Source organism: Bombella pluederhausensis (assembly GCF_026385525.1).
Taxonomy (GTDB): domain Bacteria; phylum Pseudomonadota; class Alphaproteobacteria; order Acetobacterales; family Acetobacteraceae; genus Bombella; species Bombella pluederhausensis.
On the sequence record NZ_JANIDY010000001.1, the window covers coordinates 744,869 to 859,846 of the forward strand.

Here is a 114,978-nt window from a genome sequence, read left to right on the forward strand (position 1 = left end):
AACTGATTGAAAACATTGCAACACACAAAGAGGTTTCCGCTCTCCTCATCAGCGGGGACATCACCAATTTCGGCACCAGAGAGGAATATGAACAAGCTGCCAGCTGGCTAGGTAAACTGCCCATCTCTCCTATAGTCGTACCTGGCAACCACGACTTCATGGCACCCATCACATATGGAAACAGCCTTGCCCTATGGGAGAACTGGGCCGAAGGTAGCTTCCCTTTTGTCCGTTGTTTCGGAAAAGTCGCCGTAATCGGTCTCAATTCTGCACTGCCTACTCTGCCCTTTACCGCCTATGGCTATATTGGCAAGAAACAACGCCAGAAACTGGCAAAGCTTCTTGCAGAGCTGGGTAAAGAGGGATACTGCCGGGTAGTCATGCTTCATCACCCCCCTCATAAAGGGCTGCTTCCTTACAGAAAATCCCTTATAGACACAGCCGCCCTTGCTAGAGTTCTACAGTCTCATGGGGCAGAGCTTGTTCTACACGGGCATTCCCATAATGCTACTCTGACAACGGTGGAAGGCACTGACATTCCTCTCCTTGGCATCAGTGCAGCGGCCATGGACAGCCATCACCTTGAACGTAAGGCAGGATGGAACCATTTAACGTTCACACCACATGAAGATGGCTGGCAGATAAAACTGCTACGCAAAGATTATACAGGAACTGTTTTTTCCCGCATGAAGTGGCTCTCCACAACCCCAACAAGGCAGGCTGAATGTTGATTCGAAGCTCCCTGCCAACTCTGGATCGTTATCTGCTGCGTCAGATGGTTCCGCCCTTTGCTATCGCTCTGGGCACCATGCTGATCGCTCTGCTGCTGGAGCGGTTACTAACACTCTTTAACCACCTTGCCAGCAGTGGCAGCTCTGTTGCCACACTCATCACTCTCCTGAGTGATCTCTTACCCCATTATATGGGGCTGGCCCTTCCAGCGGCGCTCTGCATTGCTATCTTCATGACGGTAAACCGCATGAGCGAGCATAACGAAATTGACGTCCTATGTGCCGGTCATATTTCCCTGCTCCGCATCAGCCAGCCTTATATCAAAGTTGGGGCCATTCTAGCGGTTCTTAGCGTACTGCTTTATGGCTATATTCAGCCAATTGCACGTTATGATTATCGTGAGGGATTTTATTTCGCCCGCCATACAGGATGGGCGCCTCACCTACAGTCAGAGATGTTCGCATCCACCTCATCGCACACGATGCTGACCGCTGACCGTGTGGATCATGGGGGCTCCCGCCTCCGGAACATCTTCATCCGCAGTCTAAAATCAGACGGTACAACAGAACTTGTGACCGCTCCACGAGGGCTTCTGACTCTTTCCGAACGCGACCGCGCCACACAGCTCGATCTCTGGGACGGACAAATCATTCATGCCAATTCTCCGGACATGCCAGACAGTCACGTTACCGTCACACATTTTGAACATATAGCCAGAGTCATCGAACGCTCCCGCAGCCGACAGGCGTTCCGCTCCCGTGGAGATGATGAGCGGGAGCTGACTACTCTAGAGCTGCTTCATGCGCTACGGCATGGCTCTAATCATATTTCTCGCACCGAACTCCGTTCAGAGCTGGATTTCCGCCTGACACGTGCCATCAGCATCATGTTCATCCCCCTTCTAGCGATTTCTTTTGCCGTTGGTCGCAAGAGGCGCCGATCTGCCATTGGACAGATCATGCTGGCTGTCATTCTGGTAGGTTTCAACGAAGTTCTACTTTTTGGCCACAGTCTTGCCGCCAATGGCACGACCTCCGTCTGGCTGGCGCTCTGGGTTCCAGAAATCATTTTCTGCCTTGGTTGCACATTCGCCCTTCTCTCACGTTCTCAGGTCTCTTGGCGTCGCAAAAAGCGGGTACCATCCAGCAGGGTCGCACCATGATTTATCCCTTCTCTCATCCGACCCTGCTCAAAACATTTCTCAAACCCCTGCTAACCAAGGTCATCATCTGCTGTGGTGTTCTAACGGCCCTGCTTGAGATTCTCTCTCTATTAGATAACGCCTCTACAATTTTTGCCCGCCATCTCGGCATGACGGGACTATTCAAATTCATGGGGCTGCACCTTCCCGCCCTCATAGTGGAGATCATGCCTCTTTCCGTCATGATTGGCGGGCTATTCACTCTGCTCCAGATGGCCCTTTCTAGCGAAATTGCTGTACTGAAAGCGGCTGGGCTGTCTACACTCAATATGTTCCGCTATCTCCTGCCTGGCCCTATTCTGCTAGGTCTCCTCTGCATAGCGGCACAATTCTGGGTCATTCCCCCACTAGAACAGGAACTAAACCGCTGGTGGAATGAGAGTGCCACAAATGTCAACGCAACGGATGATCTCCACGGTCTGTGGTTTCGCTCTGGGCAAGATATTGTTCAAGTTGATGTGGTCAGCCATGGAGGCAACACCCTATCAAAGGTCATTTTCTACCGCCGACAGGCCTCGGATGGGAGCCTGACGGGCAGTCAGTATTATGAGAACCTGACCTTCGAAAATGGTCACTGGGTCCCCCATGGGGCTTCCAAACAGCTGGAAATTTTTGAGGATAAAACGCAAGGCCGTGTCAGTGACACATTCACGCCCCCTATCTTGAATGCGTCTCCGCAAGAAATCATCAATATGACTATTCAAGGGGTACGTTATACCCCTCAGCAGCTTCGGAAAATTTTCTCAGGCAAAGCGCCATCCAATTTACCTAGATCAAACTATCTGATGGCCCTATATGCTACCCTGCTTCTGCCGGTGCAGATGATTGTGATGCTTCTCATCACCCTACCCATCACCTATATCCCGCCTCGTGCAGGATTACGGAATCCGTTGCCGGTTTATGTCATGGCGGCTGGTCTGGGAGTGATCATTCTTCAAGGTATGATTTCCGCCTTGGGGAATTCTGGTTCCCTTCCCATATTACTCGCTGTATGTTCGGGGCAGGTCGTGGCGGCTCTGTTCAGCCTGACCTGGATACTGCGGATGGAGGAAAAATGAACACGCTCAAGAAATTTTTCCAGGGCACGACTCTCATGCAAAAAGGCAGAAGTTATGACCTGGGAAAGATGAACCTTTCACAATTATGGGCGGCTTATCTTACTTATCCGACTATCCTGCTTTATTTTGCTCTGATTGTCGGTACGGCCGTGCTGAGCCTCTATCTTCGTCATAGTTGGTGGGGCCTCATTATTCCCATACCTGTTATTGTGGCAGTCTATCCCACAGCTTGGTACATCATCCACCGTTATATCCTGCATGGACGCTGGTTCTACCGTAATCCGGTAACGGCCTCTATGTGGAAGCGCATCCATTTTGATCATCATCAGGACCCTCACCTGCTAGAGGTTCTGTTTGGCTCTCCACTTAATACAGTGCCAACCATGATGGTCATCACTATGCCTATTGGCTGGCTGATTGGTGGATGGGGTGGTGCTTTTTCAGCCCTTTCAACAGCTCTGGTTATGACCTGCATCTATGAGTTTTTCCATTGCATCCAGCATCTGGCCTATAAGCCGCGCTGGCAGTGGGTTGTATATATCAAGCAGCTTCACGTCCTTCATCATTTCCATGATGAAGATGGGAATTACGGAATCACCAACTATCTGCCTGATCGGCTGATGGGCACCTTCTACCGTGCCGCCAAGGAACGGCCCCGTAGCCCCTATGTTTTCAATCTTGGATATACGGTTGAAGAAGCTGAACGCTATCCGTGGGTTATGCGCCGTACAGGGGCTCCGCCGCGCGACCGGCCCGATCCAGCCCGTGCTCCCAAGAGTGAAGAACTTTCCAAAAGCGCATGAGCATTCCCGTTCTTATTCTAGCAGGATCACGCGATGGCGAGCGTGATCCTCTAGCGTTAATGGGCAATGTGTCTCATAAGGCTCTCCTTCCCATACATGGCAAGCCTATGATTGACCGAGTCGTCCAGACGCTGGAACAAGTAGAGGATATCGGTCCAATATGGGTCAGTATCGAACGCCCGGATCTGCTTTCTCACATGAAAGAGAAAGTATCCATTTTCCAAGCTGCTGCATCTCCTAGTGAAAGCGTAGCTCAGGCTTTGGATGTCATAGGCACACCCTGCCTTGTAACTACAGCAGACCATGCCCTACTTCGCCCAGAATGGGTTAAAGAGTTCCTCCAGAAAAGTCAGGCCACTTATACAGACCTTACGGCGGGTGTTGCACTGGCAGAAACAATCCAGAGAGACGTTCCGCACACAAAGCGGACTTTCATCCGCCTTGCAGATATGACCTTCTCAGGCTGTAACCTGTTCTGGATGGGAAGCGAAAAATCGAAGCAGGTCGTCAAACTCTGGCAGAGACTGCAACAGCATAGAAAACGACCATTACGCATGGCTCTCATGCTTGGTCTTTCCACAATTTTCCGTGCTCTGACCCGTTCCTTAAGTTCAGCACGTCTTGAAAAGCGTATCTATGAAATAACTGGGACGCAGATCAAGCTCATACCTTTGTCTGATGGGCGTGCGGCTGTTGATGTCGACAAACCCGCAGATGTACTGCTCGCTGAACAAATCCTGCAGCATAATTGAGTAACCTTTCTTCCCTCATTTTTTATATGAGGGAAAAAAGACCTGCCCTTCATTAAGACTGAATATGCGCCTTAATATTCATTAAAGCAGGTCCTAGCCCTCGCCGTATTTTCTTGAAATCAACCAGAGTGACATTACCTGCTGCCGAAAGGGTATGAATCCCATCCGGATAGGCCTTCATTTCAGGAACATGAAGCGGGATTGAATCCCCTCCACAAATGGAAGGACGTCCCCTGCTAAATCCGTTCATTCTAAGAAGACGAATGCCACCGCCATATGTGGTCGAACAGTCCTGCACAGGCAGAAAAACCTCGTCCCCGTCCACGAAGGGGGTCCCACCAGGACGAGCCCCGCTGCGATCGATCAAAAAACGCCCCATATCACACCACGGGCCTGTTAACTCCTCAGCCAGGGCAATATGTAACGTGCTCTGCCGTGATTCTTTGGGTGCCGGCGGTGTCCAGAACAGCCACCAACGTCCGGCATGATGAAGCGGCGTAGCATCAATGGCCCCAATGGGGAATCTGAAGGATGGTACTGGCTGCCACTCATAAGGGAAAGACGTTGCTTTATAGAGGGTCAGCCGTCCCGACTTATAGGCCTCTGGCAACATGTAAACAGATCCCTCATGCTGAAACACATGAGGATATGACAGATGCCAGTCTTCGCTCAGAACACGGCGCCTCTCCTGTAGAGAGAACTGCTCATCATAAATGAGAACTTCGATAACACCCTTCTTCTGGCTGTAATCATAATATTCAGCGAAAACATACAGCTTCCCATCCCGCCATAGCCCGAATGGATCCGCAAGGAAGCCTTCTTTTCCGCAGGATGGAAGGAAAGTCATATCAATATCATCAAGACTGTTCTGCCTGATGATCTGCTCAAAAGGAGCATGAAGAATAGCTGACCGCCAATAATCCATTGTAAACAACTTCATAACTTCTCATCCTACAGATACATGTTCTCGAAATTACCTGTATCATACAGGGCGTTTCCCTCTGACGAAAGCCCCTACCCATCCCCTCCAGTTACTGACAGTACAACCATCCTTCTATAATTTGCATACCCAGCCACATCGCATCAAAGAAGGACTTCGATATGTCTCCCGTGGATGATCTTGATACCGCAATTGACCTCCGTTTTCACGCAGCTCGTGACATCATCGGAGAGGCGGCGGAACTGGCTCGGAGAATGCAGCCCGCTCCGGGTAAACCTATTGCTGAGCTGAAAGGACGGCAGGATTATGTGACGGAAGCAGATAGAGCTGTCGAAACATTCGTCAACAAACGTCTATCTGCTCTGTTCCCAGAAGATGCCTTTCTGGGAGAGGAGCATGGCGAAACATCTACGGGCCTCTTTCGCTGGGTCATTGATCCTATTGATGGAACATCAAATTACGCCCGCGGCCGAAATAGATGGTGCATCTCTCTCGGCCTTATGTATCAGGACACACCTGTCGCCGGCATCATTAACGCACCTTCTCTAAGAGAATGTTTTACTGCCCGTACAGGAAAAGGAGCTTTCCTTAACGGCACTCCCATTCAAGCCGCCAAAACGGACAAAATGGAAGAAGCCATGATTGAACTCGGTTGGTCTCCTTATGTTCCGGAAGGATGGTATCAACAGAAAATCCAATCCTTGCTGGAAAAGGGCGTCATGCCCCGTTCACTAGGTTCTGGCGCCCTCGCACTCGCTGACGTTGCCTGCGGTCGATCCGATGGTTACCATGAATTCGTTATTTTTCTGTGGGATGTGGCAGCAGCCCTAGTACTTCTTCAGGAAGCCGGAGCACGTGTATCTCCTTTCCTTAAAATGGGAGGATTAACGCAACGTACGACAATTCTTGCCAGTGCACCACTGATCGCGGGTACCTTGTCCGATGTGCTAGCCGTTACCTTAGATTAAGTCTATACTGCTTGCTGCACCACAATGACCTAGGAGCTTTCCTGTGATCAAACCTCTTTCCTTCATTTCACGTACCCTTGCTGTTGCCGCCGGGCTTCTGGCCGTCAATGCTCATGCCGCTTCTACGACCTCCAAGCAGCAGTCTCTGGTTGATCAGGCCACATTTGCCGTACAGTCCGCTTTTGTGGACTCCAAGGTGCACGCACACGCTAGCCGTATGCTCAGCGAAACCAAAGCTGTCGTTGTTTGCCCCGATGTCACTAAGATGTCCCTGATTTTTGGTGGTAGCGGTGGGCAGTGTGTTCTTCTTGCTCGCGGCGCCAACAACTCCTGGTCCAATCCGGCATTTTATCGTCTGAGCGCTGGCTCCTTCGGTCTGCAGGCCGGGTATCAGCACAGCCAGCTTTTCTTCTTCATCACGACTCAGAAGGCCCTGCTGTCTCTGATGGATCATGAATATTCCTTCGATGCATCTGCAGCAGCAGCCTTCGGCAATGATGGCAGCGGTACTCAGAACACACCGAAAGAAGTCTACGCCATGCAGAAAAGCAACGGTGTCTTCGCTGGTGCTTCTCTGGGTGGTAGCAAGCTGAAACCCGACAATGCCGCAAACCGTGCCTACTACAACCAGATTGTTGGGCCGGAAGATATTGTCATTCACATGCAGGTCAACAACACAGCTGCTGACCCTCTGCGCCGCGTTGTGATGAAAGTCTTCAATCACTAATAAACGGTTGATGCAGACAATAGCCTGCATGTAAAAAGGGTCGTTATCATTTTATGGTAACGACCCTTTTTAGTCAGTGAGATTGTGCTTTAATGCGGCGATATGCTCTGACATTGTTAGTCTGTTCAGCAAGTGTACGGGCAAAGTTATGCCCGCCATGTCCAGTTGCCACAAAATACAAAGCATCGCCTTCAGCAGGATGAGCAGCAGCTTCTAACGCATCTCGGCCGGGAGAGCATATTGGCCCCGGTGGGAGGCCCGTATGCTGATAACTGTTATACGGACTATCAAACTGCAAATCTTCATGCGTCAGGGCGCGAGATAAAACGCCTTCCCCGTTGCTCAAAGCGTAGATAACCGTTGGATCCGTCTGAAGACGCATCCCTTGCCGTAAACGATTAAGAAAAACCCGTGCAATCTGCGGACGCTCCTCTGGGAGAGACGTTTCCCGCTCAACTAACGATGCAAGAATAAGGAGTTGCTCTGGCGTAGTGATAACATCCTGCAAAGCAACCTGATCCCGTTTAGACCATACATCCTGCACAATATTCGTCATCAAATCCGTCATGTGCTTCAGAAGCTGCTGTCTCTCCATACCCCAGACATAGAAAAACGTCTGAGGAGCAACCTGCCCCTCCTCAATAGGGGACACATCACCTTGCAGGGCAGGTGCTTGCATTACGAGGGTTCTGATACGAGACGCCGTCAGCCCCTCAGCAATGGTCAGACTATGTGTAACGGGGTGGCCATGCCGTAAAATCTCAAGGCTGTGTGCCAGAGAAACCCGTTCTGGAAACTTCAGCTCAGCTGCATGAATGCTGCCTTGTGATCTGGTAACAAACAGAGCGACCTTGAAAAAAAGAGCTGATACGCTGCCACGGGCTAGAACACCATTATCCTGTAACACAGTAACAACCCGGTCCACCCCACCACGAGGGATGACCACAGCCCGCTCTGCCTGTAGAGGACCCGGATCCGTATAATGGCCGTATCCAGCGAAAAGCAGCCCTCCTGCAGCAACAAGGACGAGTGAAAAAACTCGTCCCTTTGTTACAAGGCGAAGGCGCTTTCTAACTTTGCTCGCCTTATCCTCAGAGTCTGATGCAGATTCCTGTGGCATGGTTTCTCTCCTCGCGAACAAAAAGCTGCATCAAACTGGCGCTTCAGTCCTTGAAGCGCTTGAGGATCAAGCTGGCATTGGTTCCACCGAAACCAAAGCTGTTGGAAAGAGCCACATCCACCTTCTGCTCTTTAGCTTTGTGCGGAATGCGATCCATCGCACTCTCACGAGATGGATTATCAAGGTTAAGCGTTGGAGGTAGAATACCGTCACGCATAGCCTGAAGGCAGAAAATGGCCTCCACTGCGCCCGCTGCACCCAGAAGATGGCCGATAGCCGACTTTGTAGAAGACATGCTGGCCTTGCCAGCGGCCTCACCAAAAAGTCGCTCCACAGCGCCAAGCTCCAGATCATCGGCCATGGTGGACGTACCATGTGCATTGACATAGCCAATATCAGCCGGAGTGACGCGTGCATCTTTTAGAGCGGCCTGCATGGCGCGATAGGCACCTTCATGGTTCTCTGCTGGCGCTGTGATGTGATGAGCATCACCGGAGAGACCGTAACCGCCAATCTCACCATAAATCTTGGCGCCACGGCGTTTTGCGTGTTCGTACTCCTCCAGCACGACCACACCAGCACCCTCTCCCATGACAAACCCATCACGTCTCTCATCCCATGGGCGGGATGCAGTCGTTGGATCATCATTGAAGCTTGTAGACAGAGCACGAGCAGAACAGAAACCTGCGATACCTAACTCGCAAATGGCTGATTCGGCACCACCAGCAATCATCACCTTGGCATCACCATGCTGGATTAGCCGAGAAGCATCACCGATGGCATGCGTCCCGGAGGCACACGCCGTCACTACGGCATGGTTCGGCCCCTTGAAACCGTACCGAATTGAAAGATGCCCAGCCGTCAAGTTAATCAGTGAAGACGGAATGAAGAAGGGTGACAAACGACGTGCTTTGCCCGCAGCAACAGCAAGAGAATTGTCGTAAATCGTTTTCAGGCCACCAATACCAGACCCGATCATCACGCCTGTTGCGCAGCGATCTTCTTCAGATTCGGGCTTCCACCCAGAATCTTCCACCGCCTGAATCCCCGCGGCCAGACCAAGATGGATGAAACGATCCATCTTCTTCTGTTCTTTGACAGGTACCCAGTCAGAAAGTGTCAGGCCACCTTCTTCGGTCGGGCCAGAAGGCACTTCACCTGCAATCCGAGCCGGCAAACCTGAAGCATCAAACTGCGTAATCGGTCCGATACCGGACTGAGAGTTGATAAGGCGCTTCCATGTCAGTTCTGCACCAACAGCCAACGGACTTACTACGCCTATTCCCGTAACGACCACACGTTTTCTGTTCGTTCCAGAACCGCTCATCGCCGCCTTACCTCATAATTCTCTAAATATGCATAAAGCGAAACGGACGATACTCCGCTTCGCTCCCTATTTATGGCAAGGGCGGACCATTTTGGCCAGTCCACCCCTGCCATCCAGTCCCGATATGAGAATCAGGCAGCCTTCTGCTTGGTGATGTACTCAATGGCATCATTCACCGTAGCAATCTTCTCAGCGGCATCTTCTGGAATCTCAACAGAGAAAGCTTCTTCGAAAGCCATAACCAGCTCAACAGTGTCCAGGCTGTCAGCACCCAGATCATCGATGAAGGAAGCATCAGGCTTCACCTTGTCTTCCTCAACGCCCAAATGCTCGACGACGATCTTCTTTACCTTGTCAGCGATTTCGTTGCTCATCTGCCTTAAATCCTTGCTACCCTACAGGGTGTGTCTAAGAAAAAAACCTGCCTGCTTTTCAGCTTCGGGACATGCGAATGTCCGGCATTGAAGCCATACTCTGATCCTTGGTCAGGCCAAGCAGGCCGCGCTTAGCATGTTTTCCTGCAAAACGCCAAACTTTTCAGACCATGGCCATGCCACCATTAACATGAAGCGTTGTGCCCGTCACCCATGCTGCTTCATCAGATGCCAGATAGACCACGGCAGCAGCCACATCTTCCGGGCGCCCCATACGGCCCAACGGGATATTACCCAGCAGCTTCTCACGGACAGCCTCTGGCAGAACATCCGTCATAGCCGTTTCCACAAAGCCCGGCGCCACAACATTCACTGTCACACCACGGCGCCCTGCTTCCTGTGCGAGCGACTTGCTCATCCCGACAAGACCAGCCTTCGCCGCAGCATAGTTAGCCTGCCCCGGATTACCCGTGGTTCCCACAATAGATGAAATGGAAATGATGCGCCCACTCCGTCTGCGCTGCATCCCCTTCAAAGCAGCACGGGCCAGACGGAAAGGACTTTCCAGATCCACCTTGAACACCTGAGACCATTCCTCATCCTTCATGCGGATGGCCAGTGTATCACGTGTCAGACCTGCATTATTGACGAGGATATCCAGTGGCTGACCAGCAGCCTCCTCTGCCCGCGCTACCAGACCGTCAGCCTGTGCTTCATCGGACAGATTGGCAGGAACAACGTAAACACGCTCACTGCCCAATGTGGCCGCAACATCCCGGAGGGCCCCTTCTCGTGTGCCGCTCAAAACGACAACAGCACCACGCTCATGAAGTTGCCGAGCAATAGCCGCACCAATCCCACCAGAAGCCCCAGTCACCAGAGCCATTTTACCAGAGAGAGAGAACATCAGGATTATCCCTTACAGACTTTTCAACATGGTTTCGATCTCTGCCGGTGTCCCGGCATGATCTGCCGAGAGATCAGGCACAATACGACGGGCCAGACCGGTCAGGACCTTACCGGCACCAAGCTCATGAATAGCTGTGATCCCTTTCCCCGGCATAGACAGGACTGTCTCACGCCACCGTACACGTCCCGTAATCTGCTCCCCAAGACGGATACGGATATCCTCCGGCTGAGAGATTTCTTCCGCCGTTACGTTAGCAATCACAGGAATATTGGCAGGGCGGAAATCAGCTGCTGCAAGAGCCTCCTTCATTTCCTCTGCAGCAGGTGCCATCAGAGATGAATGGAACGGCGCTGAAACAGGAAGCTTGACCGCACGGCGAATGCCTTTTGCCTTTGCTGCTTCAAGGGCCCGGTCCACAGCGGCCATATGCCCGGAAATAACAATCTGTCCACCACCATTATCGTTGGCAATTTCCAGAACATCGCCCCGCGCACACTCTGCACAGATAGCCTGAGCTACATCAGGCTCTACACCGAGGAGAGCCGCCATACCCCCCTGACCAGCCGGAACAGCCAGCTGCATAGCCTGCCCTCTCAAGCGCAACAGACGTGCTCCTTCTGCAATGCTCATGACACCAGCCGCCGTTAGAGCAGCATATTCCCCAAGGGAATGCCCTGCCAGAAGCGCAGCCTTGTCTTTGAGGGCAAAACCACCTTCATGCTCCAATGTCCGCACTACAGCCATGGAAACAGCGAACAGAGCCGGCTGAGTGTTCTCGGTAGCTGTCAGCTCGGCAGGATCACCTTCGAAAATCAGACGGGACAGATTGACCCTAAGCGCCTCGTCCACTTCTTCAAAAACAGCACGGGCAACAGGGAACGCCTTATGAAGCTCCAGCCCCATACCGACCGACTGGCTCCCCTGACCAGGGAACACAAATGCATGACCTGCCATGCAGGCACCTCCACAACTTCAGTTTAGCAACAGATAAATAATAGACATTTCAGCGGGGAATAAGCCGCCCACGCTGCCATGATTCCGCAGCTTCCTCCGGCCCCATGCCATCAATGCTCACAGCATGGTCGAGCGCGCTCATGACCTTATTGCTCAGCATCATAATGGACAGCTCATCGAGCATGTCCTCATCCACTTCGTCACGCAATCCCTTACGAAGGACCAGCCTTGCCGTCTGTACCTGCCCAGATAGCAAGTCACCATTCGGCAGAATTTCCAGCATGTCTGTATGGAAAATAGCATGAGGCTGCCAAATAGCCACAAGCGGGCATTCCCCTGCTGTCTCAGCTTGTTGCAGCCGAGGCATGACATCCTCCACTGTTACAACATCATGCGACAGGTCCTTGAGACTTGGATACCGTTCAGACATCTTTTCCACATAAGGACGGACATCTTCTGTCATAAGCAGAGATGTGAAATCCCCCACCTTCCAACCAGCTCCCTTCCCCGCCTTTTTCAGAGCAGAAAAATTAAGCTCAGGATGATATAAACTGCCAATGACCTCATGGCCACGGGCCAGAATAGCATCATCCTGCGGAAACCACGCAGAAACAAGAATATCAATTTCGCCGTCATCCAGCGCCTGAAGACGTTCATCAGGCCCCAGGTCTGCATAGGCTACGGCCTCACCATTCGCCTCGATAACACGGGCGACACCGCTGGCACAGGCGGCATGCAACGCCGTGTAAAGATGACCAATAGTGAGATATGACATAAACCTGCCTCGTATCAGGAAGAAAACTACAACCCGGGATAAACACCACCCGCTGTTTTGTGAAGCCCTGCGCACCTCTGCCTCAGGAGACAGGGCTTCCTGGAACGGTTCTTTACCCCACAAAGTTACCAGATCTTCACTCTCTGCTCGGGAGCCAGATACAGCTTATCACCAGCTTTCACACCAAACGCCTCATACCAGAGGTCGATATTATGAGCTGGCATATTAACCCGGCTTGTAGCCGGAGCATGTTCGTTAGAAAGTACCTGCCGCCGTAGGGCATCAGGCCGATCCTTCTCTCGCCAAACCTGAGCCCAGCCAAGAAAGACACGCTGGTCCCCCGTCCAGCCATGGGCTGAAACATCGGGCTTGCCGTGCAGGCTGTCATGATAGGCCTGAAGCGCCAGATTCAGCCCACCAAGATCAGCGATATTCTCACCCATTGTCATGGCGCCATTAACGTGCAGGCCCGGAAGCACTTCCTCGGCGTCATATTGTGCACCAAGTCTTTTGGCTCTGGCCTCAAACGCACGAGACGATTCACGGCTCCACCAGTCATGAAGGCGACCATGTTCATCATAATGGCGCCCTTGATCGTCAAAACCATGACTCATCTCATGCCCGATGACACCGCCAATGCCACCATAATTGACGGCCATATCTCCATTAGGATCAAAGAAGGGTGGCTGCAGAATAGCGGCCGGAAAGACGATTTCATTCTTTACTGGGTCATTATAGGCGTTGACCGTCTGCGGGGTCATATCCCATTCGTCCCTGTCCACAGGACGATCAAGCTGATCTAGGCGATGATGCCAGTTGAAAGCGACACTGCGTGACGCATTACCATAAACATCATCTGGCTTAATGACTAATGACGAATAATCCCACCATTTATGCGGATACCCGACCTGCATGGCAAAATGATCGAGCTTGACCAAAGCAGCCTTACGGGTGGAGGCATCCATCCAATCATTATGCTCCAACCGCCCCCGGAAAGCTGCCTTCAGTTCCTGAACAAGGGCGGTAATCCGTTCTTTTGCTTCGGGCGGAAAATAAGCCTGAACATATAGACGGCCTAGCGCCCAGCCCATAGCCGTATTGGTTGCTCGGACAGCCCGCTTCCACCGTACAGGCTGTCTGGCAACACCTGTTAGAACCCGACCATTAAAGTTGAACGATGCATCCGAAAATTCATGAGACAGGTAAGGGGCGGCATTATCCGCGAGATGAAACGCCAGCCATGCCTGAATGGTAGCCCGGTCCGTGCTAGCAATTATCTTCGTCATGGCGGCGATAGACTGCGGTTCCCTGACATCAATCACCCGCTCCATCAGCCCTGCTTCTGGCAGGCCCATAGTACGCAGATAGGTGATCCAATCCACATCAGGCGCTAATGCAATGAGAGCCTTCACTGTCATGGGATTGAACATCTTCACGGGATCACGAGTCTGGTCGCGAGGCGTTTCTACCTTCGCCAGAGCCGTTTCCAGAGCCACCACAGTCGAAGCATTATTGGTAGGATCAGCCCAACCCAGCAAGGCAAGCATCTTTGCTACATAAGCCCGATAGGCGTTCTTCTGAGGAGCAAGGGCTGGATTGGTATAATAGCTGATATCAGGCAACCCCAATCCGCCGCTAATCCCTATACTCATGCCCTGGTCCAGCATCAGCATGTAATGTTCAGGATCTTTCTGATTCTGTTCAATATCAAGAGCAAACGGGCTGAACATCAGTGAGCCAGATGCCTGCCCGAACAGACGAGCCAGAGACGCACTATCGCCAAACTGACGAATCTGCTCCAGCTCTGCGGCCAGAGGCGTACTCCCCTTGGCATCAACGGCCTTCTGGTTCAGGAAACTGCTGTAATATGTGGCCAGCTTTCCTCTCTCATCTTCAACTTCAGCGTAAGGAAGAAGCTTTTCCAGAAGATTCTTCTGACGCTGTTGCGACAGCTCGAAAAGAGTATGGAACGGCCCATAGCTGCTCATGTCATCAGGAATATGCAGCTGTCGAATATAACGACCATTGGCGTATGTAAAAAAATCCTGACCGGGTGGGGTTCCCGGATCCATACCCGCCTGATCAAAACCCCAGCCATTCTGGTAGGCCCGGGCAGACGGTGACTGTGCAGAAGCCACAGCAGCATGACCTCCCATGCAAATCCCAGCTCCCATGACCATGAGAATGCTGCACTGTTTCAGAGCAGAACGGAATGATGGAACCTTCATAATACCCCCTCCAGAGAATAAAAGATGACGTCAGCTCTGCTGAAGCAGTTGCCGAGCAAAAGACTTCTGTTTCCATGAAATCAGAGCATGAAGACCTTTCGCCAACCATCTCTGCATCCTGGAATGTGGGGTCAGACCCGATGTTTTCAGAATCATGGCCGTGACACGATCAAGATGCTTCTGGCGGTAGAAAGACAAGGCACGCGCCATATAGGCCGCAATGCAGCTCTTGTGATCGTAACGCTGTACGCCAGATGAGTTGGTTATGTAATAAGCCGTTGCCAGCTCATCATCCTCACTTTCCATGACACGGCTCAGCGCAATCCGCAGGCGGAACCACCGTCCCAGCTTTTCCCGTTCCAGATAACGATGCATATTATCGTAGAACAGCTTAAAATGACGGTATTCATCAGCGGCGATCTGCTTGCAGACAGCCTTCAGGACAGGTTCCTCCGTGGCATCAGCCAACGCCGTATAGAAAGAAGATGTTCCTGTCTCCACCATACAACGGGCAATCAGCTCTCCCGTACGAGAACCACGAATAGATGATGAAACTTCCGTATCGATCTTATAGGCCTCCCTATATCGATTGAAAGCGTCCTCATAATTCCACTCAGGGTCAGCCAGCATGGCCCATTTACCCAGCGCATCACCGTGCTGCACCTCCTCCTCAGCCCAGTTCTCTGCTGCATCACTAAAGCCAGAATCATCATGAAACACGTTCTGGAGATAATGCGTGTAGTCCCGTGCATTACGCTCCACCACGGAGGCAGCCTTCACAAGCGCAAGGATATCTGGATTCACTTTTGTCGCATCAAAAGCTGCCCAGTCCATCTGATCAATCTGCCAATGTTTCATAGAGACACACCCTCTTTCCCATAATGGCGTTAACACTTCATGTATGTGCCATATTTTTCAGATGGCATACTGAGCCGCTTTTGGGTAGGTGTAGGCGGCCAACCCTGGAGACAAAAGCTAGATGACTGAACAGACCTGCCCCTCGCCACAGACGGCCACCCTCCGGCACGACTGGACACGCGAAGAAGCAGAAGCCCTGCTTGCGCTACCCTTTCCGGAGCTCATTTTCCGGGCCCAGCTGGCGCATCGCCAATTTTTTGACCCCACAAAAGTACAGATATCAACTCTGCTCTCCATCAAGAGCGGTGGCTGCCCGGAGGACTGCGCCTACTGCCCTCAGAGCGCCCATCACGATAAACGTATGGAAGCCGAAAAGCTCATGCCGCTGGAGCGTGTTATCGCCGATGCAAAACGCTCTAAGGAGGCTGGGGCTGGCCGGTTTTGCATGGGGGCCGCATGGCGTGCCCCGAAGGACCGAGACCTTGATGCTGTCTGCCGTATGGTGGAAGAAGTCAAAGCGCTTGGACTGGAAACATGCCTAACAGTTGGCATGCTGACACCCAGCCAGTCCGCCCGCCTGAAGGAAGCCGGATTAGATTATTATAATCATAATCTGGATACCTCAGAGGATTTCTACGGCAAGATTATCACCACCCGGACCTATCAGGAGCGTCTGGATACGCTGGCAAATGTGCGGGATGCTGGCATCAAAATCTGCTGTGGCGGTATCATCGGAATGGGAGAAGACACACAGGACCGTGCGGGCCTTCTCACGACTCTGGCTAATCTACCAACCCACCCGGAAAGTGTGCCCATCAACCTACTCGTAAAAGTTGAAGGAACACCTCTGGCTGATGAAGACACTGTGGACCCCATCACCTTTGCCCGTGTCATCGCCACAGCGCGCATCATGATGCCAGCTAGCCATGTCCGTCTGGCCGCAGGACGTGAGAACATGTCTGAATCCACACATGCACTCTGCTTCCTCGCTGGAGCCAATTCCATCTTCTGGGGAGAAAAACTTCTTACTACCCCGAACCCCGCACAGAACCGGGATACCGAGCTGCTGGCCATGCTCGGCATGAGCCCCACGATGCAGACCAGCGCTACGGCCTGAGCATCGCTTATCGAACAAGATATAAAAAACGCTCCTGCAACCTAGTCAGGAGCGTTTTTTTATATCCTCATCCTTATTGTTCTTTGGCTTGCATTTTCTGGCTATCCGCCACCTGACGCAGAACATTATCAGCCGCCTGAATCTGCCCTGCTGCCCGTAAAGCCCGTGCTTCCAACAGGAGAGCCCGGCGCATGGCCTCGTAATTTGTTTCCTCCTCTCTGACTTGGGCCAGAGAACGAGCTTCATCAGCTGCCTGCTGCCACTGCTGATCCATCATCAACCGGCGTACAAGCAACTCTCGCAGGTTTGCCTGATCTTCTTCTGCCTTACTTTTTGAGAGATGATTGATGGCATCATCAAGAACAGCCCTATCGGACAGCTCCGCTGCATCAAGACCGATCATCCCATATGCCTCAAGGCTGACTGATCCATCCTCGCTTGTTTTGGCGATCCGAGCTTCCTCCTCGGAAGCCTGCCACTGCTGCCGCTCATAAAGGGCAGACGAACGAACAAGATGCAAATCAGCCTGCCGTGCATCTGTCCAGCCTCTTACCGTTAACGCATCAGAGACCTTACGCAGAGTTGCCAGACAGTCATCATAAGCTTTCAGCCGCAACTCACTTGTAGCCAGATTAAAGCCAGCATCATGAATAGCCTGCGGATCATTGCTCAAAAATGCCCGGTCCAGAGCTGTCGCATATTGCTGACGAGCCTGCTTGATATAGCCCAGTTTAAAAACGCTATCACCGGCCTGCATCATAGTGGCGTAGCGGCTATCCTCCCACGCCTCTTTTCCACCAGAACACCCGGCAAGAAGACTGGCAGATAGCGCAAGAGACAAAGCGGGAAGAAGGAAAGGACGCCTCATTGTCTAACCTCCTTAGCCGGCAACCTACGGCTGTGGCGATGTTTATGACCACTGCTATGCCCCCCTAGAATCCACAGGCTACGCAGCTGGTCACTCAACTGACGAAGACTGTCCGCTGTTGCCTCAGCCTCAGCCAAAACAGCAGGTAGCTGCTCTGTTGCTTCAGCCACGTTATGAACGGTACGGTTCATGTCAGGAACAGACTTTTTCAACCCAGTAGTCATGCCGTGGACGTCCCGCATGGTGCCATTAGCCTCATTCAGCGTGATCTGGAGTTTACGCTCAAGCGGCTGTACATTCTCAATAGCCTGATTCAGAGAAAGCAGGATGCTATTGATACGCTGGGCTGTTTCTTCTTTTGTCAGAAGGGCACCGGCTGTTCCCTTACCTGCATGAAGATCAACCATGATCTCCCGTGCCTGCTTGGTAATCTCCACTACGTTATTCATGGCCGGCAGAAGCTGTGCCCTCAGATCAATCAGCGTCTGGACAATCATATCCGCAGGGTTGGGCTCAACATTGGTATTTAGAACGGCATAGCCCCAATTCAGCGGCTCACCCTGCCCACGGGTAATTTCGATATACCCCGCTCCAGCGACCACCAGACGGCGTTTAATAGTCGCAACGCTATCACTCCTGATAAAACGCTCAAAATGAGGTTCAATCGTCCCTTCTGCGTACATACGGCCCGATTCATTAAGGTCGAGTTTTCGTATTTCCCCCACACGAACACCCATGACCTCAATGTCATTATTCACAGCCAAACCAGCCACGCCGCTTTCCGGAAGAACAAAATGAATGCGTCCTGCCGGGGTCAGCCACTGTTTGAGGAACCCGACCTCCACCAGTGAGGCCGTCAAAATGACAATGGCCAACAGAACGAGCAGCCCTACCCATTCATCCATGAAAGAACTTCTGAACAGAGGAGCTGCCAGACCGGTACGCCGACGAAAAAGCAGGGGACGCATCACATATCTCTCACTTTATGAGACCATTACCACCAAGACGGAAACGCTGCATGCCGGGTCTGGCATAACCTGCCCAAGCAGACCGCTCCGAGCCAATCCAGAGGACCGCACAGCCCCGCTCCCTTGCCACCGTCAACTCTGTAAAAAAGGCATTATACAGTTCAACAGGCGCACCAAGACTGACCGGGTTTTCCAGCAAAAGCAAGGAAGGTCTGTTCATGAAGGCCCGGACATATTCAGAACGTTTCCTATCAAGAGGTGAAAGTTTTTCAGGGAGCTGCGTTGGCAGACCCGGTAGACCAAAAAGCTGGGAAAGATGAACAGCCTCCGCAACCAGCTTGTCATAAGGCGTACGGCTATGATGCAGGCTCGGCCAGAGGATGTTCAGATGCATTTCATAGAGGTCTATCCAGCCACTATCACCTGTGATGCGACCAATACGACCACGCAGGGCTTGGGCACGCCGTTCATCCAGCTCTGCCCAATTCAACCCCATACAGCTGACACTTCCCTGCTTCCCGTTCGCTTCCTCCTCTTTCTTGACAGGAAGAAGCCCGGCGCAGAAATCCGTGAACTGAGCGGCCCGAACATCATCCCTGCATTCCACAAACACACATTCGCCCGGCTCTATGGAAAGATTATACCTTACCGGCGGCAGTCCCGTAGAATCTGATACAGGAATGGCGTCATCCAGCTTGAGGACAAAGCCATAACCACTTTCTGAAAGGGTCGTCTTCTCAGGCATCAGAAGCTCCCCAGAACAATGTCAACAAGCACGTTGATGACAAGAATGGACATGATTCCACGAGAGAAGCCCCGTGGCAGGAATGTTGTCAGATTATCTTCTGAAGTCACATCCATACCTGAAAGGCAGCAGCAGAGCCCAACACTAGCCCCACTCAGAAGAAACTTGAGGGGAATACCCACATAATCAACAAGCTGCATGCTGTTGATGACCTCAAAGATGAAGGACCAGATCGACACGGTGACGATCCCCTTCATCCAGCAGGCCACATAACCCATAGCTAGGGCAATCACGCTGAACAGCGTTCCTAGCGTGATGCCACTCACAGTCGTGGCAATCGTCCGGGGCACGACAAAAGCCAGAAAAGGATCAATCCCCATCCCACTCAGAGTTTTGAGTCGCCCGCCCGTTGTCAGGTTCCCCATTTCGGTCAGCATCAGCATACCGGAACGCCCAAGCAGGATAACCCCCACAAGAATAGGCGCAATTTCCCGCAACAAAACGCTGGATAGAAGACTACCCGTCATCTGAGACATGCCAGCGAAACCAAGCCAGTACACAGCCTGCGATACCAGCCCCAGCCCGGTGATAAACGCCACAACCACCACGCTGAAAAAACCGCTACCAACGAGCTGACGCAGGTTGCGCCGGAACTCAATAAGAACCGTCCGGCGCCATGCGCTGGGGTGTAGCATCTCATAGAGAACACCCCAAGCCCCACCAATCATGATCAGAAAGAAACGGGGCTGAGACCGGGAGAAGCGCCCAAGAATAGCCAGTCCGCTATTGATGATGGCAAAACGCTCCGAGAAATTCATCGTTTCCCTACCACGCCACTCTCGCTTCTACCTGCCAGAATGTAGCTATTGGCAATCCCATTATTAGGCAGGAAGAACTCGCCCCGCAGACGGAACAGGAACAGCCCCTGCAATGTCTGATAAGCACGCTCGGAAACCTGTATCTGCCCGCCATCAGGGGCATTGTGGGCAAGAGCTTCAGCCATCGTCAGCCCCTCACCCCACAGATTGAAAATATCGTGCCTTTCCCCGAAATGCGCCACAAGAACAGAGCCGATATCTATCCCTATCCGGAACATAAGCTGCGTATTCATCTGGGCGATAACCATCAAGCACGCTTCACGGATACCGATGGCCGCCTCTGCAAGATGGACAGCCCCTTCAGCATCCGGCTCCTGCATGCAGCTTCCCAGAAAAATGAAGCGGTTTCCTGCCACCTGAATGGAGAACAGGCTGCGATCTTTGGCTATCGCTTCAATCTTTTCGGCCAGCTCAGCCACCAGCTCCAGCATAGCCTGAGCTGTATCACGGTTGGACGAATAGGACTCGAAGAACTCCAACACCATGATCGGTACAGTCGGGTACAGACCCGGCAATGGAAGATCAGACCCCTCATTTTCATCAGGACGGAGAATAAAGCCTTCAACGATCCTCATTTGAGGTCTGGAGGCTCTTGTAGCGAGAGATGCGGATGCCTGCCCTTGTTCGGAGGCAATCTTCTTTTCTTCCTCCTGCACCTGACCAAAACGAACCGCCAAAACAGACGAAATGAGCATGATGACCCGATCAACTTCACCAAGCTGGATAGGGTCCTCCAGCATAATAGCGCCAACCGGGCGGTGTTCCTCCATCACAGGCATGAAGAAAAGATGGCTAGTTCCAATCATCCGCATGACAACACGCTGCACGCTCTGAAACCGCTGATCCCCTTCTGCATCACGCAGGTCTATGGAATGCCCCCCATCGAGATATTCGAATAGGCCAGGATGCCCATTCCGGGTTAGCTCCATGCCGGAGCCATGGGCATCCTTCTCCCGATCGAACATATCTTCACAGAGAAGCCTGTCACCATCAGAAAGCAGGCGCCATATGCTGGCCCGGCGGGCTACGGCCCGCTCTGCCAAAGCTTCACAGAAATAAGGCTGCTCCTGCTCGGAATTGAGCAGCCCATCCATATTGGTAATTTTGAGAAGAACAGCATTGTCCTCCTTCTTTTTCACCTCAATGGAACTCAGCCCCTTCTGTAACCGTTCAACACGCCGCCCCTGATAGATCAGCCCCATGGCAAGGACCAAAGCCAGCCCAACGATAACAAGAGAGAAATAAACAGCCTGCTTCTGAACAACGTGCGTAAAGCTTGCAAAATCGCTTTCAGGCGCATTCAGCAATAGCACCCATGAGCGTTTGGCAAGAGGCATGGCAGATGCAATGGTGACGTAATCTTCACCTCTGGCATTGACCATCCCCGTGCCGTCACCCATCACACGAAAGACATTCAATGCCCGAATGAATACAGGTTGCGTCTTAGGATCCAGATGCACATCGGTAGCATCAAAGCCCGGCTTTCCTATATCCATCATGTTGTGACCAGCAATTACATGGCCACTCAAATCCACAATGACAGCCTGCCCGCTCTTACCCACCTTGAGGCTGTTAACGAATTTCGTCAGCTGGTTCAGAGAGATGCTGATGGCAAAAACAACATGCCGACCATCCAGCGTATGAAATGCCAGAGAGGCCGTAACAATAAACTGATGAGTCGACAGATACGGATAAGGGTCTGTCCAGTACAGACGGTTATCAGGTGACCTGTTCTCAAAACGAATGGCACCCGTGAACCATGGGCGCAGCCGTGGATCATATCCCTCTGCCGAAAGTCTATCGGTGGAAATGAGACGGCCGTCTTTATCTGTGATCCTGTGCCGGTAATAAGGAGCCCCGTCTTCCTGCTGTAGGGTTGTTTCCTCATACTCACCTTCACGGCGGGTCGACATCCAGAAATGACCCTGATCGTCCGCCATGTAGAAACTATCCACATGCGGCATCCCCCGCAAGACGGAACGACCCAACGCCATGAAGGTCGCCGCATTCAGCTTTATGTCATCACTGGCAAGCATATTACTCGCCATGAATGAGATGCCAGTCGCAGGCGACAGATAGTGGCTAACCTCCTCGGTGATGTAGCGCTGCTGGCTCCTGAGCAGATTTCGCGAAAGCGTGATCGCCCCTTCCCGCATGGTCCGATAGGTATACAGTGTGACAAAGGCAATTGTCACAATGACGAGGAACACACCCAGAATTGGCCCGATGAACTGGAACAGCTGCCAGCGGCGCCCTGTGGTATCAATGGCAGGATTGATGATCTCATCTGTTGCCAAGGCTCTAAAATCCCCTTTGGTCATCCGGTATCCCGAAATGATACCTTGTATCCCATGCTGGAATAGGGCGAAGTTCCCTCTCCCAGATTCACCACTATCATGCGGACAATGATGAAGCGCAACCATCTTTCACGCCGTGCTGTCATTTCACTAACAGGAAATGAACGTATCAGCTTTCTAAATGGCCTCATAACCAACGATATACAGACTCTTTCACTCAATGCCAGCTGTTGGGCAGCCATGCTCAATGCACAAGGGCGTATCCAAACGCTCTTTTTCCTCTGGAAGACCGAAACGGCGCTTCTGATGGATCTTCCAGAAGAACAGGCCGACTCTTTCATCAAGACACTCCGCCGGTTCAGGCTACGTGCCGATGTGCAGATCGAGCGTCAGGACAGCGCCATCCTGACTGGCCCTCCTGACAGTGCCCCCCCAGAAGGGGCCACCCTCCATACAATGGACCCACGCCATCCCGCTTTAGGCTGGCGTGCCATCGTACCAGCCTCCCTACCGACAACAGATGCGGATGATACCACCCTACTGACTCGCCGTCTTCTAGCTGGCATCCCTGATGATAACGACATAATTGCCGGTCAGACGCTCGTGCTGGAAGCCAACATGGACCATCTCCATGGGGTTTCATGGACAAAAGGCTGCTATCTGGGACAGGAGGTCACAGCCCGTACGCATTATCGGGGCCTCATCAAAAAACGAATCCTCCCCATCACCTCCTCTGATGGAAAACCTCTATCTGAAGAAGGCATTATTACCCTCGAAGGGCAGGATGTTGGCGAGCTTCGGTCTCATGATGGCCAATACGGATTAGCCCTGCTCCATCGCAAAGCATGGACTGCATCTGGCCTGATGCTGGGGCAACAGACCATAACACTAAACTGGCCAGACTGGCTTCCCAAAGATGAGAACACCCAGCAAGAGAAAGCACCCTGATATGACATGGAAACCCATTACATCCCCCATTCTCGACACCTTGTTAGACAAGGTTCAGTTCAATGAGCAGGGCCTTATCAGCGCCATAGCGCAGGATGAAGCTGGTCATGTTCTCATGCTGGCATGGATGAACCGGGACGCTCTGGCCGAAACGCTGAAGACCGGCCGGGTGTGCTATTACTCCCGCAGCCGCAACAAATTATGGCGTAAAGGGGAAAGCTCTGGGCAGGAACAGCATCTTCTGGCCGCATCTCTGGATTGCGATGCAGACTGCCTTCTTCTAACCGTCCAACAAAAAGGTGTTGCGTGCCATACGGGACGCCGCAGCTGTTTCTACCAAGCCTTGACACCATCCGGAATCACGAACCTGACTGAACCGGATATCAGGCCAGAAACTCTCTATGGGGAGAAAGTATCTTCCTAATAAAAAAACCCCTCTCCATAATAGTGGAGAGGGGTTTTTCACCTCAGGGGGACGATCAAAGTAACCCCTCAGCATGATGCTTCAGATGGTCCTGAATAAAACTCTGCACGAACCAGTAAGAATGGTCATAGCCTTCATGGCGGCGCAGCGTCAGGGACTGACCTGCATCTCTGGCTGCCTGTTCAAGCCAATCAGGTCTCAGACGAGTAAGAAATTCATCATCAAGCCCCTGATCAACTAGAAACATCCCCGGATGGGTCCGTCCACTTTGCAGAAGAAGGCAAGGATCATACTGCCCCCACTCTGCTTCATACCCACCAAAATAGGTAGCTGTTGCCTTCTGTCCCCAATCTACCCGCGAAGGTGCTGCGATAGGGGCGAAAGCAGACACGGTCGTCCATGCCTCAGCATCACCGAGAGCAACGGACAGAGCTCCCATTCCCCCCATGGAATGCCCCATGATTCCACGGCGACCTACCTTTATGGGGAAATGTTTTTCCACAAAAGCTGGTAGCTCATGGCGAACATAGGACCCCATGCGATAATGAGCTGCCCATGGGTCTGACGTGGCATCGACATAATAGCCTGCTCCTGTCCCCAGGTCATACGCCTCATCTTCACCAGCAACATCAGCCCCTCGTGGGGACGTATCCGGTGCTACCAGAGCAAGGCCATACTCAGCAGCATAGCGGATGGCATTGCTTTTGATGAGGAACGTATCCTGATTGCAGGTCAGCCCCGCCAGCACATACACTGCAGGTACGGCCTCACCGGCCAATGCCTTCTTTGGCAGGAACAGGTTGAACCGGGCAGGCAATCCCAGCTCATGCGACTGATGGGAGAGACAGCGTATCTCTCCCCCACAGCACGCATGACGTTCAACCAATGTGAATGGCTGTTCTGTCATAATGTGTAATTCACGATGTTACGAATGCCCTCACCACGCTCCATCATCTCGAAGCCCTTATTGATGTCATCCAGCTTCATCTCATGAGTGATGAGGTCATCAATGTTGATACGCCCTTCCATGTACCAATCCACGATTTTCGGTACATCTGTACGACCACGGGCACCACCGAAAGCAGAACCAATCCAGCGGCGGCCCGTCACCAGCTGGAACGGCCGTGTGCTGATCTCCTGCCCTGCACCAGCAACACCGATCACGCAGGATACACCCCAACCACGATGGGCACTTTCCAGAGCCTGACGCATCAGGGTCACGTTACCTACACACTCGAAGGTATAGTCAACACCACCGCCGGTCATTTCGATGAGATGAGCAACCAGATCGCCCTTCTCGCCCAGTTCCTTGGGGTTAACGAAATCAGTCATACCGAACTTACGAGCCATAGCGGCACGCTCAGGGTTGATGTCAATACCAATAATGCGGTTGGCCCCGACCATCTTGGCACCCTGAATGACATTCAGCCCAATACCACCAAGCCCGAAAACGGCTACCGTGGAGCCTGCTTCAACTTTCGCCGTAAACAGAACAGCCCCGATGCCGGTCGTCACGCCACAGCCAATGTAGCAAACCTTGTCGAAAGGGGCATCAGAACGAATCTTTGCCAGAGCAATTTCCGGCATAACCGTAAAGTTGGCGAAAGTGGAGCAGCCCATATAATGATGGACGGGTTTCCCTTTATAGGAAAAACGGGTCGTTCCATCCGGCATCAGCCCTTTACCCTGCGTGCTGCGGATGGATGTGCACAAATTTGTCTTACGGGATAGGCAGGACGGGCATTCACGACATTCCGGCGTGTAGAGAGGAATCACATGATCGCCGGGCTTCAGATGTTTTACGCCAGCTCCGACTTCCCGCACGATCCCGGCACCTTCATGCCCCAGAATGGAGGGGAATAGCCCTTCCGGGTCTTTGCCGGAGAGCGTGTATTTATCCGTGTGACACAGCCCTGTGGCCATAATCTCCACCAGAACTTCCCCATCACGAGGGCCTTCCAGCTGGACCGTATCTACGACCAGTGGTTTTCCTGCTTCGAGAGCAATTGCGGCGCGAACGTCCATTTCTTAATAATCCTGATCTGTCGCTGTTTCTTTGGCCTGAATTGTGCCACAGAATGAGCGGGCTTCAAGCCCTGACATATTCACCACTCCGTATGTGAGGAATTTGCCACCTTGATCATCAAACGCCGCTATGGCCTTTCCATATTGTTCCGGGAAATCATTCCGCCGTTGGTCATCCTGACAGGATGGGACTGTGTGGTGGTTATCCTCTTTCAGATTTTCCATCAGGAATGGATGGAGCAGCCGGCTCTGCCCTTCTCTCTCATGGGGTCTGCCTTGGCCATTTTTCTGGGCATACGCAACAACGCAGCCTATGCTCGCTGGTGGGAGGGAAGAACCCTATGGGGAGCTGTGACCAACAACTGCCGCTCTTTTGGCAGAGAGGTCGAGTCACTCCTTGGTGGGCAGCCCGATCTTGCTCGTGCCATGGCCGCCTACCCGTACATTCTTAAGTCATCCCTGAGTGGCAATAAGCCAGATGATGCTATCCGCACCCTGCTGGATGACGACACCTATCGATTCGTCTTTTCTTGCGGTAACCCGGCTAATGCCCTTCTTTACCGAATTGGGCAGTCCGTCCGGGAGCTCGTTGAGAAACGGAACGTGGATGGGGCCGTTCACGGCACCATCGACCGCATTCTCTCCGATCTCGCCAATGCTCAAGGGGGGCTGGAGCGTATCCGCAATACTCCCCTGCCGGTGCAGTATTCCATTCTGCCCAATGTCGTCACACATCTTTTCTGCATCCTTCTTCCACTGTCTGCCGTACAGACATTAGGGTGGATTACTCCACTTGGTTCCAGCATCATTGGTGTGCTTTTTCAGATGCTTGACCGTAGTGGGAGAAATCTTCAGGAGCCTTTCAAGAATAGTCCTCATGCCCTGCCTATGCTGACCATGAGCCGCACGATCGAACGTGATCTGCTCCAGCCATTGGGGTTGGAATCCCACCCCATGCCAGTCCCACGCTTTGGTCAGCTTCCCTGAGGTTCCATCGGCAGAAAGAGACCATGTAGGGGAAAGAAACCAGTCATTAGGTAAGGCAAGACAGAGTAGCCTCTTTCTGATATTATTTCCCCTATGAACAACAGTTTCAGAATGCCCCAGAAGGGCGGTGTGACTGATGAGATGGCCCGTGCCGCCGCTGAACACACCGCCCGCCAGAAAGACCCCGAACAGGAAAAGAATCCTTTCCGTGAGGGAGACTCCATCGTTTATGCCGCTCATGGCGTAGGTCGTGTCGACCGGATTGGTGAGGAAGAGATCGCCGATACAAAAATCGAGATGATCCAGATCTCCTTCCCCGGCAATCAGATGACCTTGCGCATTCCCTTGGCCAAGGCACGCAAGTCCGGTCTGCGTAAGATCGCCACGCGTGAGATTGTGGACAAGGCCATGGCCGTCATCAAAGGTAAACCTCATGTCAGCCGTGGCATGTGGGCACGCCGGGCCGTTGCTTATCAGGAAAAGATCAATTCAGGTGATCTCGTCCAGATTGCGGAGGTTCTCCGTGATCTTCGCCGCAATGTTGATAGTCTTGACGGCAGCTTTTCTGAACGTAAACTTTTTGAGGCAGCTCAGGAGCGTTTTGTCGCTGAGTTGGCCGTATTGGAAAATAAGGATCCGGCTAAGGTTCTGGAAGATCTGACCCAGACCATGAAAAACGCCTGATTCTAGCCTTCCCCTCCCCTATTTCTTCGTCATTCTGGGAGGGGGATTCTTTCTTCAGAATCCTAACGGGAAAAGGTTCTAAATCATGTCCATAGCGTCATCAAAGCGTTTTGAGGGACAGAAGGTTCTGATCACTGGAGCATCCCAGGGGATCGGTGAAGCCACTGCACAATATTTTGCCCAGCATGGTGCACGAGTTGCCATCAATGGACGTAAAGAAGACAAGCTGAAAGCTGTCTGGGAAACTCTCCCTAAAGTTTCCAGTGGTGATCATGTCATCGTTGCGGGTGATGTCTCTCAGGAAGATGCCATCGACAGTATTTTTCAGAAAAGCATCGAAGCCATGGGCGGCCTTGATATTCTGATTTGCAATGCGGGCTATCAGATTCCTTCACCATCTGAAGATATCAAACTGGCTGATTTTGAAGGCGTCATGGCCGTTAACGTAACAGGTGTTATGCTCTGCTGCCGCGCTGCTCTGCGTTACTGGCTGAAGCATGACGTTAAAGGACGGGTCGTTGTTAATTCCTCCGTCCATCAGCTGATTCCAAAACCGCATTATCTGGGTTATTCAGCATCCAAGGGGGCCGTGGACAATATTGTTCGTACATTGGCTCTTGAATATGCATCCCGTGGGATCCGGTTCAATACTGTGGCTCCCGGAGCCATTGTTACGCCGATCAATGATTCATGGGTAAAAGACCCCAAACAATATGAAGCTGTTGCAAGCCATATCCCCATGAAGCGCCCCGGCAATAGTAATGAAATTGCTGAAGCAATGGGCTTTCTGGCATCTGAAGAAAGCAGCTATATTACGGGTCAGACGCTCTATGTTGATGGCGGCCTGACGCTTTATGGAGATTTTGAACATAACTGGTCCTCTTGATCTCTAGGCCGCTCCGCTCCCTCCTCTTTTGTGAGGAGGGAGCTATATAAACAGCTTTAGTCCTGAAACATTTGTGTATAGCGATGTTGCCGCCTGTACTTCCCCCTCCTCGTTTCTTTGCTTTGTATGTTTGAAATAAAAAAAATATGATTATGCCAACTGAACAAGCTTAAAAACAGGCTCATCACCTTAAAGAAAGAATGACGAGCCTGCTAAGAACCAAACAGAAATTATCTATTTTCCTGTGACGCTGGTGAGATAGAACTCTGCTTCTCAAAAGCACCTGCTATTCTCAGCTCTACCTCATCACTGACATAGGGTATGAACATCTTAATACCAAAATCGCTACGCTTGATCACCATAGTAGCATCAAATCCGACCGTGTACTTCTTATCCAGCATATTGACCCCTGCCCCAACGAAATGAACACGCAATGTCTCAGGATGGGTTATTCCATGCAGTGTCAGATTGCCTGATACGAGGGCGTCATCCCTCCCTGTCTGCTTCACACTGACAGATACAAACTCGGCCTTGGGAAACTGTTCGGCTGCCAGCCATTCACGTCCCTTCAGCTCTGTCATCAATTTGCTGTTTGTTGTCAGAACCGATGCTACCGGAACAGACACCGACAGGCTGGAGGCCTCTGGCTGACTGGGGTCCAGCTGAAGAATACCTGAAACTCCAGAAAACAATCCCTCAAACACGGTAAAACCAAAATGCAGCACTGAGAAACTAATCTGCGTATGCTGCGGCTCAACCCTGTAAAACCCCGGCTGAATCTGGGAAGAATCCGTCACAACCTGCGCAGAGGCAACCATCGGGAACGAGCAGGACAGAGCTATAGCCGCAAAAACAGTCCGTAACCGAAAACGCATGACAAGTCCTTCCCTTTGATGACCGATAGCATGGAGGTATCTCCCCTCTCCTGTCTATAGGGACGGTCTCTAATAATCTATCCCATAAGACAGCCCGATGCTGGACCCCGGATCATTCTCTGGTGTCGTAAATCCTGTAACCTGCCCTCCCGTCCCTACAGTTGTGTTGAGCTGTAACCGTTTTGTCAGATCAACCTTCACTTGGGCCTGAGCCCCCTTGCCAGAGAGACCTTCCTTGGCACCTACGTACACACCTTTCATGACATATTTTCCCGCCTCAACGCTGGCAGCGCCATTACCAACACTATTTCCGCCACCAATGGCGAGGTGATCCAAACCAAGGGAGCTACGCACCTTACCCATTGGGTCAAAAGCAGAACTACCACCAATCTGCACAACAGCCAACCCAAGAGACGCAAGCTGTGTTGACGACAGAGAGCTCCTATCTGCACCAAACAGAAGAATGGACAGCACTTCATCACGGGGACGGCTGGGATTAGAAACAAAATCAATCTTCGGATTGCTTGCATATCCACGCACCAACAGGCTTGCTAACGTCCCATTGGCATTCCGATCTGCCCGGAAATCCACCGTTGGATCAAGCTTATGTGCCGCACTCGCTCCGTTAAAACCGACCTGCCCATAAGTGAAGTTCAGATTAATTCCTGCCAGGTTGAAATTACCACGTTTCAGATTGATCCCCCCCGTGATCACCGGTACGGAACTGACACCACCAATATGCAGCTTGCCCTGCATCTCTGCGAACAGACCATGCCCCCGAACAAACAGCTTCTCCGGTGAGATGAAATCAATATTCAACCCAATAACTAGCTTAGGAGCCGGACGTGTCACAGTCTTCGCCTGATCTGGCGTAATCACCTCCAACTGTGGCACAGAAGCAGGCATCGAATCTGGCAGGGTAATAGATGCCTCTGGCACAGTAATATTCCCATCAACATCAAGACGTGTTGTGGCCTGACCATAGATATGCAGACGACTGTTAATCTCCTCTGTCAGCATATCACTCTGCACAGGTTGTGCCTTATCCATGGCAAAACGCAGATCTACAGGCAGCCCCGGATGCAAAACACCAATCTGCCCCGTCAGGCCCAATGTTCCCTGTCCTGCCCGAGCCGTAAAATGCTCTACATTCAGCGCATCACCCCGTGCTGTTAGAACGGCATCCATGGCATGCAAATGCACACCCTCGGCAAAATGGTCAAAAGACCCACCATGCAGCTGCACCGTACCAGAAAGCTGAGGTTGTTGCAGACTGCCCTTCACACCGAGATCAAGACTCAACTGTCCGCCAACTCCCATCCCGCCAGTACCAAGAAAAGCATTGGCAGCAGACAGCTCAACCCGTCCCTTGGCCGTCACACCCAAAGCACCATCGGGCTTGAGAGGAATCTGTCCCGCTATCAGAAGCGCTATAGGGTCTCCTGCCCTCAATTCCGTCTGCAAATGAGCCTGCTTCCCGTCCATATCAGCCTGCACATGCAGCCGTCCCGCTGGGAGCGAATCAGTTGCCTCACTGATGAAACGAATTCCCTTACCATCAAGAGTCACGCGCCCTTCCGGGGCTGTTAGACTGCCCTTCAACTTGGCCGCCGCCGCAAACTCACCCTCAACAGGTAGAGATGCCACAAACGGTTTTGCCAGTGCCGCCGTGATACGCTCGAGCCGTGCCTCCAGAGCTAGCTCAGGTTTTAAACTTCCATCCAGAAACACACGTCCCGCAATCCCATGAGGAGGGCGCAGTTCCGCCGAAAGATGCTCAACCGAGAGTGTCTGCCCATAATGAAGCACTGCCGGTGAAAGCAGCTTGATTTCATCACCTTTCAGCCCGGCGGAGAGCTTATTCAGATGCACTTCCTGCCCCGGAATATTGACCAATGCTGCAAGGCTGAACTGAGCTGAAGACTGCATGACATGATCAAGAGCCCCATGTCCCTGTATCGCAAGGGCCGATTGCGGCCCTTTCGCAAGCACCTGTAGGTCTCCTGTCATCTCATTGACACGCAGACCGGACAGTTTCAGCCCCATGTCAATAACAGGGTCCTCATATAAATGCTGGACATCCCCCTTCAGATTCAACGCATTGACGGCATAACTTCCCATACGGAACTGACCATCAACCAGCAGATGCAGACGATCATGTAAGCCACCAGAATCATTCTTCCCGGCACCGGGTAACGTATGAAGCCCCAACTGAACATGGCCAGTCATCGGTCTCCCCAACAGGCGACTGAATCCATCCAGACGAGAAACACGCAGCTCTACATCCCCCTGTGGGATGAGACGGCCAGCAGGCAAAGTTAGTGCGGCCCTCCCCTGAAGGTCTTTCCATGTCAACGTGTCGAGCTTGGCCGTCACCTCACCATCAACCTTGCGGGCAAACTCCATGCTCAACTTCAATGGAGAGCTGTCGAGCGCCCCACTCACCTGCACCGTTCCTTGAGGTTGAGACGGAAGATGAATCAGATCCGCCTGCATATCCAACGGCGCTTCTGGTAAAACCGTACCGGAATGCACGACACCGAGCCGCCCCGTCAGATGCACCTTCATGGCAAGGTCAGTCAGCGGCCCTTCCACGGCCGTATCCAGAAAAAGGTGTCCTCTCAAAGCAGGATTCAGAGCCATCATATCAGAAAGAGACAGTTTCAACGAAGAAGACAGAACCTGCTTCTGATCCAACAGGGCATTCCCCTCCAGATGAAACGCTTTTCCTCCCAAAGTGGCCTGTTCCAGATGGATGCTACCATCGTCCTGACGCTTCACCCTGACATGCAAGGTCCCCTGATCGGCAATTAAGGCTACAGCTGGAGCAGGCCCTTCCTTCAACCCAAACTGACCATCAAGAGCCGCTGTCATATCACCCGGATGGCCCAGCGGCAGGGACACATCCCCACTCACATGCACTAGACCAGACAAGTTTTGCCCCAGCAAAACCGTAAGGTCCGGCAATCTGTCCATATCCAGTTGCATATGTCCTGTCAGATTGGATGTCAGTGTGCCCGTCATGCCGAGATGCACAGCATCATGCTCAACATCTATCTGGTACGGTCTATCCTCGTGGTAAGGTTGTATGGTGGCTTCCAGCGTCAGCGGCGCAGCGGCGAGAATTGTAGATGCCTTACCGGGCAAGCTAATCCCATCCAATCGAGCCGATAGAGACAGTCTGCTATCATCTCCTAAAGGCCGTCCCACCAGCACCCGCCTCAGAGCAGCTGCATCCCGTGCCAAAAGGGCCTGTATCCCCCCATTCTGAGCACCAAGCTGGAAATGTATGCGCTCCACCCCAGCACCGGATGCCGTCAGGTCTGTACCATCAAGCTGTACTGTCCCATGCGGGTCCAGCATCGCACCCTGTACAGCAGCCTTCATATCCAGCGTTTCCCACCCCATGCCGGGGCGGATCACCATAGCAGGCGCATGAAAAGCCAATGTCAAATCATCAGTAAGATGCAGAAGATCAAGACTCCCCTGCATATCGGCCGTCAAAGGCGTCTCTTGCTGGGTAGCCGCTTTCACGGCCAACTGTGTCTTCAGAGCACCGTAAGGACCATGCAGAGAAAGATCGACCGCCAGAGGGTCCAGAACATTCAGCCCACCCGGCGATGATGCAAAGCCCTGCGCATCCTCGTCATAATGAAGCTGACCGTCCGCTTCATGACGTCCCGTCCGCAGGTCAAGCTGCAAATGTGCCGGATGATCCAGTCGCTGCGCTGTCAAGGACAGGCTGGCCTCCGTCATATGCGTGAAGGCAGGAACCCCAGAGAGAGCGCTCAGACTCTCAAGCGCCGCCTTACCCTCAATCTGCAAGGCAGCATCCTGCCCGAACACATCCTTCCCAACCATCAGACGGGACAAGGCCAGCCGGTCGAGCTTTACCCCCCAATTTGGCAGAGATGTCGAGGAGGTTTTCGGCGCATTCGGATCGGATGGGAATGACGGATTACGTATATAATCCAATTCTTCCGCAGACAGATTGCGTATATGAACCTGCTTATGCAGCAAGGCGAGCAAACCAAGCCGAAGATCAGCATGACGCCCTTCCAGCCAGACGCCCTGCGGATCTTTTAGAACGACATGAGACAACGCCAGATGCCACGGGACAATCCCCTCCACCCCTTCGGCCTGTATCATCCCGCCTGTCCAGTCCGGCAGTTTCCGCTCCAGCAGCCTTTTAGTCTGTGGAAGATTGATTCCCACCAGAGCCAACACAATGAGGAACGCCATACCCCCCAGACAGTAAAGGCCGTATCGGAAAAGTCTGCGCATCCACATCAGAAAGTCTCTCCAAGACCGAGATAAAGCTCCCACTTGTCACCACGGCGGGCCCTGTTGAGAGGCACGGCCACATCCACCCGCACCGGCCCGATAGGCGTGAAATAACGCACACCCCCACCACAGCCCACACGCAGCTTCCCGTGTCCGGGCATAGAATTAGAGCTGACCTGCCCCGCATCTGTAAAAGCGGCCAGACCAAAATTCTTGGGCAGACGCTGACGAAACTCGATCGTTCCGGCATCCATAGACGTCCCCCCGATGGCATATTTTGTCGTCCCATATTGCGGGCCAACACCCTGATACCGAAACCCGCGCACGGAACCCGGCCCACCCGCATAGAGCCTCTGATCCGGTGGAAGATTCCATGTCGAAGCTCCCTGAATCGACCCCACCATGACACGCAGGGCAAAAACACTATCTCCCGGTTTCGTCAGCCCCAGATGGGTCAGGTCGAAATAGGTGGAAGCCTGAGCGTTCATGGGAATGAAAAAGGAGGTCTGATGTTCCATCGAAATGGAGGGCGTAATCCCAATCGAGACCTTGAACCCATGCGTTGCCGGGTCAATAGGGCTGGCCCGGTGCGTCCCATCATAATCCAGCTTGACTGGAATGGACGCAATAAAATACTCGGCGCTACGACCGAACTGACGAATATGTTCCTGCTCCAGCGTCACACCGGCACTGCCAGACAGGTCCTTCCCTAAAGGGCGTGATACACTTCCCTGAAGGAGAAAGGCCGTCTGATGATAGGAATATAAAAGCTGACGGATAGCCTCGACACGCAGATTCAAAGACTGGCTCCGCTGTAGGAAGTCAGGCTTTATAAAATCAACATAGGCATCATAACCCAACCCCTGCTGAGCAGTGCCGCCCAGCCCGGTTGCCAGTGTAGTAACACGTAGCTGCTCTCCCCGCCCGAACAGGTTTCTATGAAGCCACGATACACCAGCCCGGCCCCCAAGGTCGGTAGAGTAACCGACATCGGCCGTTACCCGATGACGTTTTCCTTCATTGAAATCAAAATTCAGCGGCAAAACTCCCTCTACACCAGCGGGTGGTGTGACGGTTTTCGCCTTTTTTCCATTCTTCCCTGTACCGACCCCATCCATGGAGGAGAGAGGCAATACCTTGTCGCCATTACGCTGTTGCACACTGGAGAACAGGCCCGTACTGCCCAGATCAAGCCGCGCCTTCTCGATCGCAGAAGGCTGATATAACTGCCCTTCCCGCAGAAGCATTCTACGCCTGACATAATCGGGTTTGACACGTTGCAGCCCATTCAATGTCATGGGGCCAATAATCAATTTCGGCCCCCGTTTCATCTTCATCTGTACGTCAATCTGCTTCCGCTCAGGATGCAATATGGCCTGTGGGATCTGCACATCCGCCAGCCCATAACCTTCTTCCTGCAAATGACTCAACAGCCTGCCCTGTATCGCCAGCACATCCGCCGCTATGGCTGGAGCCCCTTCCTGCAGCCCCATGCTCTGGCGTTCCGTATCCGACAGAAAAACCGTTTTCTGGACGATTGGCTTATCTTTCTGTCCTCCATCCGGCCCGGCAGGTGGTGCCTCGTCTTCAGACACGACATGGATAGCCCCAACTGTAAACTGCTTGCCCAGCGTTGCTCCAAGATGGATATGAGCTGTCTCTCCAGCATGAACAGACACCAGAAACAGAGCGAGATCGGGCGACCGCCCATCGACAGTTTTCCCCTCAGCCTCCACCTTGATCGTGACCTGCCCGGCATAATAGCCCTGTGACTGCAAAGCGCCCTGCAAACGGTCATAATCCGCCCTTATACGCCCAGCCAGAGCATAAGGCCCAACACTGCGTGTTGCCTGAAGGCTCACCAATTGAGACGCCGCAGCCATGTTATCGTTGACCACCTTATCGTCAGTCGGATCAACGTCTGTAACGTAAGGGAGAGGATGCCTTACAAGAGCATGGACGACCGGCAGATCATCATCTGCGCCCCATACCGGCATAGCCCCACACCCGAGCACCCCTGCGAACAGAAGCAACCTTGCCAGATATCCTGATGATTTCCCCATTATGCCTTCAAATAATGCTTGTCACGGCCCACACCGACTGCTGCCACCTGAATTCCATACAGCCAGACCAGCTTATTAGTAACCTTTATGACAGACCCGTTCCCAGCAAAAAAGTTTATCTTCTGTCATCTATTACTCTTTCCTGTCTTCCTGTGCAGAAGATGCTCCTATCCTGCTGATAAAGATTGTCTCTCCCTCATAAAATGCTTATCTAGACGGCTATGTCCGTTGCAGAGCCTCATTCAACCAGAAAACGAAACACCAGCAGACCTGTCTTCGACCCCGATCGCTTTTTTGCGGAAGATCGGGCATCTCGAGACACGTTCATGGATCGCATGCGTGCCCGCCTGAAAACGGGTGGCCTACTCTGCTGGGCTGCAGCCGGTATAGTCGGGCAAGGATCATGCCTGCTCATGCCGGGCAAGATGTATCGCCGTTTTCCGCTCTTTTTCTGGAACGTGGCCTGCCGCATCCTGAACCTTCAGGTCCATACAATCGGAGAGCGAGCTGGCTCCTTAAAGCCTCGGCCAGACGGACGCCGGGTCATCTATGTGGCCAACCATAGCTCATGGCTGGATGTTCTGGTGCTCGGCAAGGTTCTCCCAGCCTTTTTCATTGCCAAGCAGGAAGTCCGGCATTGGCCGCTAATCGGCTATCTGACCTATCTTGGTCGAACCATCTTCATCAACCGCAACCGGCAGGAAGCTGGTCAGGACGTGCAAGAGGTCATCGAGCAGCTGCGGAAAGGCTATGATATTGCGTTCTTTCCTGAAGGAACGACCTCCAAAGGGTCCGGACTGCTTCCCTTCATGTCTTCGCTCTTTGCCATTGCCAAGCCCGTTCAACGGCGGGATGATCCTGCCGCCAAAGATCATCCAGCCTGCATCATCCAGCCTGTGTCAGTCGCTTATGACCGGCTGGAGGGCCTGCCTGTCGGGCGGCATCGCCGCTCCTTTGTCTTCTCATGGTTCGGTGACATGGACTTTGGCCCCCATCTGATGGGGCTGGGCAGATGGCGCTCCATGCGGGCCACGGTCATGTTCCACCCGCCCATCAAGCCGGAAGATTATCCGTCCCGCAAAGCTCTTTCCAACGCTGCTCGTGCCACCATCGAAAAAGGCAACGAGGACCTGCGTCAGAACCGCCTGCGGGATGATGCCACATCACCTGACCACACTCGCCCCTGAGATAGGGCTTTCACACGCCCGCCGATATACGGATAACCTGTTATAATCACTATGCCAGAACAGATTTCCTCCTCTCCTACACGCGGTCTTCACATCATCACGTGGGGCTGTCAGATGAACGTCTATGACAGCGCGCGTATGGCCGATGTTCTGCGGCCCCTCGGCTACAGCCCTGTGGACCTGCCAGACAATGCGGACATGATCATCCTCAATACCTGTCACATCCGCGAACGGGCAGCCGAGAAGGTCTTCTCTGAGCTGGGACGTCTGCGTCAGATCCGTGAGGCCCGTAAGCAGGAAGGGAAAGATACCCTCATCGCCGTAGCGGGCTGCGTAGCACAGGCAGAAGGCAAGGAACTACTGGCACGTGCGCCTTATGTGGACCTTGTTCTGGGCCCGCAGACCTATCACCGCCTGCCCGAAATGGTCGCCCGTATTGCCCGGGCCGGTGGCAGCGTGATTGACACGGACTTCCCCGTTGAATCCAAATTCGACCTCCTCCCGGAGGAAGCTGCTCCCCAGAATGAAGGCAATCTGACGGCTTTCCTCACCATTCAGGAAGGCTGCGACAAATTCTGCTCTTTCTGCGTGGTACCCTATACACGAGGTGCTGAGACAAGCCGCCCCGTAGATTCCATCCTCGCTGAGGCAGAGCGTCTCGTTGCCAGCGGGGTCAAGGAAATCACCCTACTGGGGCAGAATGTGAATGCCTATCATGGGGACTGGAAAGGCGGTACGGCCAGCCTGCCAGAGCTTGCCGCCCTACTGTACGAAAAAATCCCGGCCCTGAAAAGGCTGCGCTACATCACGTCCCATCCACGGGATATGGAGCAGTCCCTGATTGACGCCCACAGGGATAACCCCATTTTCATGCCTTACCTTCACCTGCCGGTCCAGAGCGGATCAGACAAGGTGCTGAAAGCCATGAACCGGGGCCATACGGCTGATGAATATCGGGAAATCATCCGCCGCCTGCGGGAAGCCCGCCCGGATATCGCCCTGACATCCGACTTCATCGTGGGTCATCCAGGTGAGACTGATGAAGATTTCGAAGCTACCATGCAACTGGTTCGGGATGTCCGCTTTGCCAGCGCCTACAGCTTCAAATACTCCCAGCGCCCCGGCACCCCTGCGGCAGGACAGCCCTTTCAGGTGGCTGAGGATGTGAAGGAAAAGCGACTGGCAGCCCTTCAGGCGCTCCTGCGGGAACAGCAGGATGCATTCAATGCTTCTCTTGTCGGGACGGTTCAGGATATCCTTGTGACAGGAATCGGCCGCAAGCCGGGTCAGCTAAATGGGCGGTCCCCTTATCTCCAGCCTGTCCATTTTGATGGAGACCCGTCCCTGATCGGCCAGATCGTCAAAGTTCATATTACGGCCCCCTTCACCAATTCCCTTGGTGGTCACCTCCATGAACAGGAAGGCACAGCCATTTGAGTCGTTCTTCCCGAACTCCCTTTTCTTCCGGTCAGGAAGGGCACCGCACGACAACCCTGCGCTTTGAGGACAATCACCGCCTCCAGAAAGTCCTCGGAGATCATGACCGTCATCTCATCCGGCTGGAACAGGGGACGGGAACACGTCTGGTTTGCCGGGGGAACCGTGTCGCCATTTCTGGCGAAACGGAAGCCGTAAACCGCGCACAGGCCGTTCTTCAGGCGCTTTATCAACAGGCTGGCAAAGGCTTGCCTGTTGATGGCGATCAGGTTGATGGCGTCATACGGCTGACAGCTCTGCCATCCCATCGCCGCACTCCACGCCCTCCCTCCGCAGAAGAAACGGCTCCCCCCATGGATGCTTCCTCACTGGACAATCTTCCGCATATCCAGACAAAACGTGGTGCCATCGCTCCCCGCTCTCCCGGTCAGAGCGCCTATATGAAAGCACTGGCCCATAAAGAGCTCGTCTTTGGCATCGGTCCAGCCGGTACAGGTAAGACCTATCTGGCCGTGGCTCAGGCTGTCGCCATGTTTCAGGCAGGACAGGTGGACAGGATCATCCTCTCCCGCCCCGCCGTAGAAGCTGGAGAGCGTCTTGGCTTTCTACCGGGAGACATGCGGGAAAAGATCGATCCCTATCTCCGCCCTCTCTATGATGCCCTGCATGACATGATGCCCGGCGATCAGGTCTCCCGCCGTATGGCCAGCGGAGAGATTGAGGTCGCTCCACTCGCCTTTATGCGTGGCCGGACACTGGGGCACGCCTACGTCATCCTTGATGAAGCACAGAACACCACTCCAGCCCAGATGAAGATGTTCCTCACACGCATGGGGTCCGGCACACGCATGGCCATCACGGGCGACCTCAGTCAGATTGACCTGCCCCGTGGGGTCACATCCGGCCTGAAAGATGCCGTAGCGACACTGGAAGGCGTGAAAGGTATTTCCATCTGCCCCCTCACGGCAGCTGATGTGGTCCGCCACCCCCTTGTCGCCCGTATTGTCGAAGCTTACGATCAGCAGGCTGCCGACATGGCACCTGATCCTCACTATTCCTACCGGACGCATCATGAAACGCCCTACCGCTCCTCACGCTGAGGTTCTGATCTCTGATCCACGCTGGCGGGCTGCATTGGGCAACGTAGAGCAGCTCGTTCAAAGGGCCTGTATCATGGCCCAACGTTATGGCCATATCTTTCTGGAAGACGCACCAGCGCCTTCCTTCGTCTTTGCTGACGATCAGCATATCAAACGGCTCAATGCCCAGTTCCGGGGCAAAAACAAGCCCACCAACGTCCTGACATTCGAGCCACCAGCTCCCATGCTGGGCGGGGATATCATCCTCGCTTACCAGACCATGCGGCGAGAAGCCGAGCAGGCCCGCAAGAGCCTCCGTGCACATACGGCTCATCTAGTCGTACATGGGCTCCTGCATCTCGCTGGCCACGACCATCACCATCCCGGTGAAGCCCGACAGATGGAAGGGCTGGAAACATTCATCCTGCGCCGGATGGGCTTCGGTGACCCGTGGAAACCACGCCACGCCTGACGTACCGCCCTTCACATACCCCTTACTGTCCCTCAACAGGAATTCAGTCTTTCCAATGAAACTTTTCCACCGCAAGGCACACACAAAGACCATAAGGCAGCATATTACTGACCTCGTCCGAGAAGCCGCCAGCCTAGGAAAGACAAATCCTGATTCTCAGGAACTGGACAGGCAGGAACGGGCGCTCATCATGAATGTACTACGCCTGCGTACCATCACCGCCGATGACGTCATGATCCCCCGTGCCGATATCATCGCCATGCCCGATGACCTGTCATTTGATGAGGCGCTGGGACTGATGCGGGAAGAAAACCATTCCCGGATGCCCGTCTATCATAAGGAACTTGATGACATCATCGGCATGATCCACGTCAAGGATCTGGTCGCCCATATCGGTACGGATGAACCTTTCAATCTGCGTTCACTCCTGCGCCAACCGCTTCTGGTCGCCCCCAGCATCCCCGTGCTGGACCTTCAGCTACAGATGCGGCAGCGGCGTACCCACATGGCACTCGTCATTGATGAATATGGCAGCATTGACGGCCTCGTCACGATTGAGGACCTCATCGAGACCATTGTTGGCGACATCTCAGACGAACATGACGAGCCCGTCACCACCCCATGGTTCAACCGCCCAGACGGCACGATCGATCTTGACGCTCGCCTGCCCGTCAGAGAGCTGGAAGAACGGCTCGGCCCCGTTCTGACACGGGAAGAACGGGAAGCCGAGATTGAAACAGTCGGCGGCCTCGTCTTTCACCTCGCCGAGCATGTTCCTGCCCGTGATGAAGTGCTCGTCCATCCCAGCGGGCTGGAATTCCGGGTCATTGACTCCGATGCTCGCCACATACTGACCCTACGCATGAGGGTACCGCCTCATCTTAGGCGCCAGCCTGCATCTGCAGAAGAACAGGCGGCTTCATCCAGTCCAACCCCTTGACGGTGAAGCCCCTCTTGCCGTTCATGGCTGAATGGTCCTGTTAACCAATCCTGCACCACTTAACGCTCCATGACCCAGCATAAAGGAACTGTCATGACCGCCCGTCATTTTCTGTCACGTCGCCATTTTCTGACTAATGGGTCCGCACTCATGGCCACAGGCCTGGCTGTCACTGGCCTTGCGACACAGCGTGCCCACGCTCAGGCTCCAGCCCCCAAAGACCCTCGCCTCTCGCCCCGCATTATCGGTAATGCACAGGCTCCCGTGCTCGTACAGGAATGGTTTTCTCTCACCTGCACGCACTGTGCCCATTTTGCGACAGAAATCTTCCCCAAGGTGAAGGAACAGTTCATCGATACCGGGAAAATCCGCTACCAGTTCCACGACTTCCCGCTGGATCAGGTTGCTCTGATTGCCGCCATGATTGCCCGCTCCCTGCCGGAAGATCGCTATCTGCCGTTCATCGAATCTCTTTTCTCTCGTCAGATGCAGTGGGCTTTCTCCAGCGGTGACCCTGTTGCCCATCTCAAACAGGAAGCCGCTCTAGCTGGCATTGCCCCGGATGAATTCGACAAGATCAGCAAAGACATGCCGTTCGGGCAGGAGCTGTACCAGCTGACACAGCAGGATGGGCAGACCTACGAGATCAAAGGCACGCCATACTTCCGCTTCAACAACACACCTTTTGCTCAGGACCCTGAGACACTGGAAAAATTCGCCGAGCTCGTCAGCAAGGCCTGATCTGTCTTTCTTTTTCTTTCATCGCTACAGTCCGCACGGGGTTCAATGACACAGCATAAAGCGACCACGACCCGCCTTGATATTGTCGGTTTCAAAAGCTTTGCTGATGAAGTCCATCTGGACATTCTACCCGGACTGACCGGGATCGTTGGCCCCAACGGCTGTGGCAAATCCAACATTGTGGAAGCCCTACGCTGGACGATGGGCGAGTCATCCGCCCGTGCCCTTCGTGGCGGGGAAAGTGATGACCTCATTTTTGCGGGTACAGGCAGCCGCCCGGCCCGCAATCTGGCCCGTGTCACCCTCCATCTCGGTGCTGCCACAGGGCTGGCCCCAGCCCCCTTCCAGCAGGCCGAGGAGCTGGAAGTCTCCCGTCAGGCTGAACGGGGTTCCGGCAGCACATACCGCATCAATAACCGTGTCATGCGGGCACGGGATGTGCAGACCATCTTTGCCGATCTCTCCTCTGGGGCACGCAGCTCATCCATTATCAGCCAGAACCGTGTCAGCCAGCTGATTGCTGCCAAACCGGAAGAACGCCGCCTATTACTGGAAGAAGCCGCAGGAATCACCGGCCTTTATGTCCGCCGCCGTGATGCCGAACTGAAACTCCGACAGGCTGAAAGCAATCTGGAACGGGCCGAAGAACACCGTCAGACGCTAGACCAGCAGCTCAACACACTTTCTACACAATCCGAACAGGCCCAGCGCTATCGGGCTACCTCCGAAGAAATACGCCAACACGAGCGTTCCCTACTCATTCTCCAGCATGCCAGAGCTGAACAGCTCGTCCAGAGCCGTCAGACAGCACTGGAAAAAGCCAGAGAGGCCCTACAGAAAAACGAAAAGGCCCTTCAGGCAGCGCAGGAGCATGTCACCACGCAGCTTCAGAAGCGCCAGCAGCAGGATGAAAAGCTGGCAGCCCTGCGCCCTCAACTGGAACAGCTCCGTATCCACATTGAAGTCGCACAGGCCTCTCTCCAGCACCAAAAACAGGCCTCTGAAGACAATGCCCGTCAGCGCACTCAGCTGGAAGATGACTTAACCCGACAGAAAGACGAGCTGGCTCGCCTGACAGAGCAGCAGAACCATACAAAACAAGCTCTGGAACAGCTCACAGACCAGCAAAAGACCCTCTCCAGCCGTTCCCCTTCTCTCACCCAAGCCATTGAAGCCCTGAAGACACAGGAAGCTGAACAGCAGGCTGAACATACCGCTCTTTCTGCTCGCTATCAGGACGGTATAGTGCAGTATGAGAGGCTACAGAGCCGCCAGCAGGCTCTCTCCCGACAAATTGCTGATGATCGGAAGACACTTGAACGTCTGGAAGCTGAATTAAAAGCCATTGAACAGGATTGCCTACAGAACACACCGGCAGACAGCACCCGCCAACAGGTCACGAACAGTCTGGAGCACGCTGCTATCTGTGAACGTCAGGCCAAGGAAGCGGATGCTCTGTTTCAGGAACAGCGTCTCCTGAGTGAGCGGGCTCAACGTGATGTGCAGGAGGCCCATAATCAGCTCCAGCAGCTCCAGCACCGTGAAAAGGAGCTGGCGCAGACCATCACCCGGCAGCAGACCCGCTTAAAAAACGATCAAGAGCAGGCCAAACAGCTCAATCAGAGCCGACTGGATGAGAGCACGAAACAACAGCTTCATTCAGCCTGCCAAACAGCACAGGAACAAGCCAAACAAGCGGCTGAGGCCGAGGCGGCTCTGGTTCAGCAACGGGAAAAAGCGGAACATCTCTGGCTGAAAGAACAGGCCGAACAAGAAAAGCGGCAGCAGCGCCGCCTGTTCCTGCGAGAAGAACTCACACGCCTGCAGGAACAGCTGAAAGAACAGCAGGCCCGTCATGCCAAAGCACAGGCCATTCTGGACGATACCCGTAGCAAAGCCATTACGGACAAAGACCTACGCTCTGCCCAGACCACTCTCACCACACTGACAGAACAGATCAAAAAACAAAGCGACAACATCGCTCAGGCCGAAGAACAACATGCCGCTCTGCTCCAGCAGGAACAGGAAGCACAGACAAAGCTGCAACAGATCGAAACAGACCTGTTACGCTGCAAAGGAGAACATGAAGGGCTCCAGAACAGCCTGCAAAGCAGTCTGCTTGCCATCCCTCATCCGGTCATGGAACAGCTCACTATTCCTGATGAACTGACTAATGCCGTTGCCAGTGCCCTGACGGACGGGCTGGAAGCCTCACTCCCCCGTACAGGAGAAAAGCTCACCAATACGCCACGGCAATGGTGTGCTCTGCCCCCTCTCACCAAGCAGAAAAAGGCTGATCCCGCTTTATCAGCTCTCACCAGTCTGGCAGAGCTCATCGACACACCCGCCCCACTGAAACGGGCCTTTCAAGCCATCTTCCTTCTGGGACAGACCGAAGACGGCCCTTCACTCCAGACACATCTTCAACCCGGCCAGTCGCTCGTTTCAAAGGATGGTGCCCTCTGGCGCTGGGATGGGTTCATCCGTCAGCCCAACACACCTACGGCTGAAATGGTCCGTCTCCAACAGGCACAGCGACTGAAGAAAACGGAAGCAACTCTCCAAAAACTCGGTCAGCAGCGTGACAACCAGAACCGACATGTCGGCACAGTTCAGCAGGAACGTGAAGCGCTGGAAGCCTCACTAAACAAGCAGCGCCAGAAACGTGACGAAGACCGGGACAAACAGGCACAGCTCCATCACCAGCTGGAAGGGCTGAAACAGCGTCACGCCCTGCAACAAGAGCAGCTAACCCTGCTCCAGAATGAAGCTACAACGCATGCCGAACAGCAGGCTCGCACCACGGCGCAATATGATGCAGCACAAAAGGAGCTCGCCACTCTACCCGAGACAGACAGTAGCGTATCCAAAGCCGCCACAGCCCTGAAAGCCCTGCGGGAACAGGAACAGACAGCCCGCCAGACACTTGATGCTGCCCGTGCCACACTCCGCAATGCCGAAGCCGAACAGCAGCAGGCAGTTTTCAGAGATCGTTCCCTCGCCACACGGCTGGACGAGCTGGCCCAAAGCATCACTCAGCTTGAACACGACCTGAAAGAACTGACCAACCAGAAACAGACAGTTCTGAACCAGCAGGCACAAATTGATCTCCCCGCCTTACAGACAAATATGAAGGAAGCCCTGTCCGCCCTCCAGCACGCCCAGAGAACGGCTACGGACGCTTCTCAAAAAGCTGGAATGGCCCGTAAAGAGGCCCTCCAACAGGAACAGGCCCTACAGGAACAAACCCGCCTTCTCGCCGGCCTGCAGGCCCGCCGTGAAAGCCTGTCCCAGCAGATACAGACACTCAATACCGCCCTGAAAAACCGTCTGGAGGACAACAAAAACTGCCAGAAGGAGCAATCCGCCCTCCCTGACATGGACGCTCTGAAAGAACAGTGCGACCAGACAGCCCAAAAACTGGCCGGCACAAAAGAAACACTTCAGCAACAGTACGCAGAGCTTCAGACCCTGATGCAGGAACTCTCCCTGCTGAAAGAACGGCATGAGCATCTACAGGCTGACCGTCAAAAACAGACCGAACGACACGAACAGTTACAGGCCCTTATTACAGACCTGACGGCGCGTCATGCCGCCCTATTAAAAGCCTCGCCTGCCTCGACTGATGAGAACGGCTTCACCCGCCATGAGGAGCAACTTCAGCGGGATATGGACGCCCTCAAAAAGCTGGAAGCGAATGAACAGGCCCTTGCCGCCCAGCTTTCCCAGACCAGCGCCACCCTGCAAGAGCAGCAAACCCTGCTAGACCATCATAAGGACAGTGGCAGCAGGTACCGCGAGGACGCCATTCGTCTGAAAGAACGTGCCGAACAGGCCGAGGAAGCTCTTGCCCTACTACGTCATGATGCCCCCCTGCCTGAAGATGCAGGAACCCCGGATACCGTATCTGCCGAGGCTGAGCAGGCTCTACGCCAGTCCCTGAAACGAGCTTTGAAACGCCGTGAAGATATGGGGCCGGTCAATCTCTGCGCCGAGGAGGAGTTCCAGACCGCACGACAGGAAGCTGAACGAATCGCCAAGGAGCATCAGGATCTCTCCACCGCCATTGCCCGGCTACGAGGTGGGGTCGGGGCCATCAACCGGGAAGGACGGCAACGCCTCATGGCCGTCTTCACTGATATCAACGACCATTTCCAAAAACTGTTCACTCGCATGTTCAGCGGCGGCAAGGCCCATCTACAGATGGTTGGCAGTGATGACCCGTTGGAAGCCGGTCTGGAAATCTTTGCTCAGCCACCGGGTAAGAAGCTCTCCACCCTCTCCCTGCTTTCTGGTGGGGAGCAGGCTCTCACAGCGCTGTCACTCATTTTTGCGGCTTTCCAATGTACACCGGCCCCCATTTGCGTACTGGATGAAGTGGATGCCCCGCTTGATGATGCCAATGTGGAGCGCTTCTGCACATTGATACGGGACATTACCAGAGAAACAGGCACCCGCTTCCTCGTCATCACCCATCATCAGCTCACAATGGCCCATATGGACCGCCTCTACGGGGTCACAATGCAGGAACGGGGCGTGAGCCGCCTGCTTTCCGTTGATCTTGATGAAAGCATCCGTATGGTAACCGGTTGACCTTATGCCATTATCATCAGACAATTAATGCCCCTTAAGGCAGCCGGAGGTAAGTTTACAAAACCGTGAGCGATCGACCTATCTTTTCAGAACCACAGCTTGACGAATCGGTCCTGTCCCGCATTCGTGAGCATGGTCTTCGCATTGTGGGAGACGTGCACGGTGATCTCAATGCTTTCCGCCATGCCATAGCCACTCAGCGATTCATCGTCCAGCTCGGCGATCTGGTCGATCACGGGCCAGATAGCGCTGGCGTGCTCGAGACCATGCTGGACCTGCTGGAGACCCGCAGAGGCATGTTCGTGCTTGGAAACCACGATCGCAAACTGGGTCGTGCTCTGAAAGGGAGGCGCCTCCGCCGGGACCTCCCATTAGAAACGACCCTCCGGCAAATACAGGCTTCTACAGCCGAAGACCTTCCTCGCCGCACCTATGAGGCCATTGCCAAAGCACCAGCGTGGCAGAGACTAGGCAACCTGCTGTTTGTCCATGGCGGCTTTCATACGGCTATGCTGGCCGGGCCACCACCTCCGACAGGCCTTGCAGACATGTCTGCTCCCCTGTCACGCGCCCTTTTTGGTGAAACCACCAGCCGTCTCCAGCCGGATGGCTATCCAGAAAGACGACTGAGCTGGATCAATCGCATTCCCGAAGGCATTACCGTCTATGTCGGGCATGACAGACGTTCTCTCGATGGTCGCCCCCTACACCGCACTGGCCGGTCAGGAGGTAAGGCTATCTTCATGGACCTTGGCGCCGGCAAGGGCGGCCATCTTGCATGGATTGACATCAATGACTTCTAAACAGAACAGCACGCATCCCGATCCGACAGGTCAGCTCACGACACTCAGGGAACGGATCGACAATATTGATGCAGCCCTGATCTACATGCTGGCTGAGCGTTTCCGCTGCACCAACGATGTAGGAAAGCTAAAAGCCGCTTTCCAGCTGCCCGCCTGTGATCCAACCCGTGAAAAAGAGCAACTGACACGCTTGCATGCTCTGGCAAAGGATTCAGGGCTGGATGTTACCTTCACCGAAAAGTTTTTTGCGTTTCTGGTTGGCCACGTCATCGCCAATCATGAGGCGATTGCCGCAGAACATAGCCCAGAATCTGATAGTTAAATCCGTCAGGTGAGTGTTTTAATCTATTCTACCTATTAAACATATAAATTAACCTTATTTATTTATTTTTCTATCTCCTGAAAGTGGGATCATAGTTATCGCATGGTTTCTGCTAGACTGGAGATAGCACTGTGTTGTCGTCATCTTCTTCCAGACCGAAACTAGGAGCAGCAGGCTTAGTCACTTACGCCCTTGCCCTGCTGATCCTGTTATTCGGCCTTTATTTCGTCATCTTTGGCACGTGGCTCATCTTTCTGGGTGGGTCTTGGTACTATACTTTGTGCGGTATTCTGCTTTGTGCCTCTGGTGTCTATCTCTTTCGTCAGGATACTTTAGGGGCGTGGCTCTACCTCCTCGCCTGGGCCCTGACAATTCCATGGACAATCTATGAAGTCGGCTTCGACTTCTGGGGATGGCTGCCCCGCCTCTTTGGCCCTTCGCTGCTCGCCATCGCCGTTGCTGCTTGCCTGCCTCACCTTCTTCGCATCCAGAAGGAAAACTCCAATGCGTAATCAGGCCTATCTCCTTGGTGTTCTGCTGGCTGGAACCATTCTGGGAGCCACATTGCCGGGCCATACAGCGTGGGCACAGATTCCTCCTTCACAAGAAACACCCGGCCCGGACAATGATGCTGCCACTGCGGAGCAAACAGCTTCCAGCATCTATCACGATCCAGCGCCCGATACGCCACAGGCTCCCGGCGTGAATGCCGCCAACCTGCCGGATATCGATGAGCTCCCCATCGACCAGCTCCCGCAGGCTGTCCCGCAGGAAAGCGCTAACCCCAAGCCGGAGGACTGGCCAGCTTATGGGCGTGATGACCAGGCAACACGTTATTCACCCCTGACACAGATCACGCCGGAAAATGTCGGGCAACTGAAGCGGGCATTTATCTATCATACAGGCAGCCTCCCGCCGAAAGGCAAACCCAACAAATGGGCCGCCGAAACAACTCCCATCAAGGTTGGTGATTCGCTTTATCTCTGCTCCGCCACCAACGACATGATGCGCGTTGATGCTGCTACAGGTGAAGAAAAATGGCACTTCCATGCCCATGAGAGCTATGACGCCATTCCCTATACAGCAGCGTGTAAGGCTGTCACCTATTATACGTCCTCAACAGCGGCAGAAGGCCAGCCATGCCATAACCGCATCATTGAATCAACACTTGATAACCGGCTGATCGCCGTTGATGCTGAAGATGGCAAGCTCTGCGAGGCCTTCGGCCATGGGGGGCAGGTCAATCTCATGCAGGGTATGGGATGGTCCGTTCCCGGCTTCGTAGCCATGACAACGGCACCGCCTATCATTAATGGCGTGATTGTCGTCAATCATGAAGTGCTGGATGGCCAGCGCCGCTGGGCCCCTTCAGGGGTTATCCGGGGCTATGATGCTGAGAGCGGTAAGTTCCTCTGGGCATGGGATGTCAACAACCCGGACAACCACCACCAGCCCGACAAGGACCATTATTATAGCCGTGGTACGCCGAACTCATGGGCGGCCATGACAGGCGATAATGCCCTCGGGTTAGTTTATGTCCCCACCGGCAACTCTGCTGCTGACTATTACAGCGCCATGAGAAGCGAGGCCGAGAATAAAGTATCCTCTGCTGTTGTGGCACTTGATGTCCGTACGGGTGAACCGCGCTGGGTCTTCCAGACGGTTCACAAGGACGTCTGGGACTATGATATCGGCTCACAGGCAACCCTGTTCGATTACCATGCTGATGATGGCAGTATTATCCCCGCCCTCATCATGCCTACAAAACGGGGACAGACCTTCATTCTGGACCGCAGAACAGGCAAGCCTCTGCCAGACTTCCCTGTCGTGGAAAAACCAGCGCCTAGCCCCGGCTTTGTTGAAGGTGACCCACGAGCACCGACACAGCCATGGTCTCCGGGCGTTCCTCGCCTTGGCATCCCCAAAATGACGGAAGCCAATACATGGGGTATCTCACCATTGGATCAGCTGGCCTGTCGCATCAAGTTCCGCCGGGCCCATTATGTTGGTGAATTCACGCCCCCCACCATCAAACAGCCGTGGCTCGAATATCCCGGCTATAATGGCGGCAGCGACTGGGGGAGCATTTCCTATAACCCCCAGACGGGCATTATGTTGGCTAACTGGAGCATTCTGCCCATGTATGACCAGCTTGTGAGCCGTAAAAAAGCTGACAAAATGGGGCTGATCCCCATTGATTCGCCGCAGTACAATCCCGGCGCCGGTGGTGCGGAAGGAAATGGCGCACAGGCCCAGACACCCTATGGTATCGTTGTCACACCCTACTGGAACAGCTTTACGCAGATCATGTGCAATGAGCCTCCTTACGGCATGATTGCGGCCATTGATCTGAAAGCACACAAGGTTCTGTGGCAGAAGCCTCTAGGTACGGCTCGTGCCAATGGTCCATGGGGATTACCGACCGGCCTGCCCCTGACAATCGGAACACCTAACAATGGTGGTTCTGTCATGACGGCTGGTGGATTGGCCTTCATCGGGGCTTCAACGGATAACCAGATCCACGCCATCGACCTGAAGACTGGTAAAACACTCTGGAGCGATGTGCTGCCTGGTGGCGGGCAAGCTAATGCCATGACCTATGCCGTCAATGGGCGCCAGTATGTTGCCATCATGGCAGGGGGGCATCACTTCATGCGCAGTCCTGTTTCAGATGCGCTCGTTGTTTACGCCCTTCCAGAGAAAAAATGATAAGTTCTTTACATATATCTGCCCTAAAAAGGGCAGATATATGTATTAACAAGTATATCCTATAAAATATATAAATTAACTTCATCTAACTATTTTTCTATTCCTTCCTCCTTGTCTCATAGTCGTGGAACGACCTCTATTCGACTGGAGACAATATTGTGCAGTCACGTTCTACTCCAACATGGAGTCCCGTTTCCCTGGCCCTTTGGGCTCTTGCGTTACTAATTTTATTATTCGGCCTTTATTTCGTCATTTTTGGCACATGGCTCATCATTCTAGGTGGGTCTTTGTACTACACTTTGTGCGGTATTCTGCTCTGCGCCTCTGGTGTCTATCTTTTCCGCCGGGACGTTCTGGGGGCATGGCTTTACCTCCTCGCCTGGGTCCTGACAATTCCATGGACAATCTATGAAGTCGGCTTCGACTTCTGGGGATGGCTGCCCCGCCTCTTTGGCCCTTCGCTGCTCGCCATCGCCGTTGCCGCCTGCCTACCCCACCTTCTCCGCCTTCAGAAGGAAAACTTCAATGCGTAATCAGGCCTATCTCTTTGGTGTTCTGCTGACCGGAACCATTCTGGGAACCGCATCGCCGGGCCATACAGCGTGGGCACAAAGCAACGCATCCTCAGAAACAATAGCCTCCAGCATCTATCAAGATCCAGCGCCCGATACGCCACAGGCTCCCGGCGTGAATGCCGCCAACCTGCCGGATATTGATGAGCTCCCCATCGACCAGCTCCCGCAGGCTGTCCCGCAGGAAAGCGCTAATCCCAAGCCGGAGGACTGGCCAGCTTATGGGCGTGATGACCAGGCAACACGTTATTCACCCCTGACGCAGATTACGCCGGAAAATGTCGGACAGTTAAAGCGAGCGTTCGTCTATCATACAGGTGTTCTCCCTCCAAAAGGCAAGCTCAACCGGCTAGCTGCCGAGATGACCCCCATCAAGGTTGGTGATTCGCTTTATCTCTGCTCCGCCACCAACGATATGATGCGCATTGATGCTGCTACAGGTGAAGAAAAATGGCACTTCCATGCTCATGAGAGCTATGACGCCATTCCTTTCACATCCGCATGTCGGTCCGTCACCTACTATACGTCCTCCACGGCGGCAGAAGGCCAGCCATGCCATAACCGTATCATTGAGGGGACATTGGATAACCGGCTGATCGCCGTTGATGCTGAAGATGGCAAGCTCTGCGAGGCCTTCGGCCATGGGGGGCAGGTCAATCTCATGCAGGGTATGGGATGGTCCGTTCCCCGCTTTGTTGGTGTGACAAGCCCTGCTCCCATCATCAATGGCGTGATTGTCGTCAATCATGAGGTGCTGGATGGCCAGCGCCGCTGGGCTCCCTCAGGGGTCATCCGAGGCTATGATGCTGAAAGTGGTAAGTTCCTCTGGGCATGGGATGTCAACAACCCGGACAATCACCATCAACCCGACAAGGATCATTATTACAGCCGTGGCACGCCAAATTCATGGACTGCCATGACAGGCGATAACGCTCTTGGGCTAGTCTATGTCCCCACCGGCAACTCTGCGGCTGACTATTACAGCGCCATGAGAAGCGAGGCTGAAAATAAGGTATCCTCTGCTGTCGTGGCACTTGATGTCCGTACGGGTGAACCGCGCTGGGTTTTCCAGACAGTTCACAAGGATGTCTGGGACTATGATATCGGCTCACAGGCCACCCTGTTCGACTATCATGCTGATGATGGCAGCGTCATCCCCGCCCTCATCATGCCCACAAAGCGGGGACAGACCTTTATTCTGGACCGCAGAACAGGCAAGCCGCTGCCAGACTTCCCTGTCGTGGAAAAACCGGCGCCTCATCCCGGGGTTGTGCCAGATGACCCACGGGAGCCAACTCAGCCATGGTCGGTTGGCGTGCCACGCCTCGGTTTCCCCGATCTGACAGAAGCCGATATGTGGGGCCTCTCACCGCTGGATCAGCTGGCCTGCCGCATCAAGTTCCGCCGTGCTCATTATGTTGGTGAATTCACACCGCCCACCATCAAGCAGCCATGGATTGAAGACCCAGGCTATAATGGTGGAACCGACTGGGGTAGTATTTCCTATAACCCTCAGACAGGCATCATGCTGGCCAACTGGAATAACGTCCCCATGTATGACCAGCTCGTAAGCCGTGAAAAAGCAGACCAGCTGAAGCTGATACCAGTCGATGTACCCGAATATACACCTCGTCATGGTATAACGGCCGGTAATGCCGCACAGGCTCAGACACCATATGGCGCCCTTGTCGGGCCTTTCTGGAACGAATTCACGAGGGTCATGTGCAACGCCCCCCCTTACGGCATGATTACGGCCATTGATCTGAAAGCACACAAGGTTCTGTGGCAAAAACCATTCGGCTCAGCCCGTGCTAACGGCCCATGGGGATTACCAACCGGCCTACCCCTGACAATCGGAACACCTAACAATGGCGGCTCTGTCATGACGGCTGGTGGATTGGCCTTCATCGGGGCTTCAACGGATAACCAGATCCACGCCATTGACCTGAAGACCGGGAAAACACTCTGGACAGACGTACTACCCGGCGGTGGACAGGCCAATACCATGACCTATGCCGTCAATGGACGCCAGTATGTCGCCATCATGGCAGGCGGACACCATCTGATGGGCACCCCCGTCTCTGATGCGCTGGTCGTTTATGCCCTGCCAGAGCAGAAGAAATGAACCATCCCCTTCCAGCTGCCTCAGCCCCTCAGGCAGCTGGAAGACAAAACAAAAAATAACGGAGCCTCACAAGGTAGGGGCTCCGTTTCTTATCCGGCAGAAAACAATTTTCAGCGCTGATTGGTCGGCGGGCAATCACAGCCACGCGTGGGAGCATTAGAGCGCCGAATGATGTGATGATCGATCCACTCTGATACGAGAAGCCGGGCCTCCGGAAGGGATGATTCCGGGTGATGTATCCGGTACAGAGTGGTGCAGGCTGCAAAGATTTTCATCTCACTCTGCCCCATGTCATGCAGTTCCTGATACGCTGTAATTACGGCGCGTTCGCATTTACGCCCGATATGACCGGTATCAACTTTCATATATCATAACCTCTACGATACCCTGCATTCCTAGGGAAAAACCCTCTACAAGGGAGGGGAAAAACTTTCATTATCCCTATCAATAACAGAGTAAAGCGTCACCAATAAGAGAATGGGCAAAAAAGGCATCTTTGCCCTACCCCTCTCCCCTTCTAACGGGTAGATGTCTCCAAAGGAACCATTTTTCGAAATTACGGAGAGAATAATGCCTGCATCTGGCACAGCATCCAATCTGGGCATCCGCCCCACACAGTGGGACCGTGATGCTGCGCTGACAACGGCGCGCATTCTTCTGGAAATCAAGGCCATCAACTTCCGCCCCAGCGAGCCCTACACACTGACCTCCGGCTGGAAGTCCCCGGTCTATATCGACTGCCGCAAGATCATCTTCTTCCCCCGCGCCCGCAAAAAGCTGATGGAACTGGCTGTTGAAAAAATCGGCCGCCATATCGGCTATGAGAGCATTGACGCCGTGGTGGGTGGTGAGACGGCGGGTATCCCCTTCTCCGCATGGATCGCCGACCGGCTGATGACGCCAATGGCCTATGTCCGCAAAAAACCCAAAGGGTTTGGCCGCAATGCGCAGATCGAAGGTGATGTGCCGGAGGGTATGCGCACCCTGCTGGTGGAAGACCTGACAACAGATGGCGCCTCCAAGATCCGCTTTGCCAATGCTCTGCGTGAGGCCGGGGCTATTGTGGACCATACGTTTGTTGTCTTCTTCTATGGCGTCTTCCCCGGTGCACAGAAGACCCTTCAGGACATGGGCATCAGCCTGCATGCCCTCTGCACATGGTGGGACGTTCTGGAAGCCTGTGCAGATGGCCAGTATTTCTCCGCCGAGGATAGTGCTGAAGTCCGCCGCTTCCTTGAAGACCCATGCAGCTGGTCCAAAGCCCATGGCGGCGTTGGCAGTGCAGAAGAAGCTCTTGCCTTCAAACGCGGCTGATCGTTTCGACTCTCCGTAATCTCTGAAAACAGGGGAAAGAGGACAACAGCTCGTTTCTTCTTTCCCCGTCTGACAATGCCCCACAACCCAAAAGGCAGCCCCATGCCGATCTCATCTTCCTCCCGTATTCTGGTATTTGATTCCGGCATCGGAGGGCTGGGGGTTGTTCAGGCATTACGCAGTCTGGCCCCATCCCTGACTATTGATTATCTCGCCGATACGGCGCTCTTTCCCTATGGTGAGCAGCCAGATGATCTTTTACGGGAACGCATTGCCAAACTTATCTGTCAGGCCTGTGAGCATCTAAAGCCTTCGCTGGTCATTATTGCCTGCAATACAGCCAGCACACTTGCCCTGCCCATTCTACGGGAAAAACTGACACTCCCTATTGTAGGATGTGTTCCGCCTGTTCGCTGGGCTGGGCGGGTCTCCAACAGCCGGACCATCGGCCTTCTAGCCACCAGCGCCACAGCACGGCGCCCCTATCTGAAACAACTTCATGAGGATTTCGCCGCTGACTGCAAGCTGATCGTGCATGGTTCCCGTCATCTGGCCAACATGGCCGAACGGGCCTTCAGAGGGGAACAAGTCGCCCCTGATGAAGTACAGCATGAACTGGCCTGCCTGTTCGAGCAGCCCAACGGACACGACATTGATACGGTAGGACTGGGCTGCACGCATTACACATTCCTGCTGCCCTATTTTCAGCGCCTTGGGCCAGCAGGCATCATGTGGCTGGACCCTGCCCCGGCAGTTGCCCAACAGGCCCTCCGGCGATTGGAAGATACGGCGGAATCTCCGCCACTCTCGGACCTTCCATTACCATCAGACCGTTTTTTCCTGACGGCAGCACCGGCAGAAGGGCAGGACCTCGCCAGCCATATAGCATGGCTGGGCTTCACCAATGGCTGGCAGATTTTCTCTTAACGGGCCCGTTCAACCGTATAAAGCACCGTCTCACGCAGAAGATTCTTCAGATGGCTTTCCGGGAAACAGGCCAAAGCCTCCACCGCTTTTCCGGCATAATCACGAGCACGTTCAATCGTAATACGAATAGCGTCTGTCCGGGCAATGATCTCCAGAGCATGAGGCAAATCTGCCTCCTCCTGCTCATTATCCTCAATCACACGCTTCCAGAACTGACGTTCTTCTTCCGTACCCTGTTCGTAGGCTGCCAGCACAGGAAGGGTGATTTTACCTTCACGGAAATCATCCCCTACGGTCTTGCCCAGAACCTGCTGATCGGCAGCATAATCCAGCGCATCATCCACCAGCTGGAAGGCCATGCCTAGATTGGTACCATACTGCTCCAGAGCCAGCTCTGCCTCACGGTCATGCTGCGCAACTACAGCCCCAACCCGACAGGCTGCAGCAAACAGAGCCGCCGTCTTGCCGTGAATCACTTCCAGATAGCGCTCAATCGGTGTTGAAAGGTCGTTCTGCGTGGACATCTGCAGAACTTCACCTTCCGCAATGGTTGCTGAAGCTGCCGACAGAATAGCCATGACTTCCAGAGAGCCATCAGCCGTCATCAACTGGAACGAACGTGCAAACAGGAAGTCTCCCACCAGCACGGACGCCTTATTCCCAAACAGCGCATTGGCCGAGGCCATGCCACGCCGCAAGGTGCTTTCATCCACAACATCATCGTGCAGCAATGTCGCCGTATGGATGAACTCCACACAGGCCGCCAGACCGATATGACGCTTCTGCCCCTCCTTCTCCCCGTATCCACAGAGACGAGCCGAAGCAAGCGTAAGCAGAGGGCGCAGGCGCTTCCCGCCAGCAGCCACAAGATGCGCACCGAGCTGAGGAATGAGGGGAACAGAGCTCTGCATCCTGTCGATGATGGCCTGATTACAGGCAACCATATCATCAGCAAGATAGGCTGAGAGGGCCTTGAGGGCATCCTCCCCTCTGACCTCTTTATTCATAGCCCCACCGCCGGATGCAACAGATGGCTCTGATGAGGAAGAAACCAAAACGCACAACTCCAGTTCTGCCCCCTCTATCATATCAGAGTTGGCAGTTTTGGAAGGCCATACCCCCACTGCACCATCTCCTTACCGGAAACTTTGGCCGTGGGGCTACGCCCTTCCCTGATTAGAAAACAGTTCCACTCATATGAGCAGCAATAGAGGTATGGTCAAGACAGCTTTCCCCATAAACCGCTCAAATGACAGGTATTTTCTCAGCGTCCCACCTTAGGAGAACACACCACTTTCAAAGGCTTCTTCCCACGTTCCCTGAGTGGAAGCACGGGAATATTCGGTCGCACGATTCTCAAAGAAATTGGTATGCTCGACAGCGTTCAGCATGTCATCAACCCATGGGAGCGGGTTTTCATCAATGCCATAGATCGGGTCCAACCCGAGCTGTGTCAAACGGCGATCCGCAATAAACCGAATGTAACGCTCCACCTGCTGGGCAGACAGCCCTTCCACCGGCCCCATCTCGAACGCCAGTTCAATGAAGGCATCTTCGTGCGACACGGTCTGACGGGCAATTTCCACCAGTTCGGCCCGGAAGTCTTCCGTCCAGATTTCCGGATTTTCCCGGATGAAGGTACGGAACAGCCGGATCATGGAAAGACAATGCAGCGTCTCATCACGCACAGACCACGAAACGATCTGCCCCATGCCCTTCAGCTTATTGAAGCGGGGGAAATTCAGCAGAATGGCGAAGGACGCAAAAAGCTGTAACCCTTCCATAAAGGCCCCGAAGGCCGCCATCGTCTTGGCAATCTCACGCTTGCTGTTGATGTTGAAGGACTGCATGTAATCATACTTGTCCTTCATCTCCTTATACTTCAGAAATGCCGAATATTCAGTTTCCGGCATCCCAATCGTATCCAGAAGATGCGAGTAGGCTGCGATATGGATGGTCTCGATATTAGAGAAACATGAGAGCATCATCAGAACTTCAGTCGGCTTGAAGACCTGACTGTAATACTTCATGTACGCAGAATTGACCTCCACATCAGCCTGCGTGAAAAAGCGAAAGATCTGCGTCACGAGATTCTGCTCGGCTTCAGAGAGCTTGCGGTGCCAGTCTTTCACATCTTCAGCCAACGGCACTTCCTCCGGCAGCCAATGCAGACGCTGCTGGGTCAGCCAAGCATCATAAGCCCAAGGGTAGCGAAACGGCTTATAAACCGGGTTCTCCACCAGAAGATTGGCCTGCTCGGCAGATTCCGGTGCCTGTGGCAATGGGGTGCCGTCTGTCATCTCATGAAACCTTTTTTCCTAGTCAGCTCTCGTGCCTGCCCCCTGAAACATAGGGGGCATCCTCCCAGCCAGCTCACAGGGCTGGGCCATCACCTCCCCTGCCTTACTGGCAGGAGAGACATTCTTCATAGCTCCCGACGCCACTCTCCGCATGGCGTGGTGTCGCCTGAGGAAGATGATCGTCATCGCCCTCCATGATATCACGCTTCACGGCGACATTGGAGACCGTATCAGCCCGCTGGATGGAGAGTGAGCGGCAGTAATAGAGCGATTTCACGCCCTTCTTCCATGCCTCATAATGGATACGCACAAGGTCACGCTTATGCACATCTGCCGGCAGGAACAAATTGACGGACTGCGACTGGCAGATGAACGGCGCACGGTCTGCCGCATGTTCAATGACCCAACGCTGATCAATCTCGAAAGCTGTCTTGAAGACATCTTTCTCATCCTGCGTCAGGAAGTCGAGATGCTGAACCGACCCCTTGCTGAGCGTGATGGAAGACCAGACTTCATCCGTGTCCCGGTCATATTTTTGCAGCAGCTTAGCCAGATGGCGGTTCCGCACCGTGAAAGACCCGGACAATGTCTTCTGAAGGAACACATTGGCACTGATCGGATCGATACCGGGGCTGGAATTACCAGCAATGATGGAGATGGAGGCTGTCGGTGCAACGGCCATCTTGTGAGAGAAACGCTCCTGAATGCCATATTCCGCAGCATCCGGGCACGGTCCCCGTGTCGCAGCGAGCTCACGAGAGGCTGCCGCTGCCTGCGTGGAAATATGCTCAAAGAACTTCTTATTCCACACCTTCGCCATCACACTGCCAAACGGCACCATCTTGGACTGAAGGAAAGAATGGAACCCCATCACACCAAGCCCAACGGAACGCTCACGCATGGCAGCGTAGCGGGCATGTTCCATATCATCAGGGGCGTTATCGATGAAATCCTGCAGTACGTTATCAAGGAACAGCATCACATCCTTGATGAACAGCGGGTCATCCTTCCACTCATCCCAATATTCGAGATTCAGGGATGAAAGACAGCAGACAGCCGTACGGGTCTTGCCGTGCTGGTCGATCCCTGTCGGCAGGGTGATTTCGGCACACAGATTTGACGTCTTGATCTCAAGACCAGCCAAACGGTGATGTTCAGGACGAGCCCGATTCACCGTATCCGAGAACACGATATAAGGCTCACCCTGCTCCATGCGGGCCGTCAGAAGACGGATCCACAGGGCACGGGCAGACACCTTACGAATAACGCTATGATCCTTGGGCGATACGAGCGGCCATTCCTCATCCCCTGCCACAGCCCGCATGAAGTCATCTGTCAGCAGAACGCCATGATGCAGGTTGAGAGCCTTACGATTCGGATCACCCCCCGTAGGGCGGCGCATCTCAATGAATTCTTCAATCTCCGGGTGCCAGATCGGGAGATAGACTGCAGCCGACCCACGACGCAGGCTTCCCTGACTGATGGCCAGTGTCAGACTGTCCATCACTCGGATAAACGGAATCACACCGGATGTCTTACCGTTCCGCCCAATATTCTCACCAATGGAGCGAAGATTACCCCAGTAAGAGCCAATCCCGCCCCCCTTGGCGGCCAGCCAGACATTTTCATTCCAGAGACCAACGATCCCCTCAAGACTATCTTCCGATTCATTCAGGAAGCAGGAAATCGGCAGGCCACGACTTGTCCCACCATTGGAAAGGATCGGTGTTGCCGGCATGAACCAGTGACGGGACATATAGTCATAAATACGCTGGGCATGCCCCTCATCCGCACCATAGCGGGACGCAACACGGGCAAAGAGCCCCTGATATGTTTCGCCCTCCAGCAAATAGCGGTCATCCAGCGTAGCACGACCGAAGGCCGTCAGACGCTCATCACATTCCGGGTTCGTCCGGACAGGGTGGCGCCCCGGAAGCTGTACAACCTGTGGAAAGAGCTCGGGTTCCTCTGGCCCACCCGTCACTTGGGCGGACGTCCGCGCATCATGCATTGTCATGAATCGAGCCCCTCATTTCAGCATCATTTTGGCTTAAAACAGTGCCCTCATCTCCCATGGATGGGAGGAAGATTTCAAGCCTTGTTTTTCATGAAAACTTATGCCTGAGGGAATATATAGGGGTTACGATCAGGAGTGGCACACCATATCTTGTTTAAAGACGCTACCCACCCCAAAATAGGCCATGCTCAGAGCCAACCGCACTGAGCATGGTTCCTCAAAAGTTGATCGGCAAGAATACAGGCCACCATAGCCTCAGCCACCGGAACAGCACGAATACCGATGCAGGGGTCATGCCGTCCCTTCGTTCGCACCTCAACCGGCTCCCCATTACAGTCGATGCTAGGGACCGGTACCAGAATGGAACTGGTCGGCTTTATGGCCATGCGGGCCACAACAGGCTGGCCTGTTGATATACCCCCCAGAATACCCCCAGCATGATTGCTCAGAAACACAGGCTCCATAGGGTTATCAGAGGGGCGGATCGGGTCAGCGTTCTCCGGCCCTTGCAGGCTGGCAACACCCATGCCATCACCGATTTCAACGGCCTTGATGCCATTAATCCCCATCAACCCACCAGCCAGCTCGGCATCCAGCTTGCCATAGACAGGCGCCCCAAGACCGGCAGGAACGCCTTCTGCCACAACCTCCAGCATGGCCCCAACAGATGAACCCGCTTTTCTCACGGTCTCCAGCTGTTCACTCCAGAGAGGCACCATCTCGGCATCGGGTGAGAAAAAGGGATTACGCTCCACTTCTTCCCAGTCCCAGCGGGAGCGGTCCACAGTCTGACCGCCAATGCCGGTTAGGGCCCCACGGATGACGAGCTGTGGCCCGACCAACTCCCGCAGGATGACACGTGCCACAGCACCCGCCGCCACACGCATGGCCGTCTCCCGTGCTGAAGAACGCCCACCACCACGATAATCCCGGATGCCATATTTCAGGTCATAGGCGATATCTGCATGGCCGGGGCGGTATTGCTGAGCAATCTCACCATAGTCACGAGAACGCTGATTCGTGTTCTCAATCATCAGGGAAATCGGCGTGCCTGTTGTCTGCCCTTCAAACACGCCTGACAAAATCCTGACCTCATCCGGCTCACGACGCTGGGTCGTATAACGGGACTGGCCCGGACGCCTCTTATCCAGCCATGGCTGAATATCTTCCTCCGACAGCTTCAGACGGGGGGGACAACCATCGATAACGCAGCCGATGGCTGGACCATGACTTTCCCCCCATGTCGTAACACGCAGCAGACGCCCGAAGCTGTTTTCAGACATTGGCTCTTATTCTCCTGAAGCGAGGGTCATATCAGGGGCTTCAGGGTTCTTCATGCCGATAATGTTATAGCCACAATCCACATGATGAATCTCACCCGTCACACCTGTTGAAAGGTCAGACAGGAAATACAGGCCAGAGCCCCCCACATCCTTCAGGGAAACATTACGCTCCAGCGGGGCATTAACCTGATTCCAGCGCAGGATATAGCGGAAATCGCCAATCCCGTTGGCAGCCAGCGTCATGATCGGCCCAGCGGAAATACCGTTAACGCGAATATTGTCACGACCAAGGTCCACAGCCATGTAGCGGACGGATGCTTCCAGCGCTGCCTTGGCCACACCCATCACATTGTAGTGCGGCATGACACGCTCAGCCCCCAGATAGGTCAGCGTCAGGATAGAGCCACCTTCATTCATCATGGCCGAAGCACGGCGGGCCACTGCCGTGAAGGAGAAGCAGGAAATGTCCATCGCCTGAAGGAACGCCTCACGCGGGGTATCCAGATACCGCCCACGGAGATACTGCTTGTCTGCCCAGCCAATGGCATGGACAACAAAGTCGATCTTGCCCCATTCTTTTTCAATTTCATCGAACGTAGCGTTGATGGCGGCATCATCGCTCACGTCACAGGGCAGAACCATGCTGGACCCGACACTCTCTGCCAGCGGGCGCACACGCTTACCCAGCGCCTCCCCCTGATAGGTAAAGGCAATCTCGGCTCCCTGATCGGCGCAGGACTTTGCAATAGCCCAAGCAATGGAGTTCTTGTTTGCCACACCCATGACAACACCACGCTTGCCAGCCATGAGTGTTCCCTTGGCTATTTCCTGCTGCGCGTGCGCTCCTGTTTCTGACATGGTCAGCCCCCTTGAGGATAATCTTCCATCTAAAATAAGTGGGTCATCTCGTTGCACAAGGATGATCTTACGGCAAGACTTCTCTATCTTTCAGGGAAAAAATTTCCCTTCCCGCCTGCATTGTGTCGGGTAGATGATGCGAAAATGCACCACCATACTGGGTAGCAGTCTATGCGCCGTTACACTCATTTTACCTTTTCAGTCGCTCCTCTCCTCTGGTGCTGGTCGCTTATCGGTCATGCGGCCATGCCGTTGCTGCGCCACCACGCGCGCAAACGGCTCTCAAAAGGCAAAGAAAATCCGAAGCGCCTGCCTGAGCGTTTTGGGCAACCCAGTCTGCCACAGCCATCACCCGGCAGCCCTGTTCTCTGGGTACATGCCGCCAGCGTGGGCGAAAGCCGCTGCATCCTGCCCGTCATTGACCATCTGCTCGCCGATTGTCCCGACCTCACCATCCTCATGACCACGGCGACCCTCACAGGTGGAGAGACCGTGGCTGCTCACCCCGCCACCCGCACAGGTCGTCTCCTTCATCAGCTCTGCCCTTATGATGCGCCCCATCTCGTCAGGCGCTTCATGGCCTTCTGGCAGCCTGTGGGGCTGGTACTAACAGAAAGCGAGTTATGGCCGGGAATGCTCTGTTTATGTCAGGAAAAGCATATTCCTGTAATGCTGCTTAATGGCCGTCTATCCACCCGTTCCAGAAAGCGCTGGCATCTGGCGGCACCGCTCCTACGGTCCCTCCTGCACCCCTGCCGCTGGATCATGCCGCGCAACGAAGAAGACGCCAGAGGCTTTGCCCGATTCGGTATCGGGCCTCTCTTGCCTGCCGCTGACCTGAAAGAAGATGCTCCCTCACCGTCTTTCAACCCGGACGATGCGAAAAAGCTTCACCATACGCTGGGTCATCGGCCTGTTTTTCTCGCCATCTCCACCCACCCCGGTGAAGAAGACATCATCGTAGAGGCAACATTGAAGGCACAACGGAGCCGACCTGACCTCCTGACCATCATTATTCCCCGCCATCCTGAACGTGGGGCAGAGCTTGCCCGGCGCTTTCAAGCCCCTCGCCGCTCAACAGGACACATGCCAACCGACCAAGATACCTTCTGGATTGCCGATACCCTAGGTGAAGTCGGCCTCTTTCTGACCATTGCAGAACGTACCTTCATAGGGAATTCACTCTGCTCTCCCGGTGGCGGACACAATCCTCTGGAACCCCTGCATTTCCGGCGTCCTACAGCCATCGGCCCCTACATGCAAAACTGGCGTACCCTCTGTACCCAACATGCTTCTTCCCTTCACAAAATTGACAGTGCTGAGACTCTCACACACTGGCTGATAGAAACCGACCTCCCCCTCCCACCTGTTCCCCAACGCAATGAAGCCTGCAGAAAGGCAGCTCGCCATATTAAGGACATAATTATGCCTAATAAGGCATTTTGATGAGACTGACTGCGCCATCCTTTTGGCATTCCCCTACTCCAACAGGACTATCGAACCTTCTGCTCCCCCTCAGCAGAGTGACCAGCCATCTTACCCGGCACCGTCAGACAAAACCGTCTCTCAAGCTTCCTGTTCCTATTCTCTGCTGTGGCAACATTACCGTGGGTGGAGCAGGTAAAACCCCCCTGACCCTTCATCTGGCTCAGAAGCTCATCCAAAGAGGTCGCAAACCGCACGTCATTACCCGTGGCCATGGAGGCCTCTCCAAAAAGAATGGGCTCGTCCGGCCGGAACGGGATAGGGCCATTGATATTGGGGATGAAGCGATGCTTCTGGCCCAGCTGGCGCCGACATGGCGTGGCAGCAGCCGGCAAACCAATGCCTTACATGCCGTTGCGGCTGGGGCAGACTGCCTGCTGCTTGATGATGGCCTGCAAGACCCATCCCTGCATAAGGACATGTCTATCCTAACCATTGATGGTCCAGCAGGTTTTGGCAATCAACGACTTCTGCCCGCAGGGCCACTGCGTGAATCCCTTGCCGATGCTTTGCCCCGGCTGGATGCCGCTGTCATTTTTGGTGAAGACTCCCACCATATTGCCCGGCAACTTCCTGAAGATATGCCTCTGCTAAGAGGGCGCCTTTCTCCAACAGGTGATATCCAGAAACTAAGAGGGCAACAAATCATCGCTTTTGCCGGGATCGGCCGCCCACAGAAATTTTTCACCACCCTTCAGGAAGCCGGTCTTACCATTCTCCGGACCCTTACCTTTCCCGACCATCATATCTATTCTGATCGTGAGCTGAAAAAGCTGGCGCAGCTAGCCCATGCACCTGACACCATTCTCGTTACCACTGAGAAAGACCTCGTTAAATTACCTCCTCTTTTCCAGCATTTTGTAACGAGCATCGCCATTGAACCTCACTGGGATAATCCGAACATAGCGGATGAACTGCTTGACCGTTTTCTTACCGCCTGAACCAATAAGGCATGATCCATCATCTTGAAGCATGGGGGCTAAAAGGGCTCCTCTGGTGTTCCAGCTGCCTCCCGCCCCATATTGCCTCCCGCCTTGGCGGTCTCCTGGCCCGCTTTGTTGGGCCGTATATGCCTGTCTCCCATATTGCGGACGTCAACCTACGCCGGGCCTTTCCGGCTATGTCCCCCCGGCAAAGACAACACATCATTCGTGACTGCTGGGCCAACATAGGCAGCACACTGGCTGAACTCCCCCACCTTGCTACCCTTCCAGCCCGTTCGGAAGCAGGCCCTGGCTGGAATGTACTCAATGATGAAATTCTTCATGCAGCACGAGCAAGCGGCAGGCCTGTCATTTTCTTTTCCGGGCATCTCGGCAATTGGGAACTCATGCCCCTGATCGTGGCCCGATACGGCCTCTGTTTCTCACCGTTCTATCGTGCCCCCAATAATCCGCTAGTGGACCGCCTTCTCTGCCAGCTACGCCGTACCATTACGGGAATGCCCGTTTCCTTCTTTCCCAAAGGCAGGCAAGGCGCTCTTGAAGCGGTCCGCCATCTTACCAAAGGCGGTCATCTTGGGGTTCTAGGCGATCAGAAAATGAATGACGGGATTGAAGTCTCCTTCTTTGGTCATCCCACTATGACAGCACCAGCGGCGGCGGCCCTTGCCATCCGGTTTAATGCCCTCATCGTGACGGGACGGGTCTGGCGGGAAGGCCCTGCACGCCTTGTTCTTGACGTGTCATCCTGCCTTGACCCTCAGACACTACCTTTTGCCTCATCCCCACGGCAGGAAAAAATCCAACTTTTAACCCAGCAGCTTAATGACGAGTTGGAACGCTGGATTACCGAACGTCCGGCAGACTGGCTCTGGCTGCATCGGCGATGGGACAAGTCCCTCTACAAAAGAAAGAAAAATTAATTTTTCTCTAGCCATGCACTGAAAACATGGTAGGATTGCAAAATAAGAACAAACAGGGTCGCCAGCCTTCCTACTCACTCTTACATGGCGCGCTCCGGCACTCCTGATTTGTTCACATAGTGATGCGACAGGGATCATACCCTGCTCTCATGGAGGAGATGCTGACATGGCTCAGAAAGCGTTCCGCGTGGCAGAACAGGCCACAATCCCTGCTTCCAACCGGGACACCACAGGTATCGTCATTCCCTTCCGCCAGAAGCTCCTCCCCCGCCACCGTCACTATCTTGCCCAGTGGCTCGCCGCCAGTGAAAGAATGGGCATTCTGGATGCCTCAATCGAAGCGTCACCAGAGCAGACAGACACCACACCGAACCTTGTAGTCGTATGGGTGCGGGAAAGCGCTGACCCGGCCTACATCGTCAGCATAAACGGCCCGCAATGGGTCCTCACTGACTGCCTGCGGAACAACGAGCTGGGCCGCTACACGGACCTTGCGGAAGCCCTGCATACGATCCGGCCCGTTCTTCCTCTCCAGCAGGACAGCGCCGCCTCCTGCTAAGCCTCGCATTCATTTTCTACCCATGAAAAAGCCCGCCTGAATGAAGAAGCGGGCTTTTCCTTATGTCAGCAGTCTGTTCTGTCCGATGATATCATCAGGGCGTGGCACCACTCCCATGCGCCTGACGGCTTGGTGACCACACAGCAATATCACCAGAAGCAGTCTTTGGCGCTGCATGATCGGCCTGCCGGGCCGGGGACCATACGGCTACAGCAGATGGTGCTGATACTGACGCAGATGACGATTTTACCGATAATGTAGATGACGGGGTCAGATCACGTGATGCCGGAACAATCATCTGGCTGCCGCCGCCCGGTGCAATCTGATAGATTCCCAGAGCTCGAATCACTCGACCATCTGACCGCAAATGGAACAGGCCATTCACGCCGATATAGCCTTTTGGCTGGGTCAGTGTCGCTACATCCAGCTTATTCTGACGAATCAACGCCCCGGCCAGAGCAGCCGCATCATAGGCAAAGTCCGCTACCGGCGAAGGCTTCTGATGATAGACATTCTGGTAGCTCTGCACATAACCACTACGCTGGTGCTCATCAAACGCCACATACCACGCTCCACGCAGGTCGCCCAGTTTGCCATCAAAGGCACGCCACAGCATGGGACCAAGGATACGGACCTGCGGAATGAGGAGCTGATCGCTCTTGAGTACTTCAATAACTCTAGCCAGACCCAGGCCAGTATCTCCGAGAAGCAGAGCATCAAAAGGCGGTGGAGTGACAGATGCCTCCTGATGATCTGCCGCACTGGACGGAGAGGCAGGCGCCGCTTCGCCTCCATTCTCATTCAACGGATCAGCAGCGGAAGGACCGTTATCCTGCTGCGCCCCTGACGTATCGGAGCTAGCAGCAGGTGCAGGAACAGACCTATGGCTCAACTGAGCCAGCTTCTGCGCAATATCATCTGCCTCACCATTATGAAAAACAATCTGCGGCACTTCCAGCCCCGCTTCCTGACAAGCCAGTGTCAGCCCCTCACCCATGGAATGCCCTAGAGCCGTATCGGGCAGAAACGCTGCAAAGCGCTTCCGACCATCCAGCCGGGCCGCATCCACCAGACGACGCACCTGCTGCTCTGGCGTCAGCCCCATGACCCAGACACCCGGCCGGGCCTGCGAGACGTCACTCGTAAAGGCCAGCTCTGGCACATTGGCCGGCTGAAGAACGGACGCCACAAGCTGCGTATCGCCTGTCGTCAGAGGACCGAGCACGATCCTGTCCCCGGCATCCAGCGCCATCTGTGCCGCATGAGCCGGACCTTCTGGTGCAGCACTATCAAACACATCCATAGCAGGACTCTGACCTTCTGGCAGGGCCAGCCGGGCCGCATCCCGCATACGCTGCCCAATAGCCGCATGAGAACCACTGAGAGGCACGATCAATCCCACACGGGCTGGCTTTTCAGCCGGTGCCGGCGGTGCGGCCGTTGGCGTTACCCCTCTGTCACCCTCACCACTCCCGGAGCAGGCTCCCAGAAACAGAAAAATACCCGCCGCCAGCGTAGCCCAGCTGTTTCCTCTCTTGCCGAGCCCCCGCCTGTCACGGCTATAAAGGCCTGAGCGGCTCATTGAGGATAGCGATGTCTGAGAAACCATATACTCCCCCCGATCACGGAACGTCTCCTTCTTCTACCGGGCAGCTCATGCTGGTGGCAACGCCTGTCGGGAATCTTGCCGATATCAGCCAGCGTGCCCTTGATGCTCTCAGGATGGCAGATGCCATCCTGTGCGAGGACACACGTGTTACGACAAAACTTCTGCGCCATTATGGCATAAGCAACCAGCTTATCCCGCTTCATGACCATAATGAACAGGACCGTGCTCCCGCCTTGATAGATCGTCTACAGCAGGGGCAGTGTCTGGCTCTGGTATCTGATGCCGGGACCCCTATCGTATCCGATCCCGGTTACAAGCTCGTCCGTGCGGCGCAGGAGGCAGACATTCCTGTCACCTCCCTGCCCGGCGCCAATGCTGCCATCACAGCTCTCACCCTCTCCGGCCTGCCGCCCATTCCGTTCATGTTTCTGGGGTTCCCGGCACGGGGAGAAGCACGCCGCCACAGTTTCGCTGCCCTGCGCGCCGCAGAACAGGCCGGACTGGCCGCCACGCTTATCTGGTATGAATCACCTCATCGCCTGCTGGACACTCTTAAAACGCAACAGCAAGTCTTCGGTGCCGACCGCCCGGCTGCCGTAGGTCGGGAACTGACAAAACATTTTGAAGAAATGGTGCGGGGCACTGTGGCAGAGCTCATCGCTCATTTTGAAGAAACGCCACCACGGGGCGAAATCACCCTGCTTCTTGGCCCACCAGCCGCAGAAGACACCGGAGCGCAGGAGCTGGATCAGGCTCTTGAAAATGCGTTGGAAAGCCATTCAGTCAAGGATGCCGCAACTCTGGTTGCAGGAATCGTCAACCTACCCAAGCGGACCGTCTATAATCGGGCGCTGGAGCTGGCCAAGCAGAAAAAGAATCGTTAGTCCTCATCCTTGGGCAGGATAAAGCTGGCCTCTGGGATGGTGACACCTGTCTGCACGTTGGAAAAATGCACAGCAGTCCTATGGCCCTGTGCATCCAGCACGGTCCAGCCTTTCAGGCTGAGCGGGTGCGTGGAGAAAAACAGCGTCATCTCCCCCTCACCCGGATTATCTGTTCTGGTCACACGCAGCTGTATTTCACTACCATGCTGCTCATAGCCCAGAATGGATACATCACCCGAAAAGCGAGGGTCTGGCCGTAGAAGCAACCCAAGCGGCGTATGATCCAGCGGAATCGTAGTGATCTGGCCAATGCTGCGATCCTGAAACACGACCTTGCCATCATTAGCAACGAGTAGAAGCGGGCTTGGCGGATCGTAGGAAAAGCGCATCCGGCCCGGCCGTTCCAAGACAACCGTACCTGTTGACGTACCATCCTGCTCCGTCACCTGCTCAAAACGGGCCTGAAAGCTCTTTGTCGCTGCAAGGCTGGATTCAATTTTGTGAATCCAGCCTTGCTGAGCCGGTGTCAGGGAAACGGATGCCTCTGCCGAATGATCCAGCGTGACCGAAGCCACCGCCAGAGCAAGGGCAACCCCACAGGCCATGACAATACGCCGCATGGTCATTACCGCTTTCCTCTCCTTACAGGGAAATGTCCGCTTCCCGGAAAATATGCCGGACATCTTCCTTCCAGACACCATGATAGCGTTCCAGCCACCGCTCTGCCTGCGTCTTTGCGCCATCGGCAATTTCATAAAGCGGTGCGAGATAATATTCCTCGCCATAACCACGCTTCTGAAGACCCTGCTCGGCCAGCTCCAGAATCCGCTTTGCCAGCGTGCGAAGGCCACCGGGGAACGGGGCTTCCATAGCCTGCTCCACTACCAGCTCTGCCAGAGACTGATAATGCAGCCACGGCTGTTCCTTCACCACACGCTCGACTTCCGCCAACACGTCAGGGTCATAAAGCAGCCCCACCCAGAAGGCGGACTGGGCGACCATCATGTCCGGACGCCCGGCATCAGCACCACGCATCTCCAGAAACTGCTTGAGCCGAACATCTGGGAACAGGGTCGTCAGATGATCTTCAAAATCGCCAATGGTCGGACGCAGCCCTGCAAGTGGTTCCTGCTCGACACCATCCAGCCATTTGCGGAAAGAACAACCCGCAGCATCAATGTTCCGCCCATCCCTGTTGACGAAATACATAGGCACATCCAGCGCCCAATCCACATACTGCTCGAACCCGAACCCTTCCTCAAAGAACAGGGTCGGCTGGCCGCTGCGCTGATTGTCCGTATCCAGCCAGATATAGGCCCGGTTGGAGAGACGCCCTGTCGGCTTACCATCAGCAAAAGGTGAATTCGCCATCAGGGCCGTGATGAGCGGCTGGAGAGCAAGAGAGACCCTCATCTTGCGGGCCATATCGGCCTCGCTGGAGAAATCAAGATTCACCTGCACGGTGCAGGTCCGGGTCATCATGTCCAGCCCGCGGCGCCCAACCTCAGGCATGTAACGGCGCATGATGGCGTAACGGCTCTTGGGCATCCATGGCATGGACTCACGAGCCCAGAGCGGCTGGAATCCCAAAGGTGCGAAGCCCAGCCCCAGCTCTCTGGCAGGGCCTGAAATCTGCTGGAAATGGGCGATCATCTCCTGCTCGGTTTCCTGCACCGTCTTGACCGGAGCCCCGGAAAGCTCGAACTGCCCGGCGGGCTCCAGAGAAATAGAACGCCCCTTATGAGGGCCAGTCCCCTTCAGACCGATCAGGTGACCATTATCACGAATGGCCTGCCAGTCCGGTCCCTCCAAAGCACCCAGCAGGGCAGCGATCCCCTCTGGCTCATAGGCTGGCGGAGCAAACGGCTTCAGATCTCCTCTGGCACGCTCCGGAAGACGGAAACCGAACTTCTCATGCTCCGTACCAATACGCCATTCTTCCTGCGGCTTGCAGCCACGGGACAGCACTTCAACAAGCTGCGCCCTGTTTTCAATCAGTGTCGTGTTGCTCTCACCAGGGTTGGACATTCACAAAACCTTACCGGCTAAATTCCATCACACTATGCCGCAGGACGCTCAGACTGTCCGTAAGCGAGATGCTCTATACTAGGGGGTGTCTCCATGTTCATTCAAGGGATCACCACATTTTCACATTTTGATGCTAGCTGCCGCAATTTGGGCCAAAGCAGCACAGGCCGCTGTATCTGCCCGTAATATGCGTGCCCCAAGAGAGAAAGACCGCACGGCTTCATGACGGGAAAGACGCAGCACCTCCTCCTCCGCAAAACCACCTTCCGGGCCTATCAGGAGAGCATCACACTCACCGGGAGGCCCTCCCTCTCCCTGACGCTCCAGTGCAACAGCCAGCGTCCGCCGCACGGGCCAGCGCGCCAGCACTACAGCCAAAGGCTCCAATGGCATGATCGTTGGAACATCCAACCTTTCACATTGTTCAGCGGCTTCCTGTGCGATCAGCGCCAGACGGTCCAGATTCAGGCGATGCGTATTGGTCCGGGCCGTAAGGACAGGGCGGAACCGTGTCACGCCTAGCTCTGTTCCCATACGAATAACCAGCTCCGTTGCGTCCCTCTTGAGCGGCGCAAACAACAGTTCCACCCCTTCCGTCTCCTGCTGCGGTCGCAGGCAGGACAAAAGACGCACCGTGGCGTGATTCTTCTGGAGACCCTCAATACTGGTCTGCCATTCTCCATCACGGCCATTGAAAAGAACAACACCATCCCCCGGCTGAAGGCGCATGACCTTCCCCAGATAATGAGCCTGACCGGCTGGCAGGGGAATCAGCTCACCTTCTTTCCAGAGGGATGAATCATCAGCGATAAATAGACGGGGATCAGTACGACTCATGATTCGGGCATACCGCTTTCCCCGGCCACTTTCCAGCATATGGTATAAAATATTGACCTGTGATGGTTTCTGTCCAATCAGTCATTCTTATGTCCCAGACACATCCTCATACCGATATTCGCTACAACGGCCTCGTTGGTCGCTTAAAAGACCCATGGCGCTCCTATGCACTTCTAGCCCGACTGGACCGGCCTGTCGGGACGTGGCTGCTGCTCCTACCCGGCGTGTTTGGCATCTTTCTTGCATCCAACGGCCCTTCTCTAGGGCTGAAGCTGTTCTATGTGGTCCTGTTCGGCATCGGCTCGCTGCTCATGCGTTCGGCCGGATGTGTCATTAATGACATATGGGACCGCAAAATTGACGCACAGGTCTCCCGCACGGCGGGCCGCCCTCTTGCCAGCGGTGCCCTCAGCCTGAAACAAGGGCTTGGCCTTCTGACGTTCCTTCTACTTGGCGGGCTGGCCGTCCTATTGGCTCTGCCCCCTCTCTGCTGGGCCCTTGCTCCACTGGCCATGCTGCTGGTTGCCCTCTATCCCGCAGCCAAGCGGCTGACATGGTGGCCTCAGCTTGTCATGGGTTTTACGTTCGGCTTTGGAGCCCCCATGGGCTACGCAGCCAGCCAGAAAGCCATCGACCTGCCGGGGCTGCTTCTCTATACCGGGGTCATCATCTGGCAACTTGGTTTTGATACCATCTATGGCTTTCAAGACATGGAAGATGATGCGCGTATTGGCGTGAAATCCACGTCCAGACTCATGCTGAAGCACGCTCATCTTTTCATCGGAAGCTGTTACGGGGCGGCGCTGGCCCTGTTCGCTCTGGCGGCTCTGGCTGCCAGCCTACATCCCTTGTTCTGGCCGCCCTTCCTGCTGGCCTGCTTCCTGCTGGCGCGCCAAACAATGCGCCTTTCACCGCATGATGCACCACTCTGTCTGCATTTCTTTCGACAGAATATTTTGGTGGGGCAGGCTCTGGCGGTGGCCTTCATTCTTGGGCGTATCGGCCCTGCCCTGTTTACCTAAGAAAAAGCCCCTGCGAGAGATGTCTCACAGGGGCTTTTTCCATTTACATGATCAGCTTTCTATTCAAGCAGCCTGAACAGACCGTCCCTTGAACAATGTCCGTCCTGCACTCAGAGCTGCCCCAAGGAACGCCACAAAAGCGGCGGCCCCAAGACAGATGAACGCCGGATGAGGAAACAGGGTGAACAATCCTGCCACGAAAAGGGCACCCGTCGTCTGACCTGAAAGACGGGCCACGGAAAGCATACCGCTTGCACCACCTTCTCGACCCGGAGGAGCCGTCACCATGATGGCCCGGTTGTTAGGCGGCTGGAAGAAACCGAACCCCATACCTGCCACGAGTGTCCGCCATGCAATTGCCATATTTCCAGCGTCCAACGGCAAGGTGCAAAGCAGGATGAACCCTGTGCAGGTTACCAGCAGCCCAATAGAAGACAAAAGCGCCGCCGGAAAACGGTCAGCAATCTTACCAACCACAAAGGACATGACCGCCACACCAACTGCCCATGGGGCGATCAGCAGCCCGACTGTTGCTGGGTTTTTGTGGAAGGCCACTGCCAGCGTGAAGGGCATCGCCACAATATAAAGATTAGACGCCACGAAACCGCAGAAACTGACCAAGCAGGCCACCAGAAACGGCCCCCGCTTAAGCAGGTCCAGCGGCACGATAGGTTCGTGACGCCGCTTCTGCCACCGCAGCAACAACCCCCAGCTGACGATACTCCAGCCAGTCAGCCCTGCACCCCAGCCAAGGTCACCATGCATGAGGCCATCCAAACCAATTCCCAACAGTGCAAAAGACGCAACCGTCAGCAAGGAACCGGGAATATCCGTCTTCACCTCGCTCCGTGGTGTCTTAGGCAAGGCCTTGCTCGCCAGTAGGATCGCTACGGCACCAAGTGGCAGGTTGATCCAGAAAATCCACGGCCATGATGAGACAGACAGGATGAAGGAACCGATGGTCGGCCCCAGCGCCACCCCCAGCCCGATGAACAGCCCATTAAGAGCGATCCCCTTGCCGATGAGCTTATGCGGATAGATGAAACGCACGAGCGCAATATTAACGCTCATGATGCAGGAGCTACCAACCCCCTGCAAAGCACGGGCCAATGTCAGCTCCAGCATGTTCTGGGACATGGCACAGGCCACAGATGCAATGAGAAACAGAATGATCCCCAGCTGGCTCATCCGCCCAAACCCGACCCTCGCCCCAATAGCAGCCAAGGGTAAAAGACAGGCCAGATTGGCCAGCTGGTAAGCATTGATCACCCAAATCGCCTGAGATGCAGACGAATGGAGATCCGTTGCGATGGTCGGCAGGGCCACATTCGCAACGGAATAATCCAGAATGGACAGCATCAACGCCAGAATGACAGATGACATCGCCTTGAAGCGCTGCATCCCGTAGAGACCTGCATGTCTCTCCGGGTCATATTCCCCTTCCAGGCTTGGATCTGCCACCTTACTGCCCATGGTTTTCCGGTTCTCCTAAGTTACGCAGGGCAACCCCTGCAAAAAGATTGCTCTCGATCCGCTCCAGCGAAGCGCCTTTTGTTTCCGGCACAAAGCCCAGAGTGATAAGCACGAATATACCGTTGAATACGGCAAACAGAATAAACGTCCAGGACGCACCCATGGCCAGCATCATCAGCGGGAAAACGCTGGAGATGACCCAGTTAGCGACCCAGTTCGTCACGGTAGAGCAGCCGATACCAAAGTCACGGCCACGTGTTGGCTGAACCTCTGAGCACAAGGCCCAAACGAGCGGTCCTTCACCAATGGCAAACCCTGCCACGAACAGCAGGATAAGAGCACAAAGCAGTATAGCCGCTGCCAGACTCTGCCCACCAAACGCCAGCACAGCGCCTACACCCAGCAAAGACGCCCCAACAATGACACAGCTTGTCAGCAATAGAGGGCGCCGTCCCCAGCGGTCAGCGTACATGATAGCCACGCCGGTAAAGACCATATTGGTCAGCCCCACCAAGGTCGTAGCCCACACAGCCGCATTAGTGCCGAAATGAGCAGCCTCGAAGACGCGCGGAGCGTAATAGAGCAGCGCATTAATGCCGCTCAGCTGCTGCATGATCTGCAACACAATTCCCAGAAACACGGAACGTCTGAAGTTGCGATTGCTGCGGAACAGCCCATACCCGGCATCACTGCTTTTAGAGAGGCGGTCGTGAATATCAGCCAGTTCCGCCTCAGCCACTTCCTCATCCGTACGCAGAATGCGAAGCACCTTACGGGCCCGCTCCTTATCACCCCGCATCATAAGCCAGCGAGGGCTGTGAGGCAGGATCAATACCACGATCAAGAACAGGGCTGCCGGGACGGCCATGATGCCAAGCATCCAGCGCCAATGCCCGCCAGCAGACAGAAGACTATCCGAAATGAAAGCCAGAAAAATACCGAGAGATACCATCAGCTGATAAAAGGAGATCATCGCTCCACGAGCTGATTCCACCGTGATCTCGGAGATATAAAGCGGCGCTGCGAAGGCGGCGACACCAACCGCAAGACCAAGCAGCACACGCCCGACAATAAGCAGAGCTACACCCGGCGCAAAAGCACAAAAAAGCGTACCCACCAGAAACAGAACACCTGCCCCCAGCATGGCACCCGGCCGCCCGAACGAGACGGAAATACGTCCCGCAAACATCGCTCCAACCGCAGCACCGGCCATCATGGACGATACGATCCAGCCCTGCATGGCTGCACCCGCATGAAAGTCGCCAGCAATAAACGGCAGAGCACCGGCAACAACACCTGTATCCAACCCGAACATCAGCCCAGAAAGAGCTGCAAGAATTCCCAGAACGGTGGCTCGCCCTGTCGCTTTCTGCGACGACGGCGCATCGCCCTCACGTCTGGCTGCCGGCGTTACTCCTACCATGGTCACTCCTTACCCATATTCTTCAACGCCCTCCGGCGCAGGAATGTCGCAGAATATGGACTTTATGGCTCCAGTTTTAAATGGTTTACCGCTCGTCATTCTTCACAAAAGGATTGCGGCTTCCCCGCAGCAGCAGCCGGATCGGCGTACCGGGCAGATGGAAAGTCTCCCGCAACCCATTAATGAGGTAACGTTTGTAGCTGTCTGGCAACTGCTCTGCTCTTGTACCAAACAGGACAAACGTTGGCGGGCGGCTCTTGGCCTGCGTCATATAACGCAGTTTCAGCCTGCGTCCATCCACCAATGGCGGCTGATGACGCTCCACGGCTTCTTCAAACCAGCGGTTCAGGTCACTCGTGCCGACACGAGCATTCCAAACCTCGCTGGCCCGGCGGACCGCAGGCAGAAGACGATGCAGCCCTTCGCCGGTTAAGGCCGAGAATGTCACGACCTCGATCCCACGCATCTGGGCCAAAGAAATCTCAATACGATCGGAAATAGCCTTACGCGTTGCCTGACGCTCCTTAACAGCATCCCATTTATTGAGAGCCAGAACACAGGCACGTCCTTCCCGCTCGATCAAACGAGCAATCTGAAGGTCCTGCTCATCCACACCACGATCAGCATCAAGAACCAGTACAACCACCTCAGCCATTTTCATAGCTTCGATGGAGGCAGAAACAGACACACGCTCCAGCCCCTCCTGAACACGGGCCCGCTTACGCATACCAGCCGTGTCCACGATCTCGATGGGACCGTATTCATCTTCCAGCATGACGCTGACAGCATCACGCGTCAGTCCGGCTTCAGGCCCGGTAATCATCCGTTCCTCACCGAGAAGACTGTTCAGAAGCGTTGATTTCCCGGCATTCGGGCGGCCAATAATGGCAATACGCAGCGGCTTTTCGCCATCCTGTTCAGCAAGTGTGGCTTCATCCGGCAACAGGCTGACAATCTCACCCATCAGATCAGCCAGACCGTCCCCATGCTCGGCGGACATGGCGAGAGGTGTGCCCAATCCAAGAGAATAAGCCTCCATGGCGGACTCTGCACCAGCCCGTCCTTCAGCCTTATTCGCCACCAGAAGAACAGGACGGTTTTGACGCCGTAGCCAGTTAGCAAAATGCGCATCCGCAGGCGTTATGCCCGCCCGTGCATCCACGCAGAAAACGACCAGATCAGCCTGTGCAATTCCCTGCTCGGAGGAAGCACGCATACGGCCGAAAAGCGTTTCTGGCGCGGCCTCCTCCAGACCAGCCGTATCAACAAGACGCACACGCCGCCCGCGCAGCATAGCCACGCCTTCCTTGCGGTCCCGCGTGACACCGGGCTCGTCCGACACGATAGCCTGACGCCGCCCGACCAGCCGGTTGAAGATAGTGGACTTCCCCACATTGGGGCGCCCTGCAATAACAACGACAGGTAATCTCCCTGTCTCAGCAGCATTAACCATAAGCGCGTAGCACGCCATCTTCGCTCAGCACGAGCAGCTGCCCATCACAGACAATCGGCTGCACCTGACAGGATGAAGGCGTTTCAATCTTTCCTTCTTCCTTGCCTGTCTGAGCATCCACGATAAGGAGCCCCCCACGCTTCATGCTGGAGAGACAGACAAGTTTATTATTGAGCAGAATTGGTCCCGACCACTGCACGGGGCCTTTTTCATGTTCCGGCTTCTTATAGCGCATCAGCTGCTTGACCCAACGCACCTGCCCCGTCACACGATCAATGCAGGCGAGTTGCTGATCCAGAGAGATGACAAACAGCCACTCCCCACAGACACAGAGAGGCGACTGCCCACTCACCTCACGCTCCCAGAGACGGCGACCGGAACGCATGTCAATGGCCACCAGAACACGGGACAGAGATATAGCATAGGCCGTATTACCGACCACAACCGGACCACCACGCACACACGCAAAGTCCAGCATGGCCCCTAGCCCATTGCCGCCCCCAAGGCTGTCGCTCCAGACCACTTCACCAGAAGCCGCACGCAGAGCCACGAGATCACCACTGCCAAAACCAGCGACCACGATCCCATTGACAATAGCTGGAGCCCCAGCACCAAACAGGCTCGTATTGATGTTGGTCGCCTGATAGGTCCAGCGCTGCTGGCCTGTTGCGGCATCCACGGCATAGAGGCGGGCATCAATAGTCGTGAAGACCATCAGCCCATCCACAATGGTCGGCGCTGAACGCCCCGGTGTCACCGTATCAATGGCCCATTTCTGGCGCCCTGTAGCGGCATCCAGCGCCAAAGCCTGCGCAACACCATCCACAACGTAGAGCGTGTCGCCCACCAAGGCGAGGCCACCGCCGATATTTGTAGAACGTGTCTTACGGGCAGGCTGAAGACGCCAGAGCTTGTCACGACCCGGCCAACTCCATGCCCGGATGACACCCTGTGCATCCACAGTAAACATCCGCCCGTTACCGATCACAGGCGGCGACTGGAGAGCCCCCTGCCGGTTCGGCACAAAAGCGACAGTCGATAGCCACCCGACACGGTTCACCCCCGCACCGATGGACTGGCTCCAAAGCTCCCGGGTTCCGTTCCATGCAGCATTGACGGATTCATGAGATGCCACCCGTCCTTCCTGCGTCCATTCTGTCACAGGCTGAACGGCGGGCAAAGTGATGGGCGCCGTATCGTGCGGGTCGATCGTCAGACCTGCGCCTGTTGAAAGCACATCAATCCGGCGTCCCGGCAGCACCGTTTTCTTAGGGTCGTCCTCAAACATGCCACAGCCAGCAAGGCCGGCCATGGCAACAGCAGAACAAGCCCCCTTAAGGAGAGCCCGGCGTGATGTGGATGCTCCCACGAGCTTGTCCTCCAGACGTGAAGAAAAACGACAGCTCATCCAGCATCTCCCAAAGTCTCTAATAACATCCCGGCCCGGCGCCGCAGATCATCCGTACTATCCGGTGACGTCTGAATTTCAAGCAGCAATTTGCGAGCATCCGCACGCTCCGCCGGTGTGACATCGCCAGAAAGCGCCAGCACGGCCAGACCTTCCTTCGCCAGCGGCGCCCAGCTGCCACCTGCCTGCACCAGAGCCTGATAACCACGGCGCAGCTCATCTTTCGGGGCTGTGCCCATCCGGGCATTCAGGATGCGGTATTGCGCCATCATGCGCAGAGACCCATCAGACCCTTTGTCATCTGCCACCTGCTGCCACAGCTTCAGGGCAGTCTGCCCGTCATGATCCTGTGTCTTCAGTTCTGCCAGATACATGGCGGCATAACCCCGCACGCCCTGCGGAGCGGACTGTGCAAGCTCATCAAGAATGGATGTGGCTTTCTGTCGTGTCTCACCAGTGGCCGGGGGGCTTCCATCCACGCCACCCAGAAGACGTATGGCCTCGAAATAACGCCCGGAAGCCTGCGCCTGTGCTACATGGAGCCTATGCTCCTGCCATCCCCAGATACCACCCGCAACACCTGCCAGAACAAGCACTGCTACCAGTGCACCCCCTAAACGGAGAGCCACGGCTCTGAGCCGCAGCAGGCGTTCCTCATCCGCCACTTCCTGAATCAAATCGTCTGCCACGCCATATCCTTGCTGGACCAATCAAGAGAATTCTGACACCCATATAGCATGACGGATCATCAACAAACATACTGCCATGACAAAAATTAACGGCTCCAACCCCACCCCCATCGTCAAAGTCATGATGATGCAGAAGAATGAAGGGCCCCGGCTTGCACGCTGGCTGACCCATTATGCCGCCCTGTTCGGCATGTCCAATCTGCTCATTTTTGACAATGGCTCAGACGACCCTTACACGCACGCCTTACTGGACGAGGCTGAAAGATGTGGTGCCCATGTCCGCCGTGACCTGAACACGCCTTTCGACTTTCAGAACAAGGGGGGGCATTTCACCAACATCATCCGTTCTCTGAACCATGATGCTGAGTATGACTTCGCTCTACCTGTAGATTGTGACGAATTACTCTGCGTCTTTACTGAAGACGGGCTCTCCATGAGCAAAGAGGATGTCATGAACGAGCTCCTGCGCCTCAAGCCGCTGGACTGCTCCTTCCTCATCGAGCTCAGCCTGTTCAACCTTCCCGGCCTTGAAAATGAAGGCTGGTACGCACCTCACCGTCACTTTCAGAAAGGATTCGTCCCGTCCTATCGTGACGCCATGATCGATAACGGGCATCATGCCCCCTCGCTCGCACACACGACAGAGCTGCGTGCTACACGTTTCGTCTATCTGCACAGCCATAACCGCCCCTATGAGGAAATGCTCCGGCTCTGCCGCAACAAGCTGATTCCTGAAATGGATCATCCGGATGACGTGCTGGATGATGAGAAAATCCTCGAATACATCACGAGACCGGGCTGCCCCGGCAGTCATCTCGGCTACATGCTGCTGAAAACTCAAGAAGAATACGAAAACAGCTACAAAGACGAGGTCCAGCTCTATTTCCGTGACGGCCTCACCCTGATACGGACCAAAGACGGACAACTGCGCCGCTGGGACGCTGCCGCCTATCTGGAACGTCATCCTGACGTTGCAGGCTATGAGACGGGACCGCTGGCACATTACCTGATGCACGGCGCCCGAGAAGGACGGAGCCTTTCCTGAGAAAGGCCCCGCCACTTTTCTTCATGAAGGTGATTCCGCATGAAGCGGGATCACCTCACGGCTGGAAGCTGATAGGCTGCCCTGCATTGCGGGTAACAATCTCATCATCCTGCATCACGACCTGCCCACGCACGATAGTCCCCACAGGCCAACCTGTGACGGTTTTCCCGTCATAAGGTGTCCAACCGGCCGGGGAAGCAATCCAGTCATTCGTGATGGTCCGCTGCTTCTTCATGTCCACGAGAGTGATGTCAGCATCAAAACCAACAGCCAGACGCCCCTTGTTCGGCAGGCCATAGACACGGGCTGGACCAGAGGCCATCACATCCACCAGACGGGTCAGGCTTAGCCGCCCTGCATTGACGTGATCCAGCATCAGCGGAACGATCGTCTGCACGCCTGTCAGCCCTGATGGACATTCCAGCCATGGCAGTTCCTTGGCATCCTTAGGATGAGGTGCGTGGTCGGAAGACACCACATCAACCCGACCATCCCGCAGAGCTGCCCAGCCTGCTTCAAAATGACGGCGTTCATTCCGCAACGGGGGGTTCATCACGGCCTTGCCGCCCAGACGTTCGTAACATTCCGGCCCTTCGTTGGTCAGATGATTGACCAGAACCTCCACCGTGGCATGGCGGCGGTTTTCTGCCAGAAGGGTGAACTCCTCCTCCGTTGAAACATGCAGAATATTGATGGGGCGACCCGTCTTGCGGGACAGAGCCAGAATACGCTGCGTTCCCCGGATGGCACATTCCGCATCCCGCCATTCCGCATGGCAATGATAAGGCTGACCCGGTTCAAACAGCTTCCGCCGTTCCCGAAGGCGGTATTCATCCTCCGAATGAAACGACACACGGCGATGGCCGGAACGCAGAACAGCCTCAATCCCTTCATCATCCTCAATCATGAGGTCACCAGTGGAGGAACCAGCAAAGACCTTGACGCCGCAGACGCCTTCTTCCTGCTCGAACTCCGCCAGAAGCGGCGTATTCTCACGGGTGGCGCCGATATACATGGCAACATCAATGTTTGCCGTCTCCACGATATGCTGACGCTTCCAGTCCAGCATTTTCTTGTCCGTGATGGTCGGATTGGTGTTCGGCATGTCAAAGACAGCCGTAATCCCCCCCAATGCCGCCGCACGGGTACCCGTCTCCAGCGTTTCTGCTTCCGGCTTGCCGGGGTCACGCAAATGCACATGAGAATCGATCAAACCGGGCAGAACATGCAGCCCCGTAGCATCAATGACACGATCTGCCTCATCGCTGGCAGAAACGGATAGCGAAGCAATCCGCTGATCCCGGATACCAATATCAGCCTGCGCCTCACCCCACGGAAATACACACCGTCCATTACGGATTATGAGATCAAAATGCATGATGTCTCCCTGAAAAATATCTCATCATTCTATCACACTGATGAACAAATCTTACCGCTCTCTGGAGCGTTCATAAAGAGCCATGGCCGCCCGATGAACGTCTTCAGCGCCCAGAAGGGTCATATCCCCTGCTCCCGGTGAGCCGGGGGCTTCAAGCACCTCTGCCCAGCGCCCTGAGGGCGCATATTGTGTGGCATGGCTGGGGCCGAACAGCCCCAGAGTAGGTACATCCAGCGCTGCTGACAGATGCATCAAACCTGAATCACTCCCTACAAACAAACAACACCGGGCCAGCAACGCCGCCACCTGCGCCAGTGAATAACGCCCTCCCATATCCAGAGCGTCTGGCATGGCGGCCCGTGCTGGAGCGGCCAGCCTATCCTCACGTTCGCCCGGCCCGTAAAACAGAACAGGCCGCAGACCGTCTGTTTTCAAACGATCTGCAAAAACCGCAAAAGCCTCTGCTGGCCAGATTTTCGTTTCCGTCCCTGCTGTCGGAGCCAGAGCAACCCACCGCCCCTGAACAGGCAGCAAGCGGGCAGCTTCCTCCTGTTCGTCCTTTCCCAGCCAGACATACGGGCGATAGGACTGCTGGAACCCAAGAGACCGGGCCTGCTGCTCCAGCTTCAGCCCTGCCTGCCTTCCGCCTCTCACAACATATCGAAACCGGCTCCAGACCCCATAAGCCAGAGGCGATGACCGAAGATCGATCACCGCCTCCCAGCGATACCGCACGACCTCCCGCCATAAGGCCAGCCAGTGCCGATTATGAGATTTCTTTTCCACCACAATGATGCGCTCGCACCGTGGCATGTACCGAAACAAGTCCTGCACAGCCGGACCACAAGCAATCGTGAACCGGGCTTGCGGGTATCGTTCCATCATCCCGGCCAGTGCCCCCATGGCAATCACGGCATCACCAAGACGATGCGCCGTGATAAAAAGGACACGCTTCACTCCTGCAACCAGATCGGGTCTGACAGGGTTTTCAGAAACTCAGCATGACGGGCCAGAGTGGCGTCATCCGGTGGCAACATGGGGCGGGCTTTACGACCCGTTACGGCCTTACGTTTTTTCGGCCCACCAGATGTAGAAGATTGCTGCCGGTCACTCCCCAGCCCAAGGCCACGCTGTCGCCCGCCAATCAGCTCCACATACACATCAGCCAGAAGACGACAGTCCAGAAGGGCATTGTGAGTGCCACGTTCGGAAAGATCGATCCCGAAACGGCGGCAGAGCGCATCCAGATTAGCGGGCATACCGGGGAATTTCTTCCGGGCCATGATGACGGTATCAATGGCACGGCTGTCGTAATCCAGCGGCTGACGCCCTGCCCGCTTCAGCTCTGCATTAATAAACTTGAAGTCGAACGGCGCATTATGAGCGATCATTTTCCCATCACCGATGAAGTTCAGAAACTCATCGGCAATGTCAGCAAAAAGAGGCTTTCCCTCAAGGTCAGCCAGCGTGAAACCGTGAACCTTCGTAGCCTCGGGGGGGATATCCCGCTCGGGATTCACCAGCACATGAAAGTAATTGCCCGTTCGCAGGTCATTCACCAGCTCCAGAGCAGCAATTTCGATCACCCTGTCCCCAGTATCCGGGTCCAGCCCTGTCGTCTCGGTATCAAAGAGAATGGAACGGGTCATGTCATTGTCTTTCACGCAGCAGAGAAGCCAGAAGGGCACGGACCTGACGGGCCGCACAGGCACGAGACAGGCCCGTTTTTATCACGATATCCGCCCGGCGTCGCCTTTCCCGGTCTGGCATCTGGCGGGCCAGCAGAGTCTTCGCATCTGCTTCACTCATCCGTCCTCCCTTCCGATAACGCTGCCGAATACGGGATAACCGGACAGACAGCGGCGCCAGCGCCACCATGACGAGCGTGCAGTCCCGGTCCGCTCCCGTTTCCCACAAAAGGGGAATATCCAGCACGCATAACGGCACCTGACGAGACCGGCAACGCCGCAGAAATGCCTTCCTCTCCTGCCGGACCAGTGGATGAATGATGGCCTCCAGCCGGGGCAGGACAGTCTGATCGGCCGCTATCAGGCGGCGCAGAGCTGCCCTGTCCAGCACACCATCATGCACGATGCCGGGAAAAGCCTTTTGCAGAGCCGGAATAGCCCGCCCGTAAGGGGCCTGAAGCTGCCGCACGCAGGCATCAGCATCGAAAACAGGAACACCTGCCTGACGGAACAGAGACGCAACCGTACTCTTTCCTGCCGCCATGCCGCCCGTCAGCCCCAGAACCTTCACGCACGAACCTCATCCATCATGACAGGCCATGTCTGGCAAGGTCCTTCGCCAGAAGGTCGAAACTGGCTTCATCGGCATCTGGCAGGACACCAAACCATGCCTGAAACCCGGCCCGTGCCTGACAGATCAGCATCCCCAACCCGTCCACGGTGCGAAATCCATGCTTCTGCGCTGCCTTCAGCAGAGGTGTCTGTCGTGGCGTATAAACGATATCCGCCACGCTCAACCCAGCCTGTCCCGCCTGCAATAGAGCGGGCCAGTCCATGTCTCCACGACCACCCATACCGAGCGATGTTGCATTAACGAGAAGGCTCATCTCTCCCAGTCGGTCAGGCCATTCTGCCCAGTCCAGAACCGTTCCGGCTCCCAGAGCCTGCACAAGAGCCTCGGCCCGGGTTGCCGTACGGTTTGAAATGAAAACCTCACAGCCCCGATCCTGCAAGGCAGCGGCCACAGCCCGGGCGGCCCCACCGGCACCAAGAATGAGGGCACGCCCTTCTAACGTAACGCCATGCGCCAGAAGATTATCGCAGAACCCAGTCCCATCCGTGCAGTCACCAATGATCCGCCCCTCTACAAAACGCAGCGTGTTGGCGGCTCCGGCCCGGCGGGCTGTCTCTGTCAGCTCATCACAGAGGCGGAAAGCCTCCTCCTTGTGCGGAATCGTGACATTCACCCCGCAGAAGCCCGCTGCGGCCAATCCTCTCAGGGCAGCTTCCAGCTGTCCCGGCTCGACTGGCAAAGGAACATAGGCCCCATTAACCTGATGCACACGGCACCAGTGATTATGCAGCATGGGAGAACGGGAATGCTCGACCGGCCAGCCAATCACCCCGGCCAGTCTGGTCCTGCCATCTATTGTCACACCATGTCCTTCCGTTTTTCCCAAAAGAGAGGCAGCAGCCGGGCCAAACGCTCCGCCCAGAGACGCTGCCCAACCTCATCACTGATGAGGTCCTGCCTTATCTCAATTTCCAGAGCCGGCAAATTCCGCCGCCCGGCATGATACGGCACGCTATATTCGTTCTGCACGTTCAGAACATAAGGCTGATTATCCCCGACACAGAGGCTGCCTTCATCTTCCAGAAGCCCCCTCATCAGTCTGGCTGAATGCGGGTCATGATCGTGCAGAAGGCCTATGTCCCAAGGGCGTTTCTGCCCATCCTGCATGGCTGGTGTAAAACTATGCAGAGAGACAAACAGAGTTTCATCCAGTGCCCTCAGGGCAAGCTGACGCTCAATCTCATCATGATAAGCGTGAAGGATAGTCTCCTCCCGCTGCATCCTCTCCACTGCTGAGAGCCCCTGATTCCCGAGCACGGGAGCACCATCGCTGACGGGTGGAATGGAAGTCGGATGCCCTGCTGCCCGATTACAGTCAATTACAAGGCGGGAATAGACCTGCTCCACAAGCAGGCAGCCAAGAGCCTGCTGGAGATGTCGGCCCACTTCCCTGATGCCAATATCATAGGCGATATGCCGGTCCCATTCCGACCGGGGCAGGCCCAGATCACCAAGCCTTTCTGGCACAACCCGCCCAGCATGATCGCTGATGAGAAAAAAGGGACTATCAACCACTGCCTGATGGATATGATAAGGCTGTGCTTCATCCTTTCCCAAAAGGGAAATTTCTGTCCCATTCTGCTGGCTCATCGTGACCGTCCTATTCAACCTGATGAAGAAGGGACCGGACCGTACTGGCCGCCGCTGAATCCTTCCACTCCACACCACCATCAGAAATGGCCCGTACCTGCCCCTGTGCATCAACAAGCAATGTCATGGGCAGGCCCGGCTCCTGAAGGCTTTTCAGGAAGGGATCAACAGCCTCATGCTCCGCTACCCAGACGGGCAACCCTTCAGCATGAAGATGAGGCAGTGCCGCCTGCACTTTCTCCGGCGGGCCACTATCCAGCGCCACAGGGATAACCGGCAGATCAGGATTTTTATCCAGAAACGCCGCCAGCTGCGGCAGCTCCTCACGGCAGGGCGTGCACCATGTTGCCCAGAGATGCAGCATGTAAGGCTTGCCTGTCTGCATAGGCAAAGTTGCCTTCGTACCACCCAGCCCCGTGATAGGCAGCGTGACAGGAGCAGACAAAGCCGGTTCTGGCTCCAGCTCTTGCAGGCTCTGCAACGCCTCAGCCTGTGCACAATTGTGCCACAAGCCCACAGCCGCTACACTCAGCCAGCCCGCCAGAACGGCGCACGTACGAATCTTTTTCCAGTTTCTGATCATATCGGTCCTCATGACGCACAATAATACCAGCAACGCTTCCCCTGCAAACAAACCAGCCAGCGCAGAGGCTGCCAACCCCCAGTGGGGTGGCCGTTTTGCCAGCGGTCCAGCAGCCATCATGGAAGAAATCAACGCTTCCATCGGGTTCGACAGAATTCTCTGGCGGCAGGATATCCGTGGCTCCCTCGCCCATGCCGCCATGCTCCGCAAGGTTGGCCTGCTGACAGAACAGGAAGAAGCTGAAATCCAGCAGGGTCTGGCAGACATTGCCAAAGAAATTGAAGAAGGCCGCTTTGCCTTCTCTCCTGCGCTGGAAGATATTCACATGAATATCGAATCCCGCCTTTCCGAACGGATTGGCGAAGCTGGCAAGCGCCTGCACACAGCCCGCTCCCGTAACGACCAGATCGCCACCGATTTCCGCCTCTGGGTGCGTGATTCCATTGATGGTATTCTGGAACAGACCGAAGCCCTGATGCGGACCCTCGCTCGCCGTGCGCTGGAATATCACGATACGCCCATGCCGGGCTTTACCCATCTTCAGGTTGCCCAGCCTGTCACGTTTGGTCATCATCTGCTGGCCTATGTGGAAATGCTGGCCCGGGATGCCTCCCGCCTGCGTGATGCCCGCCGCCGTATGAATGAGTGTCCGCTCGGTTCCGCTGCCCTTGCCGGGACATCCTTCCCCATCGACCGGGACATGACGGCGCAGGCCCTCGGCTTCGACCGCCCGACCGCGAACTCGCTGGATGCCGTGTCTGACCGTGATTTTGCGCTGGAATATCTGTCTGTCCTCTCCATGGAGGCCATGCATTTATCCCGTCTTTCTGAAGAAATCGTGCAATGGGCCTCTGCTGCCTTCAATTTTGTTCACCTGTCCGATGCCTTCACCACCGGCTCCTCCATCATGCCGCAGAAGCGCAACCCGGATGCCGCTGAGCTGGTTCGTGCCAAAGTAGGCCGTATCACGGGCGATCTCATCGGGCTTCTAACCGTCATGAAAGGTCTGCCGCTGGCCTATGCGAAGGACACACAGGAAGATAAAGAACCTGTCTTTGACGCCACAACAGCCATCACCCTGTCGCTGGCTGCCATGGAAGGCATGATCCGTGACCTGAAGCCCAATAAGGAGCGTATGCGAGAACTGGCCGGAGCTGGCTTCTCCACAGCGACAGACCTTGCCGACTGGCTCGTCCGGGAACTGCGCCTGCCCTTCCGTACGGCCCATCACGTTACGGGCCGTCTGGTCAGTCTGGCAGAGCAGAAAGGCTGTGATCTGGCTGATCTGTCCCTCGAGGAAATGCAGGCCGTGGAATCTGGTATCAATGCGTCCCTCTATGATGTGCTGACCGTAGAATCCTCCCTCGCCTCCCGTACCAGCCACGGCGGTACGGCTCCGGCCAATGTTCAGGCACAGGCCAAGGCATGGCTGGACCGGCTCTCAACGGAGAAATGATCGTGCGTTTTCTTCAGTCTTCTATCATGATGAGGGCCGCTTTGGCCCTCATGAGCGGCGTCCTGCTTCTGGGGCTCTCCGCCTGTGGCCGACCGGGGGCTCCTAAGGCACCCGGCCCTTCTGACAAGATCACCTACCCGCAGATTTACCCGCCTGAATAAGACAGGCACCGTACACCCCACCACTAAACGGGCCGTGAACAGTTATCCCCCTGTTCCGGCCCGTTTTTTTAACGAAAAACCGACAAGTCCCTAAAGAACAGGATGGGCTTGTTATAAATTGTTAAATGATCCGTAAATAGGCAGAAATAATAATACCCTAAAATGATCTCTATTAATTCATATTTTCCATAGAATTCCCGCCTACCATACCCTCCATAGGCCGTTTTTCGTGCAGGGTAATCGTTATGACCACGCTGATAGAAACCATTCTGGAAAATCCAGCCCAATATGGCTTCATGCAGACGAGCAACATAGCCCATTTCCAGCTCCCTCCCGCCATTGAGGCAGGACCGAGCCTGAAAACTCTTTCCGGCGATGTGATTCCCTGCCAGCGTTGTAACGGCCTCTGGTACAATTTCGTCCTGCCCACCGAGACATCTCATCTCCTGCTTGATATGGCATCGCCAGACGTTCTAGACAGAACCATCGCAGAGCTGACCCTGTTCGTAGGCGCACGGGAATGGTCCTTGCCTATCCCCTCCATGCAAACTACGGCCCAAAATGGCAGGGGACGGATGGTACAGATCAATCTACCGCCTATGCCCCATTGGGTGCAGGGCCTTCTCTGCATCCGACTGGGCCCTGCCGAGCGCAACTATCTTGAGCAGGAAGCCGCCTGAGAGCTGAGAAGTCTTCTTCAGGCAGCCAGCACCATTCCATCCCATGCGGGCCTGACATCTTCTGGCAATGTCTGGCAGAGGGCACCATAATCCATATCCGGCCCCATATGGGTCAGGATCGTGCTCTGGGGCTGAAACTGCTGACGCCATTCCATCACTCGGCCAAGCCAGCCATGAGAGGGATGCGCCTCCCGCTGAAAGCAGCCAACAACCCAGCAGGACAGGCCATGCAACATGGCCTGTGCTTCTTCCGGAAAGCTCTCTACATCCGTGCAGTATGCAAAAGAGCCAAAACGAATACCTAGGCTCGTTGTCCAGCCATGTTTCTGCGGAAAAACATGTCCCTCCAACGGGCCAATCTTTATAGGGCCGTGATCTGGAATTTCCTGCACATCGAAGGAAGGACGGTAGAACGTCCCCCCTTCCCAAGGCCGAAAAGCGTAATCAAAGCGCTGCCTCAACTCCGCCAGCACGTCCGCAGTGGCCAGAAGTGGAATGGGACGGCCAATCACCCGGTTAACGGCCCGCAGCTCATCCAGCCCGCCAATATGGTCGCTGTGAGCGTGCGTATAAAACACGGCATCAATATGGGTCAGCCCGTTCGCCAGCATCTGCTGACGAATATCCGGGCCGCTATCGACTAAAAGACGGAACCCTTCATGCTCAATCACGATGGAGGAACGCAAACGGTGGTTCTTAGGGTTTGCCGGATCGCATACCCCCCAGATACCCGTATCCGTTCCTTCCTCACCCCCGATCATGGGAACACCAGCGGAGCCACCACAACCGAGAATCGTGATCTTCATACAGCCACCCTTGTGAAAAGACGCCGTGTGTTGGCCTGTGTGATCTCCACCAGCTTCTCACCTGTCAGGCCACGTTCTTCGGCCAGACGGGCCGCCGTATGAACCACATAACCCGGCGTATTCGGCTTGCCCCGCTTTGGCACGGGTGCCAGAAAAGGACTGTCCGTCTCCACAAGAATGCGATCCTCCGGCGCATGGCGGGCCACGTCCCGGATTTCCTCACATTTCTTGAAAGTCAGAAGCCCGGAAAAACTCAGATAGCCGCCCAGCTCCACCGCCGCTTCCGCCAGTTTGGGACCAGACGCAAAACAGTGAATCAGGAAAGGGAAAGCCCCCTTCTCATGCTCATCCCGTAGAATGGCGATGGTATCATCATCCGCCTGCCTTGTATGGATGACCAGAGGCAGGCCCGTTACACGGGCTGCTTCTATGTGACGGCGGAAAGACTCATGCTGAGCTGGTTTCACCTCATCCGTACCATGAAAGTAATCAAGGCCGGACTCACCAATAGCGGCCACCTGAGGAGCCTCCAGCTCTGCCAGCATTTCATCAAGGCTCGGCAGGTCTTCTTCATGGGCGTGATCGGGATGGGTGCCCAGCGCACACCAGATGCGCAGGTCCGGGCTGTCATGACCCGTCAGAGCTTTCTGTTTCGCCCGTTCTGACCAGCGTGTCCCGATGGTAATCATCCCTGCCAGACCAGCCTGACGGGCGAAGTCCAGCCCCGCAGGCAAGTCTTCCAGCCTATCCAGATGGCAATGTGTGTCGATCAGCCCCCTCATGCCTGCTTGTCTTCCTCCACGAAACGGGGGAACAGACCCTGCGGCTTAGGCAGAGTACGACCACCGGGAAGCAGGGTTTCCAGAGCGGCAATATGACGCTCATCCTTCTCCACACCGAGCTGATCCAGCATCTTCTCCATCGTGTCCGGCATGTAAGGCTGGAGCAGCGTGGCAATGGTGCGAATCACATCCACCAGAACACGCAGAACATCCGCCATGCGGGCCGGGTCTTCCTTCTTCAGGGCCCACGGAGCCTGACGGTCAATATAGGCGTTAGCCTCCCGGATGAGCTTCCAGATATCTTCCAGCGCATCGCTGATGGCCAGCCGTTCGATGTGATTACGGGTCAGGCTTGGCAGCAGGGTTGCCTGTGCCAGAATCCTGGTGTCATCTTCCGTCAGGGTGCCACGCTCCGGCAGAACCCCCTTGAGGTTACGGGCCACCTGACTGAGGGTACGCTGCGCAAGGTTACCCAGATCATTCGCCAGCTCGACATTCATGCGGGTGATGAGAGACCGGCGGCTGAAATTGGAATCACCCCCGAACGGCACTTCCCGCATCAGGAAGAAACGCAGCTGATCCAGCCCGAATTCATCGGCCAGAGCCTTCGGGTCCAGCACATTGCCGAGGGATTTGCTCATCTTCTCACCCTCGACTGTCCACCAGCCATGAGCAAACACCCGCTTCGGCAGAGGCAGGCCAGCTGCCATCAGGAAGGCAGGCCAGTAAACACAATGGAAGCGAATAATCTCCTTGCCCACCACATGCACATCAGCCGGCCAGCAGATATTCCGTGGATCCTTCATATCCGGGTAGCCAACGGCTGTCAGATAGTTCGCCAGTGCATCAAACCAGACATACATGACATGGTCAGGATCACCCGGCACTTCCACACCCCAGCGGAAGCTGGTCCGGCTGATGGAAAGGTCCCGCAGCCCCTGCTTCACGAAGCTGACAACCTCCCGCTTCGGACCATGAGGGCCGATGAAATCGGGATTTTCCTCATACAGCTTCAGCAGCCGGTCCTGAAAATCGGAAAGACGGAAGAAATAGGAAGGCTCCCTCACCCATTCCAGCGGCGCACCGGAAGGGGCTGTCCGGCTGCCATCCGGGTGCTTGGTGATCTCATCCTCACCAACAAACATCTCATCCCGTGTGGAGTACCAGCCTTCATAAGCATCAAGATAGATATGGCCGTTCTCAGCAACCTTCTCCCAGAGTGTCTGAGCGGCCTTCTTATGACGGGCCTCGGTCGTGCGGATGAACTCATCCGTCTGAACCGCCATGTCCTTCTGCATCTGGCGGAAGCTCTGGGAGATGCGGTCAGCAAAATCCTGCGGTGGAACATTCTGCGCCTTTGCGCTCTGCTCCACCTTCTGCCCATGCTCATCCGTCCCGCTGACGAACAGTACGTCATTGCCATCCAGACGGTGGAAACGGGCGATCACGTCACAGGCAATGGAAGTGTAAGCGTGGCCGATATGCGGCGCACCATTCACATAGAAAATAGGGGTTGTGATGGTGAATTGCCGCTTCATGATCCGTCCTGTCGTCCAAATGGTCCAAAATCGTCAGTATGCTGGCCTTCAGTGGGCCAGAGCAAGGGCTTCCCGAATAGCCTCGGCCTTGTCAAGGTTGAAACGCTCACTCTGCAAACGTATCTGCCCCAACTGGCAGGCCCGTTCCGCCATATCGGCGGCCAGAGGCAGATCGCCCGCAAAGGCGGCGTCTCTTGCCCGGTCGGCCAGTGCCTCCCCTAACAGATCGCACAATAGCGCAAAACCTTCGGCTTCACGAGCAAGCTGGGTAACAATCACCCAATTTCCATGATCCAACGTCTCCCCGGCCAAGGCTCTGGCCACAAGAGACGCACAGACACCATCCCTATCCTGCGCAAGAAACAGCGCCCGCCCCGGGGAACCATGGGCACGGCGCATGATCGCCTCCGGCACATCCGGCAGAAGCGCCCGCATATCAGCGTCATCCAGCCCGGAAAGAGCCAACGGGCGACACCGGCTCCGCAAAGTTGGTAATAATGTACCCGGTGCCGATGTTGTCAAAAACAGGGCCGTCTGCGGTGGTGGTTCTTCAAGAATCTTCAGTAGGGCATTGGCGGCAAAGCGGTTCAGGCTCTCCAAACCATCCACTATCACGACCCGCCAGCCGCCTTCCGTTGCCGTATGATGAAGAAAACTCTGAACCGGCTGAACATCAGAAACCGTAATTTCCCCTTTCAGCTGTCCCTTCCGTGGGTCCATCTTCCGGGCGATTGTCAGAAGATCACCATGCGTTCCGGCGGAAATGCGCCGCCCGGCAGGGCTATCCAGATCGCTACCACCCAGCAGCTTGCGAGCCAGATGAAAGGCCAGAGTGGCCTTACCAATGCCGGAAGGCCCGGAAATCAGCCATGCATGATGCAGCCGCCCTGATGACAGGGATTCCTCAAACTGCCGTATCGCTGCCTGATGCCCATAAACACGGGCTGCCATCCGAGGCTCCGGAAGCGTCTCTCTCACTCAGTCCTGCCTGCAATAAACTGCCTGACCAGCCCGTAAAGATGCTCCTGCACCTCCTCCATCGACTGGCTGGCATCAACCCGCACGATCCGGTTCGGCTCCTCTTTGGCCACCTGCTGGAAGCCTTGCCGGACACGCTGATGAAACTGCATCTTCTGCCCTTCATAACGATCCAGCTTTCCACCACGCTGGGTTACACGCTGGCGTGCAAGGTCGCAGGGAAGGTCAAGCCAGAATGTCACGTCAGGCTCTCCTCCCACAAGCTGCCGCAGGGAACGGATATGGTCCAGCACGTCCTGTCTGGCCTCGCCAATTCCATAGCCCTGATACGCCCATGTTGAATCATGAAAGCGGTCACAGAGGACGATCTTCCCCTCGGCCAGAGCGGGCTGAATGGCCTGAGCGAGATGATCGGTTCGCGCAGCCATGTGAAGCATGATCTCTGACTGCCAGCAGAAATTTTCTTCCCCAAAAAGCAGCAGGTTCCGAAGGGCTTCGGCCGCCGGCGTCCCACCGGGTTCCCGTGTCTGATAGACAGGCAGCCCCTCACTCCTCAGCCGCTCGGCCAGACGGGCAAGCTGTGTCGTTTTACCGGCACCCTCACCCCCCTCAAGAGTAATGAACAGTCCTGAACGCTTACTGGGGAGCATGACCGAAGCGTGCCATAAGCCGTCCGACAAATCCGAGTTCCGCCACAGGGGCTACCGTATAGAGCGGTGAATAGACCCGTGGCTGCCCCGGCAGACCAACAGAGACATGACCGGACTTCTGCCCAGCCGCTACAGGGGCCGGGATCGGAGATGGATAATCCACACTAATCTGTACCTTGGAGGACCAGCCTATCGGAATGGTCAGGCTGACATCATCCGCCACAGCCAGCCCAACAGTGCGATGCTCCCCATTCCACACGGCAGCATTCTGCTCGACCACCTGCCCCTTATGCAACAGCTGAACAGTCTCGAAACTGGAGAAGGCCCAGCTCATCAGCCGTTCACCTTCATGAGCACGCTCATTCGTGGTGGCAGTCCCATTAATGACGACAATGACCCGGTTTCCATTCCGCTCGGAACTGGCACACAGGCCAAAACCCCCAGCATCGGTATGACCCGTCTTCAGCCCATCAGCCAGCCCCTTATCAACCAGCACGTTCCGGTTGCCCTGACGAATATGGTTGAAGGTAAACTCCTTCTCACCAAAGAAGCCGTAATAATGCGGGAAGTCACGGATCAGATGCTGGGCAAGCATAGCCACATCCTGAGCGCACATATAGTGCCCCTCGGCAGGCAGGCCTGTCACATTCATGAAGTGCGAGTTACGCAGGCCAATACGGCGAGCGGCCTCATTCATCAGCACGACAAACCGTTCTTCAGACCCTGCAATACCTTCCGCCAATACGACACAGGCATCATTACCAGACTGAATGAGCATCCCTCGGATCAGGTTTTCCACACTGATGGAGCTGCCCAGCGGCACAAACATGCGGGAGCCTTCCATCTTCCATGCCTTGGCACTGACAGGAAACTCCTGCTCCAGCCGGATGCGGCCGGACGCCAGAAAAGCAAAGACAACATAGGCCGTCATCATCTTGGTCAATGAGGATGGCGGCATACGTTCTTCTGCATTGCGGCTGAGCAGCACCGTATTCGTCGTGCTGTCGAGGATATAAGCCCAACGCGCAGAGGTCGGCATAGGCCCCATGGGGGTCATGGCATCACCCATAGCCGAATCGGCCGTAGCGCTGTCTACCGGCTTTGCCTGTTCAGCCGGACGGGCTCGCCCCTGCCTGCGTGGCCCGGCAGCATACCCAACCCGCGATAATGCCAGCAGGGAACACGCCGAAAAACCGGCAGCTCCCCCCATGAGAGAACGTCTTGTCTGCACGTCAATCCCCGCACTGCATGCCCCGCCACGACAGCGGAACCTTATGATGAAAAACCGTTACGACACCCCAGGCAACTTCAGATGGCGTGATTTACCGGGTTATCCTATCGCCCAGAATCCCAACCGCCAACGCATAATAGTCGGAGGGATTATAGGCCCGTATGGCACGGAAATTACGATAAACGAGAAAGGCCTGTCCACCGGGGCCATCCGGCTGAATCAGGCTGCCCGTTGCCTGCGGTGCCAGAAAGCCGGAAGACTGAACGGGCTTCACCCCCAAAGCCTGCCATACACTCACAGGATGTACCGAAGCATGACGGGAGCTGGTGGCGGCAATCGAGTCAAACTTCCCGTTATTCCCTAGTGGAACGGTGACTTCCTCCCCCCATAGCTCCCCATGCTGCCAACCGGATCGCCCCAGATAATTGGCAATGGACGCAAAGACATCCGCTTCGGAACTCCAGATGTTACAGCGACCATCACCATCCCCATCGGCGGCAAAACGCAGATAGGCGCTCGGCATGAACTGCGGCTGCCCCATCGCTCCAGCGTAACTGCCCAGCATGTTAGCAGGGCTGATGGCGCCCTTCGCTAAAATCTGCATAGCCTTAATCAGCTCGCTACGAAAAAAGGCAGCCCGGCGTCCATCAAATGCCAGAGTAGCCAGCGCCTCAATCACATTGAAACGCCCCTGTCGTTCACCGAAACCTGATTCCAACCCCCAGATGCCCATCACGGCAGAATCATCACACCCTAGCCTCTGCCCGATAGGAGACAAAGTACCCCGGACACGCTGGTAGGTCTGCCGCCCCTTATCTTCCCGTGCGGCTGAAATCACACGGCTACGGTACTGCGCCCATGTCATAGTGAATTCTGGCTGATGCCGGTCCAGCTTCAAAACATCCTGATTCGGCGCCCGTGCCAAAGCTAAGGACTGATCCACAATCGTGGCAGGCACACCGGCCGAGAGAGCCTGCTGACGAAGCCCACCCAGAAAAGCGGCATAACGGGACGCATCACCCTTTGCAGCAGACGACCCCGCTGCCCATGCAGGCAGACCGATGCCGGTCACGGCCACACCACCGGCGGCGGCCAGAAAATTGCGTCTTTTCATCATTCTGTTTTCTGTCACGCCTTATCTCCCTCCATCAAAACGGGGAACGTCCCATACAGCTCTACAACCAATTGCGGACAGGCCCGTTTCGTGGCACAGTCCCGGCCAACCAAAGCCAGGACTGTCCTTCTGTGATCCGTATCAGTGCCATCATGGCCTCCCAGCCCGTCTGGCTGAAGGCCTCCTCTGTCATTCTTGGTACATTTATCCTCGAAGATGTTGCAACCGTTCTGGCGGCTATTGCCGCCAAAGGGAACCAGATTTCTGTTCCTGTAGCGCTTTTCAGCCTTTATGTCGGGGTTGCTCTGGGAGACATGGGACTTTACGCTCTCGGGTTAGCGGGAAGCCGCTGGACGTTCCTGCGCCGCTTTCTCACTCTCCCCAGTGAAGAACAGGCCCAGCGATGGTTTTCTCGTAATATCATAGGTGTTGTTGCCATTTCCCGGTTTGTCCCCGGCAGTCGCCTACCGCTTTACACGGCCTGCGGCTTCTTCCGTGCACCGTTTCTTGCTTTCGCTCTGACAGCAATCGGTGCCACGCTGGTTTGGACGAGCCTGCTCTTTATCCTTGCCCTGCATATTGGCGGGTGGCTTCTGGCGCATCAGGGCGGCTGGCGCTGGGTCGGGATTGGCGGTTTCATCCTGTGTATTTTCCTGATGGGACGTTTCATCAGCCACCTGCAACGTAGGAACTCATAATTTCATGACAGCACCTTCTGCCCATCACAAGACGCTGTCCCTTTTCGAATTTTGGCCCGATAGCGTTTTCTATACGCCCATCGTCCTCTACTGGATCATGATGGGACTGCGCCACGGAGACCTCAGCATCTCCACGGCAGCCAATCCAAGGATTGAGACAGGCGGTCTCTGCGGAGAAAGCAAAAGCTCCATCCTTGATATGGCAGGCCCTACGGCCCGTCAGGCCATAGCGCCTTACCGCATCATACGAAATGGCCCGGACGCCGTAGAGGCTGTCCTGAACGCCATGGAAGATATGGGAGAGGCCTTTCCTGTCGTGCTTAAGCCCGACATTGGCTGCAATGGCACGGGTGTCAAACTGATCTCCTCACTGGAGATGCTGCGGACTGTCTTGCCTCTCTTTCCAGCGGGCATAGAGCTGATGGTCCAGCAGCTCATCACCTATCCCATGGAAGCCGGTATTTTCTACATCCGGCACCCCAATGAGGATACAGGCCGAATCACATCACTGACATATAAGGAAGCTCCTATCCTGGTTGGTGATGGGCGCTCGACCCTTAAGGAGCTCATCATGCGTGACCCACGCATGAGGCAGGTGCCGCAGCTCTATCTACCTCGGATTCAGGGGCGGGAGACCGATATATTACCAACGGGGGAAACGCTGTCCCTCGTTTTTGCAGGCAATCACTGCAAAGGGTCCATCTTCCGGGATGGCCGACAGGATATCACGCCGGCCCTTACCGATCGTATCAACGCCATTATGAAGGATATTCCAGACTTCCATTTTGGCCGGATCGACCTCAAGATGGCCTCACCTGAAGCGTTGAAACGTGGTGAGGAGTTCCAGATCATTGAGATCAATGGTGTTGGCTCAGAGGCCATTCACATCTGGGACCGCCGCACGACACTGGCCGAAGCCTATCGCAGCCAGTTCTACCACTACCGGCAGACCTTCCTGATTGGGGCCGCCAAGAAGAAGGAAGGCTGGAAAAGCTCCGGTATTCTGGGCATGCTCCGCTCATGGCTCAAGCAGAGACGCCTTCTAGCCTCTTACCCCACCAATGATTGAGGCGTTATCCACCAGATAAAACAGCTTTTTCCCGCAGGGATGTATTCTTAGAGCTTCCCTGCGCCAAAGATGTAATTGCTGATCTGCTGTTCCAGCGAAAGCAGGGGCCGGGCATCCAGAATAGTTGCACCTGCAACCAATGTCCGGCTCTCCTTCCCCGGCAGAATCTGAAGGGCATTATCCCCACCAATGGTTGGCGCAGCGATACCCACAGCCGTATCAACGGGCAGTTTCAGCCGATCCTCCACAGCGAACAGCACATCAACAACAGCCGTTTCAGGATTCAGCGTGATGGAACGGACACGCCCTACCGTTACCCCACCAAGGTCTACATCCGCCCCAGAGGCCAGGCCATTCGTGGAGCTAAATGTGGCATGATAGCTTGTCATGTGCCGATCTGGTCCTTTGAGAAGGCCCATCCCATAGATCACGAATCCACCAGCTGCCAGCAAAACGACACTGCTCGCTATGAACGCTCCGCCACGCCCCTTGATGATCGCCCACATAGACACCTCGAAATTCATGCTCCGGTCTGCTAGTTTCATGGCAGAAGAAGCTGATTTCATGAAAGCTACAGAAACTTAACGTTACCATACATGAAATCTCCTCACCAGCATCAGACCAGGCTTTCCTGACCTTTCTCTCATTACCAGCATGGACCGTGGTTCCGCATGACAACATTTCAGGCCATCATTCTCGCCATCGTTCAGGGTATTACGGAGCCTTTCCCGGTTAGCAGTCTGGGCCATGCTGTTCTCCTTCCCGGTCTGCTGCACTGGTCGCTTGATGAGCACAGCCCTACATTCTTACCTTTCCTGACCATGCTGCACGTTGGCACGCTTGCAGCTCTGGCTCATGTTTTCTGGGCGGACTGGCGGGCCATTCTTATCGGCCTGTTCTCTCCCCGTCAGACAGCCCAGACCCGTAACAAGGCCTTCCGCCTATGCAGCCTGCTGGTTGTTGCCACCATACCAGCCGTCATTATGGGGGGACTGTTTGAACACCATCTGAGGCTGGTCTTTGCCAATCCTTTCATGGTGGCTGGATTTCTGACACTCAACGGGTTCCTGCTCATCATGACGGAGGTTATGCGTCGCCGTGCCCTCCGTACCATGCAGGACGACAGCTACCAGACGCAGGAACTTGGCTGGAAAGATGCCTTCATCATCGGGCTCTGGCAGTGTCTGGCGCTATTCCCCGGTCTGTCCCGCTCCGGGGCAACGATCAATGGCGGGTTGATGCGAGGCCTAGATCACCTGACCGCAACACGCTTTTCCCTGCTCATGGCGCAGCCCATCATTCTGGCAGCTACAGCCAAAGAGGCGTGGCAGCTCCGCCACACCCCTCTTTCCCACGCCGTCATCATGCAATCACTCATCGGGGCGGTCGTAGCAGGCGTCACGGCGCTGATCTGCTCGCGTCTGCTTCTGCGCTTCTTCCGGGAAGATAACCAGAATACCTTGGTGGGTTTCGGGCTTTACTGCCTGCTAGCGGGCCTTGGCAGTGCCTGTCTCCTGCATTTTCACCTCTGACGGCAGAAAAACATACAAGCGCAATTTACAAATACGTCCCAGACCGCCAGAAAGAAAACATTCCGGTATCATACCGTTTCAGGCCGTTATGCAGGAATCGTGACATCTCATGCCGCATCTTAGACCATCATGAACAAGGCACGCCGCAAAACCCTCTCTCAGATACAGTCTGCCAAGGGTCAGCATGACCTTAAACGCAGCCTTGGTGCCACGCAGCTTCTACTCATGGGTGTAGGGACTGCCATCGGGGCGGGTGTTTATGTCATTACCGGCACGGCCGCAGCAGAATATGCCGGTCCTTCGGTTCTACTTTCCTTTCTGATTGCGGCAGCCGCCTGCCTTTTCACAGCGCTCTGCTATGGAGAGCTGGCTTCGACCTTTCCCGTTTCAGGCTCGGCCTATGCCTATGCCTACCTCTCCATGGGCGAGAAAATGGCCTGGGTGACAGGCTGGCTGCTTCTGCTGGAATACGGCATCGCTGGAACAGCCGTGGCCGCAGGGTTCTCAGGATATCTGACATCCCTCCTCAAAGGGTTTGGCATCCATGTGCCGACTGTCATCTCACAGACGACCTTCCAGTCCATTCCTCACTCCAGTAGCGGGCTGCTGGCTTTTCATCCCAGTGTCAACCTGATCGGCCTTGCCGTCATGCTGTTCATCAGCCTGGTGCTCGTGCGTGGCATTGAGGCCGCAGCACGATTTAATACGCTCTTTGTCTGTGTCAAAATCAGTGTGCTGGCCCTGTTTGTCGGGGTTGGGCTATTCTATCTCCATCCAGCCTACTGGCACCCTTTTATCCCGCCCTCTCAAGGGAACTTCCATTTTGGCGTGGCAGGTATCTTCCGAGCGGCTTCCATCATTTTCTTTGCCTATGGCGGATTTGAAACCGTCTCCACCGCTGCCGCCGAGGCCCGCAACCCGACCCGGGACGTCCCCATCGGGATCATCGGCAGTCTCATCATCTGCACGCTGGTCTATGTCACCGTGGCCGCTGTCCTGTTGGGCGTTGCCCCTTATCAGATGCTGGATGTGGCGGACCCGCTCGCCGTTGCCACAGGGCTGATGCAGAAGCCATGGCTTGCCTTCCTCATCAATGCCGGGGCTACGATCGGGCTGTTCTCCGTACTGATAGGGCTGCTCTATGCCATTTCCCGCATGGTCCATGCCATCAGCCATGACGGGCTCCTGCCGGGCTTCTTCAGCGTTGTACATCCACGCTTCAGAACGCCATGGCTGGCTACGTTACTACTGGGCCTCGTCATGGGGCTTATGAGCGCTACCATGCCTATCGCTCTGCTGGGGGACTTGCTCTGCATTGGCACCACGCTCGCTTTCGCCATTGTCTGCTTTACGGTTATCTGGCAGCGCAACAAGGCGCCCGATACGCCACGTCCATTTCAGGTGCCGCTGGGAGGTATCCGCATCCGGGGTATCTGGCTGGGAACCACGCCTCTGCTAGGCATCTTCTTCTGCCTCTGCATGATCGTGCCGCTGGGACTGAACATCATACATGTGACCCTGCACGGTAACGTTATCCCGCTCATTTTCTTCATCATCTATACAGGGCTGGGTTTTGCGACCTATCTGTTCTATGGACGGCATAATTCCACCATGAAGCAGCCTCCTTCCTGAAAGGCCCCTTAGCCTCTCATATGGCTGCTCAGAAGATGTCCATGAGGCTCTCTTTCCCCCGTCCGTATGCTGTTTATTTCTGGATGATCCATCGTCTTTATGCGTAAACGTTCCTCTCCTTCCCCGAAACGCCGTGATCCACGCCGCAAAACCATGCACCAGATCACGGCGGAAAATGATTCCGTCACGCTGAAAAGAAGCCTGACAGCAACACAGCTGCTACTCATGGGGGTTGGGACAACTGTTGGAGCGGGCGTCTATGTGATGACCGGCACAGCGGCGGCTGAATATGCAGGGCCTGCCGTGCTGCTCTCCTTCCTCGTGGCGGCGGCGGCCTGCCTGTTCACCGCCTTCTGTTATGGTGAACTCTCCTCGACCTTCCCCGTTTCGGGGTCTTCCTATTCCTACGCCTATATTTCCATGGGAGAGCGGGCAGCGTGGAATGTCAGCTGGCTGATGCTGCTTGAATATGGCATTTCCTGCACGGCTGTAGCGGCTGGCCTTTCTGGCTACATGAACTCTCTACTGGGTATTTTTAACATCCACCTGCCCCTTTGGCTGACCCAGACGAGCCTCCAGCCCGTTCCTGGTTCCGAAGGGACAGCCCTGACGGCAGGATGGCGACTGGACCTGATCGGCTTTGTGTCCGTTCTGCTCGTTACGGCCCTTCTGGCCCGTGGTGTGGAGGAATCTGCCCGCTTTAATTCACTGGTCGTTGCCCTGAAAATTGGCGTCCTGTTCCTCTTTCTTATCATCGGGATTGGTTATATTAACCCGGCTAACTGGTTCCCATTCATCCCGCCCGCACAGGAACATTTCCATTTTGGTGTAGCGGGCATCTTCCGGGCTGCCTCCATCATCTTCTTCGCCTATGGTGGGTTCGAGGCTGTTTCAACAGCTTCATCAGAAGCCCGTAATCCAACCCGTGATATTCCGATCGGCATCATTGGCAGTCTGCTCATCTGCACACTGATTTATGTTGCCGTGGCCGCTGTCCTGCTCGGAATCGTTCCCTATGGTAAGCTGAACGTAGCGGACCCGCTCGCCATAGCCACGCAGGCCATGGGCAAGCCATGGCTGGCACTGCTCGTGAATGGCGGGGCAACTATTGGTCTGTCTTCCGTTCTTCTGGGACTCATGTACGGGCAATCCCGCATCCTGCTAACAACAGGACGTGATGGGCTGATCCCTGCCGTCTTCAGCAAGATTCACACCCGCTACCGCACACCGGCACGGGGTACGTTCATCATGGGGGCCATCATTGCCCTGATGACGGCAACGCTGCCCATCGACATCATCAGCGACCTTGTTTCACTCGGCACGGCACTGGCCTTCGCCATGGTCTGCTTCACCGTCATCTGGCAGCGCAACTACGCCGCCGATACGAAGCGCCCCTTCAGCGTGCCACTGGGTGGCTTCCGCATCCGTGGCTTCTGGATCGGCGTTACGCCAGTTCTGGGCATCATCTTCTGCCTCATCATGATTTTGCCGCTGCTGTTCAACATGATCCATGCTCTGCTAGGCGGTAATCCAGTGCCTGTGATCCTGCTGGTCACCTATTTTCTGATCGGTGCCCTGACATATCGCTTTTACGGCTATCACAATTCCCGCATGGCCCCCCAGTCCAGAGACTGAACAAGGGGGAAGCGTCCTACTTCTTCCTGCTATCGCTCACGCTGCCGGGGCCCATATAACTGCCCGGCGGCGGACGATGCACCGGAGGAGACAACATGGTATCGGGATCAGCCATATCAAGCTTTTCCCCGGTCTCAGGTGAGACAAAAGCAACACGCCGGCGTGGCAGCGCCTGGGGAAAATCCTTCCGAATACGGGCAATAGCTTTTTCCCGAATATCACACCGGAGGTCCCAGCTCTGCATGGCATTACGGGCACTGGCGATCACACGAACAGACATGGCCTGATCGGTGCAGTCAGACACCTGAGCATCAAACACCTTACCATCCCAGAGCGGGCAGCTCCTCACAATATCCCTCAGCATGTCCCGGATTTCATCCATAGGTGCATCATAATCCAGCCAGAGAAACACCACGCCCGTAATGGCCGCCGAATTATGCGTCCAGTTTTCGAAGCGGTTCTCAAGGAAGTAGGAAATAGGCACGATATGGCGCCGCCAGTCCCAGACACGCAAAACCACATAGGTAGCCGTAATTTCCTCTACCCAGCACCAGTCCCCATTGATGACGACCAGATCTTCCATACGAATAGGCTGTGTTATGGCGATCTGCACACCGGCAATCAGATTTGTCAGCAGCCCACGGGCAGACAGACCGACAATCAACGATGCCGCACCCGCAGAAGCAAAGAGTGACACACCATATTGTTTAACGGACGGAAACAGCATCAGAGCCGAAGCCACCGTCACAAGCCCGATCAGGATTTCTCCCAGCCGCCGCAACACCTTGATCTGCGTCTGATGGGCACGGGCCATGATATCATCCGCATAATCCAGCCGTGCCAGACGATTGAGATACGCCTCCGACATCAGGCGGAACATGGTGATGATCGAGAATCCCAGAACCAGGATCAGCAGGAAGAAGAAAAACAGCCGCAAATCCTGTTCCTGCTCATAGGAAAATCCCGTAGCCGCTGGAAGTGCCGCCAGCAGCGTCAAGAGCGTAACCATGATCTGCATGGGGCGCCGCAACGCACTGACCGTATTGCGAATCATGGCCCCGCTGCGTGTACCGGGAATGCGCAAAATCAGTGCACTAGCCCCGTGTCCCGCATAAAACGCCGTCAACCCAACGATGACGAGCATCAGGATAGAAACAAGCGCCGGTGGCAGCCATGATAATGCGCTGCTGAATGCAAACAGGATACTGGTGAAATGCTGAGACAAAAGGGATAACCCCCCGAACTTTTAAGGCATGGACTCTCTCTGGCCGAAAATGACAGCCCCGCCACAGGAAGGGAATAGAAAAGAACGAAAAAACATGAAGATACGCCTTCACCCCTGTTGACTTCCCTGCCCAACTGCCATAAACATCACACCCATCGGAAGGCGAAAGCTTTTCAGGATATCATGGCGGTGTAGCTCAGTGGTAGAGCAGGGGAATCATAATCCCTTGGTCGGCGGTTCAAATCCGTCCACCGCTACCATCTTTCCTTTCCGATACATCCCCCCATACAATATAAAACATATGCTGAAGCTAAACAGCACAGGTCGGCCTTATGTCGTCTTGGCTCACTGCACGGGCATGTGTTCCCTCATTCCAACGCACCGAGCCGACAAAAAAACAGGCTGACATAAGCCAGCCTGTCCATACCTGAAGCGTCTCAGTCCTCGCTGTCCTGTTCTACGTCTTCATCCCGTTCTTCGGTCCGCCGTCTGCGCTCGGCTGGGCGGCGCTCGCTAACAGGAGGAGACATCTCCTCATCTTCCTGCTCGCCACGGCGCTCCCGTGATTCGCGGCGTTCCTGCTTGGCCTGCTCATAATTACGCTGCCGTTCGGCACGCTCCTGCTGAGCAGCCTGAGCAGCCTGATTCATGGCATTGAGCATACGGAAATAGTGCTCGGCATGCTGAAAATAAGCCTCAGCCTGCACTCGGTCCCCGGTCCCTGTCGCATCACGACCAAGCTGGAGATATTTCTCAAAAAGCTGCTGGGCTGTGCCACGAATGCGCAGGTCTGGCCCGTTACTCTCAAAAACATGGTTCCGGTTTAGAGGAATCTGGCCATTATTGCCACGGGATGCTCCTCCACCGCCGCCTGAACGATGATGACGGTTCCTCATTCGCTTCATATTTTCAAACCTGCAATCTTGTCACAATGGCGCTCTCAGCAGCCAGCCTGCCGTTTCTTCTCATCACTATCTGAAGAAACATCACTTCCAGAGGAAACAGAATGTCTGCCACAGCCGACAGCCCATCGCAATACGCTGCCCATCCCCTGTATTTTCCACTGTAATCTATCAGGCATCACCCCATAAGCCAACTGCTTTCCTAAGAAAAGGCAAGGACCAGAGCACGCCCCACACCACCAAGGTCTTTCCTGCATTCCAGCACCTTCAGCCCCGCTGCTTCGGCCAGAGCCGTTACGGCTTTCTCCTGCCCCACACCCAGCTCCAACACGGCGCATCCTGTTTCCGAAAGCAGATGAGGAAGGCTTCTGCACAGAATCCGATAGGCCACCAGACCATCATCCCCACCATCCAGCGCCCGGTGTGGTTCATACTCCACCACATCCGGCATCAGATGAGCCATGTCCGCATGTTCAATATAAGGCGGGTTGGAGAGAACAACATCAAACTGTCCCCTGATCGCCGTGGCCCAATCTCCTGCTACAAAAGCCGTCCGCTCGGAAAGACCGTTACGGCGGGCATTGCGGCGGGCCAGAGCGGCCGCCCCCGGTGCAACATCCACACCCAGCCCCCAAGCCTGCGGATATTCCGTAAGTGCTGCCAATAACAGGCACCCTGTCCCCGTCCCCAGGTCCAACACGGAACGGACCGCCTGACGATCTGGCCTATGATGCAGCAGAGCCTCCAACAAGGTCTCACTATCACCTCGTGGAATCAGCGTTTCGGGCGACACATGGAGGTCCAGCGTCCAGAATCCCTGCTCTCCGATGATGAAAGCAACTGGCTCCCGTGCACTGCGCCTCTGAATGGCCATCTGGAACTTCTCCACGGAGCCATCAGGGATTATGTCACGCTGCAACAGCTCCATTCGAGTACAGCCGCAGGCCCAACAAAGCAGAAGATTAGCCTCGAAAGCAGCATCTTCGATGCCAGCCTGAAAAAGTCTTTCTCTGGCCTGTTTCAAAAGAGTTATTTTACGCATAGACGTTATTCCTGATCTGCCGCTTTCATCCTTCCGGGAAGACCAGACATGACCATATCCCGTTTCGTACGTTCTCTGCTTGTTCCGCTCAGTTTCAGCCTGGTGCTGATGCCTGCCGCAAGAGGTGAAACCATCGGCCCCATGCCAGATGGACCAACGGGCGGGAGTTTCACGGTTCATGATGGCCGTGCTCCCGATGAACTCTCGGAATCGTCACGCCTGTATCTGAACGGCCAACTCGCCGCAACCTTCCATCTTGATCTGGCACATGCGGATGATACCGCCACTATCCCTATTCCTCTAGGGCGAGTGGATATTCCCTATAGCCTCTGCGGCACCATTACCGTGATGCAGAATGGCCATCCTGAGACCCGTAATGTCAGTGGTGAAGGTGTGCTTCACAGCCCAGACGGCCATTATTATGAGGCTGTCGGCAGTGACACTTTCAAGGATTTTTTCCTGCTTGATGAAAATGATCCCTCTGCCGCCGAGCATCACAACGGGGCATCTTCCCGCTGTATCTCCTCCAACAGCTGACTTAAATGAACTGGCCGCCCTTCAGGAGCGGCCAATTTCTTCCGCCAGTAGAGCCATCTGTTCATGATGGGTCAGGGCATTGACGATCTCGTCAAACTCGCCCCCCATAACCTGAGCAATTTTATAAAGTGTCAGATTGATACGGTGATCCGTGACACGCCCCTGTGGGAAATTATATGTCCGTATCCGCTCGGAACGGTCCCCCGTCCCGACCTGTGATTTACGATCCGCTGCCCGGCTATCATGTGCCTTCTGACGTTCGGCTTCATAAAGACGGGCACGGAGAATCTGCATGGCCTTCGCCTTGTTGCGATGCTGGCTTTTTTCCTCCTGCATAGCCACAACAACACCCGTTGGCAGATGCGTGATACGCACGGCACTTTCCGTCTTATTGACATGCTGACCACCGGCGCCAGATGCCCGATAAACATCAATCCGCAGGTCTTCTTCATTCACCTGCACATCGACTTCTTCCGCTTCTGGCAGCACGGCCACCGTCACCGTAGAAGTGTGAATACGCCCCTGACTCTCCGTAGCCGGAACGCGCTGAACCCGATGCACACCAGATTCATATTTGAAGCGGGCAAATACGCCCCGCCCTGTAATCGTGGCCATCCCTTCCCGAATGCCGGAAAGCTCACTTTCCGTCAGGGACATGACTTCAAAACGCCAACCGTTATTTTCCGCAAAACGGCGATAAGCCTCGAACAGTTCTGCCGCAAACAGAGCGGCTTCATCACCACCGGCAGCGGGGCGGACTTCCAGAATGGCACTGCGTTCATCAGCATCATCACGGGGCAGAAGCGCCAACTGCATGGCTTGTTCCAGAGCGGGCATTTCAGCCTCGACCTCATCGAGCTCAAGCTGGGCCAGCTCCTTCATCTCAGGGTCCTTTAACAGGGCCTGAGCATCCTTCTGCCGTTTCTGTGCCGCCTGCCATGCCCGGATAGCAGCCACGGGCTTTTCCATAGCTGCATAATCCCGTGAGAGACGGGCAAAGTCATCTCCACCCATCTCACCAGACGCCATCAAGGCCTGCATTTCCTCAAAGCGGGCAATGATCTGCTCCAGCTTATGCTCAATCGCAGCGCTCATGAGGTCCGGGCACGCTCCAGCACAGCCACAATATCCGCCAGCGCTACTTCTTCCTGCTCCCGTGTGGCCAGATGGCGCAACTGCACGACATCCCGTGCCAGATCATCATCACCAAGGAAAAGAACGTGAGAAGCACCGGACTGCACGATGCGGTCCATACGCTTCTTCATGTTCCCCCGTGTCTCGATGGAGACAGACAGTCCGCTATCCCGCAGCATACGAGAAACGGAAGCCGCCTTAAGCAGAGCGGCCTCACCCATGGGCAGGATGGCCACATCACTGACATCCGCAGCGGGCGCATCAATCAGCGCAGCGAGACGTTCAACACCCGCTGCCCAACCAATGCATGGGACGGCAGGGCCACCCATCTCCTCCACGAGCCCCTCATAACGGCCACCGGCCAGCACAGTCCCCTGTGCGCCCAGCTTATCCGTAACAAACTCGAACACGGTATGGCTGTAATAATCCAGTCCACGGACGATCCGGGGATTTTCCACAAAGGAAACGCCAAAAGCCTTCAACGCTGCCTTCAGCTCATTCCAGAATGTACGAGATTCGTCATTGAGGTAATCATCAAAAGCCGGCGCATCAGCCAGAAGCGCCCTGTCCTGCTCTGCCTTGCTATCCAGAATCCGCAACGGATTGATCTCAAGCCGTGAACGGCTGTCTTCTGAAAGACGGTCCTCATGCTGACGGAAATAGGCCACCAGAGCCTCACGCCACGCCATGCGGCTGGCCTTATCCCCCAGCGTATTCAGCTCAAGCGTAAGGTCCTCACCCAGCCCAAGGGACACCAGAAAATCCCGTGCCATGGCGATGATTTCAGCATCACGGAAGGCGCTTTCCGCACCGATCAGCTCTGCACCGATCTGGTGGAACTGCCGGAAGCGTCCCTTCTGTGGCCGTTCATACCGGAACATGGGGCCAGTATAGAAGATCTTCTGCGGCAGGGCCTGCGTCAGAGCATTAGAGACCAGTGCACGAGCCACGCCTGCCGTCCCTTCTGGACGTAGGGTCAGACTCTCTCCACCCCGATCCTCGAACGTGTACATCTCCTTGGAGACAACATCTGAGCTTTCACCCAAAGACCGGGCAAAAACATGCGTGTCCTCAAAGATGGGCGTTGCCCACTGGCTGAACCCGTAACGGCGAAAAACGGCCTTACCTGTTCCGATAACCTGCTGATGACGGCGCATATCCTCGCCCAGCAGGTCTTTCGTACCCCGTGGCGGCTGGAAGCGGGCCATCAGTGAGCAGCCTTCTCGACTGTTCCAGCCTCAATGGCGGCCACACGGGCCTCCACCAGCTCCACGATATGCTCGATCATGTTCTCGGCGGGCATGGTATGATCCTGCTTGCCAGCCGCATAGACCATGTGACGGCCAGAACCACCACCCGTCACGCCGATGTCGGTCATCAGGGCCTCACCCGGACCATTAACCACACAGCCAATGATGGAAAGCGTCAGTGGTGTCTTGATGTGCTGGAGGCGATCTTCCAACGTCTGGACCGTATCCACCACATTGAAGCCCTGACGGGCGCAGGATGGACAGGAAATGATCTTCACGCCGCGGTGACGCAGGCCGAGAGACTTGAGAATATCCCAGCCCACCAGCACTTCTTCTTCCGGAGGGGCAGAGAGAGAGACACGCATCGTATCACCCACACCAGCCCAGAGAAGATTACCCAGCCCCAGAGCGGACTTTACAGTCCCAGCCCGTTTGGACCCGGCTTCAGTTATGCCGATATGCAGCGGATGGTCACAGCAGGCAGCGAGCTGTTTGTAAGCTTCCACAGCCATGAACACGTCAGAAGCCTTCACGCTGATCTTGAACTCATGGAAATCATGATCCTCAAGAATCTTTGCATGCTCCAGTGCACTTTCCACCAGAGCTTCCGGCTTCGGTTCGCCATATTTCTCCAGAAGGTGACGTTCCAGAGACCCGGCATTCACACCAATACGGATGGAACAGCCATGGTCACGAGCCGCTTTGACGACCTCACGAACACGATCAGCACTGCCGATATTACCCGGATTGATACGCAGGCAGGCGGCACCAGCGGCAGCGGCCTCAATGGCTCGTTTATAATGGAAGTGAATATCCGCCACGATTGGCGCATTAACTTCCTCAACAATGGTCTTCAGGGCCTTTGTGCTACCCTCATCAGGGCAGGACACACGGACAATATCCACACCAGCCATTTCGGCCTTGCGGATCTGAGCAATCGTACCTTCAATATCCGTTGTCAGCGTGTTGGTCATGGTCTGCACCGAGACCGGCGCATCACCACCAACGGCAACATTACCAACATAGATCTTCCGTGATTTACGGCGCTCAATATGCTGATAGGGACGTAAACTGCTCATCAATAACCTCTCCGGGCCCTGACTGTTCTGACCCATGATAAAACGTGACCGCCGCCTGCCGAACGGTCACAGAAATTTACTGGCTGCGCTTATCTGCCGTTCCCGGTGCTGGTGCTGCCTCGGTAGCGAGAGCACCATAGCCATAATGACCCTGTTCCACCGATGCCGCATCTACTGTCAGATTGCGGACAACCCGGCCACGCAGCCCCAAGGGTGCGCTTACAACATTACCGGCCTGAAAAACAACACCCCCGGCATTGCCACTGGTAACATGGTACGTCTCCCCGGCAGCCCCCTGCCAGACTTCACCCTTCTTGAGAACACGGATGAGCTGCACTTTCCCCGCAGCATCCGTCACCTGAACCCAACTATCTTCACGAGCCAGAATGCTCACACTATCCCCTGCCTCCTGAGCCGGAGCAGCAGGCGGTACCGTCTGGGTGGACTGTTGGGTTTCTGCTGGTTTTACGGCCTCTGGAGCTGGTGCCGAAACAGCCTCCTGCGTGGAGGAAGGCTCAGTCGCAGCGGGAAGATCGGCAGGATGATCGGACGTGGCATGACCATCGACAGACGCAGAATCTTCGGCAGACGGCATGGCCGGCGCTGAAGATGGCGCAACAGGTTCCGGAGCCGGTGGCAGGTCAGGAACATCCTTCTGCGCATCATCCACCTTCGGTGCCGTTTCCTGCGTGCTGACCGCCTGTGCTTGGGCAGGAGCTGCGGCCTGCTGCTCTGCCACCTGTCCATCTGGCTGTGTGGATGATGCAGGTGCTTGTGTAGGCACAGCAGGGCCCGATGCAGCCGGAGTTTCAACATTACCGGCCAGATGCGAAGGAAGAATGGAAGATGCCAGACGCCCATGCGAGGAGAAATGATACCACCCCACATAGCCACCAATAATGACAACCAGACCAACACCAAGCAAAATCCACAGCCCTACCGAACGCTCCTCCTGAGGGCCAGGGAGGTCAAGGCGGACCGTCTGCTTCTTAGGGACCAGAGACGACAGCTCCCTGTTCGCCTGCTGGACAATTTCATCCGCATCCAACCCCAGAAAACGGGCATAGCTCTTAATGAAGCCCAGAGCATATACCTTGTCGGGCAGCTCTGAATAGCGTTCGCCTTCAATGGCCTGAAGGGTCGAGCGGCGCATCTTGAGATGAGCCTCAACCTCCTCCAGACTCCAGCCCAGAGCCTTGCGCCGAGCCATCAGGCGGGCGCCAAGAGTTGCAGATGACTGACTGGCCGCACCCAGCCCCGTTTTATCTTCTGTCATGACACCCCCCTTCCCTTAACAAGCTATTACACCGGCACCATCGCCCTCCAAGGCTCAGAACCGGCTATTATCAGGCGCTCTTTGAATGAATGCGGCGCTCACGCCTCTGCAATGCCTCCACAGCCTGATCCACCAGAGTTGAAATGATGTCTGCCACAGGACGGATCTCCTTCACCATACCAACAGACTGCCCGGCCATCATGGAACCGTTTTCCACATCACCTTCAATGACAGCACGCTTCAGCGCCCCAGCCCAGAAATGTTCAATCTCCAGCTGCGCAGCTTCCCGCTCGATCTCACCCTTGCGGAAACGCTCAATCACATCAGCCTGATGCTTCATAAAGTGACGGGTTGCCGCATTGCTCAGACCACGCACCGGAATAACCGGGAAACGCTCATCCAGCTGCACGGACATCACAGCATCACGAGCATTGCCACGGCGGAACGCTTCCTTGAAGCGCTCATGAGCAATGCTCTCCTTGGAGGCCGCAAAAACCGTCCCAAACTGCCCACCAGCGGCGCCCTGCTCCAGATAGGACAGAACGGCATCACCACGGCCAAGTCCACCAGCAACGAATACGGGGACTTCCGTGATGTTAGGCAGGATTTCCTGAGCCAGCACATTCAAGGACACAGGCCCGACATGCCCACCAGCCTCGGAGCCTTCAATCACCAGCGCTTCAATACCCAGCTTGACGAGACGCTTACCCAGAGCAAGAGCCGGCGCAAACCCCATGACACGGGCACCACCGTCGCGCACGCGCCGAATGGTGGCACCAGTCGGCACACCACCTGCCAGCACGACATGCTGCACCTTATGCGCCAAGCACACATCCACCAGCGCATCCAACTTAGGGTGCATGGTGATAAGATTAACGCCGAACGGCTTGTCCGTCAGCGCCTGCGTGGCGACAATTTCTTCCTCAAGGCGTTCCGGTTCCATCGCCCCGCAGGCGATCACACCAAAACCACCCGCATTGGAAATGGCTGATACGAGATTCCGCTCGCTCACCCATGACATCGCTCCGCCCAGAATGGCGTAGCGGCTCCCCAGAAAATCGCAGCCCGGCTTCCAGAGCTGATCCAGCGTTGCCCGTGCGTTCGTTACATCACTCATGCTTGCGCTCCTTCAGATGCATCAAGCCCGTAGGCTGTATGTAGCGCCCGCATGGCCAGCTCCATATATTCCGCATCAATCAGAACAGAAATCTTAATTTCGCTCGTAGAAATCACCTGAATATTGATACCTTTTTCCGCCAGCGTACGGAACATGGTCGTGGCCACGCCCGTGTTGGACCGCATCCCCACTCCTACCACGCTAATTTTGGCAACATTGTGAGACATATCCAGATCGCCATAACCGATCTCGGGGCGCATCTCCTCCAGAATCTGACAGGCTCTGGCTTCATCACCCTTGCTGACGGTAAAGGTCATATTCGTGCTGCGATCCACGCCGATGCTCTGCACAATCATATCCACATTCAGCCCAGCAGCAGACAGAGGCTCGAATATTCTTGCGGCGATACCGGGCTCATCAGGCACGTGCCGGATGGTGATCTTCGCATCATCCATGGAGTATGCAATACCTGTCACCAGCTTCTTTTCCACGCTTTCGTCCTCATCCACTACAATGGTTCCGCTGCTGTCATCCGTCTCCACAAAAGAAGACAGAACACGGACATGTACCTTCTCCCGCATGGCCAGCCCCACGCTGCGGGTCTGAAGAACCTTGGCACCGACTGATGCCAGCTCCAGCATTTCCTCATATGTGATCCGGTCAAGGCGGCGGGCCTGCTTCACAATGCGAGGGTCTGTCGTGTAGATGCCATCCACATCCGTGTAGATGTCGCACTGATCCGCCCGGATGGCCGCAGCCAACGCCACGGCAGACGTATCCGACCCGCCACGGCCCAGCGTAGCGATACGCCCCTGTGCATCAACACCCTGGAAACCGGCGATCACAGGCACAACACCCCGATCCATGCATTCACGCAGTGCATGACCATCAACGTCTTCAATGGCGGCGCAGCCATGAGATTCATCCGTGCGCAGCGGTATCTGCCACCCCTGGAAAGACCGTGCCGGGACACCCAGTGCCCCCAGAGCGATAGCCAACAAACCGCTCGTCACCTGCTCACCAGAGGCCACAACAGCGTCATACTCGGCAGGGTCGGCCTGTGCATCCAGATTGCGGCAATATTCCACCATCTGATTCGTCACGCCTGACATGGCAGACACAACCACAGCAACACGCTGCCCTCTGGCCCTCTCCTTCTTCACCTTTTCCGCCACAATACGGATGCGGTCCAGATCCTTGACGGAAGTACCGCCAAATTTCATTACAACCGTACGTGGGGTCGCCCGACCTGAAAAAACATCATCAACGGATCGCACTGTGTCATCCGGACAGTCGAGCATGGACATCTGGGAGAAAGCTCCAACAATAAGGCTAGCATTGCATAAATATCCGTCTCACATAGCTCTCCTGCCCTTTCACGTCTAGCCGCAACATGGCAGAAAAGCACCACGAAAGCCGGGAGGAGCGTCAGAATGTCTGTTTCATCACCATCATCATCGAACGTGCCAGAGACAGAAACCTCCTCTGTCATAGACGCCGAGATCAACCAGTTTGGTGCCCTCGCCAGAGACTGGTGGAACCCCAAAGGCCCCATGGCACCGCTCCATGCCATGAATCCCCTTCGGACGTCATGGATCGTCAAGCGCCTGCCGCCCTCACTCTTTCAGAAGGAGGCCCCGCCGACCCTGCTGGATATCGGCTGCGGTGCCGGACTGGCCAGTGAACGCTTCGCCACTCTGGGGTTTGACACACTTGGCGTTGATGCCAGTGAAGACGGCATACGAGCTGCTGAAGCGCACATGAAGCTGCATCCTCTCCCGCTTCATGCGGCGCCCCTGCATTATCTGTGCGGAAATGCGGAAACTCTCCTCAGTGAAGGGAAGCAGTTTGATGTCGTTTCCGCTCTGGAGATCATCGAACATGTGCGAGACCCGCACGTCTTCGTTTCTCTACTGGCGGGACTGACAAAACCGGGTGGGTATGTTGCCATCTCCACCATGGACCGCAGCCTGCGCTCCTTTCTGATGGCCAAGCTGGGCGCAGAATATGTCCTGCGGCTTCTGCCTATTGGTACCCATGACTGGAAGAAGTTCATCCGTCCCGGAGAGCTGGACACCATGGCCCGACAGGCAGACCTACGCCTTCTGGACCTCAAGGGCCTCTCCTATCGTCCACCGCACTGGCGGAAAAGCCACGATACGAGCATCAACTATATTGCGCTCTTTCAGAAAAACTGATGTCTGAAATAGAAAAGGCGCCACGAACGGGCGCCTTTTCTTTCTGTCAGAATGACAACAACCTTTATTCCATCAGGAATCAGCCACCATAAAGGCAAAGGTTGTCGGGCTGCCAACAGCCGTGAAGTGGTTGGTGAAGACGGGCTTGCCTGTCTCACGATCCACACGGAATGCCGTAACAGAGTCAGAGCGCTGATTGGCACAGAACAGGAACGTCCCGCTCGGGTCGAACATCATGGCACGGCCGTAATCGGCATGCATCCAGACCTCATCTTCCAGCGTCAGCGTTCCATCAACACCGACAGAGAAGACCGCCAGAGAGTCACCCAGACGGTTAGAGACGTACACGAAGCGCCCGCTCTCAGCGATAAGGATTTCAGCAGCCAGTGTGGAGCCACGGAAATGCGATGTCACCGTGCTGACAGACTGAATCTGCGTAATGGCACCTGTCTGCGGATCGAACTTGGATACCACAACCTTAGAGTTCTGTTCACACAGGTTATACAGCACCCGCCCCGTGTGATCGAACACGAAATGCCGCGGTGCAGACCCCGGTTCCATCTCGTAGAACGGCTTCTGCGCTGGAATGAGCTTGCCTGTCGTCAGGTCCAGCTTCCAGACATAAACCCGGTCCAGCCCGGCATCATCCACCAGTACGAAAGTGCCGCTCGGATCAGTGGCGATCATGTGCGGATGTGCGCCAGAATGGTCGGAAACGGCGAAATTGCCTTCCGGATTGTCAGCGGCACGTTCCGGCCGTTTCGGACCGGAATTATGGACGATATCCGTTGCCTTACCGAGCGAACCATCCGCATGAATCGGCAGAACGGCTACGCTGCCACCCATATAGTTAGCAACCAGCAGATACTTGCCGGACGGATGCACGCTCAGATGAGCCGGCACAGCCCCGCCGGAACTGACCGTATTGATCTTGGCCAGCGCCCCGTTACGGGTATCGACAGCAAACGCCGTGACAGAGCCACTACCAGCCTTGTCATAGTCGTTGATCTCACTCAGAGCGTAAAGGAACTTGCGATTACGGCTCAGAGTAATAAAGGACGGGCTGGGAATATCCATGAAGGTCGTCACCGGCGTCAGGAAGCCAGTGCTACGATCCATCTCGAACACGGCAATCCCTTTGCCGTTACCAGCTCCACCCGGGGGGCCGTGCTCTGTATAGCCACCAACAAAACACAGAATACGAGGCAGCGGCTCATTCTCTGCCCGGGCAGACCTCAGGGGTGACAGGGCCGTGGCTGCTCCCAGTCCGGCAATCCCCAGTGCAAACTGACGCCGGGAAAGATTCTGTGACATAACGTACGACTCTCCTTCAACTTCACCCACCCGGACCCGGGTAGAATACTGAAACGGAATTACCAAAAAAATCCGTTCTGCATAAGATACATTCGTCACTTCATGAAAAACGGAAACGATACTAGCCGCCCCGCTTCATCCGGCACCGTTCGCCAATAGTGGGGTTAGCGATACGGCTCCATGTCTGTGTTTCACCGAACAACGCCAAACCAACATAGCCACGCAGCTTCAATGTACCGTCCTCTGCCAGCCACATATTCGCATGGTAGGAACGGCCTGTCCGAGGGTCTAAAACCTTCCCATGCCAATGACCATTTTTGCGGCGCTTCATGCTGCTGATGATCTCCATCCCGCACTCTGAAACCCCACGATAGTCCTTTTCCGGCTCCGCATCAGTATAGGCCATGCCAATCAGCCACCCGCAAAGACGATCAGACTCCGAGGGACAAGGAGCAATATGAAAGACACCGTCTTTCTCCTGCACAATCCAGGTCCCTTCCATATCAGAAGACCGTGTCTGCGCCTGTGCCGGGACTACAGACAGCAGTGCCCCAACCCCCAGAAAAGCTGCAAGGAAGCGCTTTTTACTTGCGACCAAGAAGGGCATCGAGCTGACCATCCTGCTCCAGCTGCATGAGCTCACTGCATCCCCCTACGGCCTTACCATCAATAAAAATCTGCGGAACGGTTGTGCCACCACCTGAACGCTCACAGGCTGTATTCCGTTCTGCTGATCCACGAGGGGCATTGATTTCCTCAAATGCCACGTCCTTGGACTGAAGGAGGCTGATGGCCCGAACGCAGTATGGGCAACCGGGCTGTGTGTAGATTTCAA

Annotated in this window: 106 protein-coding genes and 1 tRNA gene (2 of these 107 only partly in view); 46 read left to right on the forward strand and 61 right to left on the reverse strand. The window is 55.2% G+C overall.

Translation table 11 applies throughout. The annotated features are described in order from the left end of the window. The 5 genes in view from NQF86_RS03345 to NQF86_RS03365 are tightly spaced (each overlapping or abutting the next) and all read left to right on the forward strand, a layout consistent with a single transcriptional unit that may run on beyond the window. Window positions 1-731: the 3' portion of a metallophosphoesterase family protein gene (locus NQF86_RS03345; protein WP_266116175.1), read on the forward strand. 124 nt of this gene lie to the left of the window's left edge; 731 of the gene's 855 nt are visible here — the last part of the coding sequence; its start codon lies beyond the left edge, outside the window; its stop codon occupies window positions 729-731. Beyond that, entirely contained in the window at window positions 725-1,894 is a 1,170-nt protein-coding gene (locus NQF86_RS03350) for an LptF/LptG family permease (protein ID WP_266116176.1), read from the forward strand. Before NQF86_RS03345 ends, NQF86_RS03350 begins: the two co-directional genes overlap by 7 nt. Next, a complete protein-coding gene (locus tag NQF86_RS03355) occupies window positions 1,891-2,991 on the forward strand; it encodes an LptF/LptG family permease (RefSeq protein ID WP_266116177.1) in 1,101 nt (366 codons plus the stop codon). The genes NQF86_RS03350 and NQF86_RS03355 overlap by 4 nt, the downstream gene beginning before the upstream one ends. Beyond that, window positions 2,988-3,794 (forward strand): sterol desaturase family protein, encoded by an 807-nt coding sequence (locus NQF86_RS03360; protein ID WP_266116178.1) that lies wholly within the window; start codon window positions 2,988-2,990, stop codon window positions 3,792-3,794. The genes NQF86_RS03355 and NQF86_RS03360 overlap by 4 nt, the downstream gene beginning before the upstream one ends. Next, complete coding sequence (locus NQF86_RS03365; protein WP_266116179.1) at window positions 3,791-4,546, forward strand: nucleotidyltransferase family protein; 756 nt, start codon at window positions 3,791-3,793, stop codon at window positions 4,544-4,546. Before NQF86_RS03360 ends, NQF86_RS03365 begins: the two co-directional genes overlap by 4 nt. Window positions 4,547-4,598: 52 nt before the next feature. On the opposite strand, the gene NQF86_RS03370 is transcribed toward NQF86_RS03365, so the two are convergent. Continuing rightward, entirely contained in the window at window positions 4,599-5,486 is an 888-nt protein-coding gene (locus NQF86_RS03370) for a glucosamine inositolphosphorylceramide transferase family protein (protein ID WP_266116180.1), read from the reverse strand. A gap of 161 nt (window positions 5,487-5,647) precedes the next feature. On the opposite strand from NQF86_RS03370, the gene NQF86_RS03375 reads away from it, so the two are divergent. Beyond that, entirely contained in the window at window positions 5,648-6,454 is an 807-nt protein-coding gene (locus NQF86_RS03375; RefSeq protein WP_266116181.1) for an inositol monophosphatase family protein, read from the forward strand. Between the two features lie 43 nt (window positions 6,455-6,497). Continuing rightward, window positions 6,498-7,181: a lipid-binding SYLF domain-containing protein gene (locus NQF86_RS03380; RefSeq protein WP_266116182.1), complete on the forward strand. Its 684-nt coding sequence runs from the start codon at window positions 6,498-6,500 to the stop codon at window positions 7,179-7,181. Window positions 7,182-7,254: 73 nt separating this feature from the next. Here the strand turns inward: NQF86_RS03380 and mltG are convergent, their stop codons facing one another. From mltG to NQF86_RS03420, 8 genes are all read right to left on the reverse strand, one after another. After that, window positions 7,255-8,301: an endolytic transglycosylase MltG gene (gene mltG, locus NQF86_RS03385; protein ID WP_266116183.1), complete on the reverse strand. Its 1,047-nt coding sequence runs from the start codon at window positions 8,299-8,301 to the stop codon at window positions 7,255-7,257. A gap of 43 nt (window positions 8,302-8,344) precedes the next feature. Continuing rightward, window positions 8,345-9,628 (reverse strand): beta-ketoacyl-ACP synthase II, encoded by a 1,284-nt coding sequence (fabF, locus tag NQF86_RS03390; protein ID WP_266116184.1) that lies wholly within the window; start codon window positions 9,626-9,628, stop codon window positions 8,345-8,347. A gap of 131 nt (window positions 9,629-9,759) precedes the next feature. Next, window positions 9,760-10,002 (reverse strand): acyl carrier protein, encoded by a 243-nt coding sequence (locus NQF86_RS03395; RefSeq protein WP_266116185.1) that lies wholly within the window; start codon window positions 10,000-10,002, stop codon window positions 9,760-9,762. A 163-nt stretch (window positions 10,003-10,165) separates the two neighbouring features. Beyond that, window positions 10,166-10,909: a 3-oxoacyl-[acyl-carrier-protein] reductase gene (gene fabG / locus NQF86_RS03400; protein WP_266116186.1), complete on the reverse strand. Its 744-nt coding sequence runs from the start codon at window positions 10,907-10,909 to the stop codon at window positions 10,166-10,168. A 12-nt stretch (window positions 10,910-10,921) separates the two neighbouring features. Further along, on the reverse strand, window positions 10,922-11,866 hold the full coding sequence (fabD, locus tag NQF86_RS03405; protein ID WP_266116187.1) for an ACP S-malonyltransferase: 945 nt from the start codon (window positions 11,864-11,866) through the stop codon (window positions 10,922-10,924). A 49-nt stretch (window positions 11,867-11,915) separates the two neighbouring features. Next, window positions 11,916-12,641 (reverse strand): glycine betaine ABC transporter substrate-binding protein, encoded by a 726-nt coding sequence (locus NQF86_RS03410; protein WP_266116188.1) that lies wholly within the window; start codon window positions 12,639-12,641, stop codon window positions 11,916-11,918. A gap of 125 nt (window positions 12,642-12,766) precedes the next feature. Further along, window positions 12,767-14,869 (reverse strand): M13 family metallopeptidase, encoded by a 2,103-nt coding sequence (locus NQF86_RS03415; RefSeq protein WP_266116189.1) that lies wholly within the window; start codon window positions 14,867-14,869, stop codon window positions 12,767-12,769. A 30-nt stretch (window positions 14,870-14,899) separates the two neighbouring features. Continuing rightward, window positions 14,900-15,727, reverse strand: coding sequence for a ferritin-like domain-containing protein (locus tag NQF86_RS03420; protein WP_266116190.1), 828 nt, complete (start codon window positions 15,725-15,727; stop codon window positions 14,900-14,902). Window positions 15,728-15,848: 121 nt separating this feature from the next. On the opposite strand from NQF86_RS03420, the gene bioB reads away from it, so the two are divergent. Next, window positions 15,849-16,844 carry a biotin synthase BioB gene (bioB, locus tag NQF86_RS03425; RefSeq protein ID WP_266116191.1) on the forward strand — a complete coding sequence of 332 codons (996 nt, stop codon included), beginning with the start codon at window positions 15,849-15,851 and terminating at the stop codon, window positions 16,842-16,844. 73 nt (window positions 16,845-16,917) lie between these two features. Here the strand turns inward: bioB and NQF86_RS03430 are convergent, their stop codons facing one another. The 5 genes from NQF86_RS03430 to NQF86_RS03450 form a co-directional block, all read right to left on the reverse strand. Then, a complete protein-coding gene (locus tag NQF86_RS03430; RefSeq protein WP_266116192.1) occupies window positions 16,918-17,712 on the reverse strand; it encodes a hypothetical protein in 795 nt (264 codons plus the stop codon). Beyond that, window positions 17,709-18,617 carry an MlaD family protein gene (locus tag NQF86_RS03435; RefSeq protein ID WP_266116193.1) on the reverse strand — a complete coding sequence of 303 codons (909 nt, stop codon included), beginning with the start codon at window positions 18,615-18,617 and terminating at the stop codon, window positions 17,709-17,711. Before NQF86_RS03435 ends, NQF86_RS03430 begins: the two co-directional genes overlap by 4 nt. A 73-nt stretch (window positions 18,618-18,690) precedes the next feature. Beyond that, window positions 18,691-19,425, reverse strand: coding sequence for a P-loop NTPase family protein (locus NQF86_RS03440; protein WP_266116194.1), 735 nt, complete (start codon window positions 19,423-19,425; stop codon window positions 18,691-18,693). Beyond that, window positions 19,425-20,243 (reverse strand): MlaE family ABC transporter permease, encoded by an 819-nt coding sequence (locus tag NQF86_RS03445; protein WP_266116195.1) that lies wholly within the window; start codon window positions 20,241-20,243, stop codon window positions 19,425-19,427. The genes NQF86_RS03440 and NQF86_RS03445 overlap by 1 nt, the downstream gene beginning before the upstream one ends. Beyond that, window positions 20,240-22,624, reverse strand: coding sequence for a cache domain-containing protein (locus NQF86_RS03450; RefSeq protein ID WP_266116196.1), 2,385 nt, complete (start codon window positions 22,622-22,624; stop codon window positions 20,240-20,242). The genes NQF86_RS03445 and NQF86_RS03450 overlap by 4 nt, the downstream gene beginning before the upstream one ends. A gap of 84 nt (window positions 22,625-22,708) precedes the next feature. Between NQF86_RS03450 and ygfZ the strand changes: the two genes are divergently transcribed. Together ygfZ and hisI are read left to right on the forward strand one after the other, a co-directional pair. Further along, the gene (ygfZ, locus tag NQF86_RS03455; RefSeq protein ID WP_266116197.1) at window positions 22,709-23,548 is read left to right on the forward strand and encodes a CAF17-like 4Fe-4S cluster assembly/insertion protein YgfZ; all 840 of its coding nucleotides are present in this window, start codon (window positions 22,709-22,711) and stop codon (window positions 23,546-23,548) included. A gap of 1 nt (window position 23,549) precedes the next feature. Continuing rightward, on the forward strand, window positions 23,550-23,972 hold the full coding sequence (gene hisI, locus NQF86_RS03460) for a phosphoribosyl-AMP cyclohydrolase (RefSeq protein WP_266116198.1): 423 nt from the start codon (window positions 23,550-23,552) through the stop codon (window positions 23,970-23,972). A 55-nt stretch (window positions 23,973-24,027) separates the two neighbouring features. Here the strand turns inward: hisI and fghA are convergent, their stop codons facing one another. Together fghA and NQF86_RS03470 are read right to left on the reverse strand one after the other, a co-directional pair. Then, window positions 24,028-24,879 (reverse strand): S-formylglutathione hydrolase, encoded by an 852-nt coding sequence (fghA, locus tag NQF86_RS03465; protein ID WP_266116199.1) that lies wholly within the window; start codon window positions 24,877-24,879, stop codon window positions 24,028-24,030. After that, window positions 24,876-25,997, reverse strand: coding sequence for an S-(hydroxymethyl)glutathione dehydrogenase/class III alcohol dehydrogenase (locus tag NQF86_RS03470; RefSeq protein ID WP_266116200.1), 1,122 nt, complete (start codon window positions 25,995-25,997; stop codon window positions 24,876-24,878). Before NQF86_RS03470 ends, fghA begins: the two co-directional genes overlap by 4 nt. 111 nt (window positions 25,998-26,108) lie before the next feature. Here NQF86_RS03470 and NQF86_RS03475 point away from each other — a divergent pair, with 111 nt between their 5' ends. The 3 genes from NQF86_RS03475 to NQF86_RS03485 all read left to right on the forward strand — a co-directional run bounded on the left by NQF86_RS03475 (window position 26,109) and on the right by NQF86_RS03485 (window position 28,554). Next, window positions 26,109-26,984 (forward strand): bestrophin family protein, encoded by an 876-nt coding sequence (locus tag NQF86_RS03475; protein ID WP_266116201.1) that lies wholly within the window; start codon window positions 26,109-26,111, stop codon window positions 26,982-26,984. A 93-nt stretch (window positions 26,985-27,077) separates the two neighbouring features. Further along, window positions 27,078-27,668, forward strand: coding sequence for a CarD family transcriptional regulator (locus tag NQF86_RS03480; RefSeq protein ID WP_266116202.1), 591 nt, complete (start codon window positions 27,078-27,080; stop codon window positions 27,666-27,668). Between the two features lie 85 nt (window positions 27,669-27,753). Next, on the forward strand, window positions 27,754-28,554 hold the full coding sequence (locus NQF86_RS03485; RefSeq protein ID WP_266116203.1) for an SDR family NAD(P)-dependent oxidoreductase: 801 nt from the start codon (window positions 27,754-27,756) through the stop codon (window positions 28,552-28,554). Between the two features lie 230 nt (window positions 28,555-28,784). Here NQF86_RS03485 and NQF86_RS03490 read toward each other — a convergent pair whose 3' ends face one another. From NQF86_RS03490 to NQF86_RS03500, 3 genes are all read right to left on the reverse strand, one after another. Next, window positions 28,785-29,429, reverse strand: a complete 645-nt coding sequence (locus NQF86_RS03490) for a YceI family protein (protein ID WP_266116204.1) — start codon at window positions 29,427-29,429, stop codon at window positions 28,785-28,787. A gap of 69 nt (window positions 29,430-29,498) precedes the next feature. Further along, window positions 29,499-33,713: a translocation/assembly module TamB domain-containing protein gene (locus NQF86_RS03495; RefSeq protein WP_266116205.1), complete on the reverse strand. Its 4,215-nt coding sequence runs from the start codon at window positions 33,711-33,713 to the stop codon at window positions 29,499-29,501. 5 nt (window positions 33,714-33,718) lie between these two features. Further along, the gene (locus tag NQF86_RS03500; protein WP_266116206.1) at window positions 33,719-35,710 is read right to left on the reverse strand and encodes an autotransporter assembly complex protein TamA; all 1,992 of its coding nucleotides are present in this window, start codon (window positions 35,708-35,710) and stop codon (window positions 33,719-33,721) included. A 392-nt stretch (window positions 35,711-36,102) separates the two neighbouring features. On the opposite strand from NQF86_RS03500, the gene NQF86_RS03505 reads away from it, so the two are divergent. From NQF86_RS03505 to NQF86_RS03565, 13 genes are all read left to right on the forward strand, one after another. After that, a complete protein-coding gene (locus tag NQF86_RS03505) occupies window positions 36,103-36,963 on the forward strand; it encodes a lysophospholipid acyltransferase family protein (RefSeq protein WP_266116207.1) in 861 nt (286 codons plus the stop codon). 51 nt (window positions 36,964-37,014) lie between these two features. Next, window positions 37,015-38,400, forward strand: a complete 1,386-nt coding sequence (gene miaB / locus NQF86_RS03510; protein ID WP_266116208.1) for a tRNA (N6-isopentenyl adenosine(37)-C2)-methylthiotransferase MiaB — start codon at window positions 37,015-37,017, stop codon at window positions 38,398-38,400. Next, on the forward strand, window positions 38,397-39,500 hold the full coding sequence (locus NQF86_RS03515; RefSeq protein WP_266116209.1) for a PhoH family protein: 1,104 nt from the start codon (window positions 38,397-38,399) through the stop codon (window positions 39,498-39,500). The genes miaB and NQF86_RS03515 overlap by 4 nt, the downstream gene beginning before the upstream one ends. Next, window positions 39,472-39,951 (forward strand): rRNA maturation RNase YbeY, encoded by a 480-nt coding sequence (gene ybeY / locus NQF86_RS03520; RefSeq protein WP_266116210.1) that lies wholly within the window; start codon window positions 39,472-39,474, stop codon window positions 39,949-39,951. The genes NQF86_RS03515 and ybeY overlap by 29 nt, the downstream gene beginning before the upstream one ends. A 55-nt stretch (window positions 39,952-40,006) precedes the next feature. Then, window positions 40,007-40,891 carry a hemolysin family protein gene (locus NQF86_RS03525; RefSeq protein ID WP_266116211.1) on the forward strand — a complete coding sequence of 295 codons (885 nt, stop codon included), beginning with the start codon at window positions 40,007-40,009 and terminating at the stop codon, window positions 40,889-40,891. Window positions 40,892-40,984: 93 nt separating this feature from the next. Then, a complete protein-coding gene (locus tag NQF86_RS03530) occupies window positions 40,985-41,632 on the forward strand; it encodes a DsbA family protein (protein WP_266116212.1) in 648 nt (215 codons plus the stop codon). Window positions 41,633-41,677: 45 nt separating this feature from the next. Next, on the forward strand, window positions 41,678-46,225 hold the full coding sequence (locus NQF86_RS03535; protein WP_266116213.1) for an AAA family ATPase: 4,548 nt from the start codon (window positions 41,678-41,680) through the stop codon (window positions 46,223-46,225). Window positions 46,226-46,338: 113 nt separating this feature from the next. Beyond that, a complete protein-coding gene (locus NQF86_RS03540) occupies window positions 46,339-47,028 on the forward strand; it encodes a metallophosphoesterase (protein WP_266116459.1) in 690 nt (229 codons plus the stop codon). Further along, window positions 47,018-47,350 carry a chorismate mutase gene (locus tag NQF86_RS03545; RefSeq protein WP_266116214.1) on the forward strand — a complete coding sequence of 111 codons (333 nt, stop codon included), beginning with the start codon at window positions 47,018-47,020 and terminating at the stop codon, window positions 47,348-47,350. Before NQF86_RS03540 ends, NQF86_RS03545 begins: the two co-directional genes overlap by 11 nt. Before the next feature lie 131 nt (window positions 47,351-47,481). After that, a complete protein-coding gene (locus NQF86_RS03550) occupies window positions 47,482-47,862 on the forward strand; it encodes a glycerol dehydrogenase (protein ID WP_266116215.1) in 381 nt (126 codons plus the stop codon). After that, entirely contained in the window at window positions 47,855-50,059 is a 2,205-nt protein-coding gene (locus NQF86_RS03555; RefSeq protein ID WP_266116216.1) for a pyrroloquinoline quinone-dependent dehydrogenase, read from the forward strand. The genes NQF86_RS03550 and NQF86_RS03555 overlap by 8 nt, the downstream gene beginning before the upstream one ends. A 158-nt stretch (window positions 50,060-50,217) precedes the next feature. Then, window positions 50,218-50,592, forward strand: coding sequence for a glycerol dehydrogenase (locus tag NQF86_RS03560; RefSeq protein ID WP_266116218.1), 375 nt, complete (start codon window positions 50,218-50,220; stop codon window positions 50,590-50,592). Further along, on the forward strand, window positions 50,585-52,756 hold the full coding sequence (locus tag NQF86_RS03565) for a pyrroloquinoline quinone-dependent dehydrogenase (protein ID WP_266116219.1): 2,172 nt from the start codon (window positions 50,585-50,587) through the stop codon (window positions 52,754-52,756). Before NQF86_RS03560 ends, NQF86_RS03565 begins: the two co-directional genes overlap by 8 nt. Window positions 52,757-52,866: 110 nt before the next feature. Here the strand turns inward: NQF86_RS03565 and NQF86_RS03570 are convergent, their stop codons facing one another. After that, entirely contained in the window at window positions 52,867-53,121 is a 255-nt protein-coding gene (locus NQF86_RS03570) for a hypothetical protein (RefSeq protein WP_266116220.1), read from the reverse strand. A 205-nt stretch (window positions 53,122-53,326) separates the two neighbouring features. On the opposite strand from NQF86_RS03570, the gene NQF86_RS03575 reads away from it, so the two are divergent. Beyond that, on the forward strand, window positions 53,327-54,070 hold the full coding sequence (locus tag NQF86_RS03575; RefSeq protein ID WP_052349051.1) for an orotate phosphoribosyltransferase: 744 nt from the start codon (window positions 53,327-53,329) through the stop codon (window positions 54,068-54,070). A 102-nt stretch (window positions 54,071-54,172) separates the two neighbouring features. After that, on the forward strand, window positions 54,173-54,997 hold the full coding sequence (murI, locus tag NQF86_RS03580; protein ID WP_266116221.1) for a glutamate racemase: 825 nt from the start codon (window positions 54,173-54,175) through the stop codon (window positions 54,995-54,997). Here murI and NQF86_RS03585 read toward each other — a convergent pair. The 5 genes from NQF86_RS03585 to fabI all read right to left on the reverse strand — a co-directional run bounded on the left by NQF86_RS03585 (window position 54,994) and on the right by fabI (window position 61,455). Continuing rightward, the gene (locus NQF86_RS03585; protein WP_266116222.1) at window positions 54,994-56,004 is read right to left on the reverse strand and encodes a polyprenyl synthetase family protein; all 1,011 of its coding nucleotides are present in this window, start codon (window positions 56,002-56,004) and stop codon (window positions 54,994-54,996) included. The two genes, murI and NQF86_RS03585, sit on opposite strands and share 4 nt — an antisense overlap. Window positions 56,005-56,274: 270 nt before the next feature. Beyond that, window positions 56,275-57,297, reverse strand: a complete 1,023-nt coding sequence (locus tag NQF86_RS03590) for a ribonucleotide-diphosphate reductase subunit beta (protein WP_266116223.1) — start codon at window positions 57,295-57,297, stop codon at window positions 56,275-56,277. Window positions 57,298-57,400: 103 nt separating this feature from the next. Beyond that, complete coding sequence (locus NQF86_RS03595) at window positions 57,401-59,308, reverse strand: ribonucleoside-diphosphate reductase subunit alpha (protein ID WP_407652862.1); 1,908 nt, start codon at window positions 59,306-59,308, stop codon at window positions 57,401-57,403. A 194-nt stretch (window positions 59,309-59,502) separates the two neighbouring features. Beyond that, a complete protein-coding gene (gene aroC, locus NQF86_RS03600) occupies window positions 59,503-60,597 on the reverse strand; it encodes a chorismate synthase (RefSeq protein ID WP_266116225.1) in 1,095 nt (364 codons plus the stop codon). 6 nt (window positions 60,598-60,603) lie between these two features. Further along, window positions 60,604-61,455: an enoyl-ACP reductase FabI gene (fabI, locus tag NQF86_RS03605; RefSeq protein ID WP_266116226.1), complete on the reverse strand. Its 852-nt coding sequence runs from the start codon at window positions 61,453-61,455 to the stop codon at window positions 60,604-60,606. 171 nt (window positions 61,456-61,626) lie between these two features. On the opposite strand from fabI, the gene NQF86_RS03610 reads away from it, so the two are divergent. From NQF86_RS03610 to NQF86_RS03625, 4 genes are all read left to right on the forward strand, one after another. After that, a complete protein-coding gene (locus NQF86_RS03610) occupies window positions 61,627-62,901 on the forward strand; it encodes a 3-deoxy-D-manno-octulosonic acid transferase (RefSeq protein WP_266116227.1) in 1,275 nt (424 codons plus the stop codon). After that, complete coding sequence (gene lpxK / locus NQF86_RS03615; protein ID WP_266116228.1) at window positions 62,901-63,881, forward strand: tetraacyldisaccharide 4'-kinase; 981 nt, start codon at window positions 62,901-62,903, stop codon at window positions 63,879-63,881. The genes NQF86_RS03610 and lpxK overlap by 1 nt, the downstream gene beginning before the upstream one ends. An 11-nt stretch (window positions 63,882-63,892) precedes the next feature. Next, a complete protein-coding gene (locus NQF86_RS03620; RefSeq protein WP_266116229.1) occupies window positions 63,893-64,804 on the forward strand; it encodes a lysophospholipid acyltransferase family protein in 912 nt (303 codons plus the stop codon). Between the two features lie 166 nt (window positions 64,805-64,970). Next, the gene (locus NQF86_RS03625; protein ID WP_266116230.1) at window positions 64,971-65,363 is read left to right on the forward strand and encodes a hypothetical protein; all 393 of its coding nucleotides are present in this window, start codon (window positions 64,971-64,973) and stop codon (window positions 65,361-65,363) included. A 94-nt stretch (window positions 65,364-65,457) separates the two neighbouring features. Here NQF86_RS03625 and NQF86_RS03630 read toward each other — a convergent pair whose 3' ends face one another. Next, window positions 65,458-66,945, reverse strand: coding sequence for a penicillin-binding protein activator (locus NQF86_RS03630; RefSeq protein ID WP_266116231.1), 1,488 nt, complete (start codon window positions 66,943-66,945; stop codon window positions 65,458-65,460). Between the two features lie 11 nt (window positions 66,946-66,956). Between NQF86_RS03630 and rsmI the strand changes: the two genes are divergently transcribed. Further along, entirely contained in the window at window positions 66,957-67,856 is a 900-nt protein-coding gene (gene rsmI, locus NQF86_RS03635; protein ID WP_266116232.1) for a 16S rRNA (cytidine(1402)-2'-O)-methyltransferase, read from the forward strand. Here rsmI and NQF86_RS03640 read toward each other — a convergent pair. From NQF86_RS03640 to NQF86_RS03650, 3 genes are all read right to left on the reverse strand, one after another. Then, window positions 67,853-68,482, reverse strand: coding sequence for a LolA family protein (locus NQF86_RS03640; RefSeq protein ID WP_266116233.1), 630 nt, complete (start codon window positions 68,480-68,482; stop codon window positions 67,853-67,855). The two genes, rsmI and NQF86_RS03640, sit on opposite strands and share 4 nt — an antisense overlap. Window positions 68,483-68,498: 16 nt before the next feature. Next, window positions 68,499-69,884, reverse strand: coding sequence for a glutamate--cysteine ligase (locus NQF86_RS03645; RefSeq protein ID WP_266116234.1), 1,386 nt, complete (start codon window positions 69,882-69,884; stop codon window positions 68,499-68,501). Between the two features lie 120 nt (window positions 69,885-70,004). Further along, the gene (locus tag NQF86_RS03650) at window positions 70,005-70,721 is read right to left on the reverse strand and encodes a 16S rRNA (uracil(1498)-N(3))-methyltransferase (RefSeq protein WP_266116235.1); all 717 of its coding nucleotides are present in this window, start codon (window positions 70,719-70,721) and stop codon (window positions 70,005-70,007) included. 89 nt (window positions 70,722-70,810) lie between these two features. Here NQF86_RS03650 and ubiA point away from each other — a divergent pair, with 89 nt between their 5' ends. After that, window positions 70,811-71,743 carry a 4-hydroxybenzoate octaprenyltransferase gene (gene ubiA / locus NQF86_RS03655; RefSeq protein WP_266116236.1) on the forward strand — a complete coding sequence of 311 codons (933 nt, stop codon included), beginning with the start codon at window positions 70,811-70,813 and terminating at the stop codon, window positions 71,741-71,743. A gap of 63 nt (window positions 71,744-71,806) precedes the next feature. On the opposite strand, the gene NQF86_RS03660 is transcribed toward ubiA, so the two are convergent. The 5 genes from NQF86_RS03660 to NQF86_RS03680 all read right to left on the reverse strand — a co-directional run bounded on the left by NQF86_RS03660 (window position 71,807) and on the right by NQF86_RS03680 (window position 78,189). Further along, window positions 71,807-73,216: an MFS transporter gene (locus NQF86_RS03660; protein WP_266116237.1), complete on the reverse strand. Its 1,410-nt coding sequence runs from the start codon at window positions 73,214-73,216 to the stop codon at window positions 71,807-71,809. Continuing rightward, window positions 73,206-74,639: a sugar porter family MFS transporter gene (locus tag NQF86_RS03665; protein ID WP_266116238.1), complete on the reverse strand. Its 1,434-nt coding sequence runs from the start codon at window positions 74,637-74,639 to the stop codon at window positions 73,206-73,208. The genes NQF86_RS03660 and NQF86_RS03665 overlap by 11 nt, the downstream gene beginning before the upstream one ends. Before the next feature lie 85 nt (window positions 74,640-74,724). Next, complete coding sequence (gene der, locus NQF86_RS03670) at window positions 74,725-76,092, reverse strand: ribosome biogenesis GTPase Der (RefSeq protein WP_266116239.1); 1,368 nt, start codon at window positions 76,090-76,092, stop codon at window positions 74,725-74,727. Then, complete coding sequence (locus tag NQF86_RS03675) at window positions 76,085-77,500, reverse strand: PQQ-binding-like beta-propeller repeat protein (protein ID WP_266116240.1); 1,416 nt, start codon at window positions 77,498-77,500, stop codon at window positions 76,085-76,087. Before NQF86_RS03675 ends, der begins: the two co-directional genes overlap by 8 nt. Next, window positions 77,497-78,189, reverse strand: coding sequence for a tetratricopeptide repeat protein (locus NQF86_RS03680; RefSeq protein ID WP_266116241.1), 693 nt, complete (start codon window positions 78,187-78,189; stop codon window positions 77,497-77,499). Before NQF86_RS03680 ends, NQF86_RS03675 begins: the two co-directional genes overlap by 4 nt. Before the next feature lie 76 nt (window positions 78,190-78,265). Here NQF86_RS03680 and NQF86_RS03685 point away from each other — a divergent pair, with 76 nt between their 5' ends. After that, window positions 78,266-79,234 carry a glycosyltransferase family 2 protein gene (locus NQF86_RS03685; RefSeq protein WP_266116242.1) on the forward strand — a complete coding sequence of 323 codons (969 nt, stop codon included), beginning with the start codon at window positions 78,266-78,268 and terminating at the stop codon, window positions 79,232-79,234. A 55-nt stretch (window positions 79,235-79,289) separates the two neighbouring features. On the opposite strand, the gene NQF86_RS03690 is transcribed toward NQF86_RS03685, so the two are convergent. From NQF86_RS03690 to NQF86_RS03720, 7 genes are read right to left on the reverse strand one after another with little or no spacing between them, the layout of a single operon-like run. Then, on the reverse strand, window positions 79,290-80,612 hold the full coding sequence (locus NQF86_RS03690) for a dihydroorotase (RefSeq protein ID WP_266116243.1): 1,323 nt from the start codon (window positions 80,610-80,612) through the stop codon (window positions 79,290-79,292). Between the two features lie 51 nt (window positions 80,613-80,663). Beyond that, window positions 80,664-81,569 (reverse strand): glycosyltransferase family 9 protein, encoded by a 906-nt coding sequence (locus NQF86_RS03695; protein WP_266116244.1) that lies wholly within the window; start codon window positions 81,567-81,569, stop codon window positions 80,664-80,666. Then, window positions 81,566-82,261, reverse strand: a complete 696-nt coding sequence (gene dnaQ / locus NQF86_RS03700; RefSeq protein ID WP_266116245.1) for a DNA polymerase III subunit epsilon — start codon at window positions 82,259-82,261, stop codon at window positions 81,566-81,568. Before dnaQ ends, NQF86_RS03695 begins: the two co-directional genes overlap by 4 nt. Before the next feature lies 1 nt (window position 82,262). Further along, entirely contained in the window at window positions 82,263-82,871 is a 609-nt protein-coding gene (coaE, locus tag NQF86_RS03705; RefSeq protein ID WP_266116246.1) for a dephospho-CoA kinase, read from the reverse strand. A 16-nt stretch (window positions 82,872-82,887) separates the two neighbouring features. Continuing rightward, entirely contained in the window at window positions 82,888-83,736 is an 849-nt protein-coding gene (locus tag NQF86_RS03710; protein ID WP_266116247.1) for a shikimate dehydrogenase, read from the reverse strand. Then, window positions 83,733-84,524, reverse strand: a complete 792-nt coding sequence (locus tag NQF86_RS03715; RefSeq protein WP_266116248.1) for an N-formylglutamate amidohydrolase — start codon at window positions 84,522-84,524, stop codon at window positions 83,733-83,735. Before NQF86_RS03715 ends, NQF86_RS03710 begins: the two co-directional genes overlap by 4 nt. Before the next feature lie 10 nt (window positions 84,525-84,534). Further along, entirely contained in the window at window positions 84,535-85,107 is a 573-nt protein-coding gene (locus tag NQF86_RS03720) for a TlpA disulfide reductase family protein (RefSeq protein ID WP_266116249.1), read from the reverse strand. A 10-nt stretch (window positions 85,108-85,117) separates the two neighbouring features. On the opposite strand from NQF86_RS03720, the gene argH reads away from it, so the two are divergent. The 3 genes from argH (at window position 85,118) to NQF86_RS03735 (ending at window position 87,404) form a co-directional block, all read left to right on the forward strand. Next, window positions 85,118-86,563 (forward strand): argininosuccinate lyase, encoded by a 1,446-nt coding sequence (gene argH / locus NQF86_RS03725; RefSeq protein WP_266116250.1) that lies wholly within the window; start codon window positions 85,118-85,120, stop codon window positions 86,561-86,563. After that, window positions 86,533-86,724 carry a hypothetical protein gene (locus NQF86_RS03730; RefSeq protein ID WP_266116476.1) on the forward strand — a complete coding sequence of 64 codons (192 nt, stop codon included), beginning with the start codon at window positions 86,533-86,535 and terminating at the stop codon, window positions 86,722-86,724. The genes argH and NQF86_RS03730 overlap by 31 nt, the downstream gene beginning before the upstream one ends. Window positions 86,725-86,969: 245 nt before the next feature. Beyond that, on the forward strand, window positions 86,970-87,404 hold the full coding sequence (locus NQF86_RS03735) for a hypothetical protein (RefSeq protein ID WP_266116251.1): 435 nt from the start codon (window positions 86,970-86,972) through the stop codon (window positions 87,402-87,404). A 17-nt stretch (window positions 87,405-87,421) separates the two neighbouring features. On the opposite strand, the gene NQF86_RS03740 is transcribed toward NQF86_RS03735, so the two are convergent. From NQF86_RS03740 to NQF86_RS03770, 7 genes are all read right to left on the reverse strand, one after another. Further along, window positions 87,422-88,210, reverse strand: a complete 789-nt coding sequence (locus NQF86_RS03740; RefSeq protein ID WP_266116252.1) for an MBL fold metallo-hydrolase — start codon at window positions 88,208-88,210, stop codon at window positions 87,422-87,424. Then, the gene (locus NQF86_RS03745; RefSeq protein ID WP_266116253.1) at window positions 88,207-88,992 is read right to left on the reverse strand and encodes a TatD family hydrolase; all 786 of its coding nucleotides are present in this window, start codon (window positions 88,990-88,992) and stop codon (window positions 88,207-88,209) included. Before NQF86_RS03745 ends, NQF86_RS03740 begins: the two co-directional genes overlap by 4 nt. After that, window positions 88,989-90,530 (reverse strand): methionine--tRNA ligase, encoded by a 1,542-nt coding sequence (gene metG / locus NQF86_RS03750; RefSeq protein ID WP_266116254.1) that lies wholly within the window; start codon window positions 90,528-90,530, stop codon window positions 88,989-88,991. Before metG ends, NQF86_RS03745 begins: the two co-directional genes overlap by 4 nt. Before the next feature lie 48 nt (window positions 90,531-90,578). Further along, window positions 90,579-91,481 carry a DNA polymerase III subunit delta' gene (locus NQF86_RS03755; RefSeq protein ID WP_266116460.1) on the reverse strand — a complete coding sequence of 301 codons (903 nt, stop codon included), beginning with the start codon at window positions 91,479-91,481 and terminating at the stop codon, window positions 90,579-90,581. 23 nt (window positions 91,482-91,504) lie between these two features. After that, window positions 91,505-92,158 carry a dTMP kinase gene (gene tmk / locus NQF86_RS03760; protein WP_266116255.1) on the reverse strand — a complete coding sequence of 218 codons (654 nt, stop codon included), beginning with the start codon at window positions 92,156-92,158 and terminating at the stop codon, window positions 91,505-91,507. Then, window positions 92,145-93,368, reverse strand: coding sequence for a D-alanyl-D-alanine carboxypeptidase family protein (locus NQF86_RS03765; RefSeq protein WP_266116461.1), 1,224 nt, complete (start codon window positions 93,366-93,368; stop codon window positions 92,145-92,147). The genes tmk and NQF86_RS03765 overlap by 14 nt, the downstream gene beginning before the upstream one ends. Window positions 93,369-93,480: 112 nt before the next feature. After that, the gene (locus NQF86_RS03770; RefSeq protein ID WP_266116256.1) at window positions 93,481-94,506 is read right to left on the reverse strand and encodes a lytic murein transglycosylase; all 1,026 of its coding nucleotides are present in this window, start codon (window positions 94,504-94,506) and stop codon (window positions 93,481-93,483) included. A gap of 128 nt (window positions 94,507-94,634) precedes the next feature. On the opposite strand from NQF86_RS03770, the gene NQF86_RS03775 reads away from it, so the two are divergent. Together NQF86_RS03775 and NQF86_RS03780 are read left to right on the forward strand one after the other, a co-directional pair. Further along, the gene (locus tag NQF86_RS03775; protein WP_266116257.1) at window positions 94,635-95,201 is read left to right on the forward strand and encodes a DedA family protein; all 567 of its coding nucleotides are present in this window, start codon (window positions 94,635-94,637) and stop codon (window positions 95,199-95,201) included. Between the two features lie 4 nt (window positions 95,202-95,205). Then, complete coding sequence (locus NQF86_RS03780; protein WP_266116258.1) at window positions 95,206-96,270, forward strand: ATP-grasp domain-containing protein; 1,065 nt, start codon at window positions 95,206-95,208, stop codon at window positions 96,268-96,270. Window positions 96,271-96,317: 47 nt separating this feature from the next. On the opposite strand, the gene NQF86_RS03785 is transcribed toward NQF86_RS03780, so the two are convergent. Further along, window positions 96,318-96,815 (reverse strand): MlaD family protein, encoded by a 498-nt coding sequence (locus tag NQF86_RS03785; protein ID WP_266116259.1) that lies wholly within the window; start codon window positions 96,813-96,815, stop codon window positions 96,318-96,320. 126 nt (window positions 96,816-96,941) lie between these two features. Between NQF86_RS03785 and NQF86_RS03790 the strand changes: the two genes are divergently transcribed. The 3 genes from NQF86_RS03790 (at window position 96,942) to NQF86_RS03800 (ending at window position 101,069) form a co-directional block, all read left to right on the forward strand. Next, window positions 96,942-97,802, forward strand: a complete 861-nt coding sequence (locus tag NQF86_RS03790; protein ID WP_266116260.1) for an undecaprenyl-diphosphate phosphatase — start codon at window positions 96,942-96,944, stop codon at window positions 97,800-97,802. Window positions 97,803-97,931: 129 nt separating this feature from the next. Then, a complete protein-coding gene (locus tag NQF86_RS03795; RefSeq protein WP_266116261.1) occupies window positions 97,932-99,434 on the forward strand; it encodes an APC family permease in 1,503 nt (500 codons plus the stop codon). A 99-nt stretch (window positions 99,435-99,533) separates the two neighbouring features. Beyond that, window positions 99,534-101,069: an APC family permease gene (locus tag NQF86_RS03800; protein ID WP_266116262.1), complete on the forward strand. Its 1,536-nt coding sequence runs from the start codon at window positions 99,534-99,536 to the stop codon at window positions 101,067-101,069. Window positions 101,070-101,085: 16 nt separating this feature from the next. Here the strand turns inward: NQF86_RS03800 and NQF86_RS03805 are convergent, their stop codons facing one another. Further along, complete coding sequence (locus NQF86_RS03805) at window positions 101,086-102,294, reverse strand: mechanosensitive ion channel family protein (RefSeq protein WP_266116263.1); 1,209 nt, start codon at window positions 102,292-102,294, stop codon at window positions 101,086-101,088. 185 nt (window positions 102,295-102,479) lie between these two features. On the opposite strand from NQF86_RS03805, the gene NQF86_RS03810 reads away from it, so the two are divergent. Continuing rightward, window positions 102,480-102,554: transfer RNA gene (locus NQF86_RS03810), tRNA-Met, on the forward strand. A gap of 177 nt (window positions 102,555-102,731) precedes the next feature. Here NQF86_RS03810 and NQF86_RS03815 read toward each other — a convergent pair. Together NQF86_RS03815 and prmC are read right to left on the reverse strand one after the other, a co-directional pair. Next, complete coding sequence (locus tag NQF86_RS03815) at window positions 102,732-103,199, reverse strand: DUF4167 domain-containing protein (protein WP_266116264.1); 468 nt, start codon at window positions 103,197-103,199, stop codon at window positions 102,732-102,734. A 199-nt stretch (window positions 103,200-103,398) separates the two neighbouring features. Continuing rightward, window positions 103,399-104,238, reverse strand: coding sequence for a peptide chain release factor N(5)-glutamine methyltransferase (gene prmC, locus NQF86_RS03820; RefSeq protein WP_266116265.1), 840 nt, complete (start codon window positions 104,236-104,238; stop codon window positions 103,399-103,401). Between the two features lie 48 nt (window positions 104,239-104,286). Here prmC and NQF86_RS03825 point away from each other — a divergent pair, with 48 nt between their 5' ends. Then, window positions 104,287-104,775: a hypothetical protein gene (locus NQF86_RS03825; protein ID WP_266116266.1), complete on the forward strand. Its 489-nt coding sequence runs from the start codon at window positions 104,287-104,289 to the stop codon at window positions 104,773-104,775. 21 nt (window positions 104,776-104,796) lie between these two features. Here the strand turns inward: NQF86_RS03825 and prfA are convergent, their stop codons facing one another. The 6 genes from prfA to NQF86_RS03855 all read right to left on the reverse strand — a co-directional run bounded on the left by prfA (window position 104,797) and on the right by NQF86_RS03855 (window position 111,938). After that, a complete protein-coding gene (gene prfA, locus NQF86_RS03830) occupies window positions 104,797-105,870 on the reverse strand; it encodes a peptide chain release factor 1 (RefSeq protein ID WP_266116267.1) in 1,074 nt (357 codons plus the stop codon). After that, complete coding sequence (gene hisS / locus NQF86_RS03835) at window positions 105,867-107,117, reverse strand: histidine--tRNA ligase (RefSeq protein WP_266116268.1); 1,251 nt, start codon at window positions 107,115-107,117, stop codon at window positions 105,867-105,869. The genes prfA and hisS overlap by 4 nt, the downstream gene beginning before the upstream one ends. Next, the gene (ispG, locus tag NQF86_RS03840) at window positions 107,117-108,238 is read right to left on the reverse strand and encodes a flavodoxin-dependent (E)-4-hydroxy-3-methylbut-2-enyl-diphosphate synthase (RefSeq protein ID WP_266116269.1); all 1,122 of its coding nucleotides are present in this window, start codon (window positions 108,236-108,238) and stop codon (window positions 107,117-107,119) included. The genes hisS and ispG overlap by 1 nt, the downstream gene beginning before the upstream one ends. A gap of 76 nt (window positions 108,239-108,314) precedes the next feature. Continuing rightward, window positions 108,315-109,514 (reverse strand): RodZ domain-containing protein, encoded by a 1,200-nt coding sequence (locus NQF86_RS03845; RefSeq protein WP_266116270.1) that lies wholly within the window; start codon window positions 109,512-109,514, stop codon window positions 108,315-108,317. A gap of 70 nt (window positions 109,515-109,584) precedes the next feature. Next, complete coding sequence (locus NQF86_RS03850; RefSeq protein WP_266116271.1) at window positions 109,585-110,631, reverse strand: NAD(P)H-dependent flavin oxidoreductase; 1,047 nt, start codon at window positions 110,629-110,631, stop codon at window positions 109,585-109,587. Next, complete coding sequence (locus NQF86_RS03855) at window positions 110,628-111,938, reverse strand: aspartate kinase (RefSeq protein WP_407652849.1); 1,311 nt, start codon at window positions 111,936-111,938, stop codon at window positions 110,628-110,630. Before NQF86_RS03855 ends, NQF86_RS03850 begins: the two co-directional genes overlap by 4 nt. A 126-nt stretch (window positions 111,939-112,064) precedes the next feature. Between NQF86_RS03855 and ubiG the strand changes: the two genes are divergently transcribed. Next, entirely contained in the window at window positions 112,065-112,829 is a 765-nt protein-coding gene (gene ubiG / locus NQF86_RS03860; RefSeq protein ID WP_266116273.1) for a bifunctional 2-polyprenyl-6-hydroxyphenol methylase/3-demethylubiquinol 3-O-methyltransferase UbiG, read from the forward strand. A gap of 72 nt (window positions 112,830-112,901) precedes the next feature. On the opposite strand, the gene NQF86_RS03865 is transcribed toward ubiG, so the two are convergent. The 3 genes from NQF86_RS03865 to grxC form a co-directional block, all read right to left on the reverse strand. Beyond that, the gene (locus NQF86_RS03865; protein WP_266116274.1) at window positions 112,902-114,143 is read right to left on the reverse strand and encodes a lactonase family protein; all 1,242 of its coding nucleotides are present in this window, start codon (window positions 114,141-114,143) and stop codon (window positions 112,902-112,904) included. A 121-nt stretch (window positions 114,144-114,264) separates the two neighbouring features. Beyond that, window positions 114,265-114,741, reverse strand: coding sequence for a DUF2147 domain-containing protein (locus NQF86_RS03870; protein ID WP_266116275.1), 477 nt, complete (start codon window positions 114,739-114,741; stop codon window positions 114,265-114,267). Continuing rightward, window positions 114,728-114,978 carry the 3' portion of a glutaredoxin 3 gene (gene grxC / locus NQF86_RS03875; RefSeq protein ID WP_266116276.1) on the reverse strand. It continues 10 nt past the right edge of the window, so 251 of the gene's 261 nt are visible here — the last part of the coding sequence; its start codon lies beyond the right edge, outside the window; the stop codon is at window positions 114,728-114,730. The genes NQF86_RS03870 and grxC overlap by 14 nt, the downstream gene beginning before the upstream one ends.

What these genes read in the sequence shown, in the direction of transcription:
- metG (WP_266116254.1), bottom strand. Translation starts at nt 90,530, where the DNA reads ATGAAGCGGCAATTCACCATCACAACCCCTATTTTCTATGTGAATGGT.
- NQF86_RS03490 (WP_266116204.1), bottom strand. Translation starts at nt 29,429, where the DNA reads ATGCGTTTTCGGTTACGGACTGTTTTTGCGGCTATAGCTCTGTCCTGC.
- fabF (WP_266116184.1), bottom strand. Translation starts at nt 9,628, where the DNA reads ATGAGCGGTTCTGGAACGAACAGAAAACGTGTGGTCGTTACGGGAATA.
- NQF86_RS03815 (WP_266116264.1), bottom strand. Translation starts at nt 103,199, where the DNA reads ATGAAGCGAATGAGGAACCGTCATCATCGTTCAGGCGGCGGTGGAGGA.
- NQF86_RS03485 (WP_266116203.1), top strand. Translation starts at nt 27,754, where the DNA reads ATGTCCATAGCGTCATCAAAGCGTTTTGAGGGACAGAAGGTTCTGATC.
- NQF86_RS03665 (WP_266116238.1), bottom strand. Translation starts at nt 74,639, where the DNA reads ATGGTAGGAGTAACGCCGGCAGCCAGACGTGAGGGCGATGCGCCGTCG.
- NQF86_RS03590 (WP_266116223.1), bottom strand. Translation starts at nt 57,297, where the DNA reads ATGACAGACGGCACCCCATTGCCACAGGCACCGGAATCTGCCGAGCAG.
- fabI (WP_266116226.1), bottom strand. Translation starts at nt 61,455, where the DNA reads ATGTCAGAAACAGGAGCGCACGCGCAGCAGGAAATAGCCAAGGGAACA.
- NQF86_RS03850 (WP_266116271.1), bottom strand. Translation starts at nt 110,631, where the DNA reads ATGAGTGATGTAACGAACGCACGGGCAACGCTGGATCAGCTCTGGAAG.
- NQF86_RS03800 (WP_266116262.1), top strand. Translation starts at nt 99,534, where the DNA reads ATGCGTAAACGTTCCTCTCCTTCCCCGAAACGCCGTGATCCACGCCGC.
- NQF86_RS03500 (WP_266116206.1), bottom strand. Translation starts at nt 35,710, where the DNA reads ATGCCGGTATGGGGCGCAGATGATGATCTGCCGGTCGTCCATGCTCTT.
- NQF86_RS03690 (WP_266116243.1), bottom strand. Translation starts at nt 80,612, where the DNA reads ATGCATTTTGATCTCATAATCCGTAATGGACGGTGTGTATTTCCGTGG.
- NQF86_RS03645 (WP_266116234.1), bottom strand. Translation starts at nt 69,884, where the DNA reads ATGTCCAACCCTGGTGAGAGCAACACGACACTGATTGAAAACAGGGCG.
- NQF86_RS03865 (WP_266116274.1), bottom strand. Translation starts at nt 114,143, where the DNA reads ATGTCACAGAATCTTTCCCGGCGTCAGTTTGCACTGGGGATTGCCGGA.
- prmC (WP_266116265.1), bottom strand. Translation starts at nt 104,238, where the DNA reads ATGCGTAAAATAACTCTTTTGAAACAGGCCAGAGAAAGACTTTTTCAG.
- NQF86_RS03640 (WP_266116233.1), bottom strand. Translation starts at nt 68,482, where the DNA reads ATGACCATGCGGCGTATTGTCATGGCCTGTGGGGTTGCCCTTGCTCTG.
- NQF86_RS03565 (WP_266116219.1), top strand. Translation starts at nt 50,585, where the DNA reads ATGCGTAATCAGGCCTATCTCTTTGGTGTTCTGCTGACCGGAACCATT.
- NQF86_RS03585 (WP_266116222.1), bottom strand. Translation starts at nt 56,004, where the DNA reads ATGAATAAAGAGGTCAGAGGGGAGGATGCCCTCAAGGCCCTCTCAGCC.
- NQF86_RS03470 (WP_266116200.1), bottom strand. Translation starts at nt 25,997, where the DNA reads ATGGACGTTCGCGCCGCAATTGCTCTCGAAGCAGGAAAACCACTGGTC.
- aroC (WP_266116225.1), bottom strand. Translation starts at nt 60,597, where the DNA reads ATGTCTGAAAACAGCTTCGGGCGTCTGCTGCGTGTTACGACATGGGGG.
- NQF86_RS03570 (WP_266116220.1), bottom strand. Translation starts at nt 53,121, where the DNA reads ATGAAAGTTGATACCGGTCATATCGGGCGTAAATGCGAACGCGCCGTA.
- NQF86_RS03845 (WP_266116270.1), bottom strand. Translation starts at nt 109,514, where the DNA reads ATGACAGAAGATAAAACGGGGCTGGGTGCGGCCAGTCAGTCATCTGCA.
- NQF86_RS03495 (WP_266116205.1), bottom strand. Translation starts at nt 33,713, where the DNA reads ATGCGCAGACTTTTCCGATACGGCCTTTACTGTCTGGGGGGTATGGCG.
- NQF86_RS03855 (WP_407652849.1), bottom strand. Translation starts at nt 111,938, where the DNA reads ATGTCCATGCTCGACTGTCCGGATGACACAGTGCGATCCGTTGATGAT.
- hisS (WP_266116268.1), bottom strand. Translation starts at nt 107,117, where the DNA reads ATGGCCCGCTTCCAGCCGCCACGGGGTACGAAAGACCTGCTGGGCGAG.
- ybeY (WP_266116210.1), top strand. Translation starts at nt 39,472, where the DNA reads ATGAAACGCCCTACCGCTCCTCACGCTGAGGTTCTGATCTCTGATCCA.
- murI (WP_266116221.1), top strand. Translation starts at nt 54,173, where the DNA reads ATGCCGATCTCATCTTCCTCCCGTATTCTGGTATTTGATTCCGGCATC.
- NQF86_RS03620 (WP_266116229.1), top strand. Translation starts at nt 63,893, where the DNA reads ATGATCCATCATCTTGAAGCATGGGGGCTAAAAGGGCTCCTCTGGTGT.
- lpxK (WP_266116228.1), top strand. Translation starts at nt 62,901, where the DNA reads ATGAGACTGACTGCGCCATCCTTTTGGCATTCCCCTACTCCAACAGGA.
- NQF86_RS03795 (WP_266116261.1), top strand. Translation starts at nt 97,932, where the DNA reads ATGAACAAGGCACGCCGCAAAACCCTCTCTCAGATACAGTCTGCCAAG.
- fabG (WP_266116186.1), bottom strand. Translation starts at nt 10,909, where the DNA reads ATGTTCTCTCTCTCTGGTAAAATGGCTCTGGTGACTGGGGCTTCTGGT.
- NQF86_RS03545 (WP_266116214.1), top strand. Translation starts at nt 47,018, where the DNA reads ATGACTTCTAAACAGAACAGCACGCATCCCGATCCGACAGGTCAGCTC.
- miaB (WP_266116208.1), top strand. Translation starts at nt 37,015, where the DNA reads ATGCCAGAACAGATTTCCTCCTCTCCTACACGCGGTCTTCACATCATC.
- NQF86_RS03650 (WP_266116235.1), bottom strand. Translation starts at nt 70,721, where the DNA reads ATGAGTCGTACTGATCCCCGTCTATTTATCGCTGATGATTCATCCCTC.
- argH (WP_266116250.1), top strand. Translation starts at nt 85,118, where the DNA reads ATGACGCACAATAATACCAGCAACGCTTCCCCTGCAAACAAACCAGCC.
- ubiA (WP_266116236.1), top strand. Translation starts at nt 70,811, where the DNA reads ATGTCCCAGACACATCCTCATACCGATATTCGCTACAACGGCCTCGTT.
- NQF86_RS03715 (WP_266116248.1), bottom strand. Translation starts at nt 84,524, where the DNA reads ATGAGCCAGCAGAATGGGACAGAAATTTCCCTTTTGGGAAAGGATGAA.
- NQF86_RS03430 (WP_266116192.1), bottom strand. Translation starts at nt 17,712, where the DNA reads ATGAGGCGTCCTTTCCTTCTTCCCGCTTTGTCTCTTGCGCTATCTGCC.
- prfA (WP_266116267.1), bottom strand. Translation starts at nt 105,870, where the DNA reads ATGAGCGCTGCGATTGAGCATAAGCTGGAGCAGATCATTGCCCGCTTT.
- NQF86_RS03480 (WP_266116202.1), top strand. Translation starts at nt 27,078, where the DNA reads ATGAACAACAGTTTCAGAATGCCCCAGAAGGGCGGTGTGACTGATGAG.
- NQF86_RS03370 (WP_266116180.1), bottom strand. Translation starts at nt 5,486, where the DNA reads ATGAAGTTGTTTACAATGGATTATTGGCGGTCAGCTATTCTTCATGCT.
- NQF86_RS03450 (WP_266116196.1), bottom strand. Translation starts at nt 22,624, where the DNA reads ATGACCAAAGGGGATTTTAGAGCCTTGGCAACAGATGAGATCATCAAT.
- NQF86_RS03825 (WP_266116266.1), top strand. Translation starts at nt 104,287, where the DNA reads ATGACCATATCCCGTTTCGTACGTTCTCTGCTTGTTCCGCTCAGTTTC.
- NQF86_RS03595 (WP_407652862.1), bottom strand. Translation starts at nt 59,308, where the DNA reads ATGCATGATGCGCGGACGTCCGCCCAAGTGACGGGTGGGCCAGAGGAA.
- NQF86_RS03765 (WP_266116461.1), bottom strand. Translation starts at nt 93,368, where the DNA reads ATGGGGGGAGCTGCCGGTTTTTCGGCGTGTTCCCTGCTGGCATTATCG.
- NQF86_RS03740 (WP_266116252.1), bottom strand. Translation starts at nt 88,210, where the DNA reads ATGAAGATCACGATTCTCGGTTGTGGTGGCTCCGCTGGTGTTCCCATG.
- NQF86_RS03745 (WP_266116253.1), bottom strand. Translation starts at nt 88,992, where the DNA reads ATGAGGGGGCTGATCGACACACATTGCCATCTGGATAGGCTGGAAGAC.
- NQF86_RS03505 (WP_266116207.1), top strand. Translation starts at nt 36,103, where the DNA reads ATGGATCGCATGCGTGCCCGCCTGAAAACGGGTGGCCTACTCTGCTGG.
- NQF86_RS03735 (WP_266116251.1), top strand. Translation starts at nt 86,970, where the DNA reads ATGACCACGCTGATAGAAACCATTCTGGAAAATCCAGCCCAATATGGC.
- NQF86_RS03420 (WP_266116190.1), bottom strand. Translation starts at nt 15,727, where the DNA reads ATGAAACATTGGCAGATTGATCAGATGGACTGGGCAGCTTTTGATGCG.
- hisI (WP_266116198.1), top strand. Translation starts at nt 23,550, where the DNA reads ATGACATGGAAACCCATTACATCCCCCATTCTCGACACCTTGTTAGAC.
- NQF86_RS03630 (WP_266116231.1), bottom strand. Translation starts at nt 66,945, where the DNA reads ATGAGCCGCTCAGGCCTTTATAGCCGTGACAGGCGGGGGCTCGGCAAG.
- NQF86_RS03675 (WP_266116240.1), bottom strand. Translation starts at nt 77,500, where the DNA reads ATGAGCTGTCGTTTTTCTTCACGTCTGGAGGACAAGCTCGTGGGAGCA.
- NQF86_RS03575 (WP_052349051.1), top strand. Translation starts at nt 53,327, where the DNA reads ATGCCTGCATCTGGCACAGCATCCAATCTGGGCATCCGCCCCACACAG.
- NQF86_RS03535 (WP_266116213.1), top strand. Translation starts at nt 41,678, where the DNA reads ATGACACAGCATAAAGCGACCACGACCCGCCTTGATATTGTCGGTTTC.
- mltG (WP_266116183.1), bottom strand. Translation starts at nt 8,301, where the DNA reads ATGCCACAGGAATCTGCATCAGACTCTGAGGATAAGGCGAGCAAAGTT.
- NQF86_RS03445 (WP_266116195.1), bottom strand. Translation starts at nt 20,243, where the DNA reads ATGAATTTCTCGGAGCGTTTTGCCATCATCAATAGCGGACTGGCTATT.
- NQF86_RS03790 (WP_266116260.1), top strand. Translation starts at nt 96,942, where the DNA reads ATGACAACATTTCAGGCCATCATTCTCGCCATCGTTCAGGGTATTACG.
- der (WP_266116239.1), bottom strand. Translation starts at nt 76,092, where the DNA reads ATGGTTAATGCTGCTGAGACAGGGAGATTACCTGTCGTTGTTATTGCA.
- NQF86_RS03660 (WP_266116237.1), bottom strand. Translation starts at nt 73,216, where the DNA reads ATGGGCAGTAAGGTGGCAGATCCAAGCCTGGAAGGGGAATATGACCCG.
- tmk (WP_266116255.1), bottom strand. Translation starts at nt 92,158, where the DNA reads ATGCTCCCCAGTAAGCGTTCAGGACTGTTCATTACTCTTGAGGGGGGT.
- NQF86_RS03415 (WP_266116189.1), bottom strand. Translation starts at nt 14,869, where the DNA reads ATGAAGGTTCCATCATTCCGTTCTGCTCTGAAACAGTGCAGCATTCTC.
- NQF86_RS03555 (WP_266116216.1), top strand. Translation starts at nt 47,855, where the DNA reads ATGCGTAATCAGGCCTATCTCCTTGGTGTTCTGCTGGCTGGAACCATT.
- dnaQ (WP_266116245.1), bottom strand. Translation starts at nt 82,261, where the DNA reads ATGACCCGTTCCATTCTCTTTGATACCGAGACGACAGGGCTGGACCCG.
- NQF86_RS03530 (WP_266116212.1), top strand. Translation starts at nt 40,985, where the DNA reads ATGACCGCCCGTCATTTTCTGTCACGTCGCCATTTTCTGACTAATGGG.
- NQF86_RS03720 (WP_266116249.1), bottom strand. Translation starts at nt 85,107, where the DNA reads ATGATCAGAAACTGGAAAAAGATTCGTACGTGCGCCGTTCTGGCGGGC.
- ubiG (WP_266116273.1), top strand. Translation starts at nt 112,065, where the DNA reads ATGTCTGTTTCATCACCATCATCATCGAACGTGCCAGAGACAGAAACC.
- NQF86_RS03610 (WP_266116227.1), top strand. Translation starts at nt 61,627, where the DNA reads ATGCGCCGTTACACTCATTTTACCTTTTCAGTCGCTCCTCTCCTCTGG.
- ispG (WP_266116269.1), bottom strand. Translation starts at nt 108,238, where the DNA reads ATGAGCAGTTTACGTCCCTATCAGCATATTGAGCGCCGTAAATCACGG.
- fghA (WP_266116199.1), bottom strand. Translation starts at nt 24,879, where the DNA reads ATGACAGAACAGCCATTCACATTGGTTGAACGTCATGCGTGCTGTGGG.
- NQF86_RS03685 (WP_266116242.1), top strand. Translation starts at nt 78,266, where the DNA reads ATGACAAAAATTAACGGCTCCAACCCCACCCCCATCGTCAAAGTCATG.
- NQF86_RS03755 (WP_266116460.1), bottom strand. Translation starts at nt 91,481, where the DNA reads ATGGCAGCCCGTGTTTATGGGCATCAGGCAGCGATACGGCAGTTTGAG.
- fabD (WP_266116187.1), bottom strand. Translation starts at nt 11,866, where the DNA reads ATGGCAGGTCATGCATTTGTGTTCCCTGGTCAGGGGAGCCAGTCGGTC.
- NQF86_RS03525 (WP_266116211.1), top strand. Translation starts at nt 40,007, where the DNA reads ATGAAACTTTTCCACCGCAAGGCACACACAAAGACCATAAGGCAGCAT.
- NQF86_RS03360 (WP_266116178.1), top strand. Translation starts at nt 2,988, where the DNA reads ATGAACACGCTCAAGAAATTTTTCCAGGGCACGACTCTCATGCAAAAA.
- NQF86_RS03375 (WP_266116181.1), top strand. Translation starts at nt 5,648, where the DNA reads ATGTCTCCCGTGGATGATCTTGATACCGCAATTGACCTCCGTTTTCAC.
- NQF86_RS03785 (WP_266116259.1), bottom strand. Translation starts at nt 96,815, where the DNA reads ATGAAACTAGCAGACCGGAGCATGAATTTCGAGGTGTCTATGTGGGCG.
- NQF86_RS03350 (WP_266116176.1), top strand. Translation starts at nt 725, where the DNA reads ATGTTGATTCGAAGCTCCCTGCCAACTCTGGATCGTTATCTGCTGCGT.
- NQF86_RS03770 (WP_266116256.1), bottom strand. Translation starts at nt 94,506, where the DNA reads ATGATGAAAAGACGCAATTTTCTGGCCGCCGCCGGTGGTGTGGCCGTG.
- bioB (WP_266116191.1), top strand. Translation starts at nt 15,849, where the DNA reads ATGACTGAACAGACCTGCCCCTCGCCACAGACGGCCACCCTCCGGCAC.
- NQF86_RS03410 (WP_266116188.1), bottom strand. Translation starts at nt 12,641, where the DNA reads ATGTCATATCTCACTATTGGTCATCTTTACACGGCGTTGCATGCCGCC.
- ygfZ (WP_266116197.1), top strand. Translation starts at nt 22,709, where the DNA reads ATGATGAAGCGCAACCATCTTTCACGCCGTGCTGTCATTTCACTAACA.
- NQF86_RS03395 (WP_266116185.1), bottom strand. Translation starts at nt 10,002, where the DNA reads ATGAGCAACGAAATCGCTGACAAGGTAAAGAAGATCGTCGTCGAGCAT.
- NQF86_RS03730 (WP_266116476.1), top strand. Translation starts at nt 86,533, where the DNA reads ATGGCTGGACCGGCTCTCAACGGAGAAATGATCGTGCGTTTTCTTCAG.
- NQF86_RS03440 (WP_266116194.1), bottom strand. Translation starts at nt 19,425, where the DNA reads ATGCCTGAGAAGACGACCCTTTCAGAAAGTGGTTATGGCTTTGTCCTC.
- NQF86_RS03780 (WP_266116258.1), top strand. Translation starts at nt 95,206, where the DNA reads ATGACAGCACCTTCTGCCCATCACAAGACGCTGTCCCTTTTCGAATTT.
- rsmI (WP_266116232.1), top strand. Translation starts at nt 66,957, where the DNA reads ATGTCTGAGAAACCATATACTCCCCCCGATCACGGAACGTCTCCTTCT.
- NQF86_RS03365 (WP_266116179.1), top strand. Translation starts at nt 3,791, where the DNA reads ATGAGCATTCCCGTTCTTATTCTAGCAGGATCACGCGATGGCGAGCGT.
- NQF86_RS03355 (WP_266116177.1), top strand. Translation starts at nt 1,891, where the DNA reads ATGATTTATCCCTTCTCTCATCCGACCCTGCTCAAAACATTTCTCAAA.
- NQF86_RS03435 (WP_266116193.1), bottom strand. Translation starts at nt 18,617, where the DNA reads ATGGATGAATGGGTAGGGCTGCTCGTTCTGTTGGCCATTGTCATTTTG.
- NQF86_RS03625 (WP_266116230.1), top strand. Translation starts at nt 64,971, where the DNA reads ATGGCTCAGAAAGCGTTCCGCGTGGCAGAACAGGCCACAATCCCTGCT.